Source organism: Streptomyces sp. NPDC088554 (genome assembly GCF_044752945.1).
In the GTDB taxonomy this organism is placed as follows: domain Bacteria; phylum Actinomycetota; class Actinomycetes; order Streptomycetales; family Streptomycetaceae; genus Streptomyces.
The window spans coordinates 170,899-256,536 of record NZ_JBIVMF010000008.1; the positions used below are offsets into that span (position 1 = coordinate 170,899).

Sequence of the window (85,638 nt, forward strand, 5' to 3'; positions counted from 1 at the left end):
AAGGCCATCGGCGCCGACGCGCGCCGTGGGGTCGAGGTCGTCGCCGTCCGTACGGTCATCGCCTCGCTCGACGACAAGCCGCTGGACGCGCATGACGCGTATCTGCGGCTGCACCTGCTCAGTCACCGGCTCGTCCAGCCGCACGGCCAGAACCTGGACGGCCTCTTCGGGCTGCTCACCAACGTCGCCTGGACCTCGCTCGGCCCGGTGGCCGTGGACGCGCTGGAGACCGTACGGCTCAACGCGCGCGCGGAGGGGCTGCACCTCCAGGTGACCTCGGTCGACAAGTTCCCGAGGATGACGGACTACGTCGCGCCCAGGGGCGTCCGGATCGCGGACGCCGACCGGGTGCGCCTCGGCGCGCATCTCGCCGAGGGCACCACCGTGATGCACGAGGGCTTCGTCAACTTCAACGCGGGCACGCTCGGCACCTCCATGGTCGAGGGCCGGATCTCCGCCGGGGTCGTCGTCGGCGACGGCTCCGACATCGGCGGCGGCGCCTCCACCATGGGCACGCTCTCGGGTGGTGGCAAGGAGCGCATCGTCATCGGCGAGCGCTGCCTGATCGGCGCCGAGGCGGGCATCGGGATCGCGCTGGGCGACGAGTGCGTCGTCGAGGCGGGGCTCTACGTCACGGCCGGTACGCGGGTCACGCTGCCGGACGGCCAGATCGTCAAGGCCCGTGAGCTGTCCGGCGCGGGCAACATCCTCTTCCGCCGCAACTCGGTCACCGGCGCGGTCGAGGCCCGCCCGAACAACGCTGTCTGGGGCGGCCTCAACGAGGTCCTCCACAGTCACAACTGACCGCGCGGCAGCTCCTCGTACATCCTCAGCAGCGATACGGGAGGCGTTCTCCTCCATCGCCAGGATCACGCGGCAGCCCCTCGTACACCCTCAGCAGCCCGTCGACCGCCTGCCGGTCGGCGGGCCGCAGTGGTTCACGGACCGGTCCCGCGGGCAGCCCGGCCGCGTTCGGCAGCGCCTTCGTGGTGACCGTGCCGGGCAGGCCGGCCGCCATCATCGCCTCGACCAGCGGCAGGGGCAGCGCGTTGAGGCGTTCTTCTTGGGTCGAGGGTTGAGCAGGCGTGAAATGGCGGGGGGTGGCGGGAGGCCGTCGGGTGACGCGCCCACCTGTGACCCCGGGGCGCCGACGCCGCTGTCCCTGGTGCCGGGCCGGTGGAGGCGGGGTTGTGGGCGTCGACACCTTTTGTGGACAGGATCGGCACCGAATGTTGATCAGCCGTCAGTGCGACATGCGGCAGGATGCTCGCATGATGCGTTTCCCGCGCAGCCGCCCGGGGCCGCCGCTGCTGCCGCGCGCCGTGTTGACGGTTGCCTGCGGGGCCGGGGAGGCGCCCGTCGCCTCCGGGGCGGCCAGCGCTTTCAGGACAACCACCGAGCCCACGCGGTCCGTTGTCCCCACGGCCCCCACCGCCCCCGTCGACCGGGCCGGGACGGCGGCGCGGGCGTGCTTCGCGCGGTCCGCGATCGAGATGATCTATGTGATCCGGGCGGACGGATACGAGGTGGCCCGGCAGCCCGTCGGAGTCGTCGGCGGCGACGGCTTCGGGAGCGTGTACGTCTCGGCGGGCGACGGCGCCCGGATCCGGCTGACGGTGGACAGGGGGGCGCTGACCGGCGAGAACTGCGCCGGGACACCGGTCGACGGGGCGACCGGACGGGTGGACCGCTCGCGGGGACGGCACTGTCCGGTACCGCACCTCCGGAAGTGTCCATGAGTACGCGTGGGCCGAGAGCGGTCGTATCGTACGGCTCAGCGGTGACCGCGACACTGTGGACCGCGACACCCTGCGGCGCGCGGCCGGGCCCGCCCGTCCCGCGAACGACGCGGAACTCGACGCCCTGCTGCCGGAACGGACGGCCCCGGCGACCCCGGTCGAGCGTGGCGATCTGTCTCCGGTGGGCGACGGAGCCCCGGACAACAGAGTGCCCGAGGGCGCCTCGGGGTAGGCGGAGCCGGATTGTCAGTGGGTGCTGGTCCAATATGAGGACATGGGGGCATGGAGAAGCATGAACACGGAACACACCGAGTACACGTACGCCGATCACGGGGTCCGGGGCGGCGAGTTGCGCACGGAGCTGGACGCGCTGCGCGCGGCCTTTCCGGCGGAGAGCTGCCTGCCGCCGCTGGGCTGGGACGCCGTGCGCTCCTTCGAGATCGAGCAGGGGATCGTCCTGCCCGAGCCGTACCGCACACTGGTCGCGGAGATCTGCGACGGCTGTCCGGAGGGGCCCGCGGACGTCGACGGGCTGATACCGCTGGCGGCGCTCCCCGCCGACTGGGGCTGTGACCAGACGCAACGCGTGCTCTCGGAGCCCTTCCCGCTGACCGAGGCATGGGTGTGGGAGGACGACCCCCGGCCGTACGAGGAGATAGAGCCGCTGATCGACGAGGTCTGCAACCACGGAAGCGTGGTGCTGGGCACGGACGGCTGTGGGATGTACTGGCATCTGGTGGTCACGGGTGCCCACCGGGGCCGGATATGGAACATCAGTGATGTGGGCGCGGCGCCGTTCGGGGCGGCGTTCGGTCACCCTACCGAGGGCGAGGGCTTCGCGGGCTGGGTGGCGCACTGGGCGGCCACCCGCAGACCGTGGTTCGACGTCGTGGTGTGACGTCGCTGCGGGACGTCGCGGTGTGACGTCATGGTGTGACGTCGTGGTGTGACATCGGCTTTGGCTGTACGTGCGTACAGGGCCTGTACGCACGCGCAAGCCCTGTGCACGCGTACAGGCCGGTGCGCGTGAACAGGCTGTGTGGCGCGCGCTGTTGACCTCGACCGCGCTTCGGGTTCGACCATGGTGGCTATCGGCGCACCGCGGGGGTGCGCGACGAGAGGTTCCGCCGTGTTCGTACGGCTCGCCGCCCTTCCCGGCCCGGCCCGGTGCGGGCGCCGTCCTGGCCGGCGTCCGGCGCGCCGGGACGCCCCAGCGCCGGCGCTCGGCGGTCGAGGCGATCGGCCGGGCCTGGACGAGCCGGGAGTGGCCGCACGCCGGGCCGGGCGGGGGACGGGATCGATTGGCGGACCGAGGAGTGGGTGTGGGTCCGGGCGTTCCCGGGGGTGCTGAGCAGCACGGTGACGCGGCACACCCCCGCGATCGGCCTCGGCGCCGGATGAGGTCCGGACGCGTGGGCGACCGGCGCGGAGGCAGGGCGGTCACCCGCGAAACGTTACAGCTCCGGACCGGAGGAAGCCTCTACGCGTGTCGAATTCTGGTCAATCTGACGGCCGTTCGATTCATGGGGGCGGGACGACCTGGGGCGAGGCGGTCGCAAGGTCCGTGAGCCGGGTGGGAGGGGGACGGAAACGTCTACGCTGGACGCGGCCTTGCCCTTCGTACCACTCACGAGGAGATCCGTCAGATGCCCGGAGACCGCCCCTTTCTGCCGCCGGTGCGACTGCTCCCGGACGCCGAGCTGGCGCGCGACGCGCTCGCAGCGCCCCTGTTCTCCCGAGCCGTGCGTCTCGCCCGCTGGGCGGGGCCGGAGACCCGGGTGGGGGCCGGCGGGGAGCTGATCGACGAGCAACTCCCGGACGCCGCCGAGGTGCTCGGGCTCGGCGCCGGGGCGAACGGACTGTCGGAGGGTGACGGCGAGGCGTACGCGAGCGAGGCGTGGCGGGTCGCGGTCGACACCGGACTGGTGACGGTCGAGGACCCGGACGAGCAGGCGCACGGCCGCTCGGACGACGGCGCCGAGGGCCGCGTCACTCCGGGCGAGCAGCTCGGGGTGGTCACCTCGGGCGCGCCGCGGGACATCCTGTCGCTCTGGCTGGACGCCCTGGACGTGGTGTTCGCCGACGCGACCGCGCCGGTCCTGGACGATCTGGCGGCGGCCATCGGCGCGGACGGCGAGATCGACTTCGAGTCGCTCGACTGGGACCCGGACGCGGAGGCGGAGTTCCTGGAGGGCGTCCTCGGCAATCTCTATCTGCTCACCGTCACCGACGGGGGCGGCGCCGAGGGCCCCGTACCGCTGCCCGTGCTCGCCGCGTCGATGATCGTGCCCGACGACATGGGCGAGCCCACCGACGACGTGCTCGAACAGGTGTCGGAGGCGATGATGCAGCTGGATGAGCAGTTCAGGCTGCTGGAGCCGATCGGGCTGGTCTCGTACGTACCGGTGGACGAGGCGCTGATGGTGGAGGACGCCTCGGACGGCACCTTTGACGGCGTCCCGGACGCCGGGTCGCTCTCCGTCGACGAGGAGGACGTCACCCGGTACGGCATGGTCCGGCTGACGCCCCTAGGGCTCTACGGGATCAGGGCCAGGATGCTGGAGGCGGGCGTCGACGCGCCCGTCGTGGGCGAGCTGGCGGACAAGGACGCCCACGCGCTGCTGGACGGTGTCGCGCGCTTCCCCGAGCTGTCCGCCCGCGCCGAGACGGAGCGCTGGCTGGCCGGGCGCGCCCCGGCCGAGGCGGCGCGCGATCTGCTGGCCGCCGCCCGGGGCGCCGACACCGGCGCGCCGCTGCGCCGGCTCCACTGTCAGCAGGCGCTCTCCCTGGTCGGCGCGGAGGCCGGGGCGGCGGTTCGGGAGGTGCTGGACGACGCGGAGCTGGGCGGGCTGGCCCGGGTCTGGCTGGCGGAGCTGGGGGCGTCCGACGTACCGCCGCCGCCCGAGTCGATGATCTTCTGGCTGGCGGTCGACACGATCGCCGCGCAGCTCGACGCGGAGGGCGAGCCCGACGAGCTCCAGGAGCTGGTCGAGGGGCTGGTCGGGCAGCACAGCGGCTTCTTCGAGGCGGCCTGGCGGGTGGACCACCCGGCGACGGCGGAGGTGCTGGAGGCGATGGGCCGGCTGCACCGGGACCGTACGGCGTCCAAGGCCGCGCGGAAGGCCGCGTTCAAGGCACGGTCGCGCGCGGGGGGCTGAGGGGCCCCGGGCAAGGGGGGCCGAGGTGGCTTCGGAGCGTGGTAGCGCAGGTGCGGGACGGGGGACGGGTGTGGGACGAGTGAGGAAACGGGGAAAGTTTTTCGCCACACGTTTCATGCTCCGCGCGGTGGCCCGGGGCCCCGCCGCCGACGCCGTCCGTGCTGTTCGCGTCGCTGTTCCCGCTGTTTTTGTCCGGCCTTATGCGGTTTTGATTCGGGCCTTCGGGGGCGGCCGGGGCGTCGCCGGTAGGGGTGATCCGGGGCCTCTTCGGTTGTCGGGCATGGCGCGGTGGGGCTCCTTGGGCGCATACTCAAAGTAATGACAAAGTCAGCCGGATCCCGGCGCCACCTGCCGTCCAGTCCCTTCAACCGCCAGGCCCCGGCCTCACCCCCGCCCGAGCAGTTCGATGTGGGGGACCGTGTCTCCCACGATCAGTTCGGGTTGGGAAGAGTCATCGGAGTCGAGGGCGAACATGCTGTGCTCATCGATTTCTCGGGGCGACAGGGGAGGATCCTGAGCCCCTTCTCCAAACTCACCAAGCTCTGAAGCCAGTCCGGAGCTTGCCGGTCCGGATTCCGCCGGCACCGAGCCTGGAGACGAGCCCCTGGCTCCGCCGCGGATTATTCAGGACCTGCGGCGGCCAGGGGCTTCGTGCTGTCCGGAGCGGTACAGCCGTCCGTCCGTACCCGTGCGACTCTCCGGGTCAGAGCGCCTTGGCCGCGGGCTTCACCATGCCGCGTACCGTACGGGACTTGACGAACTCGCCGAGGGCGGTCATCTCCCACTCTCCGGAGAACTGGCGGATCAGCTTCGCCATCATCACGCCCGTCTGCGCCTCCGTGCTCGTCAGGTCGAAGCGGACCAGCTCCTCGCCGGTCGAGGCGTCCAGCAGCCGGCAGTACGCCTTGGAGACCTCGGTGAACTTCTGCCCGGAGAAGGAGTTGACCGTGAAGACCAGGCCCGACGCCTCGGCGGGGATCCGGCCGAGGTCCACGACGATGACTTCGTCGTCGCCCGCGCCGTCGCCCGTGAGGTTGTCGCCGGAGTGCTTGATCGCTCCGTTGAGGATCGAGAGCTTGCCGAAGTAGCAGCTGTCCAGATGGTCGCGGCGGGGGCCGTAGGCGATCACGGAGGCGTCGAGGTCGATGTCCTTGCCCCGGTACGCGGGCTCCCAGCCGAGGCCCATCTTGACCTGGGAGAGCAGCGGGCGGCCGCCCTTGACCAGGGACACGGTCTGGTTCTTCTGGAGGCTGACCCGGCCCTTGTCCAGGTTGATCTTCCCGCTGCCGGGCGCGGCCACCGGGGCGGCCGGGACCGGAGGCGCGGCGACCGGGGCGGCGACCGGCGCGGCGACCGGGGCCGGGGCGGGCTCCTCGACCGAGACGCCGAAGTCGGTGGCGATCCCGGCCAGCCCGTTGGCGTACCCCTGGCCGACCGCGCGGGCCTTCCACGCTCCGTTGCGCAGATAGATCTCCACGATCACCAGCGCGGTCTCGTCCCCGAGCCGGGGCGGGGCGAAGGTGGCCAGCGTGGCGCCGGTGGCCGCGTCACGGATGGTGGCGGTGGGCTCGACGCCCTGGAAGGTCTGGCCCGCGGCGTCCGGGCTCGCGGTGACGACGATCTTCTCGATGCCGGCGGGCACGGCGGCGGTGTCGACGACGATCGCGTCGGGCGCGGTGCCCCCGCCCGAGCGGTAGCTCACGCCGGGGCCCGACGGCTGGTTGTAGAAGATGAAGTCGTCGTCTGAGCGCACCTTGCCGTCGGCGGTGAGCAGCAGGCCCGATACGTCGAGCCGCACGGGGGCGGCGACGTCCACCGCGACATGGGCGGTGGAGAGGGGGATGTTCGAGCCGGGGGTCATAGCTGTCATGCCGCGTGAACGAACGACCCGGCTTTGCCGTTCCCTTACCCGGCGGATCGCGTCCGTCTTGTGTTGGTATGACCGGACGGGTCAGTGCGCCCAGCGCGGCGGATCGGTGGTGAAGGCGCCGCCCAGGCAAGCGTGGGCCGGGTTCCGGGGGTCCAGCTCGCCCTGTTCCGCGATGAGCTTCTCCGCGTACGGCTCGGAGTCGTCGCGCGGGTCGTACCCGAGTGCCCGCGCGGTCGTCAGGTCCCACCACAGGCGGGTGTTGGCGGAGGAGCCGTAGACGACGCTGTGGCCGACCTCGTCGGCGGTGAGCGCCGCGTGCAGCAGCCGGGCGCAGTCGTCGGGGCTCAGCCAGATGGAGAGCATCCGCACCGAGCTGGGTTCGGCGAAGCAGGAGCCGATCCGTACGGAGACGGTCTCCATGCCGTACTTGTCCCAGTAGAACTGGGCGAGGTCCTCCCCGAAGGACTTGGACAGCCCGTAGAACGTGTCGGGGCGGTGCGGGGTGGTGACCGGGATCAGCGGATCGTCGCCCTGCGGGCGCGGGGTGAAGCCCACCGCGTGGTTGCTGGAGGCGAAGACCGTACGGCGTACGCCTTCCGCGCGGGCGGCCTCGTAGAGGTTGTACGTCCCCTCGATATTGGCCCGGAGGATCTTGTCGAAGGACGCTTCCAGGGAGATCCCCGCGAGATGGATGATCGCGTCGACCCCGCGCACGGCCTCGCGCAGCGCCTCCTTGTCGGCCAGATCGGCCGCGATGGAGCCGGGCGCGTCCTCGATGGGGGTGGCGTCGAAGAGCCGCAGCTCGTAGCCGTACGCGGGCAGCAGGCCGCGCATCAGGGTGCCGAGACCGCCTGCGGCGCCGGTGAGCAGGACGGTGCGGGGTGCGGGCATGAGGGAATCTCCTCGACGGCTCGGGTCTCGACGGCTCGGGTGCGGACGGCTCGGGGTCCGGCGGTCCGGGGGTCGGCGGGTCCGGGTTCCAGCGGTCCCGGCCGGATTCGATGTCCGGGGGCCGGATCTGACGTGTAGGCGTAGACGCGTATATGCGTAGACGAAATTCACATGCGTGGACAAGGTAGGGAGTGCGGCGGACCGCCGTCAAGTGTCACCCGGAGGGGGTGGGTCCGTCCTTGAGTCGCGGTTTCCCGTCTTGACCGGTGCGGAGGGGCTGGCCTAGCGTGATGGCGTTCAGAAATATGGACGCCGATCATAGTTGTGCACGAAGGCCGCAGGGGTGGTCGCACAGGGTGGTCGGTGGAACACCCCGACCCGCCCGCCGTCCGCACCTGCCAGGGAGCGCCCCGTGACCTCAGCCCCGCTCGCCGCCCGCCTCACCCATGTCGCCGGGCCGCTGTTCTTCCCCGTCACCGCGTACGGACCCGACGGCGGACTCGACCTCGACGCCTTCCGCGAGCACGTCCGGAACGGCATCGAGGCGGGCGCCGCCGCCGTCTTCGCCTGCTGCGGTACGGGCGAGTTCCACGCCCTGACCCCGGAGGAGTTCCGCGCCTGCGTCGCCGCCGCCGTCGAGGAGACTGCGGGCCGGGTCCCCGTCGTGGCGGGCACCGGTTACGGCACGGCGCCGGCGATCCAGTACGCGCGGATCGCGGAGGAGGCGGGCGCGGACGGACTGCTCGCCATGCCGCCGTACCTGGTCGTCGCCGACCAGGCGGGGCTGCTGCGCCACTACACGGCGCTGGCCGGGGCGACCTCTTTGGAGACCATCGTTTATCAACGTGACAACGCGATCTTCACCCCCGAGACCGTCGTCGCAATGGCCGGAGTTGACGGCATCGTCGGCCTCAAGGACGGCGCCGGCGACCTCGAACTGATGCAGCGCATCGTCAGCGCCGTACGCACCGCCCACCCCGGCCGGGACTTCCTGTACTTCAACGGCCTGCCCACCGCCGAGCTCACCGGCCTCGCCTACCGGGGCATCGGCGTCACCCTCTACTCCTCCGCCGTCTTCTGCTTCGCCCCCGAGATCGCCCTCGCCTTCCACCGGGCCCTGGCCACCGGCGACGACGCGACCACGAGCCGCCTCCTGGACGGCTTCTTCCGCCCGCTGGTAGAACTGCGCTCCAAGGGGCGCGGATACGCCGTCGCGCTGGTCAAGGCGGGCGTCAGGATGCGCGGCCTCGATGTCGGTGAGGTGCGCCCGCCGCTCAGCGAGCCGCTCCCCGCGCACCTCAAGGAGCTGACCGGGATCATCGAGCGGGGATACGCCCTGCTGGAGGCCGGTACGGCCGACGCGACGGAGGGCGAGAGCGCGTGAAGACCTCCACCTTCGTCTATCCCTGGGACATCGTCGGGGACCCGGACGCCGCGGCCAGGATCGCGGACCTCGGCGTCCAACAGGTCACCCTCGCCGCCGCCTACCACTCCACCCGCGCCCTGACCCCGCGCCACCCGCGCCACCGCGTCGTCACCGCCGAGTACGCCTCCGTGCTCTACCCGCCGGACGCCGCGCGCTGGGCCCGCCACGAGCTGAAGCCGTACACGCCCGGCGGCTGGGCCTCCGGCGACGCCTACGGCGAGGCGGCCGAGGCGCTCGCCGCCGCCGGTCTCGACGTACACAGCTGGGTGATCCTCGCGCACAGCTCCCGTCTCGGCGCCGAGCACCCCGGCACCTCCGTGGTCAACGCCTACGGCGACCGCTACCCCTGGGCGCCCTGCATCGCCCGGCCCGAGGTCGCCGCGTATCTGACCGAACTGGCGGCCGAGGCCGCCGTACGGCCGGGGGCGGGCGGCACCGAGCTGGAGTCGTGCGGCTGGTACGGATTCGGGCATCTGCACGCCCATGACAAGACGGCGGGCATCGCGCTCGGCGACGCGGCGCAGTATCTGATGGCGCTCTGCTTCTGCGCCGTCTGCCGGGAGGGGTACGCGGGACGGGGCGCGGACCCCGGCGAACTGGCCGCCGCAGTCCGGCGCGCGCTGGAGCCCGTCTGGGCCACCGGCTCCACCGACACGGGCCGGCCCGCCGTCGAGAAGCTCCTCGGCGCGGACCTCGCCGCGCTCACCTTCGCGTGGCGGGGCACGGTGGCCCGTACGTTCCAGGAGTCGGCCGTCGCCGCCGTACGCGCGGCAGCGGCCCCCGGGTTCCAGGTGCTGCTGCACGCCGACCCCGTGTCCTACCGTGTCGGGGCCAACGTCGGAGTGGACCCCGCGCACATCCTGGGGATCGCCGACGGGGTCGTCCTGCCCTGTTCGGGAGGGGCCGCCCGGGACGTACTGCCGCCCTTCGCCGGACACCGGACCGGAACCTCCGTGCTGGCCGCCAACTTCGGGGTCGTCGGCGGAATGGGCGGTGACCCGGCGGGCCTCGCGCGGAACGCGGCACGGGCCGCCGAGTACGGCGCGACCGAACTGCGGCTCTACCACGCGGGACTGGCCTCGGACGCGGACCTGGCGGCCGTCAGGGCGGCGCTGCCGGGGATCGGGCGCCTCTGATCCGGTACGTCGGGGGCGGCCCCGGGGCGCCGCCCCCGACGCCTACTTCAGCGCCGCCGCCATCATCTTCTGCGCGACCGGCGCCGCCAGACCGTTGCCGCTGACCTCCGAACGCGCCGCGCCCGAGTCCTCGACGACGACCGCGACCGCCACCTCCCGGCCGCTGGACGCCTGCTTCGCGTACGAGGTGAACCAGGCGTACGGCGTCCCGTCGTTGTCCACGCCGTGCTGCGCGGTGCCCGTCTTGCCGCCGACCTCGGCGCCGTCGACCCGGGCGTTGGTCCCCGTACCGTCCTCGACCACCGTCACCATCGCGCTGCGCAGCTGCTCCGCCGTCGAGGAGGAGACGATCCGGGTGGTGTCCCCGTCCTTGTACGACTGGAGGGTGTCGCCATTGGCGTCCACCGTCTTCGACACCATGTGCGGCGCCGCCAGCAGCCCGTCGTCGGCCAGCGCCGCCGAGACCATCGCCATCTGGAGCGGGGTCGCGGTCACATCGAACTGGCCGATCCCCGACAGCGCGGTCTGTGCCCGGTCCATCCCGGCCGGGTACACGCTCTTCGCGGCCCGCACCGGGACGTCCTGGGTGGTGTCGTCGAACCCGAACTTCTCGGCCATCGCCCGGACCTTGTCCTGCCCGAGCCGGACGGCCATCTTCGCGAAGACGGTGTTGCAGGAGTAGCGCAGCGCGGTACGGATCGTGGCGTTCTCGCAGGGCGCGGAGGTGTTCTCGTTGCCCAGGACCGTGGTGGTGCCCGGCAGGGTGTACGGGTCGGGGCTGTCGGTCCTCTCGTCGACCGAGGCGTAGAGCCCGTCCTCCAGCGCCGCCGCCGCGACGACCAGCTTGAACGTGGACCCGGGCGGCAGCGGCCGGCGCAGCGCGCGGTTGACCATCGGCTGGTCCGTGTCCTCGGTGAGCCGCTTCCAGGCGGCGCCGTCCGTCGTCCCGGCGATCTTCGAGGGGTCGTACGAGGGCGTGCTGACCACCGCGAGGATCCGGCCGGTCTTCGGGTCGATCGCGACGGCCGCGCCTTTCTTGGCGCCGAGCGCCGCGTAACCGGCCTTCTGGACCGCCGGGTCGATCGTCGTCAGTACGTCGCCGGGTGTGGCCCGCTCGCCGGTGAGCAGGTCGAGGGGGCTCCCCAGCCGGCTGTCCGTCCCGTCGAGCACATCCGCGAAGATGCCCTCCAGCTGGGTCGAGCCGTACACCTGCGAGCTGAAACCGGTGACGGGCGCGTACAGGGCGCCCTCGGTGTACGTCCGCGCATAGGCCAGATCGCCGCCCGTCGTCCTCCGCGATCCGGTGACCGGCGAACCGGCCACGATGATGTCGCCCTGCGGCCGCGCGTACTGCTCGATGGCGTGCCGCCGGTTGTACGTGTCGTCGGCGAGGGCCTTGGCCTCGTATGCCTGCAACCAGGTCGCCCGCAGCATGAGGGCGAGGACCATGAGCAGACAGAGGACCGCTGTGTGTCTGATCGTCTTGTTCATCCCGTACGAGGGACGAGCCGGATCGGGGGTGGCGTTCCCGTTTTGCCGGTCTTCTCAGCAATTCTTCATCTTGTCGGCCCGGCGACTGGCAGGTCTCAGAGCCTGCGGGTGGCCAGCAGCAGTCGCTCGCGGGCGTCGAACAGCGCGTCCTTGACCAGCTGCTCGTGCCCGGTGGTGAGCCTGGCCACCGGCACCGAGCAGCTGATCGCGTCGCGCGCCGGGGTCCGGTAGGGGATGGCGACGCCGAAGCAGCGCAGCCCGAGGGTGTTCTCCTCGCGGTCCACGGCGTACCCCTGCTCACGGATGGCGGCCAGCTCCTCGATGAGCCGCTCGCGGTCCGTGATGGTGTGCTCGGTCAGCGCGGGCAGCTCGGCGGGGAACATCGCCCGCACCTGCTCGTCGCTGTGCGTGGCGAGCAGCGCCTTGCCGAGCGAGGTGGAGTGGGCGGGCAGCCGGCGGCCGACCCGGGTGAAGGGGCGCAGATAGTGCGGGGACTGGCGAGTGGCGAGATAGACGACGTTCGTGCCGTCGAGCCGCGCCAGGTGGATGGTCTCGCTGGTGTCGTCGGAGAGCCGGTCCAGGGTGGGACGGGCGGCGGCGACGACCTCGTCGCCGTCGATGTACGAGGTGCCGACCAGCAGGGCCCGCACCCCGATGCCGTACCGGGTGCCGGTCGCGTCCGTCTCCACCCAGCCCAGTTCGACCAGGGTGCGCAGCAGCATGTAGAGGCTGGACTTGGGGTAGCCGACGGCCTCCTGGACGGTGGCGAGGGAGTGCATGCCGGGGCGTCCGGCGAAGTACTCGAGAAGCTCCACGGTCCGCACCGCGGACTTGACCTGCGCCCCACCGGTTTCCGCAGCAGACATCGTCGCTCGCCCCAATCCCGCACACTCGTCCTGCCTGTTCGGCCCGGTCGGCCGACCGCTCTTGACCACGCGGAACGCGCGGAAATAGAGTCCGTACAGGTTCATTATCAGGAATTTTGTTCAGAATACCGAACAACCCTGAGGCCGGACGTACCTCGAACCGGGCCTGTAGACGGCCGGACGCACATGGAAGGAAGCCGCGGTGGCAGCAGCACCAGTCTGGAGTGTCGACCCCCGAACGGGGAAGCCACGGGAGCAGGTCGCCCACGAGGCCACGGCCGAGGAGGTCGACCGCGCGGTCCGGGGCGCGTACGCCGCCCGCGGCGCGCTCGCCGACCGCACCACGCGCGCCGCGCTGCTGCGTACCGCCGCCGACCTCCTCGACGAGGCGGGCGAGCACGTCATCGAGGCCGCCGACGCGGAGACCGCGCTCGGCCCCGTCCGGCTCACCGGGGAGCTCGCCCGCACCACCGCCCAGCTGCGGGCCTTCGCGGAGGTCGTCGACGAGGGCGCGTTCCTCGACATCCGGATCGACCACGCCGACGGCGACCGCACCCCGCCCTGGCCCGATCTGCGCCGCTACAAGGTGCCGCTCGGCGTCGTCGCCGTCTACGCCGCGAGCAACTTCCCGCTCGCCTTCTCCGTACCGGGCGGCGACACCGCGAGCGCGCTCGCGGCCGGCTGCCCCGTCGTCGTCAAGGCGCACCCCGACCACCCCGCCACCTCCGAGCTGTGCGCCTCCGTGCTGCGCCGGGCCGCCGCCGAGGTCGGTCTCGACGAGAACGTCGTGACCCTGGTGCACGGCTTCGAGGCGGGCGTCGAGCTGGTCGGGCACCCGCTGGTCGCCGCCGCCGGCTTCACCGGTTCGGTACGGGGCGGGCGCGCCCTGTTCGACGCGGCGTCGTCCCGCCCCCGGCCCATCCCCTTCCACGGCGAGCTGGGTTCGCTCAACCCCGTCGTGGTCACCGAGGCCGCCGCCGCCTCGCGCGCCGAGGAGATCGGCGCGGGCCTGGCCGGCTCGATGACCCTGGGCGTCGGGCAGTTCTGCACCAAGCCCGGCTTCGTCCTGGCCCCGGCCGGTGAGCCCGGCGACCGGCTGCTCAAGACCCTGACCAGCGCCGTCAGCGAGACCGAGCCCGGCGTGATGCTCGACCACCGGATGCGGGACGCGTTCGTGGCGGGCGTCGGCGAGCGGGCCGCGCTCCCCGGCGTCGACGCCCCGATCACCCCCGGCGCGGGCGGCGAACACACCGTCAGCGCGGGATTCCTGACCGTGCCCGCCGCGCTGCTGGCCGCCGAGGGCCCGCACGACCTCCTGCTGGAGGAGTGCTTCGGCCCGGTGACGGTCGTCGCGCGGTACGCCTCGACCGACGAGATCACCGCCGTGCTCTCCCGGCTCCCCGGCAACCTCACCGCCACCCTCCAGCTCGCGGACGAGGAGGCCGACGCCACCGTGCCCGGCGCCGCCGAACTGCTCGCCGAGCTGACCCCACTGGCCGGCCGTGTCCTGGTCAACGGCTGGCCGACCGGTGTCGCGGTCGCCCCCGCGCAGCAGCACGGCGGCCCGTACCCGGCGACGACCTCCACCTCCACCTCGGTCGGTGCCACGGCGATCGAGCGCTGGCTGCGCCCGGTCTCGTACCAGTCCACCCCGGTCGGACTGCTCCCGCCGGAGCTGCGCGACGACAACCCGCAGGACCTGCCCCGCCGCGTCGACGGCCGCCCCGAGAACTGAGGGACGGTCATGACGGACGACCTGGGGTCCTCGGGGTCCTTGGGGCTCGCCCTCCCCGAACTGCCCTTCTCTCTGCGGCCTCTGGGCCCCGAGGGGAGCTGGCGGTACGGGGACGGCGTGCTCACCGGCCGGGCGGGCGCCCGGCAGGACCGTTTCGTCCCGCCGTCGGAGGAGTCCCTGACCCTCTCCTCCGACGCGCCCCGGCTCCTCGGCACGCCGAAGGGCGACTTCCAGCTGATCGCCCGCGTCGCGGTCGGCTTCGCCGGCGCCTACGACGCGGGTGTCCTCTGCCTGGAGGCCGCCGAGGACCAGTGGGCCAAGCTCTGTCTGGAGCTGTCCCCGGACCGCCCCACCGTCTGCACGGTGGTCACCCGGGGCCACTCCGACGACGCCAACTCCTATGAGGTGGACGGCGACAGCCACTGGCTGCGGATCAGCCGTACCGGCAGGGCGTTCGCGTTCCACGCCTCGGCGGACGGCGTACGGTGGACCTTCGTCCGCTTCTTCGCCCTCGGCACCGCCGAGGAGGCCGCGTCCGCGCGCGTCGGCTTCCTGGCGCAGGCGCCGGTGGGTGAGGGGTGCGCGGTGACGTTCGACCGGATCGCCTTCCGTGAGGAGGGCGTCGCGGAGCTGCGCGACGGCAGCTGACCGGCGGGCCGCGGCGGCCAGGAGCCGAAGGGGGGAGGCGCGGAGGGACATGCCGCGCCTCCCCCCTTCTCCGTGTACGGGACCGCTGGGTACGGCCCTCCTCCGGGTACGGGACCGCCGTGTCCGGAACCGCCCCGCCGCCCCGGGCCGTCCGTACCGGCGTGATCAGAACCGCCGTCCCGGCCGACCTCGACGCCATCGCCGCCCTCCACGCCGAGGCCCGCGCCACCTACTACCGGGGCCACCTCCCCGAGGACGCGTTCAACGGCCCCGCCGAACGCGCCCGCACCCGCGAAGGCTGGTCGCGGGCCCTGCGCACCGAGGGCGACCCGTACGCGGCCGTGCTCTGCGCCGAGGAGCCGGGCGCGCTGACCGGCGTGGCCGCGTACCGCCGGATCGAGGGCGTCACCACCCTCACCCAGCTCCATGTCGCCCCCGCCCGCTGGCGCCACGGCACCGGCACCGCGCTCCTCGACGCCTGTGTCACCGCCTGGCGGCGCGCCGGGGTCGAGGTCGCGCGGCTGGAGGTCTTCGCCCCCAACTCCCGTGCCCAGTCCTTCTATGGGCGCCACGGCTGGCGGCCAGACCCGGACAATCCTCGCCATGGCGCACATAAGGTGCTGCGGTTCGTGGTGCCGGATTCCCCTGGTGGGCCGATGGCTTGAAAGCGAAATCGAACTTAGCTTAGGCTTACCTAAGATTCGATCTATCGTGGTCCGTCGGGCCCGCCCCGTCCGGATCGCGTGTCAGCGCTGCCCACGACCCATGAAGGACCCTCATGTCACCCTGGTTCACCCGCGCACGCCGCCGGACGCTCGCCGTATCGGCGGCGGCCGCCGCGCTCACGCTCGCCCTCGGCGGCTGCTCGTCGGGCGGGACGGAGTCCACCGGGTCCGCGTCGAAGGAGACGGCGGTCGCGAGCGGCGGAGCGTTCCCGGTCAGCATCAGGAGCGCGCTCGGCACGGCGAAGATAACCGAGCAGCCGGAGCGCGTCGTCACCCTGGGACAGGGCTCCGCCGAGACCGCCATCGCGCTCGGCCACATCCCGGTGGGCATCGAGAGCTACGAGTGGGGCAGCGACAAGACCGGCTATCTGCCGTGGATCCACGAGGCGGTGACCGAGGACGGCGGCACCCTGCCCCAGCAGTTCAAGGGCGGGGAGGACATCGACTTCGAGGCCATCACCGCACTCGAACCCGATGTGATCCTCGCGCCCTGGTCCGGCATCACCCAGGAGCAGTACGACATCCTGGCGGACATCGCGCCGACCGTGGCCTACCCCGAACTGGCCTGGTCCACGGAGTGGAGCGAGCAGATCGGCCTCATCGCCAAGGCGCTCGGCGAGCCCGCCGAGGCGAAGACGCTGACCGCGACGATCAAGAAGCAGCTCGCCGACGCAGCCGCGACCCGCCCGACGTACCAGGGCGTCTCGTTCTCGTACGTCTATACGACGGGCCCCGGCACCCTCGGGGTGTTCCTGCCGGACGAACAGCGCGTCGAGATGGTCAGCTCGCTGGGGCTCACCCCCGACCCGGTCGTGAAGACGTTCAAGGAGACCGAGGGCACCGCCTCCGCGATCATCGGCCTGGAGAACGGCGAGAAGCTCAAGAACAGCGATCTGCTCTTCACGTTCTACAGCGACGCGAAGTCCCGCGAGGAGATCGAGGCGCAGAAGCTGTACGGCGAGATCCCGGCCGTCAAGCGCGGTTCCGTCGTCGCGGGCACCGACAACTCCTTCGTCACGGCGTCCTCGATCATCAACCCGCTCACCGTTCCCTGGGTCATCGACCGCTATCTGCCGCTGATCGACAAGGCCGTCGCCACCCTCGACAAGTGAGGCGTGGCAGAACCGGATGACCACCACCGCGTACGCCCGGCCGGGCGGCCCCCGCACCTCGCGCGCGGGGGCCGCCCGGCTGACGGCCGGCCTGCTCGCCGCGCCGGCCGTGCTCGCGCTCGCCGTGGCCGCGAGCGTGATGTTCGGCAGCAGGAACACCTCCTTCGGGGACGTCGTGGACGTCCTCTCCGGCACCGCCGACCCGTATGTCACCACCGTCGTCGAGAGCCGCTACCCGAGGACCGCGCTCGGGCTGCTCGCCGGACTCGCTCTCGCTGTCGCCGGAACGCTGATGCAGGGCGTCACCCGTAACCCCCTCGCCGACCCCGGCCTGCTCGGCATCAACGCGGGCGCGTCCGCGAGCGTCGTCGCCGCGACGGCCTTCCTGGGCGTGTCGGGCTCGACGGCCACCATGGGGTGGGCGCTGCCGGGCGCGCTGCTCGCCGGGCTGCTCGTCCACGCCATCGGATCGGCCGGGGCGAGCGCGGGTCCGGTCCGGCTCGTCCTCGCGGGGGCGGTCCTCTCGGCGGTGCTGATGGCGTTCATCCAGGCGGTGACGCTGAGCCGGCCGAAGGTCTTCGACAGCTACCGCTACTGGGTGGTCGGCGCGCTCGGTGGCCGGGACTTCGACGTCCTGTGGGCGGTCCTGCCGTTCGCCGCCGCCGGGTTCGTCATCGCCCTGCTGCTGGGGCCCGGCCTCAACGCGCTCGCGCTCGGCGAGGACTCCGCCACCTCGCTCGGCGCCCACCCGGCGCTCGTCCGGGGCGGCGGGCTCGTCGCGGCGACCCTGCTGAGCGCGGCGGCGACGGCGGCGGTCGGGCCGATCGCCTTCGTCGGGCTGGCCGTGCCGCATGTCGTACGGGCGCTGGTGGGCGTCGACTTCCGCGTACAGATCGCGTTCTCGGCCCTCGCGGGGCCCGCGCTGCTGCTGGCGGCGGACGTGGTGGGGCGGACCGTACTGCGCCCGCAGGAGCTGATGGTGGGTGTGGTGACCGCGTTCGCCGGAGCGCCCGCGCTGCTCTTCGCCGTACGCCGGATGAGGGGGAACGCACGATGACGCGCACACCGGCGCACACCACCACCAGCATCACCACCACCACGGCCGGACCACGCGGTTTCCTGACCATCGGGCACACGGTGGCGCTGCCCGTCCGGCGGAGGTCCGTCGTCGTCGCGCTGGTCACCGTGGCGCTGATCCTGCCGGCCGCCGTCGCCACGCTCACCCTCGGCCGGCTCGGCATCCCGCTCGCCGACCTCCCCGACGCCCTGACGGGCGGCGCGCGCGGTACGAACGCGTTCGTCCTGGAGCGGCTGCGCGGCCCGCGCCTGGCCGTCGGCATCGGCACCGGAGCGGCGCTCGGGCTGTCGGGCGCGCTGTTCCAGTCGGTCACCCGCAACCCGCTCGGCAGCCCGGATGTCATCGGCCTCGGCGCCGGGGCGGGCGCGGGCGCCGCGATCGTCGCCCTGCTCCTGCCCGGCACGGTCCCCGTCCCCGTCGGCGCGCTCGCCGGGGCGCTGCTCGCGATGGCGCTGGTGTACGTGTCGACCGGCAGCGGATTCCGTGACCCCGGGCGGCTGGTCGTCGCCGGTATCGGCGTGGCGGCCATCGCCACGGCGGTCATCCAGTACGTCGTCTACGCCGTCGAGCGCGACAGGGCCGCCGTCCTCACCGCGTACGTCAACGGCAGTCTGGCGGCCCGGGACTGGGACCATGCGGCCACCATCTGGCTGATCCTCCTGGTCGTCGCCCCGCTCACCGTCCTGATCGCGCGCCGTCTCGACATCGGCGAGATGGGCGACGAGATCGCGGCGGGCCTCGGCGCCGAGCCCCGGACCACGAAGACCCTCGCCGTCCTTCTCTCGATCGTCCTGTCCGCCGGGGCGGTCGGCGTCGCGGGCCCCATCGCCTTCATCGCCCTGACCGCCCCCCAGACGGCCAAACGCCTCACCCGCGGCTCGGGCCCCCATCTGACGCTGTCCGCCCTGGTCGGCGCGGTGTCGCTGGTCCTCGCGGATCTCTGCGCCCAGCAGCTGCCCCTCTTCGAGGGCCTGCCGGTCGGGATCTACACGATGGCCATCGGGGGCGTCTACCTCGGCTATCTGCTGATACGGGAGTGGCGCAAGGGCGTCCTGTGACGCAGGCCGGTCCCGGCGCTCCGGCCGCGTGCTTGTTTCGGCGGCCCGGCCGCGCGGAAATCATGCGTCGCCGGGCGGCCGGGCCGGTGGGGCCGGGCCGCCGTCGATCAGCGGATCAGCAGAGCGGAGAAGCAGCGTGGACTACGAGATGCGGGCGGAGTACGCGGACGGGATCTCGCCCAGGGACCCGGACGCCCGGTTCGAGGTGTGGCACATGACGAGGAGCGGCGAGCCGGTCGCGCTGTGCGGGCGGGATCTGGACATGGCGGCGGTCACCCAGTCGGCCGACGCCTGGGGTACGGAGGCCGGGCGGCCGCTGTGCCACGCGTGCGGGGCCCTCTACATCCACCAGGTGCGGTAGCCCGGAGCGGTGGCCGGGAATGAGGGGCCGGATCGGGGCGTTTCCGTAGCGGCGGAGGGTGCCTCCGTGCCGTACGGGACATCGGTGCCGTACGGGTGCTCGTGACTTCGGAGAGAAGCGGACCCATGCGCGTCGAGATCTGGTCGGACATCGCCTGCCCCTGGTGCTACATAGGCAAGGCCCGGTTCGAGAAGGGGCTCGCGGAATTCGCCCACCGGGACGGTGTCGAGGTGGTCCACCGCTCCTTCGAGCTGGACCCGTCCCTGACCGGGGGGAAGACCGGACCGGTGATCGACATGCTGGCGGCCAAGTACGGGCGCAGCCTCGCGGAGGCCCGCTCGATGGAGGAGCACGTCGCCTCCAACGCGCGGTCGGAGGGGCTCGGCTATCTGGTCGACGGGCGTGACTACGGCAGCACCTTCGCCATCCACCGGCTGCTGCACCTGGCCAAAGACCGGGGCCGCCAGAGCGAGCTGCTCGACCTCGTCTACCGGGTGAACTTCGCCGAGGAGCGGTCCGTCTACGACCGGGAGACCCTGGTGGGTCTCGCGGTCGAGGCCGGGCTCGACGAGGCCGAGGCGCGCGGGGTGCTCGACGGCGACACCTACGCCGAGGAGGTACGGGCCGACCAGCGCGAGGCCGCCGCGCTGGGGGCGAACGGGGTGCCGTTCTTCGTCTTCGACCGGCGGATCGGGGTCTCCGGCGGGCAGCCCGCCGAGGTGTTCACCCAGGCGCTGGAGCAGGCGTGGGAGAGCCGTCCGGTCACCACCCTCACCCCGGTCGGGGGAGCGTCGGCCGACGCCGAGGTGTGCGACACGGACGGGTCGTGCGCGGCGCCCGGGGCCGGGGACCGGCCGTAGCGCGCCCCCACGCGTGATTGACCAAGGGGGCCAGGGGTTCCAGGGTGGGCGTATGGAACCCCTGGGAGACGCCGAGTTCGCGCCCGATTCGACCTATCTGAACACCTCCAGCTGCGGTCTGCTGCCCCGGCGGGCCGTCACCGCCGTCCAGGCGCTGGCCGAGGCGAACGCGACCGGGCGGCGCGGGGACGGGGCGGGGAGCTTCGACTCGCTGGCCGCCGCGCGCGCCGCCTTCGGGCGGCTGGCCGGGGTGGCCGCCGAGCGGGTCGCGCTGGGCTGTTCGGTCTCCGTACATGTCGGGCTGATCGCCGCTTCGCTGCCGTCCGGCGCCGAAGTGCTGCTGGCCGAGGGGGAGTTCAGCTCGCTGGTCAGCCCCTTCGCGGTCCGGGGCGATCTCCGGGTGCGGTACGCGCCGCTGGCGGAGCTGGCCGGGGCGGTCCGGCCGGACACCGCGCTGGTGGCGGTCTCCGCCGTACAGTCCGTGGACGGGCGGCTCGCGGATCTGGCCGCCGTACGGGCCGCGGCGGCGGCGCACGGCGCCCGGACGCTGGTGGACGCGAGCCAGTCGGCGGGCTGGCTGCCGCTGGACGCGGGGGCGTACGACTACACCGTCACCGGCGCGTTCAAGTTCCTGATGTGCCCGCGCGGTACGTCCTTCCTCACCGTGACCGAGGAGGCGCAGGAGTCCCTCGTCCCGGTGTACGCGGGCTGGATGGCGGCCGAGGACCCCTTCGCGGCCAACTACGGGCCCGTCGAGCACCTGGCCCGCTCGGCCCGCCGCTTCGACGAGGCGCCGGCCTTCCTCTCGTACCACGGGGCCGAACGCTCCCTCGCGCTCGTCGAGGAGATCGGCGTCGGGACGATCCACGCCCATGACACCGCGCTGGCCGCCCGCTTCCGGGACGGGCTCGTCGCGCTCGGCCACCGGCCCGTGCCGACGCCCGGTGGGTCCGCGATCGTCTCCGTACCGGGGCTGACGCACCGGCAGGACGATCTGCGGCGGGCCGGGGTGTATCTGTCGGTCCGCGCGGGCTATGTGCGGGCCGCCTTCCACCTCTACAACTCCACCGCCGACGTGGACCGGGCGCTGGACGTGCTCGCGGGGTCCTGACCAAGGGGGTCCAGGACGCAGTGGTGGCTGAGGAAGTTGCCCAGCCGGCCCCCGCCCTCGCCGTTCTTGTACGTGTGCGCCACCCCGGTCAGCCGCTCACCGCCCCGGCGCAGCCCGAGCGCCAGCACCGGGGAGGCGAGCCGGGCGTCGGCGGTCGGCAGTTGCGCGGGGAACGTGGCCAGCAGGTCCCAGCGGTCGGAGGCGGCGGAGTCGGCGGTGAACACACCGCCGTCCAGCCGGAGTTCGGCCTTCGTCGGCGGCGAGACAGAGGGCGGTGGCGGTCACCGGCTTGGTGACGGAGGCCAGCGCGTACGCGGTGTCCGGGGTGGCCGGGCGGCCGGTGGCGGTGTCGGCCGTACCGTACGCCCCGGCGAGGACGACCTCGCCGCGCTCGGCCACGGCGACCGAGACGGACGGGCAGCCGTGGCGGGCCAGGACGGGGGCGCAGAGGGCGGCGAGGTCGAGTGGGGGCGCGGAGGGTGTCATACGGGTGGTTCCCCGTTCGGCTCGATACGGACGGGACCGCCGGGGCGTCCGAACTGGCCGGGGCGTCCGGGGACATGGGAAAAAGTTTATCCGGGCGGTTCGGGGAATGGGTTAAAGTCGTTCACGGTTCAATTACTTGACGGGTCGCTCACCGGGCGGCCGGTCTTCGTGACGCCCACGTACGGCTGTTGCCCACACCTCGCTCAGGGAGCCCTTCTTCCATGACCACCGCGTTCGATCCGATCGACCTCTCCGGTACGCAGCTCGCCAACCGCATCGTCCTCGCCCCGATGACCCGCAGCCGTGCCTTCGGTCCGGGCAACTCGCCCACCGACTCGACGGTGGAGTACTACGCGCAGCGCGCCTCCGCCGGTCTGATCGTGACCGAGGGGATCCAGCCCTCGGTGATCGGCCAGGGCTACCCCGACACCCCCGGCCTGCACAGCCAGGAGCAGATAGCCGCCTGGCGCAAGGTCACCGACGCCGTGCACGCCAAGGGCGGCCGGATCGTGGCCCAGCTCATGCACAGCGGCCGGATCGGCCACCCCGACCTGCTGCCCGAGGGTCTGATCCCGGTCGGCGCCTCCGCGGTGGCCGCGCCCGGTCAGGTCTATCTCCACGACGGTCCCAAGGACTTCGTCACCCCGCACGAGCTGACCGCCGACGAGATCCGGGAGACCATCGCGGACTTCGTCTCCGCGGCCCGCAACGCGATCGAGGCAGGCTTCGACGGCGTCGAGGTGCACGGCGCCAACGGCTACCTGATCCACCAGTTCCTGGCGCCCAACACCAACCTGCGCACCGACGAGTGGGGCGGTTCCGTCGAGAACCGGATCCGCTTCGCCGTCGAGGTGACCCGCGCCGTCGTCGCCGAGATCGGCACCGCGCGCACCGGCATCCGGCTCTCCCCGGCCGTCGGCCTCCTCGGCACCGAGGAGCCGGAGCCCGAGCCCACGTACACCGCGCTCGTCCGGGAGCTGGAGCCGCTCGGCCTCGCCTACCTGCACCTGATCGAGAACGACCGCGAGTTCACGCTCGCCCTGCGCGAGCTGTACACCGGTGCCTTCATCCTCAACGCCAAGACCGAGGGCCCCACCAGCCCCGACGAGCTGAAGCTCATCGAGGACGGCACCGCCGACCTGGTCTCCTTCGGCGTCCTCTTCCTCGCCAACCCGGACCTGCCGGCCCGGCTGAAGGCCGGCGGCCCGTACAACACCGCCGACCCGGCCACCTTCTTCGGCGGCGACGACAAGGGCTACACGGACTACCCGGCCCTGGAGGGCTGACGCTCGGTGGGGCCGACCGCCGACGGCCGGCCCCACATATCCGTGGAGGTACGCGTCAGCGCAGCGCCGTACCCAGCGCCGCCAGCGAGGACCGCACCACGTCCGGCGTGGCGTCCGGCCCGTAGTGGTTGACCCGGATCATCCCGGAGGCCAGCGCGCCCCCGCCGGCGATCAGCGGCAGCGCGGGCTCGGCCGCCAGCACCTTCGCCACCAGCTCGGAGGCGTCGATCCCGGCGGGCGTACGGAGCGTCGTGGCCACCGGCGCGGCATGCGCCGCCTCGTGGACGAACGGCTCCAGGCCGAGGCCCAGGGCGAGCGCGCCCGCGCGGGTGGCGGCGGCGGCCTCGACGTGCCGGGCGATCACGGTGTCCAGGCCCGCCGCCTCGATCCGCTCCACACATGCCTCCAGCGCCAGCATCTCCAGCTGCGCGGGGGCGTGCGGCAGCGCCCTGCGGCCCGCGTCGATCCAGCGCTCCTTCCAGTCGAGCAGCGAGAGGTACGAGCGCCGGGGCGCCCGGGGATTGGCCGCGAACCGCTCCCAGGCGCGCGGGCTCACCGACACGGCCGAGACCCCGGCGGGCCCGCCCATGGCCTTCTGCGCGCCGATCACGCACAGGTCGACGCCCCAGGCGTCGGGCAGCAGCGGCTCGGCGGCCACCGAGGCGACGGCGTCCAGCATGAACAGGGCGCCATGGGCCCGTACCACCTCGCCGATCTCCGCGACCGGGTTGGTGTTGCCGGTGGCCGCCTCCGCGTGCACCAGCGAGACGAAGTCGATCGCCGGGCGCTCGGCCAGCGCGCGCTCCACCTGCTCGGCGGTGACGGCGGTGTGGAACGGGACCGCCAGGTCGACGACGTCCGCGCCGCAGTCGCGCAGCCAGTTCCCGAAGGTCTGCCCGTACGGGCCCGTGACGATGTTCAGCGCGGTGGAACCGGGCCCCGCGCCGCCGCGGATACAGCCCTCCAGCGGCAGCAGGGCCTCGCCCTGGGTGATCACGACATCGTTCTCGGTGGCGAGGAGCGTGGCGACCCGGCGCTCGATCGCGGCGAAGTGCGCGGCGCTCAGCGGGTCCAGGTCCAGCAGCGGATGTGTCATGGCGGTGCTCTCTTCGGGCGCTCGGTGGGGCCGGGCGGACAGGGGCGTCCGCTCGGACCGGTGTTCGGGAAACCTTCCCGGTCGAGGGTACTCACGGCCTCGTACAGTGCTGCCCATGAGCGATCACACGGTGCTGCGGGTGAAGGGGCGGGTGCTGGCCGGCCCCGAGGAGGTCAGGGACGAGCTGTGGGTGGTGGACGGCGTGATCACCTACGAGCGCCCGGCCGGCGCGCGCGAGGTCCGTACGGTCGAGGGCTGGGCGCTGCCCGGCCTGGTCGACGCCCACTGCCACGTCGGCCTCGACAGCCATGGCGCGGTCGACGCCGCGACCGCCGAGAAGCAGGCGATCGGCGACCGGGAGGCCGGGGCCCTGCTGCTCAGGGACGCCGGATCGCCCGCCGACACCCGCTGGACGGACGACCGCGACGATCTGCCGAAGATCATCAGGGCGGGCCGCCACATCGCCCGTACCCGCCGCTACATCCGGAACTACGCCCATGAGATCGAGCCGGACGACCTCGTCGCGTACGTCGGCGGGGAGGCCCGGCGTGGCGACGGCTGGGTCAAGCTCGTCGGCGACTGGATCGACCGCGAGGTCGGCGATCTGACCGCCTGCTGGCCGCGCGCCGAGGTCGAGGCGGCCATCGCGGAGGCGCACCGGCTGGGCGCGCGCGTCACGGCGCACTGCTTCGCGGAGGCGGCCCTGCGCGACCTGGTCGAGGCGGGCATCGACTGTGTCGAGCACGCCACCGGACTGACCGAGGACACCATCCCGCTCTTCGCGGAACGCGGCGTCGCGATCGTCCCGACCCTGGTCAACATCGCGACCTTCCCGGCGCTGGCGGCGGGCGGACAGAGCAAGTTCCCGCGCTGGTCCGCGCATCTGAACCGGCTGTACGAACGGCGGTACGACACCGTCCGCGCCGCCTACGACGCGGGCGTCCCCGTCTTCGTCGGTACGGACGCGGGCGGCGGCCTGGCCCACGGCCTGGTCGCCGCCGAGGTCGAGGAGCTGACCAGGGCGGGTATCCCGCCGCTCGCCGCCCTCTCCGCGACCACCTGGGGCGCGCGGCGCTGGCTGGGCCGTCCGGCGCTGGAGGAGGGCGCGCCGGGGGACCTCGTGGTGTACGACGAGGATCCGCGCGCGGACGTACGGGTGCTGGCGGCGCCTCGGCGGATCGTGCTGAACGGGCTGATCGTCGGCTGAGGGCCTGTTGCCCGGTCGGCGATGCGGGGGAGGGGCGTCAGGTTGACGCCCGGTGTGCTCCTCGTACCGGCTCGTACCCCCCTCGTGCCCTTCTGGCTCCGCCATCCGTGGGACTGAGCAGAACTCATGTGGCACAAGAATCGAATATGACGCCGAAAACCCCACTTTAGAGTGAACTCACTTCAGGTGCTCGCTTGTTCACTCTAAGTGCGTAAGGATTCCGGTGTCCCAGTCGCCGCTGCCCACGTGTCCCCGTGGGCAGCGTGGTGACGCCATATCTCTGTGGGGGTTCCACATTTTGAACAGCAACACCTTCCGCATGCCCGCACGCCGCTGCGCCGCCGTCGTGGCGGCCGCCACGCTGACGGCGGGGCCGGTGCTCCTCGCCGCCCCGGCGCAGGCCACCGACGGCGCGGGCGGGGGAAAGAGCGGGGGACGGGCGAGCGCGGTCGTGCTGAGCGTCGGCCTCGACGTGGCCCTGCTCAACAAGAGCGTCAACCTGCCGCTCAAGGCCGCGCTCAACGAGGTCCAGGCGCCCGAGAGCGCGGCGAAGACGGCGCTGAGCGCCCAGCTGGACGGCGTCGACCAGGGCAAGCCCTTCAGCCTGCTCCGCGCCGACGTGGCCACCGCCAGGGCGACGGCCGACGAGCGGAAGGCCGAGGGGTACACCCACCTGGCCCACGCCGCGGTGCATGTGCCCGGACTGCCGCTGCTCTCGCTCATCGAGATCCAGGAGGTGACCTCCAAGGCGGTCTGCGCGGCGGGCGCGCAGCCGGTCGCGGAGTCGAACCTGCTCGGTCCGGTGACCGTGCTCGGCAAGAAGGTCACGCTCTCGGCGGGCGGTACGACCCGTGTCGAGGTGCCCGGTGTGGGCGAGGTCTCGCTCGAACTGTCCAAGACGCACACCACGTCCCGTACGGCGGCCGCCGCCGCGCTCGAACTCGCGGTGTCCATCAATCCGCTGAAGCTGAACGTCGCCGAGGTCGAGGGCACCGTCACCCTCGCGGGGGCCACCTGTGAGTCCCCGAAGACTCCGGAGGCGGAGCAGCCGGAGAAGCCGGAAGGGGAGCAGCCGGGCGGGGAGCAGCCGGAGCCGGAGAAGCCCGTGGACGGCGGGCCCGGTACGGACAAGCCGGCCGAGAAGCCCGCCGAGAAGCCCGTGGCCCAGTCCGGCGGCGGCGGGGGCGAGGCCGGGACCACGGGGGAGCTGAAGGCCCAGTCCGCCGGTGACCCCGTCGAGGCCCATCTCGCGGAGACCGGGGCCGGCTCCACGACGCCCTATCTGGTGGGCGGCGCGGCGGCCCTGCTGGCGGTGGGCGGCGGCGCGATGTTCCTGGCCAGGTCCCGGGCCAGGCGCGCCAACTGAGCAGCTGATCGGCCGGGATGAAAAGTGAGCGGTGCTCCGTCACCGGAGCGCCGCTCTCCTCGCCGCGGCCGCGTGTCCTCAGCCCCCGGCCGCCGTCAGCGCCTGGTCCAGCGCCTGGAGGAAACGATTGGTCGTGGTCCGGTCGCGGACCGCCAGCCGCAGCCACTGCGGGCCGAGCCCGGGGAAGGTGTCCCCCCTGCGGACCGCGAACCCCAGGGTGCGCAGCCGGGCCCGTACGGTATCGGCGCGGTCCATCCGTACCAGCACGAAGGGGCCCTCGGCCGTCTCCACCGCCCGCACCTCGTCGAACTCCGCCAGTCCGGCCAGCAGATGCGCCCGCTCCACGGCCGTCCGGCACGCGGCCTGCTCCGCCTCCACCAGCGCGGCGGGCGACATGCACGCCTCCGCCGCCGCCAACGCGGGCGTCGAGACCGGCCACAGCGGCTGCGCGCGCTCCAGCAGCGCGACCGTTTCGGGCTCGGCCAGTACGTACCCGATCCGCAGGCCCGCGAGCCCCCAGGTCTTGGTGAGGCTGCGCAGGACGACGAGGCCCGGCAGCTCCGTACACCCCGCCAGCGCCTCGGGCTCGCCCGGCACCGCGTCCATGAACGCCTCGTCGACCACCAGCGTCCGCCCCGGCCGGGCGAGCTTGGCGATCGTCCCGGCCGGATGCAGCACCGAGGTCGGGTTGGTCGGATTGCCGACCATCACCAGGTCCGCGTCGTCGGGCACCGCCGCCGGATCGAGCCGGAAGCAGTCCTCCACGTGGAGCAGCACCCGCCGCACTGTGTGCCCCGCGTCCCGCAGGGCCGCCTCGGGCTCGGTGAACTGCGGATGGACGACGACGGGCCGCCGCACCGGCAGCGCGCGGGCGAGGAGAACGAACGCCTCCGCCGCCCCCGCGGTCAGCAGCACCCGCTCCACCGGCAGCCCGTGGCGCTCCGCGACCGCCGCGCGGGCCGCGCGCCCGTCGGGGTAGGCGGCCAGCCCGGCCAGCGAGTCGGCGATGCGCGCGCGCAGCCAGGCCGGGGGCGTACCGGTGCGGACATTGACCGCGAGGTCGATCAGGCCCGCGGTCCCGTCGCGCACCTCCGCGTCGCCGTGATGGCGAAGATCGTGGCGATCAGCGCGCGTAGACATGGTTGTCACCTGGTCGGTCACCATTTATGCGGCCGGGGGCCGGGTACGCGTACGCGCATCCCGCTCTCCCGATGGTCTCGGTGGACTGGACGACACGGGTCACCGGGCTCCTCTCCTGCCACCGGGGTCCCGGGGCTCTTCCGTGCTTTCTACCGTCTGGTAGGACGTGCTTTCTACTGCTTGGTAGGAACATCATGTCCGCACGTGCCGGTTCCACTCCGACTGGCCCCTACACGCCACCGCACAGGTGACCGCCGACGGCCGGTCCCCGGGGGCCGACTTCCGCTTCGGTACGAGCAGCCGCCCGCCCCGCGCGAGCGCGGCGGCCTCCGCGACGGACGGCGTCCCCACGGCGGCCAGCGGCACCCCGGACGGGTTCGGTACGGCGATCCCCGCCAGCAGGGCGGCCGGATATCCCCGTACGGGAACCCCGAGCCGCGCGGCGGCGCCGGTGATCCCCGGCCGGGCGGCGGCGGACTCGACGGTCGCCAGCTCCACCACCCGGGACACCGCGAGCCCCGCCTCCCGCAGGGTCTCCCCGATCAGCGCGAGCACCTCGCCGGTTCCGGCGCCGGGGCGGGCGCCGACCCCCACGACCAGTTCCTGACATGCGCGGTACGGGCCGGATCGGCTATGCAGGGGCGCATGGCGGTCTTCGTCGCGCTCGGCGCGTTCCTCATGACGCTGTTCGGCGGGTGGACGGCGCAGCGCGTCACCGACCGTCGCCATCTCGTGCTGGGCCTGGCCGGTGGGCTGATGCTCGGCGTGGTCGGACTCGACCTGCTGCCGGAGGCGATACACGCGGCGGACGACGAGGTCTTCGGGGTGCCGCAGGCGCTGCTGCTGTTCGTCGGCGGCTTCCTCGTCGCCCATCTGGTGGAACGTCTCCTCGCCGTCCGCCAGGCGGGCACCCCGCACGGCGCGGACACCGGGAGCGGCCGGGTGCCCGAGGTCGGGCTCACCGCGGCCGCCGCCATGGTCGGGCACAGCCTGATGGACGGTATCGCGCTCGGCGCGGCCTTCCAGGTCGGCGGCGGCATGGGCACCGCGGTCGCCCTCGCGGTCATCGCCCACGACTTCGCCGACGGCTTCAACACGTACACACTCACCAGCCTGTACGGCAACAACCGGCGCAAGGCGGTCGCCATGCTGGTCGCGGACGCGGTCGCTCCGGTGGTCGGCGCCGCCTCCACCCAGCTGTTCACCCTCCCGGCGGAGCTGCTCGGCAGCTATCTCGGGTTCTTCGGCGGCGTCCTGCTCTATCTCGCCGCCGCCGAGATCCTCCCCGAGGCGCACCACGACCACCCGGCGCGCTCCACGGTCCTCTGCACGGTGCTGGGGGTGTGCTTCATCTGGCTGGTGATCGGTATCGCCGGCTGACCGCCGGCGCGCCGGGCCGGGGAGCACGAGGCTCCTCACCGCCCGCTCATGTCGCGCACACCGGCCGTTTCGTACCCCGAAGCGCTCTGTCCGTGCCCCGGGCCGCCGCGCTCATGTCGCGCACCGCTCCACCAGCCGCCGCGCCATCTCCGGGGCCGCCGCCCAGTGCGTGTGCAGATAGCTGGCGTGCACCCCCCGCCGTACGAACCCCTCGACGCGCCGCTCCGGGTGGACCAGCCCCCACGCGGGGGTCTCCCCGGCGCCCGGCTCCAGCACCGTCCGGTGGAACTCGTGCCCCCGGACCCGCGTCCCGGCCGCCGCCAGCGCGTTGTCGTCGATCGCCACGGCCTCCCGGTAGCCCAGCGTCAGCCGCCCCGACATGCGCGCGTCGGCGTCGAGCACCCCGCACATCGGCCTGCCGTCCAGGGAGCGCGCCAGATACAGCAGCCCGGCGCACTCGGCGGCCACCGGGGCGCCGGAGCGCGCCAGCGCGGCCACGGCGTCGCGCAGCGGCTCGTTGGCGGACAGCTCGGGGGCGTACACCTCGGGGAAGCCGCCGCCGATCACCAGCCCGCGCGTGCCCTGCGGGAGCTTCTCGTCACGCAGCGGGTCGAAGGGGACGACCTCCGCGCCCGCGGCGGTGAGCAGCTCGGTGTTCTCCGCGTACGAGAAGGTGAACGCGGATCCCGCCGCCACCGCGATCACCGGCCGGGGCCGCCCGGCCACCGGCTCCACGGCCGGCTCCCACGCCACCGTGTCCAGCGGCGGGGCGCTGCGGGCCAGCGCCAGCAGCGCCTCCAGGTCGCATCCGGCGCGGACCCGCCCGGCCAGCTCCCGGGTCGACGCGAGCGCGTCGGCGTGCCGCTCGGCGACCGGCACCAGCCCCAGATGGCGGGAGGGCGCGCTGACCTGTTCGGTACGGCGCAGCACGCCCATGACGGGCACCCCGGACTCGTCCAGCGCCTCGCGCAGGAGCCGTTCGTGCCGGTCGGTGGCGACCTTGTTCAGGATCACCCCGCCGATCCGTACCTCCGGGTCCCAGGAGGCGAAGCCGTGCACCAGCGCCGCCACCGAACGGGACTGCGACGAGGCGTCCACGACCAGCACCACCGGCGCCCGCAGCAGCTTGGACACCTGCGCGGTGGAGGCCAGTTCGCCCTGGCCGGAGGCGCCGTCGTACAGCCCCATCACGCCCTCGACGACCGCGAGGTCCGAGCCCGCCGCGCCGTGCGCGAACAGCGGCCCGATCAGCCCGGGGCCGCACATGTACGCGTCGAGGTTCCGGCCCGGCCTGGCCGCCGCGCCCGTACGGGAGGACGAGACGGCCAGCGCGTGATAGCCCGGGTCGATGTAGTCGGGCCCGACCTTGTGCGGGGAGACGGCGAGGCCGCGCTCCGAGAAGGCGGCCATCAGACCCGTCGCGACCGTGGTCTTGCCGCTCCCGGAGGCGGGCGCGGCGATGACCAGACGCGGGATGTTCACCACTCGATGCCCCTCTGGCCCTTCTGGCCCGCGTCCATCGGGTGCTTGATCTTGGTCATCTCGGTGACGAGATCGGCGAAGTCCATCAGCTCCTGCGGCGCGTTGCGCCCGGTGATCACGACATGCTGGGTCCCGGGACGGTTCCGGAGCACCTCGACGACCTCGGCGGGGTCCACCCAGCCCCAGTGCATCGGGTACGCGAACTCGTCCAGCACGTACAGCTTGTGGGTCTCGGCGGCCAGATCCCGCTTGACCTGCTCCCAGCCCTCGCGCGCCGCCTCCTCGTTGGAGAGCTGCGAGTCGCGCTGCACCCAGGACCAGCCCTCGCCCATCTTGTGCCAGGCGACGGTGCCGCCCTCGCCGCTCGCCCCCAGCACCTTGAGCGCCTGCTCCTCGCCGACCTTCCACTTCGCGGACTTCACGAACTGGAAGACCCCGATCGGCCACCCCTGCGTCCACGCGCGCAGCGCCAGCCCGAAGGCGGCGGTCGACTTCCCCTTGCCGGTGCCGGTGTGCACCAGCACCAGCGGCCGGTTGCGGCGCTGGCGGGTGGTGAGACCGTCGTCCGGTACGTTCTCCGGCTGTCCCTGCGGCATCAGGCGGCCCTCCTGGATCGTGCGTCACTGTGCGTCCGGGGGCCCTGCCGGCCCCGTTGTCCTTGCTGTACGTCCTTGACCAGCCCCGCGATACTGTCCGCGCGCAGCTCGTCGAGGGTGATCGCGGTGCCCTCCAACGAGGCCGCGAGCGCCCCGGCGAGCCCGAGCCGTACCGGCCCCGACTCGCAGTCCACGACCACCGACGCCGTCCCGTCCGCCGCGTGCAGCCGGGCCGCGCGCGCCCCGAGGGCCACCGGGTCGGGGCCTCCGGTCGCCCGGCCGTCGGTCACCACGACCAGCAGCGGCCGACGCGCGGGGTCCCGCATCCGCTCCACCCGCAGCACGTCGTGCGCCTTGAGCAGCCCGGCGGCGAGCGGGGTGCGCCCGCCGGTCGGCAGGGATTCGAGCCGGGCCGCCGCCGCGTCCACCGACGAGGTCGGCGGCAGCGCCAGCTCGGCGTCCTTGCCCCGGAAGGTGATCAGCCCGACCTTGTCGCGCCGCTGATAGGCGTCCAGCAGCAGCGAGAGCACCGCGCCCTTCACCGCGCTCATCCGCTGTCTGGCCGCCATCGAACCGGACGCGTCGACCACGAACAGCACGAGGTTGCCCTCGCGCCCCTCCCGGGTCGCCTGCCGCAGATCGTCCTTGCGGATCACCAGCCCCGGCCCGCCGCGCCCGCGCGCCCGCTGGTGCGGGGCGGCGGCCTGGACGGTCGCGGCGAGGTGCAGCTTGGTCAGCGTCCCCCGGGGGCGCCGGGACCCGGTCGTCCTGCCGTGCTCGGTCCTGGCCCGGGAGCGTCGCCCGGCCGCGCCCTCGCCCAGCCCGGGGACGCTCAGCATCTTCGTACGGAACGGCTCGGTGGCCCGTACGGCGGACTGCTCTCCGGCACCGGCGGAGGGCCGGCCCTGCGGCTGCGGCTCCGGTTCCGCCGGTGCGGATGTGTCGGTGGGCGCCTCGGACTCGCCCGGCGCGTCGGCGCCCTCGGGGCCCTCGGGGCCGCGCTGCGGGGGCACTCCGCCGCCACCGCCGTCGGGCCCGGGGTCGTCGCCGTCCCCCTCGTCCTCGCCCTTGAACTCGTCCAGCGTGTCGTCGAGCTTGTCCTCGTCCAGCCCCGGCGCGTCGAACGGGGAGCGCCGCCTGCGGTGCGGCAGCGCCAGCAGCGCGGCCTGCCGCACATCCTCGGCCCGTACGTCGGTACGCCCCGCCCAGGCGGCCAGCGCTGTCGCCGTCCGCGCCATCACCAGGTCCGCGCGCATCCCGTCCACCTCGAAGGCGGCGCAGGTCGCGGCGATCTGGAGCAGCACGGAGTCACCGAGCCGCACCTCGGGCAGCAGGGCCCGCGCGGCGACGATCCGCTCCCGCAGGGCGGTCTCCTCCCCGGCCCAGCGGGCGGCGAAGGCGGCCGGGTCGTCGTCGTACGCGAGCCGTCGCCGTACGACCTCGACCCGCAGCTCCGGCTCGCGGGAGGCGGCGACCTCCACGGTCAGCCCGAACCGGTCCAGGAGCTGCGGCCGAAGCTCGCCCTCCTCGGGGTTCATCGTCCCGACGAGCAGGAAGCGCGCGGCGTGCCGTACGGAGACGCCCTCGCGCTCCACGTACGAGGCGCCCATGGCGGCGGCGTCGAGCAGCAGGTCGATCAGATGGTCGTGGAGGAGGTTGACCTCGTCGACGTAGAGCACGCCCCGGTGCGCGTCCGCGAGCAGCCCCGGCTCGAACGCCTTCACGCCCTCCGCCAGCGCGCGTTCGATGTCCAGCGCGCCGACGAGCCGGTCCTCCGAGGCGCCGACCGGCAGCTCGACCATCCGGGCGGGCCTGGCCGTCCCCGCGCCCGGCTCGTGCGGTCCGTCGGGGCAGTGCGGATCGGGCCCGCCCGGATCGCAGCTGAACCGGCAGCCGGGGACGACCGGCACCTCGGGCAGCAGCGCGGACAGGGCACGGACGGCCGTGGACTTCGCGGTGCCCTTCTCACCCCGTACGAGAACACCGCCGACCGCCGGGCTGACCGCGTTGAGCACCAGGGCGAGCCGCAGATCGTCCATCCCCACGACGGCGGTGAACGGAAAAGGTGTGCTCATGTGCTGATCGCTCCTTCGAGAAGGTCGGAGAGGCCGGAGAGTGTGGTCGGAGGGCCGGGGCGGGTCACGGTGCCCCCGGTGGGACGAAGGGCAGCCCGGCGGGCGCGCCCTCCTCGATCAGCCGCAGCAGCGCGTCCGTGTCGGCGTGCTCCTCGATCAGATCCCCGAGGAGGTCGAGCTGTTCCTCGCGCAGCGCGCCGAAGTCCGTGTCCGGGGCGGGCACGAAACGCCGGCCCGCCTCCCGCGCCACCTCCGTCAGGAACCGGCGCCGGAACGCGTCGCTCTCCAGCGCCCCGTGCCAGTGCGTGCCCCGTACGGACCCCACCCGGCAGCCGTCGAGGTCCCGGCCCGCGCCGTCCGTGACGAACGCCTCGCCGCCGTGTACGTCCGCGACGCCGTGGTGGATCTCGTACCCCTCGACGGGTTCGCCCAGAGCCCTGCCGGACGGCCTGGCCAGAGTCTTCTCGGCGGCGAACCTGACCCGTACGGGCAGCAGCCCGAGCCCGGCCACCGAGCCGGCCCGCGACTCCACCTCGTCGTCGATGCGCTCGCCCAGCAGCTGGTAGCCGCCGCAGATCCCCAGCACCGGACGGCCCTCGGCGCTCCGCCGGACGAGCGCGTCGGCGAGCCCGCGCTCCCGCAGCCACGCCAGCGCCCGCACCGTCCCGCGCGTGCCGGGCACCACCACCAGATCGGCGTCGGCCAGCTCCTCGGGCCGGTCCACGAACCGCACCACGACCCCGGGCTCGGCCGCCAGCGCGTCCACATCGGTGAAGTTCGACATCAGCGGTACGGCACAGACCGCGACCCGCAGGATGTCCTCGCCGCACGGAGCGCTCACCGCCGACTCGCGTACGGAGCCGTGCGACGAGACCCGCAGTCCGTCCTCCTCGTCGATGCCCAGCCCGTGCCGGAAGGGCAGCACCCCGAAGGTCGCCCGCCCGGTCAGCCCGCGCAGCATCTCCAGCCCCGGTTCCAGCAGGGTGACATCGCCCCGGAACTTATTGACCAGATAGCCCGCGATCAGCTCCTGGTCCCCGGGCGAGAGCAGCGCGGTCGTCCCGAAGAACGAGGCGAAGACCCCGCCCCTGTCGATGTCCCCGACCACCACCACCGGCAGCCGCGCGGCCCGCGCGATGCCCATGTTCACCAGGTCCGTACGGCGCAGGTTGATCTCGGCGGGGCTGCCCGCGCCCTCGCAGATCACCGCGTCATGGGTGGCCCGCAGCTCCTCCAGGCACTCCAGCACCGTCCCGAACAGCGCCTCGCGTCTGCCCCCGTGCAGCGCCGTCCCGGGGGACGCCCCCCCAGACCTTCCGTAGAAACCGGTGGCGCTCAGCTCGCCCACCGGCCGCCCCAGCAGCACGACCTGGCTGGTGCGGTCGCTGCCGGGCTTGAGCAGGACGGGGTTCATCAGCGCGGTCGGCTCCACCCGGGCGGCCTGCGCCTGCATGGCCTGGGCCCGGCCGATCTCGGCGCCCTCCCGGGTCACGAACGAGTTCAGCGACATGTTCTGGCCCTTGAAGGGCGCGACCTTCACACCCTTGCGCGCCAGCCACCGGCAGATCCCGGCCGTGACGACGCTCTTGCCCGCGTCCGAAGTGGTCCCCGCCACCAGCAGCCCGCCGCCGCTCATCGGCCTCCCCGTTCCCTTGCCGTCGCCGCACCGCGCCGACGGATCAGTCCGTATGCCGCGCGCCCGGTGACACAGGCCGCGAGTGCGAGCGCGCCGACCCGGTGCGAGAGCCGGACCGCCCGCTCGATGTCCGCGACCTCGACGGGCCGCCCCTCGCCGTTGAGCACGGGACGGTGTTCGACCCGGCCGCCGTACGCGAGCGTCCCGCCGAGCCGTACGCCCAGTGCCCCGGCGAACGACGTCTCGACCGGGCCCGCGTTGGGGCTCGGGTGCAGCGCCGCGTCCTGCCGTACCGCCCGCAGCGAGCCGCGCGGATCGCCGCCCGCGAGCGCCGCCAGCGCGGCGGTCAGCCGGGCGCCCGGCCAGCCCGCGACGTCGTCGAGCCGGGCCGAGGCCCAGCCGAACCGGAGGTACCTGGGCGACCGGTGCCCGACCATCGCGTCCAGCGTGTTCACCGCCCGGAACCCGACCAGCCCGGGGACGCCCGCGACCGCGCCCCACACCAGCGCGCCCACGACGGCGTCGGAGGTGTTCTCGGCGACGGACTCCACCACGGCCCGCGCCATCTGCGGCTCGTCCAGCGCCTGTGGATCGCGCCCGCACAGCCGGGGCAGCAGCTCCCTGGCCAGTTCGAGGTCGTCGGCGCGGAGCGCGGCGCCGACGGCCCGCGCCTCCCGCCCCAGCGAGGTGCCCCCGACCACGGCCCAGGTGGCGGCGGCGGTGAGCGTCAGGGAGAGGGCGCGATGGTCCCGTACGGCCCGGGAGGCCAGCGCGGCGGCGCCCGCGGCGCCCGCGACACAGACGGCGGTGTGCAGCGCGCCCCAGCCCCGGTGGTCGTGCCACAGGGTCCGTTCGACGGCGCCCGCCGCCCGGCCGAAGGCGGCCACCGGATGTCCGCGGCGTGGATCGGCGAACAGCCGGTCGGCCAGCAGCCCGAAGGCGGCGCCGTACGCGAAGATCTGCTCCGTCGCGGGCCGGCCGGGGCCGCTCGCGGCGGCGGAACCGCAGCCAGGCATGGCGAAATGTCCTCACTCAGGGTCCGCGCCCCGGCTCGACGTACACGCGGCGGCGAAGAGTTCCTGGCTCCCGGAGACCCGGGTGACGGGTGCTCGCGGTGACAGTGGCGGGACCGCGCCGGATTCGCACCGGCTTCCTCTTCTGCCGCCGTAAATGGCCCCGGAAGTCCACCACGCTGCGCAAACAGCCGTCAACTCGCCCTTGACCCGATGACGGGGTGACCCCGCGCACAGAACACCGCCGCCCCCCGGGAACACCGGGAGACGGCGGGAGGCGAGGGGGTGCCGTCAGGCGACGATCAGGTAGATCCCGTACGCCACGGCCGCCACGCAGAGCGCGAAGCAGGCGTACGCGCCGACACGGGTGGCCGCCACGGTCGCGCCACCGGTGCCCTGTGCCGCGGCGGACTCCTGCTTGGCGAGGCCCACGATGCCCAGGGTGAAGAGGCCCACGAGCGCGACGGTGGCCACCAGGCTGACGCCGAAGACGGAGCCGAGTGCTGCCCAGTCGATTTTCATTGGAGTGTCTTCCTTGTGTCTCTGCCGAGTGTCTCTGCCGACGTTTTCAGACCGCGGGGGTGCGTACCGGCTCGGAGGCGGGGCCGCCGGTGGTGGCGACGGAGGCCGGGATGGTGGCCGAGAGCGTGACGGCGCCCACCGGCTCGGGGGCCTCGGAGCCCGCCCCGGTGGTCTCCTCCTCGGTGACGTTGGTGTGGTCGACCGGGCGGCGGCGCGAGACGAGGTAGATCGCCCCGGAGCCCACCACGAGCAGGATGGCGACGGCCGTGACGCCCCAGGTGCCCTGACCGGTCAGGAACTCGGCCGCGGCGGCCACCAGCCCGGCGGCGGGCAGGGTCAGCCCCCAGGCGATGAACATCCGGCTGGCGGTGGACCAGCGGACCGTACCGCCCTTGCGGCCGAGACCCGCGCCCATCACCGCGCCGGAGCACGACTGGGTGGTGGAGAGCGAGAAGCCCAGGTGCGAGGAGGCCAGGATGACGGTCGCGGCGCTGGTCTGGGCGGCGAAGCCCTGCTGCGGCTGGAGATCGGTGAGGCCGGTGCCCATGGTGCGGATGATGCGCCAGCCACCGAGGTAGGTGCCGAGCGCGATGGCGACACCGGCGGAGACGATGACCCACACCGGCGGGTTCGAGCCGGGGACGAGGACGCCGCCGGTGACCAGGGCGAGGGTGATGACGCCCATGGTCTTCTGCGCGTCGTTGGTGCCGTGGGCGAGGGAGACCAGACCGGCGGAGGCGATCTGTCCGACGCGGTAGCCCTTGGCGGTCGCCTTCCCGTCCGTACCACGGCCGATGCGGTACGTCAGCTTCGTGGCCAGCAGCGCCGCGAGACCCGCGACGACCGGGGCGGCGAGCGCCGGGATGAGGATCTTGGTGATGACGACGCCGCCGTTGACCCCGGAGGTGCCGACGGACATCAGGGTGGCGCCGATGAGGCCGCCGAAGAGGGCGTGCGAGGAGCTGGACGGCAGTCCGACCAGCCAGGTCAGCAGGTTCCAGAGGATGGCGCCGACCAGCGCCGCGAAGATCACTTCGGTTTTGATGCCCTGCTCGTTGATCAGCCCGCCGGAGATCGTCCTGGCGACCTCCACGGACAGGAACGCGCCGACGAGATTCAGCACCGCGGACATGGTCACCGCGGCCTTCGGCTTCATGGCACCGGTCGAGATGGTCGTCGCCATCGCGTTCGCGGTGTCGTGGAAACCGTTCGTGAAATCGAACACGAGGGCTGTCACGATGACGATCGCGAGCAGCAACGTGATGTGTTCCATTTGACCTGTCCCAGGCAATCGTCGACGTCGGTGGCTCGGTGAACGTAAGGAGTCAGGGTGAACGGAAGATGAACTGGACGGGTCTTCGCGGTGCCCCTCCGTCGATGGGGTGGCGCACGACCCTTCCAGGACAAGGGAAGGGGGGCTCCGGAAGAGATCGAAAAAGTCAACTGGCTTTGCCCTGCGAGGAGTTGACGCCAAATGACAGGATCGTCGTATGACTGATCGTCCGACCGGCGCCCCGGCCGATTCCCCGCCCGATGACCCGACCGGCGACCCGCCCGGTGTCCCCACCGGCCGGCCGCTGCCGGACGGGGTGGCGCGGGCCTGGCGGGAGCTGGTGGACACGGCCCGCAGGACGGCCTCCGAGGGCCTGGTCGTCGGCACCTCGGGCAATGTCTCGGTCCGGGTCGGCGAGCTGGTCCTCGTCACCCCGAGCGGGGTGCCCTACGACCGGCTGGCCCCGGCGGACGTGGTCGCCGTCGACCTCGAAGGACGGCAGCTCCTCGGCCGGGCGACCCCGACCAGCGAGCTGCCCCTGCACCTCGCCGTGTACCGGAGCACCGACGCGACCGCCGTCGTCCACACCCACGCCGTGCACGCCACCGCCGTCTCCACCCTCGTCCCGGAGCTGCCCCCGGTCCACTACATGGCGGCGGACCTCGGCGGCCCCGTCAGGGTCGCCCCCTACGCGCTCTACGGTACGGAGGAACTGGCCGCCTCCATGATCCGCGCGCTGCGCGACCGTACCGCCTGCCTGCTCGCGAACCACGGCACCGTCACCTACGCGGACACCCTCGACCGGGCCTACGACCGCACCGCCCAGCTGGAGTGGATGTGCCGCCTGTGGCTCACCGCGAGCGCGCTGCCCGGCCGGACACCCACGCTGCTCACGGGGGCCCAGCTGCGCGAGGCGGGTGACAAGCTGAAGGGCTACGGGCAGCGGCGGTAGGGGGCCCCGGCCTCGCGCGGCGGGTCCCGCGCCCCTGTCCTGCGGCCGCCGGCCCCTTACGGACCCCGTCCGCTGGCCGGAGTACCCGGAGGTGGCGACACTTGACCTGTGCGCCCGGCAACAGCGACGGCAGCGGCCGTCTCCACAGTGATCGGGGTCGGCGCGGCTGCGGTCGCGGCCGGCCGGTACGCCAGCGATGCCGCGCTCAAGGCACCGCCGGGGCGGCCCCTGCCCGGCGACCCCCGTGTCACCGTGCACGCCGCGGCGGCCGGACAGGTCGCCCTGACCCGCTGCCTGGCCGCCCTGCGCCCCGGGACGTACGGGATCGAGGGATCCGGCGTCCACGCGGTCGTCGGCCCCGTCCTGGAGGGCGTGGAGCACTCCGCCGACACCGTCGTCCGCCGGCTGGAACGCGTCGGCCACGGCACGCTGGTCCCCGGGGCGCGCGTGCGGTTCACCCCGCAGCTCCACCGGGGCGACCCCGGCACCGCGCTCGGCCTCCTCCACGAGAACGTGCTGATCCCGGGCGAGCTGGGATCGCTGCCCGGCTGGCTCGTACCGGGACCGCGCGACACCTGGGTGATCACCGCGCACGGACTGGGCACCACCCGCGAGCACCCGCTGAACGTCATGGGGTTCCTGGCCGGGCAGCGGTTCCCCGTACTGGACATCACCTACCGGGGCGACCCCGGGGCCCCGCGCTCCCCGGACGGGCTCGGTCATCTCGGCGACTCCGAATGGCGTGACCTCGACGCCGCGATCCGCTACGCGGTCGGCCGGGGAGCCGAGCGCGTGGTGCTGTACGGCTGGTCCACCGGAGCCTCGATGGCCCTGCACGCCGCCGCGAACTCGGCGCTCGCCGGCCGGATCTCCGGGCTGGTCCTGGACTCGCCGGTGCTGGACTGGGAGGCCACCCTGCGGGCGCTGGCCACTGCCAGACGGGTCCCGGGACCGCTGCTGCCCCTCGCGGTCAGAGCCGCCCAGGGCCGGACCGGACTCCACGGCGACCGGCTGCTGGAAGCCGCTGACCCGCGCAATCTCCGGGTGCCGACCCTGATCTTCCACGGCCCCGACGACACCCTCGCCTCCTGGGACCCGGCCCGCGAACTCGCGGCCCACCGCCCCGGACTGATCAGTCTGCACGCCGTCGCCCACGCCCCGCACGCCGCGATGTGGAACGCCGACCCGGCGGGGTACGAGGAGATGCTCCGCCGCTTCCTCACGCCCCTGATGTAGCCCCGGCGTCCGCGCCGGATCCACCGGCCCGGCGCGGGAAACGCCAGGAACCAAACGGTCCGGTATGCCGATCAAGGGGCTTTTCGGCCAATCCGCTCGCCATCTTTCCGGCCTCCGGGGGGCCGGTGCCGCCTCGGCGCTCCGTTTGTCCCTGCTCATCCTCCTTTCGCCACCCCGCCGGGCCCGGTGGAAGGCGCCGCTCCGGTTCCTCCGGCGACGCCGGAACGGGTTCCGTTTGGGCTTTCGGGCGGTCACCGGGAAGACTGCCCCCGTGACGTCCCGAAAGCCTGATGAGCAATTGGCGCGCAACTCCAGACTCCGACTCGTCCGCGCACGGCCGTTGGCCACGGCCCGACGGGCCGTGACCGACGGGCGCAACCGGCCGGCACCCCGGCCGCCCCAGGGCACTCCGCCCCAGGCGGAGCTGGCCCGCCAGGCGAGGGAAGTGCTCGCCGACGCCGTACGGATCGCCCGCTGGGCGGCCGCCGACGGCGACCCCGGCGCGGGCCCGCTCGGCACGGCCGCCAGGGAACGGGCCGCCGCCGCACTGGAGTTGGCCCCGGAACAGGTCAGTGCGGGCTGGGACCGGGCCAGGCTGGCCGGACTCGTCGAGCTGCACGGCTCCTCCGTACGCCCCGGCTGGCGGCTCCAGGCATGGGACCGCGACGACAGTGCCGTCCAGCGCGGCTGGGTCGCGCTCTTCGACGCCTGGTCGCTCATCCACCCCGCCCCCGACGATGTCGAGGCGGCCACCGTCGCCGAGGTCGTCGAGGCCGTACCCCAGGTGCTCTCCCTCCTCCAGCTCTCGGCCGGGCCCGTACTCGAACCCGCCCTGCTCGATCTGCTGCGCCAGCGCGTCGCCGAGCTGCACGAGGAGCGCTGCGAGGTCCCGTACGGCCCCCGGCCCGCCGAATCCCCGGCCCCCGAGCCGGTGGCCGACGATCTGCTCCCGCCGCTCCTGCGCTGGGCCCTGGAGGGCCTCGCGGCGGTCGGCGCGCTGACCCTGGGGGAGGGGCAGGCCACCCTCACCCCGCTCGGCAACTGGGCGGTCTGGGTCAAGCTGGAGCAGATCTGTGTCGCCGCGCAGAGCCCCGCGGGCAACATCGAGCAGTCCGCCGAGCACATGCTGCGCGGCTGCGCCCGGCTCACCCCGGGCCCGGCGCGCGCCGAGTACCGGGCGTGGCTGGCCGCCCGCACGGTCGGCAGCGCCGTCACCGAACTGCTCACCGTCGCCCGGGGCGAGGACGCGCTGCTGCGCGGCCTCGCCTTCGAGGCGCTGCGCGTCGTCGGCGCCCCCGCCGAGGCGGGCGTCCGGGCGGCGGCCGAGGACACCTCCCTGCGGCCGTACGCGCTGCTCTGGCTCGCGGAGTACGAGGGCGCGGACCCGGACGACGCCTCCGAGGTGCTGACCCGGGAGGAGTCCACCTGGCTCTGGGTGGACACCGCGGCGGCCGTCGCCGACCACGGCGAGAGCGATCTGCTGGTCCGCCACCTCGAATCCGCCGTCCAGGGCAATGTGCCCGCCCTGCTCGACGAGGTCAGGGCCATCGGCCACCCCCGCACCGTCCAGGTCCTGGTCGCCCTGGCCGCCGCGCACCCGGACCCCGCCCTGGCCAAGGCGGTACGCCGCGCCGCCTTCCAGGTGCACACCGGAGGCTCCTGACCACCCCGGGACCCCGCACGACACTCCCCGGGGTCCCGGGGCCGGCCCTCAGCCCTCACCGCCGCCGCCCGGCGCGTACGTACCGAAGCTCCAGATGTTGCCCTCGGCGTCCCGTGCCATGTAGTCCCGCGAGCCGTAGTCCTGGTCCGTGGGCTCCATCAGGATCTCCACGCCCGCGCCCGCCGCCCGCGCGTGGTGCGCGTCCACATCGCCGACGACCACGTAGACCCCCACCGGGCCCGCGTTCCCCATCGCCTCGGCGAAGACGCCCTCCCGGCCCTTGGAGCCCAGCATCACCATGCCGTTGCCACAGGCCAGCTCGGCATGGAGGACCGTCCCGCTCTCGTCCTCGTACACATTCACCTCGGTGAAGCCGAAGGCGTCCTTCAGCGTCCTGATGGCCGCCTTCGCGTCGTCGTACAACAGGGTCGGGTAGATCGTCGGTACGCCGGTCGGCGTGCCGGCGGTGGCTCCGGTCATGCTGATCATCCCCTCACGGGCTCGACTGTGACCTGGATCTCAGTCTGGCACCGGCCACTGACAACCGGCCCGCGCGCCGGCCCCACCGCCCTCGGCGGAACGTGTCGCGGCGCGCCGGGCCGACCCCGAATATCCGCGCACGCCCCGGGCCGGGGAAAGCAGTTGCGCTGCCCCGGTAGACTGGGCCGTATGGCATTTCTCCTTGTGCATTAGCCGGCGTCGAAGAATCTCCTCCGCCTGCCCTCTTCCGCCGTCCATACCGCCCTGGAGTCTTTCCGTGATCACCGCAACCGGCGTAGAGCTGCGCGCCGGCGCCCGTGTCCTCATCGAGTCCGCCTCGTTCCGTATCGCCAAGGGCGACCGGATCGGCCTCGTCGGCCGCAACGGAGCCGGCAAGACCACGCTCACCAAGTGCCTCGCGGGCGACGGGATCCCCGCCGCCGGCACCATCACCCGCTCCGGCGAGGTCGGCTACCTGCCGCAGGACCCGCGCACCGGCGACCTCGACGTCCTCGCCCGCGACCGCATCCTCTCCGCCCGCGACCTCGACTCCGTACTGAAGAAGATGCGCGAGAACGAGGACCGGATGGCGAACGGACAGGGCGCCACCCGCGAGAAGGCGATGAAGAAGTACGAGCGCCTGGAGACCGAGTTCCTCACCAAGGGCGGGTACGCCGCCGAGGCCGAGGCCGCCACCATCGCCGCCGCGCTCGGGTTGCCCGACCGGGTGCTCGGCCAGCCCCTGCACACGCTCTCCGGTGGTCAGCGCCGCCGGGTCGAGCTGGCCAGGATCCTCTTCTCGGACGCCGACACCCTGCTCCTCGACGAGCCCACCAACCACCTCGACGCGGACTCCATCGTCTGGCTGCGCGACTACCTCAAGACGTACCGCGGCGGCTTCATCGTGATCTCCCACGATGTCGAGCTGGTCGAGACCGTCGTCAACAAGGTCTTCTACCTGGACGCCAACCGTTCGCAGATCGACGTCTACAACATGGGCTGGAAGCTCTACCAGCAGCAGCGCGAGTCCGACGAGAAGCGCCGCAAGCGCGAGCGCGCCAACGCGGAGAAGAAGGCCGCGTCCCTGAACTCCCAGGCCGACAAGATGCGCGCCAAGGCCACCAAGACCGTCGCCGCGCAGAACATGGCCCGCCGCGCCGAGCGGCTGCTGTCCGGGCTGGAGCAGGTGCGCCAGTCCGACAAGGTCGCCAAGCTGCGCTTCCCGGAGCCCGCCCCGTGCGGCCGGACCCCGCTGACAGCCGAGGGCCTGTCGAAGTCGTACGGCTCGCTGGAGATCTTCACCGACGTCGACCTCGCCATCGACAAGGGGTCGCGGGTCGTCATCCTCGGCCTCAACGGCGCGGGCAAGACCACCCTGCTCCGGCTGCTGGCCGGGGTCGAGAAGCCGGACACCGGCCAGGTGACCCCCGGGCACGGGCTCAAGCTCGGCTACTACGCCCAGGAGCACGAGACCCTCGACCCGGAGCGCTCCGTCCTGGAGAACATGCGCTCCTCGGCCCCCGACCTCGATCTGGTCGAGGTCCGCAAGACGCTGGGCTCCTTCCTGTTCTCCGGCGACGACGTCGACAAGCCCGCGGGCGTGCTCTCCGGTGGTGAGAAGACCCGGCTGGCGCTGGCCACCCTGGTCGTCTCCGCCGCCAACGTGCTGCTCCTCGACGAGCCCACCAACAACCTGGACCCGGCCAGCCGCGAGGAGATCCTCGGGGCGCTGCGCACCTACAAGGGCGCGGTCATCCTCGTGACGCACGACGAGGGCGCGGTGCACGCGCTGGAGCCGGAGCGGATCATCCTGCTGCCGGACGGCGTCGAGGACCTGTGGGGCGCGGACTACGCGGATCTGGTCGCACTGGCCTGATCGTTTCCGTGTGATCCACCCGCTATGGATCATTCGGCTCAGCGGTGATCCATCATCTGAGTGAGTGGGTCTCGTACCGTCGGCGTGGTGCGCGACGGATCGGGTCGGCGCGATGATCCTCCGCGCCGACCCCCCTCGAAACGGCCCTGACCTGGCCCTTCGTCCGACACTCCGGACAAATGTGGTGACCGTCACCTCTGGAATGAATGGTTCCGGTCGTGTTCGGATGTTGAATTTCGCCGGAGCTCGTCGTATCGACCTTGCCGAATGGGTGGCCAGGACGCCCGCGAGGGGTGATCATGAGAAGTCCAGAGCGCACTTCCCATGAGGAGGCACGGGTGGCCGAGACTCTGAAGAAGGGCAGCCGGGTAACCGGCGCCGCGCGCGACAAGCTCGCGGCAGACCTGAAGAAGAAGTACGACAACGGTGCGAGTATCCGGGCGCTGGCCGAAGAAACCGGCCGGTCCTACGGATTCGTCCACCGGATGCTCAGCGAGTCCGGAGTCACGCTGCGGGGACGCGGCGGGGCCACGCGAGGCAAGAAGGCCGCTTAGGCCGACGATCCGGCGCGGTTCCCCGTTTTCGGTGCCCCCGCGGCACCTGCCACCGGTTCGGACGGTGGCCACCCGGGTCGATCACTCGATCGGCCAGGTGGTTACTGTGCAGTCACTTAGCTCGCTAACTCTGACTGCCCGAACCGGAGGCACCCCATGACTTCGCTCGAACCAGCACTCGACAAGGATGGCGTACGGCTCACCGTCGAGGACGCGGTTGCCACGGTGACACTGACCAATCCGGCGAAGCGCAACGCTCAGTCTCCCGCTCTGTGGCGGGCGTTGTCGGAAGCCGGACGGTCACTGCCGGGCAGCGTGCGGGTCGTGGTGGTGCGCGGTGAGGGCACATCCTTCTCCGCGGGCCTCGACCGGCAGGCGTTCACCCCCGAGGGGTTCGACGGCGAGCCTTCCTTTGTCGAGCTCGCACGCGGATCCGACGCGGATCTGGACGCGGCCATCGCCTCGTACCAGGACGGGTTCGCCTGGCTGCGCCGTGCCGACCTCGTGTCGGTCGCGGCCGTTCAGGGCCACGCGATCGGGGCCGGCTTCCAGCTGGCCCTCTCCTGCGACCTCCGGGTCGTCGCGTCGGACGTGCGGTTCGCCATGCGCGAGACCAGCCTCGGGCTGGTTCCCGACCTCACCGGCACCCACCCCCTGGTGGGTCTCGTCGGCTATGCTCGCGCGCTGGAGATCTGCGCGACGGGCCGCTTCGTCGAGGCCGCGGAGGCGGAGCGCACCGGGCTCGCCAATCTCGCCGTACCCGCCGATGAACTCGACGCCGCCGTCCAGGATCTCGTCGCCGCGCTGCTGGCCGCTCCGAGGGACGCGCTGATCGAGACCAAGGCGCTGCTCCAGGGCGTGTCCGGCCGCTCCTTCGAGGAGCAGCGCGCCGCCGAGCGCGCGGCTCAGGCCCGCCGGCTGCGTGATCTGGCGGGCCTCTCCGACTGAGAGCCTGTCGGGTGACCGCTGGTCGGGCGGTGTGCCGACAGCCCGGCACGCTCTCCCCCAGCCTTCGGCCGGGGGTGCCCCCGGGCCGGCGTTGTCGTTGTCGTCGGGCGCCGACTCCCCACCGCCTCAAGAGCGGGGGAGGGGCCCGCCCTTGAGGCAGTGGGCTCCTCCGCCTTGGAGGCGCGCCAGGCATCCGAAGGATGAGTCCAGGCGCCGAGGCGGAGCGAGCGTGGCGTACCGGACCGCGTCCGCTTTCCGACGAGGTCACCCGACAGGCGCTGAGGCCGCGGCCCCTCGGTGCCGGGACGCCGCTTCCACCGCCGTGACCAGTACGGCCACCGAGGGCGCCCCCGGCAGCGAACCCGTGAGCTTCGCGCGCACCGCCCGGGTCACCTCCAGCGGGCGGTGCCCCGCCGCCGTCGCCAGCTCCACCCGGACCCGCCCGGACGTACCGGTCACCGCGGATCCCAGCGTCTCCGTCAGATACGCCACCCCGGGCACCGAAGCCGCCAGCCGTGCCGCCTCGCCCTCCACCGCGGCGGCGGCCCGTACATCGACCGGCCCAGCGGGGGCGGACGAATTCCCGGAGCCCCGCTCCACCAGGGCCGTCACCCGCAGATCGACCTCCTCCACGGCCAGCCCCAGCCGGTCCGCCGCACAGCCGGACAGCGCCGCGCGCAGCCGCTGCGCCACGGCGGGCAGCGGCTCCCCCGAAAGCTCCCCGGAGCGCTCCCCGGAGCGCTCTCCCGGGAGCGCGGCCGAGGCGGTGAACTCCGCTTCGATACGGAGCGGTACGCGCGGCAGCGCACTGGGCGGCGCCGGTACGTGGACGGCCCCGCCCCCGTCCGCCGGCTCCGCGTCCGCGCCGGACGCGGAGATCCGCAGAGCGCCGAGCGCGACCCCCGCCACCCCGGCCCCGGCCCGGCGCAGTTCGGCCGTCGCGGCCCGCTCGGCCAGCCAGGCCCCGTCGTCCGCCCCGCCCAGCGGCAGCAGCCGGCCCAGGGCGAGCCGGGCCCGTACCACCGCTGTCCAGTTGTCGGCCGGGTCTTCGTCGGTGTGCGCAGTCGTCATCGCTCCACCCTGCCGCATCCATGGCGCGAGACAGGGCAAGCACACCTAATGTGGGTAAAGGGGTCCAGTGCCACCGGGGTCCATCACGGCCCGGAAAGGGATGAACGGCGATGACAGACACCGCACCCCGCAACCAGTCCGCGCCGTCCGGCAAGAAGCTGTCGGGCGAACAGGGCGGAGGAAGCACCCCCGTCACCGGACGCGGCGGCGGGCCCGCCGCCTCCCGTGGACGTACCACCATCGCCGACGGCGTGGTGGAGAAGATCGCCGGTCTCGCGGCCAGGGACGTGCTCGGCGTCCACGCCATGGGCAGCGGGATGTCCCGGACCTTCGGCGCCGTGCGCGACCGGGTCCCCGGCAGCGGCAAGTCCGTCAGCCGGGGCGTCAAGGCCGAGGTGGGCGAGGTGCAGACGGCGCTCGATCTGGAGATCGTCGTCGACTACGGCGTCGCGATCACCGAAGTCGCCGCCGCCGTACGGGAGAACGTCGTCTCGGCGGTCGAACGGATGACGGGCCTCCAGGTCGTCGAGGTCAACATCGCGGTCAGCGATGTGAAGCTGCCCGACGAGGACGATGACGACGAGTCGGATTCCCGGCTCCAGTAAGCGGCCGGACCGGTAGCGGCCGGACCGGTAGCGGCCGGACGGACAGGCAGCAGGCCGACAGATAACAGGCCGACAAGTAGCAGGCCGGCAAGTGGAAGAGGAGCGCACGATGAGCATGGCGGTGGTCGGCCTGTTGGCCGGTATGGCGCTCGGATTCGCCGGATACTTCGGCGGGTTCGGAGCCTTTGTGCTGGTGGCCGCGTTGGGCGTGGTCGGATTCGTGGTCGGGAGGTTCGTCGACGGCGATCTCGATGTCGGCGATCTGATCCGCTCGCGCGACCGTGACGACCGGCGGAGGTGATCCCGGATGGCCGGTGACCGGGTGGCGGCGGCCGCGCGCGGGGCGACGACCATCGCCGACCGGGTCGTCGCGAAGATCGCCGCGCGGGCCGCGCGGGAGGCGCTCGACGGTGTCCCCGAAGGCGGCTCTCCGCCGCACGCGACCGTCACGGTGCACCACGACAGCGCGCGGGTCCGCGTCGGTGTCGAGCTGGACTACCCCTCCGACATCGGTACGCAGTGCGGTGCGGTACGCCGTCAGGTCGTCCACCGGGTGCGGACGCTGGCGGGCATGGAGGTGCCCGAAGTCGTCGTCCAGGTCGAGCGGCTGCACTCGGCCACGTCGCACCTCGCGGCACAGGGGAGGGCCCGATGAGCGGCCCGGATTCAGGCCCGGGTTCCGGAGCCGGACAGTGGCCGGGCGACGCGCGCGACGGCATGACGCCGTACGACCCGCCCGGCCCCGATCCCGGCCCCGGCCCTGATTCCGGCTCCGGCGCGCACCCCACGGGCGTGCCGACCCTCGCGGAGTACGACGGCGGCGGCGGGGAGGCCGGGGCCGGACGCTTCTGGTCCGCCCGCCGGATCCCCGCCGCGCTCACCGCGCTGGTCCTGCTCGGCGCCACCGGACTGCTGCTGTACGACATCGCGGCGGTCAGGGCGGGCCACGACGCGATGAGCTGGCGCCGGCAGCTCGCGGACCAGCTGGCCCGGCAGCCGCTCGACGAGGTCTGGGTGCTGGTGGCAGCGGCCGTCGCGATGGCCCTCGGAGTGTGGCTGCTCGTCCTCGCCCTCACCCCGGGACTGCGCGGCCTGCTGCCGATGCGCCGCGACTCCGCGCAGGTACGCGCCGGACTCGACCGCGAGGCCGCCGAACTGGCCCTGCGCGACCGGGCCATGGAGGTGTCCGGCGTACAGTCCGCGCGGGTACGGATGCGGCGCTCCAAGGTGAACGTACGCGCCCACTCCCACTTTCGCGCACTGGACGACGTACACGCCGACCTCGCCACCGCGCTCGGCACCGGCATCGGCGAACTGGGCCTCGACCGGACACCGTCGCTGACGGTACGGGTCCGCAGACCCGCCAAGAAGGGATGACGGGATGGTCCCGCTGCTCAACCGTGTACTGCTGGCCCTCATCGGCCTGGTCCTGCTCTGCGCGGGCGGGCTGGCCCTGGCGCGGGGGCTCGGCTGGGCGGTGCCGTCCTGGTGGCCGTACGGCGGGCCGCACGATGTGCTGCTGAGCCGCGCCGACCGGCTGCGCTGGCGCGACGACGGCTGGTGGTGGCCGGTCGTCATCGCCGCGCTCGCGGTCCTGGTCGTCCTGGCCCTGTGGTGGCTGCTGTCCCAGCTGCGCCGCTCCCGGCTGCCGGAGGTGCTGGTGAACAGCGGCGACGGCGAGGGCGCGGTGGTACGCGGCCGGGCGCTGGAGAACGCGCTGGAGGACGACGCGACCACCCTCGACGGGGTGGCCCGCGCCCGCGTACGCCTCACCGGCCGCCGAACCGGCCCGGCCGCCCGCGTACGCCTGCTCCTGGAGCCGCACGCGGCGGCGGGCGAGACGCTCCGCCGGCTCACGGGCGAGGCCCTGGCGCACGCCCGCGACTCGGCGGGCCTCGCCGCGCTCCCGGCGGAGGTACGGCTGCGGGCCGCCCCGCACCGGGCGGAACGCGTCAACTGACCCGGCCCGGCGGCGTACCGTCAGAACCCGTGCCGGGCGCCGCCGTCCACCGGGAGCATCACGCCCGTCAGATACGAGGCCGCGGGCGAGAGCAGGAACGCGGCCGTCCTGCCGAACTCCTCCGGTGTGCCGTACCGGCGCAGCGGGATGCGGGACTCGTGCTCCGCCCGCGCGGCCTCGGCGTCGCCCGCCCGCGCGTCGAGTTCGCGGACCCGGTCGGTGTCGATCCGGGACGGCAGCAGGCCGACCACCCGGATACCGCGCGGACCGACCTCGGTGGCGAGGGACTTGGCGAAGCCGGCCAGCCCCGGGCGCAGCCCGTTGGAGATGGTCAGGCCGGGGATCGGCTCGTGGACGGAGGCCGAGAGGACGAAGCCGATGACACCGCCCTCGCCCAGCTCGGCCGCGGCCGCGCGCGCCAGCCGTACCGCGCCGAGGAAGACCGACTCGAACGCCGACCGCCACTGCTCGTCCGTGTTGTCCGCCGCCGAGCCCGGGGCCGGGCCGCCGACGCTGATGAGGATGCCGTCGAAGCGGCCGAACCGCTCGCGGGCCGCGCCGATCAGCCGCCCGGCCACCTCGGGGTCGGCGTTGTCGGCGGCCAGCCCGTACACGTCGGGCCCTATCGCCGACGCCGCCTCGTCGACGCTCTTCCCGTCGCGGCCGGAGACGACGAGCTTGGCGCCGTCCGCCGCGAGCGCCTCGGCGGAGGCGCGCCCCAGCCCGCGCGACGCGCCGGTGACGACATAGACACGGTCCTTCAGTCCAAGATCCATGGTCCTATCCTGCCGTGCCGTTCCCCGCCGTGGCGTCCGCCCCCGCCCCACCGGACCCCACGGCGTCGTATCCGGCCAGGGTCAGCGCCGTGACCACCAGCCCGATATGACTGAACGCCTGCGGATAGTTGCCGAGCAGCCGCCGTGCCACCGGGTCGTACTCCTCCGCGAGCAGCCCCACATCGTTGCGGAGTGCCAGCAGCTGTTCGAAGAGCTGCCCGGCCTCCTCCGTACGCCCCGTCATATGCAGCGCGTCGGCCAGCCAGAACGAGCAGACCAGGAACGTCCCCTCACGCCCCGGCAGCCCGTCGACCCCGGGCCCGGCCGTGCTGTAGCGGCGTACGAAACCGTCCTGGCCCAGCTCGGCCCGTACCGCGTCGACCGTGCCGACCACCCGCGGATCGTCCGGCGGCAGGAAGCCGACCCGGGGGATGAGGAGCGTCGCCGCGTCCAGCTCGGCGGAGCCGTACGACTGGGTGAAGGTGCCCCGCACCGGGTCGTACGCCTTCGCGCACACCTCCCGGTGGATCTCGTCCCGCATGGCCCGCCACCGGCCCACGTCGCCGCTGAGCGACGGGTCGTCCTCCAGCGTCCGGACGGCCCGGTCGGCGGCGACCCACGCCATCACCTTGGAGTGGGTGAAGTGCCGGCGCGGTCCCCGCACCTCCCACAGCCCCTCGTCCGGCTCGCGCCACTTCGACTCCAGGAAGCCCAGCAGGCTGAGCTGGATGTCCCAGGCGTGCGGCTTCGCGGCGAGACCGGCGGTCCGCGCCAGCGAGAGGGAGTCCATGACCTCCCCGTACACATCGAGCTGGAGCTGTTTCACCGCCTCGTTGCCGGTACGGACCGGGGCGGAGCCCGCGTACCCGGACAGCCACGGCAGCTCGCTCTCCGGCAGTCGGCGCTCCCCACCCAGCCCGTACATGATCTGAAGATCGGCCGGGTCCCCGGCAATCGCGCGCAGCAGCCAGTCCCGCCAGGCCGCGGCCTCGGCCAGATAGCCCACGGAGACCAGCGCCCCCAGCACGAGGGTGGAGTCGCGCAGCCAGCAGTAGCGGTAGTCCCAGTTGCGCACCCCGCCCAGCTCCTCCGGCAGGGAGGTGGTCGGGGCGGCGATGATCCCGCCCGTCGGGCCGTGGGTGAGCGCCTTGAGGGTGATCAGGGAGCGCAGTACGGCGGCGCGGTGCGGTCCCTGGTAGCGGCACCGCGCCGACCAGGCCCGCCAGTCCTCCAGGCTGCGCTCCAGCGACTCGTACGGATCGACGAGCGCCGGGCGCGCCTCGTGCGAGGGATGCCAGGTGAGGACGAACGCCACCTTCTCGCCCGCGCCGACCGTGAACGACGAACAGGTGCTGTAGTGCTGGCCCCAGGTCTTGACCGCGGGCTCGCTGCGCAGCCAGACGGAGTCGGGCCCGGCGACCGCCACCCGGTGGCCCCGTGAACGCCGCACCCACGGCACGACGCTGCCGTAGTCGAAGCGCAGCCGCAGGGCGGCCCGCATCTCCACGCTGCCGCTGATCCCCTCCACCACCCGCATGATCTCGGGGGCCCGGTCGCGCTGCGGCATGAAGTCGGTGACCTTGACGGTGCCGGTCCTGGTCTCCCACACGGACTCCAGCACCAGTGAGTCGGCCACGTAGCCGCGCCGGGAACAGTCGCCCGCGCCGGTGGGGGCGAGCCGCCAGTGGCCGTTGTCCTCGGTGCCGAGCAGCGCGGCGAAGCAGGCGGCGGAATCGAAGCGGGGGAGGCACAGCCAGTCGATGGAGCCGTTCCTGCCGACCAGTGCGGCGGTCTGGAGATCGCCGATGAGGGCGTAGTCCTCGATGCGCGGGGTTCGGGTCACGCCATGGCTGTTCCCGGAGCGCGCCGACGTCAATCGGGGGTCCCGCGCGTTCGGGGGAGTGCCCGTACTCCGCCGGAGGTCAGACGGTCGCGGGGACGGGCTCCGCCCCGGACTCCGCGTCCTCGGCGGCCTTCTTCGCGGCGCGTTCGCGCTTCTCGTTGCGTACGAGGATGAACCAGCCGACCGGTACGGCGCCGACGAACAGCCACCACTGGACGGCGTACGCCATGTGCGGCCCGATGTCGCTGTGTTCGGGCGTCGGCACCGGCTCCGGGCTGCCCGCGGGTGGTACGGGAGCGGTCAGCTCCAGATAGCCGCCCAGGACGGTCAGACCGAGGTCCTTCGCCTGCTCCGCGCTGTTGATCAGCATGACCTGGCGGGGCGGCAGATCCCGGAGGTCCTTGATCCCGGTGACCGCCGCCGTCTCGTCCGCCTTCAGCCGTCCGGTGATGGTCACCTCGCCCTTGGGCGGGGCCGGAATGGACGGGAACGCGCGCTGGTCGTCACCGGAGGGGATCCAGCCGCGGTTCACGATGACCGCCCGGCCGTCCTTCAGGAGGAACGGGACCAGGACGTGGTAGCCGATCCGGTCGTCGGCGGAGGTCCTGCGGCGCACCACGACCTCGTGCCCGGTGTCGAACCGGCCGGTGGCGGTGACCGTACGCCAGTAGTCCGCGCGCGGAACGGTGTGACCCGGCGAGGTCAGCTCCGTGATCGGTACGGGCTTCGCCGAGAGGTTGTCCCCGATCAGCTCGTTCTGGGCGACCTTGTGCTCGTGCCGGTGGAACTGCCAGAAACCCAGCTCGATCATGATGGGCATGAGAGCGAGGCCGAGGAGGGTGAGGGTCACCCACTGCCGGGACAACAGGAAGCGGTACACGCCTTCGACGGTACCCGGCGGGGTGTCGGGCGCCGGACGGGGGGTCTCCCGGGCCGGCGCCCGACACCCCGCTCAGACCCTGTCGACGATGCCCGCCCTGCCGTCGGCGCGGGCGCAGTGGGCGCCGCAGAACCAGTGCCCCGCCACCTCGACGCCCTGGCCGATGATCTGGACCCGGCAGTGCTCGCAGATGGGCGCCATGCGGTGGATGGCGCAGGAGAAACAGTCGAAGACATGCACCGCGCCCTGCGCGTGCACCTCGAAGGACATGCCGTAGTCGTTTCCGCAGACCTCGCAACGTGCCATGCGCCACAGAGTGGAACGCCGGGCGCGGACGGGCGGGAGGACGGCGGGCGAGTCGCCCGCCAATCACCCGTCTGCGGGGGTGGCGGCTTCCCCGGACGCCGGGGTGACATCCCGCAGCAGCTGGGTGAAGGCGGCCTCGTCCACGACGGGCGTACCGAACGACGCCGCCTTGACCGTCTTGGACGTCGAGGAGTCCGGATCGTTGGTCACCAGCAGGCTCGTCAGCCGCGACACACTCGTCGCGATGTGCAGCCCCGCCTCCACGGCCCGGTCCTCCAGCAGCTCGCGCTCGACGGAGGTGTCGCCCGAGAACGCCACCCGCATCCCCTGCTTCAGCGTCCCGCCCGGCGCGTAACGGCCCGGATTCGGATACGGGCAGGCGGGCCGCTTGCGCGAGGGGCGCCAGCTCGACTGCCGGTACGACGCCTGATAGCCGACCCGGGGCCGGGCCGGGGAGTCCGACCACTCGGTCAGCGGCAGACACTCCAGCAGCGGCAGCCGTACGCCACCCCGCGCCGCGGCGTGCAGACTCGGGCGGAACGCCTCGGCGAGCACCCGCGCGTCGTCGAGCGCGTGGTGCGCGCGCTGCTGTACGACGCCGAAGTGCGCGGCCAGCGACTCCAGCTTGTGGTTGGGCAGCGGCAGACCCAGCTCCTTGGAGAGCGCGATCGTGCACAGCCGCTGCCGGGTCGGCGCGCTCCGCCGCGCGCGCGCGTACTCCCGGGCGAGCATCGACCAGTCGAACATCGCGTTGTGCGCCACCAGGACCCGGCCGTCGAGCCGCTCCGCCAGCTCGCCCGCGATCTCGGGGAAGAGCGGGGCGTCCGCCAGCACCTCGCTCGTCAGACCGTGGATCCACACGGGTCCCGGATCGCGCTCCGGGTTGACGAGGGTGTACCAGTGGTCCTCGACATCGCCCCGGGCGTCGAGCCGGTAGACGGCGGCAGAGATTATCCGGTCGTCGCGGGCGAGTCCGGTGGTCTCGACGTCGACGACCGCGTACCCCTCGGGGTAGGCGGCCGGCCATGTCGTTGCAGTCGTCTGGTCGTCGAGCATGGTCACAGAGAATACGGGCCGCCACTGTCAGTGGCGCAGCCCGGTCGCCCGAGCGGTGCCCCGGCGGTCCGCTGCCGGGCCGTCAGCCGTCGCTCCGTCAGACCGCGGCCCCGCCCGATCCGTCCGTTCCGTCCGCTCTGCCGGAGGGACCGGAAGACCGGAGGGGCCGCCGGAACACCGGGAGCGGCCCGCTTCGTACCCCGTCGTGGCTACTTGCTCACGGCGGCCAGGGCGTCGACCAGACCCGCCCCGTAGAAGCTGTTGGCGCGCTTGTCGCCGGAGCACACCGCGTCGACGACACCGTCACCGTCGATGTCGTACGTCTCGGGGCAGGCGACCTCGGTGGCCTGCCTCTTCAGCAGCGCCTTGATGACGGCGGGCGAGGCGTGCGGGTGCGTGGACTTCAGCAGGGCGGCCACACCCGCGGCGTGCGGGGAGGCCATCGACGTACCGGCCATATAGCCCCAGGTGCCGCCGGGCAGCGGGCCGAGGATCAGACCGCTGGTCGCCGGGGGCGCGGGGGGCTGGTAGCGGGTCGAGTCGCCGCCCGGGGCCGCGACGTCGACGACGCCCGGACCGTAGTTGGAGAACGAGGATTTGATGCCCTTGGCGCCGGTCGACGAGACCGTCACCACACCCGGCAGCTGGGTCGGGATGTCGAGGCACTCCGACGGGTCGACGACCCGGGTGGCGGGGGTTCCGTCGTTCGGGCTGGACGGGTCGGTGAGCGAGTCGGCCGCGAGGTCGTAGTTCTCGTTGCCGGCCGCGGCCACATTGACCGTGCCCCTGCGCTCGGCGTAGGAGGTGGCCCGGGTGACCGCGTCGACCAGGGCCTTCTGGTCCGGGTCGGTCGTGCAGTTGAAGTACCACGGGTCGGTGTAGTAGCTGTTGTTCGTCACGTCGACGCCGTGCTCGGCGGCCCAGACGAAGCTGCAGACGACCGCCTCGGCGTAGAAGTACCCGGCGGGCGTGGAGGCCTTGATGCCGGCCACCTTCACACCCGGCGCGACCCCGGTGACCCCGACGCCGTTCCTCGCCGCGGCTATCTCGCCCGCGACATGCGTGCCGTGCGGGCTCTCCCCGGTGCCCGGCCGCCACGCGCCGTCCGTCGTGTCCGGTTTGCCGGTCACACAGTTGACGGAGGCCGCGCGGTCGAAGTTGGGCGCGAGGTCCGGGTGCGTGTCGTCCACGCCCGTGTCGATGACGGCGACCGTCACCCTCGGGCTGCCGAGCGTCTTCTTGTGCGCCTGGTCCGCCTTGATGGCGGGCAGGTCCCACTGCAACGGCTCCAGCGGATCCGGTGCGTCGGCCGCGTCCGCCCGCCCGTTGCCCGCCGCCGACTTCGTCGCCCTGGCGACCTCCGCGACCTCTTCGGCGGTCAGCTCCCGGGGCGTGCCGATGTCGGTCGTCGACTGCGCGGGCAGCGGCGCGTTACGGGTGGCACCGGCCGAGCCCACCCCCCTGACCTCGCGCACGGTCTTCGCGAAGTCCGGGTTCTGCGAGGTGGCGACGATGACGCCTATCTGGTCGTACGACGTCACCACCGTGCCGCCCGCCCGGTCGATCGCCTTCCTGACCGACGTGGCCGTGGCGCGCCCGCCGTAGGTGTTCACCACGTACGAGAGCTTCGGACCGTCCGCCGTGACCGGGGAGGGCCCGCCCGCGGTGGCCGCCGTGGCCGAACCGCCGGGCAGGAAGCCGAGCGAGACGGTGAGCGCCAGACCTACGGGCAGCGCCAGCGCGCGCCGTCTTGCGGACCGCAGATGAGCCATGGGTTCTCCACATCATCCGTGCGAGAGCCGTCCCCGCGCGGGGTGCGCTTGGACGGGTACATGACCAGTGAAGTTATCGCTGATCAGCAGGGTTCTTCAATGCTCTTCCACCGTTCCCGGAATCATTTCCACAAGAAAAAGCCGGGTGTTGAACCGCTTCGCGATGCCTCCCGTGCCGTTGTCAGGGGGACGAGCACCTACTTCCCTCTGTGAGGTATTCCCCGATGCCCCAGCCCACCGCACCCGCGTCACGAGGAGATTCCGTGGCTTCCGATGCACCACCGCCCACCCCGGACCCGGCCACGCCGGACCTGCCCACGACGGCCCAGCCCACGACGGCCCAGTTCGTCGAGGTGCAGGAGAGCGCGGAGTTCGGCGATCTGCGCCGTACGTACCGCTCCTTCGCCTTCCCGCTGACCGTCGTCTTCATCGCCTGGTACCTGCTGTACGTCCTGCTGTCCAACTACGCGGGCGGCTTCATGGGCACGAAGCTCTTCGGCAATATCAATGTCGCGCTCGTCCTCGGACTCGCGCAGTTCGTCACCACCTTCCTCATCGCCTGGATCTACTCGCGCCACGCGGCCCGCCGGCTCGACCCGAAGGCGGATGTCATCAAGGCCCGTATGGAGGCGGACGCATGAGCCACTCGCCGACTTTCCCGATCCCGGAGGAACTCTCCCTCCCACTCGCCGCCGCGGGCGACGCCAGCGAGCACCGGCCGCTGATCATCACGCTCTTCGGCCTGTTCGTCGTGGCGACCCTGATCATCACCGTCTGGGCCGGACGCCAGACCAAGAGCGCCTCCGACTTCTACGCGGGCGGCAGACAGTTCACCGGCTTCCAGAACGGACTCGCGGTCTCCGGCGACTACATGTCGGCCGCGTCCTTCCTCGGAATCGCCGGTGCCATCGCCCTCTTCGGCTACGACGGCTTCCTGTACTCCATCGGCTTCCTGGTCGCCTGGCTGGTCGCGCTGCTGCTCGTCGCGGAACCGCTGCGCAACTCCGGGCGCTACACCATGGGTGACGTCCTCGCGTACCGCATGCGCCAGCGCCCGGTCCGTACCGCCGCGGGCACCTCGACCATCGTCGTGTCGATCTTCTATCTGCTGGCGCAGATGGCCGGCGCGGGCGTGCTCGTCTCGCTGCTGCTCGGTATCACCAGCGATGCCGGGAAAGTCGCCATCGTGGTGCTGGTCGGCCTGTTGATGATCATCTATGTGACCATCGGCGGCATGAAGGGCACCACCTGGGTGCAGATGGTCAAGGCCGTTCTGCTGATCGCGGGCACCCTGCTGATCACCTTCCTCATCCTGTGGAAATTCCATTTCAACCTCTCCGACCTGCTCGGTACGGCGGCGAGCAACAGCGGCAAGGGCGCGGCGTTCCTGGAGCCGGGGCTCAAGTACGGAGCCACCGCGACCTCGAAGCTGGACTTCATCTCGCTGGGCATCGCGCTGGTGCTCGGTACGGCGGGACTGCCGCACATCCTGATTCGCTTCTACACCGTCCCGACCGCCAAGGCAGCCCGGAAGTCGGTCATCTGGGCCATTGGCATCATCGGCTCCTTCTATCTGATGACCATCGTGCTCGGCTTCGGCGCCGCCGCCCTGCTCAAGCCCGGCGACATCATCGCGTCCAACAAGGCGGGCAACACGGCGGCCCCGCTGGCCGCCCTGGAGATCGGCGGCGGAGCCGGCTCGACCGGGGGAGCGATCCTGCTCGCCGTGATCTCGGCGGTCGCCTTCGCCACCATCCTCGCGGTGGTCGCGGGCCTCACCCTGGCCTCCTCGTCGTCGTTCGCGCACGACATCTACGCCAACGTCATCCGCAAGGGCGAGGCCACCGAGAAGGAAGAGGTACGGGCCGCTCGCTGGGCCACCGTCGCCATCGGCATCGTCTCCATCGCGCTCGGCGCCCTCGCCCGCGATCTGAACGTGGCCGGGCTCGTCGCGCTCGCCTTCGCCGTCGCCGCCTCGGCCAACCTGCCCACGCTCCTCTACAGCCTGTTCTGGAAGAGGTTCACCACCCAGGGCGCCCTCTGGTCCATCTACGGCGGGCTGTCCTCCTCCGTGCTGCTGGTGCTCTTCTCGCCGGTCGTCTCCGGCAAGCCCAGCTCGATGTTCCCGAACGCCGACTTCCACTTCTTCCCGCTGGAGAACCCCGGCCTGATCTCGATCCCGCTGGGCTTCCTGCTCGGCTGGCTGGGCACCGTACTGTCCAAGGAGGAACCGGACACGGGCAAGTACGCGGAGCTGGAGGTCAAGTCCCTCACCGGTACGGGAGCGCACTGATCCCGCGCTGATCCCCGCGCTGATTCCGCAGGTGGGGAGCCTTTCGCGCGGTCGCGCCGCAGAGTCCTGCGGTGCGGTCGCGCGGCCTCCCGGACCCCCGGACCCGGACGGCCCCCGGCGATGTCAGTGGCCTGACGTAGGCTCGACCGTGTTCGGTCCGATCGCGCCACACCACCGGGAGGGGGATCACGTGCTCATCGACACCTATGGCCGCGTCGCCACGGACCTGCGTGTCTCGCTCACGGACCGGTGCAATCTGCGGTGTACGTACTGCATGCCGGAAGAGGGCCTGCGATGGCTCACCAAGTCCGACCTCCTGAGCGACGACGAGACAGTCCGGCTGATCCGTATCGCCGTGACGAGCCTGGGCATCACCGAAGTCCGCTTCACCGGCGGAGAGCCGCTGCTCAGACCCGGTCTCGTGGGGATCGTGGAGCGCTGCGCCGCACTGGAGCCCCGGCCCAGGATATCGCTGACCACCAACGGCATAGGACTGGGACGTACGGCCGCCGCGCTGAAGGCCGCCGGACTGGACCGGGTCAATGTCTCGCTCGACACCCTGCGCCCCGACGCCTTCAAGACCCTCACCCGCCGCAGCCGGCACGCGGACGTCCTCGCCGGGCTGGCCGCCGCCCGGGAAGCGGGGCTGACCCCCGTCAAGGTCAACACCGTACTGATGCCGGGGCTCAACGAGGACGAGGCCCCCGACCTGCTCGCCTGGGCCGTGGAGAACGGCTACGAGCTGCGCTTCATCGAGCAGATGCCGCTCGACGCCCAGCACGGCTGGAAGCGCGAAGGTATGATCACGGCCGGTGACATCCTGGCGTCGCTGCGTACGCGCTTCGCGCTCACGGAAGAGGGCGACACCGCCCGGGGCTCCGCGCCCGCCGAGCGCTGGATCGTGGACGGCGGGCCGCACCGCGTGGGCGTGATCGGCTCCGTCACCCGCCCGTTCTGCCACGCCTGCGACCGCACCCGGCTGACGGCGGACGGCCAGATCCGCACCTGCCTGTTCGCGCAGGAGGAGACGGACCTGCGGGCCGCGCTGCGCTCCGAGGCGTCCGACGAGGAGATAGCCAGGCTCTGGAGGCTGGCGATGTGGGGCAAGAAGGCGGGCTCGGGCCTCGACGACCCGTCGTTCCTCCAGCCCGAGCGGCCCATGTCAGCCATCGGAGGCTGAGTCCGAGCCCTGCGGCTCCCACTCGCTCAGCGCCACCACATCCTTGAGGAAGCCGCGCACTCCCAGGAACGAGGAGAGATGCTCCCGGTGCTTCTCGCAGGCCAGCCAGGTCTTGCGGCGCTCGGGGGTGTGCAGTTTGGGGTTGTTCCAGGCGAGCACCCAGACAGCCGTGGCGCGACAGCCCTTCGCGGAACAGACGGGGTGCGCGGGCGGCTCGTCGGCCAGCGGGAAGGGGAAGTTCACCTGGCCACACTAGATCGTTTCCGAGCCCCGGAAAAGGCGACGCCGAGCAGCCACGGGGGGAGCTGCCCGGCGTCGGTCCGTCGCTCCGACGGGGGATGCGGAGCGCCTCCAAAGTATGTCACGCGCAACGGGGTGAAGTGCACGGTAACTTCACGATTGATCTGAGCTTTTCTTGAGCTTCGAGGCGTCCACGCGTTTCGGGGACGGCCGGTGGACAGTCCCTGGACGGCTCATGGGCGGCCCCGGCCCCGCCGGAACGCGTCCGTGTCAGGCCGTCCAGTCCTGGGCGGGCGCCGCCTGTTCCCGGCCCGCGGTCCCTCCGGCGTCCGCGTCGGACGGCCCGCCGTGCGCCGGTCCCGCCGCGACGGGACCCGACGGAGGCGCGATCATCGGGGTGAGCGGCGGCGCGACGACGAACGTCGAGGGCAGCGAAGGCACGTTCTCCCGGCCCGCGTTGGCGATCACCACGGCCACATACGGCAGCAGAACCCCCAGAACGAGCGTCACGATCGCGATCGGACGCTGCACATTCCACAGGGCGACGGTGGCGACCACGGACACCGTCCGTACCGACATCGAGATCACATACCGCCGCTGCCGGCGGCGCACATCGTCCGCGAGCCCCTGGCGTGCCCCCGTGATCCGGAAGACCTCGTTGCCGCTCCGCTTCCGCATCACGTTCCACCACCCGATTTCCCGCGCCGGACGCTTCCCGGACCGGACCCCGACCACGGTACGCCGTGGGTCCGGCCGCTACGAGAGCGGGGCACCCCCCATCCTGACCGACGCGTCCGGTACCACCCCGTACGGCCGAGTCCGACATGCGCCGTATGGCTGATGAACACAGACTGGCGCTCATGCGCATATCGCGCAGTGTGAGGAGGCGACCATGAGTTGGTTGTGGGTCATCGTTGTGGGGCTGGTGCTCGGTCTGATCGCCAAAGCGATCCTCCCGGGCAAGCAGAACATCCCTCTCTGGCTGACGGCCGTGTTCGGCATTCTGGGAAGCGTTCTCGGCAACGCGGTCGCGGGCTGGATCGGCGTCGCCAACACGAAGGGCATCGACTGGACCCGGCATGTGCTCCAACTGGTCGGCGCGATCATCGTGGTCGCCCTGGGAGCGAGGCTCTGGGCGATGATCCGGGGCCACAACAGAGGGACGACGGGCACCAGAGAACGCATCTGATCCCGCCCCGGCGCCACGGAGACAGCGCGGTGGCCGGGCCGCGCGGGCACTCCCCGCGTGGCCCGGCCACCGTCGTACGCGCTCGCCGGCCGCTCAGCCGGCCGCTGTGACCTCGACGGCCGCCAGGTTCTTCTTGCCCCGGCGCAGCACGAGCCAGCGGCCGTGCAGCAGCTCGGCCCGGTCGGGAGCCGCGTCCGCGTCGGTGGCCTTGACGTTGTTCACGTACGCGCCGCCCTCCTTGACGGTCCGGCGCGCCGCCGACTTGCTCGGCGCCAGGCCGGTCGCGACCAGGAGATCCGCCAGCGGTCCCAGCTCCTCGACCTCGGCGCGCGGCACCTCGGAGAGCGCCGCGCCCAGCGTCGCCGCGGCCAGGTCCGTCAGCTCGCCCTGGCCGAACAGCGCCCGGGACGCGGCGACGACCGCCGCGCACTGGTCCGCGCCGTGGACGAGGGTGGTCAGTTCCTCCGCCAGCGCCCGCTGGGCCGCGCGGGCCTGCGGGCGCTCCGCGGTGAGCGTCTCCAGCTCCGCCAGCTCGGCACGGGACCGGAAGCTGAGGATCCGGCTGTACGCGGAGATGTCGCGGTCGTCCACGTTCAGCCAGAACTGGTAGAACGCGTACGGCGTGGTCATCTCCGGGTCGAGCCAGACCGCGCCGCCCTCGGTCTTGCCGAACTTGGTCCCGTCGGCCTTCGTCATCAGCGGGGTGGCCAGCGCGTGCACCTCGGCGCCCGGCTCCACCCGGTGGATCAGGTCGAGGCCCGCCGTGAGGTTGCCCCACTGGTCGCTGCCGCCCTGCTGGAGGACGCAGCCGTACCGCCGGTACAGCTCCAGGAAGTCCATGCTCTGGAGCAGCTGGTAGCTGAACTCGGTGTAGCTGATGCCCTCGTCGGACTCCAGCCTGCGGGCGATCGAGTCCTTCGTGAGCATCTTGTTCACCCGGAAGTGCTTGCCGATGTCCCGCAGGAACTCGATCGCGGACAGCCCCGCGGTCCAGTCCAGGTTGTTGACCATCGTGGCCGCGTTCGGGCCCTCGAAGGTCAGGAACGGCTCGATCTGGGACCGCAGCCGGTCCACCCAGCCGGCGACCGTCGCCGGGTCGTTCAGCGTCCGCTCGGCGGTCGGCCGGGGGTCGCCGATCTGCCCGGTGGCCCCGCCGACCAGCGCCAGCGGCCGGTGCCCGGCCTGCTGGAGCCTGCGTACGGTCAGCACCTGGACCAGGTGTCCCACATGCAGGCTGGGCGCGGTCGGGTCGAAGCCGCAATAGAACGTGACGGGACCGTCCGCGAGCGCCTTGCGCAATGCGTCCTCGTCAGTGGACTGGGCGAACAGCCCGCGCCACTTCAGGTCGTCGACGATGTCCGTCACGGTCGTTTCTCTCCTCGAACGGCAGAATGATGTCCGGCCAGTCTAGGGGGGTCACACCCCCTGGCTGACCGAGCTCATGTTGAAGTCCGGGATCCGCAGGGCGGGCATCGCGGCCCTGGTGAACCAGTCGCCCCACTCGCGCGGCAGCGTCCTCTCCGTACGCCCGGCCTCGGCGGCCCGCGAGAGCAGATCGACGGGCGACTCGTTGAACCGGAAGTTGTTCACCTCGCCGACGACCTCGCCGTTCTCGACGAGATATACACCGTCCCTGGTCAGCCCGGTGAGCAGCAGTGTCGCGGGATCGACCTCGCGGATGTACCAGAGGCAGGTCAGCAGCAGCCCGCGCTCCGTACCGGCCACCATCTCCGCCAGCGAGCGCTCCCCGCCGCCGTCCAGGATCAGATTGCCGATGGCGGGCGCGACCGGCAGCCCGGTCAGGCCCGCGCTGTGCCGGGTGGTGATCAGCCGGGCCAGCTCCCCGTCCCGTACCCACGCGGTCGGTGCCAGCGGCAGACCGTTGTCGAAGACCGAGGCGTCGTCGCCCGACGCGTGCGCGATCACGAACGGCGCGGATTCGAGCCCCGGCTCGTTCGGGTCGCTGCGCAGGGTGAGCGGCAGCTCGGAGAGCTTCTCGCCGACGCGGGTGCCACCGCCGGGGCGGGAGAAGACCGTACGGCCCTCCGCGGCGTCCCGGGCCGCCGCGGACCACAGCTGGTAGATCAGCAGATCGGCGACGGCGGTCGGGGGCAGCAGCGTCTCGTACCGCCCGGCGGGCAGCTCGATCTTCCGCTCGGCCCACGCCAGCCGCTGGGCCAGCTCGGTGTCGAGCGAGCCGGGGTCGACGTCCTTGAAGTCGCGTGTGGCCCGGCCGGCCCAGGCGGAGCGGGTGCGGTCGGGGGACTTGGCGTTCAGCTCCAGCGTGCCGCCCGGCTGGTCGTGCCGGAGCCGTACCCCCGTCGACGTACCGAGATAGGTCGAGGTCAGCTCGTGGTGGGCGAATCCGTACAGCTCGCGGCCGCCCGCGCGGGCGTGGGCGAAGGACTCGCCGAGCGCGGGCGCGAAGTCCGCGAAGACGGCGGAGGTCGTCTCGGCGGGCGCGTCCGTGAAGTCCCCGGACGCCTCGCCGGCGGTGACCAGCGGCTGCGCGTCCTCGGCGGGCCCGGCCCCGCGCGCGGCCGCCTCGGCGGCCCGTACCAGCGGCTCCAGGTCGTCGGCGGTGACCGCGGAGCGCGACACGACCCCGGAGGCGGTGCCCCGCGCCCCGTCGACCGTCGCGATGACGGTCAGCGTCCGGCCCCGGGTGACCCCGTTGGTGGTCAGCGCGTTGCCCGCCCAGCGCAGATTGGCGGAGGACTGCTCGTCGGCGATGACCACACAGCCGTCGGTGGTGGACAGGGCGAGAGCGCGCTCGACGATCTCGTGCGGCTTGCTGGCGTTACGGCTGGGGCTCATCGGCCCGCCTCCTGCGTCGTGTTGAGGATATTGACGCCCCGGAAGAGGGCGGAAGGGCAGCCGTGGGAGACCGCCGCCACCTGGCCCGGCTGGGCCTTGCCGCAGTTGAAGGCGCCGCCCAGCACATACGTCTGCGGTCCGCCGACCGCCTCCATCGAGCCCCAGAAGTCGGTGGTCGTCGCCTGGTAGGCGACATCGCGCAGCTGGCCCGCCAGCCTGCCGTTCTCGATACGGAAGAACCGCTGGCCGGTGAACTGGAAGTTGTAGCGCTGCATGTCGATCGACCACGACCGGTCGCCGACCACATAGATCCCGCGCTCCACCCCGCCGATCAGATCCTCCGTACTCAGCCCGCCCGGATCCGGCAGCAGCGACACGTTCGCCATGCGCTGCACGGGCACATGCCCCGGCGAGTCGGCGTACGCGCAGCCGTTGGAGCGGCCGAGACCGGTCAGCTTCGCGATCCGGCGGTCCAGCTGGTAGCCGACGAGCGTGCCGTCCTTGACCAAATCCCAGGACTGGGCCGCGACGCCCTCGTCGTCGTACCCGATCGTCGCCAGTCCGTGCTCGGCGGTGCGGTCGCCCGTCACGTTCATCACCGAGGAGCCGTACGCGAGCTTGCCCAGCTGGTCGAAGGTGGCGAAGGACGTGCCCGCGTACGCGGCCTCGTAACCCAGCGCGCGGTCCAGCTCGGTGGCGTGCCCGATCGACTCGTGGATCGTCAGCCAGAGGTTGGACGGGTCGACCACCAGGTCGTACGTCCCCGCCTCGACGCTCGGCGCCCGCATCTTCTCGGCGAGCAGCCCGGGGATGCGCTCCAGCTCCGTGTCCCAGTCCCAGCCGGTCCCCGTGAGGTACTCCCAGCCGCGCCCCACGGGCGGCGCGATCGTCCGCATCGAGTCGAACTCGCCGCTCTTGCCGTCGACCGCGACGGCGGTGAGCTGCGGATGCAGCCTGACCCGCTGCTGCGTGGTGACCGTCCCCGCCGTGTCCGCGTAGAACTTGTTCTCGTGGACGGTCAGCAGCGACGCGTCCACATGCGCGACGCCCTCGGCCCGCAGCAGCCGCGCGCTCCACTCGGCGAGCAGCCCGGCCTTCTCCTCGTCGGGCACGGTGAACGGGTCGATCTCGTACGCCGACACCCAGGTCTTCTCGTCGTGCACCGGCTCCTCGGCCAGCTCGACGCGCTCGTCGGACCCCGCGGCGGCGATCACCTTCGCCGACAGCCTGGCCATCGCCACGGCCTGCCCGGCCACCCGGGCCGCCGCGTCCATGGACAGATCGACCCCGGACGCGAACCCCCACGCGCCGCCGTGCACCACCCGGACCGCGTACCCCACATCCGTGGTGTCCGAGGACCCGGCCGGCTTCCCGTCCCGCAGCCGCCAGGACGCGCCGCGCACCCGCTCGAACCGGAAGTCGGCGTGGTCCGCCCCCAGCGCCCGCGCCCTGGCGAGCGCGGCATCGGCGAGCGCCCGCAGTGGCAGTGCCAGAAACGACTGATCTACCTCATGGGGCACGTGGGCCTCCCCTTCTCACACCTCAGGAATGGGATATCCCCGCAGTGAATCACGCGGGACCGACAGCCCGGAGACCCCACCACACTCTCCCCCACCTCGGACATACCCTGTGGTATATGCCCGCGCACTCGGAGTGATGACGGAGTGCACGGGGGCGCACAGGGGCGTGCGGAGGCGTGCCGCGTACCGCCGCCGCGTATCAGGCCGAGGCCGCTTCGGGGGCCGCTTTCTGTAGAGATCCAACAGGGACGGTCCCCGGGTGCTGTCAGGGGTCGATTCTCCGTGGGCGGGTCGGTGCGGATAGGTTTCTCGCGGTACTTCCAGGGGCTTCCAGGAGTGCCGGACCGCTGGAAGACCTAGGGAAAGGCTGATCCGTTGAGCCGCTCGGTTCTCGTGACCGGAGGAAACCGGGGCATCGGCCTCGCCATCGCCCGCGCCTTCGCCGACAACGGCGACAAGGTCGCTCTCACCTATCGCTCCGGCGAACCGCCGAAGGAGCTGACGGAGCTGGGCTGCCTGGCGGTCCGCTGCGACATCACCGACGCCGAGCAGGTGGAGCAGGCATACAAGGAGATCGAGGAGAAGCACGGTCCCGTGGAGGTGCTGGTGGCCAACGCCGGTGTCACCAAGGACCAGCTGCTGATGCGGATGTCCGAGGACGACTTCACCTCCGTACTCGACACCAACCTCACCGGCACCTTCCGCGTGGTCAAGCGGGCCAACCGCGCCATGCTGCGGGCCAAGAAGGGCCGGGTCGTCCTGATCTCGTCGGTGGTCGGGCTGCTCGGCTCGGCGGGACAGGCGAACTACGCCGCGTCCAAGGCCGGCCTGGTCGGCTTCGCGCGCTCGCTCGCCCGTGAGCTGGGCTCGCGGAACATCACCTTCAACGTCGTCGCGCCCGGCTTCGTCGACACCGACATGACCAAGGTCCTCAGCGACGAGCAGCGCGCGGGCATCGTCGCGCAGGTGCCGCTCGGCCGTTACGCGCAGCCGGAGGAGATCGCCGCGACGGTGCGGTTCCTCGCCTCCGACGACGCCTCGTACATCACTGGAGCCGTCATTCCCGTTGACGGCGGATTGGGCATGGGTCACTGATCACATGAGTGGAATCCTCGCCGGCAAGCGCATTCTCGTGACGGGCGTCCTCACGGAGTCCTCCATCGCCTTCCAGGCCGCCAAGGTGGCGCAGGAGGAGGGCGCCGAGGTCATCCTCACCGGCTTCGGCCGGCTCACGCTCGTCGAGCGCATCGCCAAGCGGCTGCCCAAGACGGCCCCGGTCATCGAGCTGGACGTCACCAACCAGGAGCACCTGGACGGACTGGCCGACAAGGTCCGCGAACTCCAGGGCGAGGGTGCCGGACTCGACGGTGTCGTGCACTCGATCGCCTTCGGTCCGCAGGGCGCCTTCAACTTCCTCGAAGCCGGCTGGGAGGACGTCTCGACAGCGGTACACGTCTCCGCGTACTCGCTCAAGTCGCTCACGACGGCCTGCCTGCCGCTGATGGAGCGCGGCGGCTCGGTCGTCGGCCTCACCTTCGACGCGCAGTTCGCCTGGCCGAAGTACGACTGGATGGGCGTCGCCAAGGCGGCCCTGGAGTCGACCAACCGCTATCTCGCCCGTGACCTGGGCGCGCGGAACATCCGCTGCAACCTGGTCTCGGCCGGACCGCTCAAGTCGATGGCCGCCAAGTCCATCCCGGGCTTCGAGACGCTCGCGGACATCTGGAACGACCGCGCCCCGATGGAGTGGGACATGTCCGACGCGGAGCCGGCCGGCCGCGGGGTCGTCGCTCTGCTGTCGGACTTCTTCCCGAAGACGACCGGCGAGATCGTGCATGTCGACGGTGGCGTGCACATCATGGGCGCCTGACCGTCGCACCAAGGCACGCATCCGCCGTTACGGGAGCCGCGTGACCGTCCGAGGACGGCGCGCGGCTCCCGCGCGTGACGGGCCGGTTTCCCCGAGTCGAAAAGTGCGCGATTTCCGCGCACACTTGGGTCAATCGGTTGATTACGGCCTCGCGGGGGAGGAGGTGTGCGCGTGCGCCCGCTCTCGTACCGTCCGCTCTCGTACCGCGTGCTCCTTCGCTGCTTCTGTACGGCGCTCACGGCCGCCGCGCTGATGGCACCGGCCGCCGCGGTCGCCGCGGGCCGGGGGGAGTCCGACTGCTCCACGGTCGTCCGGGGCTCCCGCGCCACCGCGTCCTGCCACAACCCGTACCCGGAGACCGACCGGGTCCGGCTGCACATCACCTGCGAGCGCTGGTGGGACATCGGCTCGGACAGCGCCCCCGTGGAGATCGGTCCCGCCGGGCGCGCCACCCTCACCGACCGCTGCTGGAAAGAGATACGCGCGGTGTGGATCACCCACGAACCCGTATGAGCGGGGGATGTCAGGCCCGGTCGGTTCCGCCGCGCGGCGCGTGGCCGGTCGCCTCGGCACCCGCCGTCTCCACGTCGCCCGCCGAGGGAGCCTGGCTCTGGGCCGTGCTGCTCGGCCTTGTGAACTGCTCCTTCCCGCTGGCGCTCACCATGATCGGCATGTGGTCGAGGGCCGGCGCGGGTGCCGTACGGCTCTCCGCCTTCGCCCAGAGCACCGGTTATCTGATCTCGATCCCGGGTCCGCTGCTGGTGGGGGGCCTGTACCAGCACACCGGCGGCAGGGGGCTGCCGCTCGCGCTGATGGCGGGGCTCCTCGTACCGCAGATGATCGCCGGTACGGTCGCGGGACGGGACCGGGCGACCGAGGACGAAACCCGGATGCGAGACTGACCGTATGCCAGTCCTCGACCCGAACCCCCAGAACGGCCAGCGCAAGCTGCTCCTCGTCTTCGGCACGATCATCGGCATCATGGTGGTCATCAGTGTCATCGCCACCCTCGCGAGCCCGTAACAGGCCGTCCTCCCCATCCCCTAGGGGGCAAGCCTCAGGGTGAAGTAGGTGGGTTACCGGATGGGCCCGGCCGCTTCCGTTCCGTAGGTTCTGAGTACGTCGAACCGCGACCTACGGAGGAGGCGGCCATGCCGGCCAGAACCCACGCCCGGCCCCATGTCCGGACGCACACCCGGACACAGCCCCGGGCGGTCTCCGATCCCGCCGGGGGCGGCCTCGGGATGGGGCTGCCGTGGTGGTGCGTGGCGCTGCCGGTGGTCGCCTTCGCCGTGCTGTTCATCCTGGTGGCCGACCCCGCTCAGGCGCACGCAGTCGGTGACGATTCCGGGCTGGGGCGGTTCGCGGAGCGGATATGGATGACGCTCGCCCGGTAGCGCCGGGCGGTGCCGGTCAGCCGCCGCGCGCCGTTCACTCGTGCCGGTACGAGGGCTGTCAACACCCTGCGCCCGATGGCGGGTTTCATGCGAAGCTGGAATGCATGAGCGCCGAAACACCGCGAAGGATCGTCCTACTCCGGCACGCGAAGGCCGACTGGCCAGAGGTGTCCGATCATGAGCGCCCGCTCGCCGACCGGGGCCGCGTGGACGCGCCCGTGGCGGGCCGCAGCCTCGCCGGGACCGGTATCGACTTCGATCTGGCTCTCTGTTCGACCTCGGCCAGGACCCGCGAGACCTGGAAGCTGGTCGTCCCGGAGCTGCCGCAGCGCCCCAGGACCAGCTACGAGGACCGGTTGTACGAGGCATCGCTCGGCGAGCTGATCGCGTTGCTCAACGAGACACCCGACGAGGTGCGCGATCTGCTGCTGATCGGCCACAACCCGGGGATGCACGCGCTCGCCGACGCCCTCGCGGGCGAGGCGGACGGCTCGGCCCTGTCCCGGATGACCCGCACCGGGTTCCCGACGGCGGCGTACGCGATCGTGACGTTCACCGGCGGCTGGAAGACGGTGGAGCACGGGGTGGGCAGGCTCGTCGAATTCTGGACCCCGCACGGCTGAGCGGCACGGCTCCGTTACGTACCGGCCGCGCCCCGGTCGTTGCGTACATTCGGTAGGCGGGTCGGTACATCCGTACATCCGTACGTCTGCACGGCCGCGCCCCGGCTGCTGCCGTACGGACGAAGGCAGCGGCCCCGGCGCGGACAGGGGGTGTCGTGCCGGGGCCGAGGGGTTCCGGGCTCAGCCGATCGGTTGTCCCGTCCCGTCCTCCCCATCGGCGGTCTCGACCTCTTCCCGGCTGATGCCCAGCAGATACAGCACGGTGTCGAGGAACGGCACGTTGACCGCGGTGTGGGCCGCCTTCCGGACCACGGGCTTTGCGTTGAAGGCGACGCCGAGCCCTGCCGCGTTCAGCATGTCGAGGTCGTTGGCGCCGTCGCCGATCGCGACGGTCTGGGCCAGCGGCACCCCCGCCTCGGCGGCGAACCGGCGCAGCAGCCGGGCCTTGCCCGCGCGGTCGACGATCTCGCCGGTCACCCGGCCGGTGAACTTCCCGTCCACGATCTCCAGGGTGTTGGCGGAGGCGAAGTCGAGCCCCAGCTCCTCCTTGAGGGCGTCGGTGACCTGGGTGAATCCGCCCGAGACGACGCCCACTTGGTAGCCGAGCCGCTTGAGCGTACGGACCAGGGTGCGGGCCCCCGGTGTGAGCCGGACCTCGGCCCGTACCTTCTGGACCACCGAGGCGTCGAGTCCGGCGAGCAGCGCGACCCGGGCGTGCAGCGACTGCTCGAAGTCCAGCTCGCCGCTCATCGCCCTGGCGGTCACCTCGGCGACCTCCGCCTCGCAGCCCGCGTGGGCCGCGAACAGCTCGATGACCTCGTCCTGGATGAGGGTCGAGTCCACATCCATGACGACGAGCCGCTGGGCCCGGCGGTGCAGTCCGGCGGAGACGACCGCGACATCCACCCCGATCTCGGCGGCGGAGGTGGCCAGCGCGGTGCGCAGGGGTTCGGTCTGTACACCGGAGACCGCGAATTCGACCGCGGTGACCGGATACTTCGCCAGTCGGAAGATCCGGTCGATATTGCCGCCGGTCTTGGTGATGCTGGCCGCTATCGTCGCCGTCGACTCCGCGGTCAGGGGGTTGCCGAGCACGGTGACATGCGAACGGCCACTTCCGCGTGGCCGGTTGTCGCCGGTGCCGGAGATGATCTCGGCCTGGAGATCGAGCGATTCCGTCCAACTGTGCACGGTCGCCCGCAGCGCGCCCTCGCTGGTGCCCGCCGCGGTCGGCGAGGTGACCAGCGCGCACAGGACGATACGGCCACGGGTGACGACCTGCTCGATGTCGATCACATCGACGGAGTAGGCGGCGAGGGTGTCGAAGAGCCCTGCGGTGAGCCCTGGGCGGTCCTTCCCGAAGATCTTGACCAGCAGGGTAGGGACATCGGAGTTCCGGGGTGGCTGAGATGCGCTCATGGTGGTTCCACCGTATCGGGCGGGGCCGGAGACCGGCCGAGTGTCCCGCGTGACGGACATTCGGCACCGGTCGTGACGGACATCCGACACCGGGCGCGAGGGATATTCACCACTGGATGTAACGGACATTCGGCGCGGCCCGCGATGAATATATCCGCCACCGCTCCACCCGCCGGATTTATCCCACTTGCGATTGTTCCCCGTATTCGCGCTGAGCCGCCCCGCAGGCTGTTACATGCTTGTGCCTGTAATGCACCTGGCCCAGCTTTCAAAGACGGGAGCGAGCCTGAAATAGTTCCCACGATGTTCGCCGTCCCTGGACTCCCTGCGATGGGGGAAACTCGGGGGAAACTTAGTGGGGCATGGAGTGCCGGAACTCGTACTGGAATTGAACGGAAGCACCTGGGCGCTCGATCGGTCCAGGTCGTACACCCTTGGCCGTGATCCACAGGGCGACCTGGTGATCGACGATGCCAGGGTCTCGTGGCGCCACGCCACCGTGAGCTGGGACGGCCGCAGTTGGGTCATCGATGACCACGGGAGCACCAACGGCACCTATGTGCAGGGGCGGCGCGTCCAGCACACGGAGATAGGCCCCGGCTCGGCCGTACATCTCGGAAACGCCACCGACGGCCCCCGGGTGAGCCTCATCGCCGCGGCCGCGGGTGCCGGAGCGTACGGCGCGCAGGGGGCGCCCGCGCAGCACGTACCCCAGCAGGCCCAGCAAGCACCGCAGGCCCAGCAAGCACCGCAGCTTCAGGGGCAGGGCACCCCCGGCTGGGCGTCCCAGCAGCAGGCATCCGCCCAGCAGGGCTGGCAGCCGCAGCAGCAGGCGCCGGTCCCGTCCCAGCAGGGCCGGGCCGTCGGCCCCGGCGCGCCCTTCGGGCAGGAGGTTCCCGGCTCGGGCGGCGCCGCGGGGGCACCGCCCGCGTACGGCGACCGCAGCCCGACCACCTTCCACGAGTTCTCGCTCGGCCGCGTGATGCGCATCGGACGCGCGCTGGAGAACGAGCTGGTCGTCTCCGACCTCCAGGTCTCCCGCCTGCACGCCGAGTTCACCGCGACCCCCGACGGACGCTTCGAGATCCGGGACCTCGGATCCCACAACGGCACGTACGTCAACGGCCAGCCGATCGCCAAGTCGGGCACCGTCCACCTCGGCCCGAACGACATCGTCGGTGTCGGTCACTCGACGTTCCGGCTCGTCGGTGACCGCCTGGAGGAGTTCGTCGACACCGGCGACGTCTCCTTCTCGGCCCGCCATCTGACGGTGACGGTCGACGGCGGCAAGCAGATCCTCAAGGACGTCTCCTTCGGCGTACCCGAGAAGTCGCTCATCGCGGTCATCGGGCCGTCCGGATCCGGCAAGTCCACCCTGCTCAAGGCGCTCACCGGCTACCGCCCCGCCGACCAGGGCGATGTCCTCTACGACAACCGGAACCTCTACAAGCAGTTCGCCGAGCTGCGTCAGCGCATCGGTCTGGTCCCGCAGGACGACATCCTGCACAAGGAGCTGACCGTCAAGAAGGCGCTCCGGTACGCGGCCAAGCTCCGCTTCCCCGGCGACACCGCCGAGGCCGAGCGCGAGGCCCGGATCGGTGAGGTGCTGGGCGAGCTGAAGCTCGACATCCACAAGGACAAGAAGATCACCTCGCTCTCCGGTGGCCAGCGCAAGCGCGTGTCCGTCGCCCTGGAGCTGCTCACCAAGCCGTCGCTCATCTTCCTGGACGAGCCGACCTCCGGCCTGGACCCGGGCATGGACCGCGATGTCATGCAGTTGCTGCGCGGCCTCGCCGACGACGGCCGTACGGTCCTGGTGGTCACCCACTCCGTCGCGGAGCTGGCGATCTGCGACAAGCTGCTCGTGATGGCGCCCGGCGGCTCCGTGGCGTACTTCGGTCCGCCGGAGGAAGCGCTCAACTTCTTCGGCTACAGCACCTGGGCCGATGTCTTCTCGGCCTTCGAGAACTACCGCGACTACGACTGGGCGGGCCGCTGGCGCGGCTCGCAGCACTACCAGATGTACGCCGCCGACATCGACGCCGTCGCCGCGCAGTCCGTCCATATGCAGAAGGCGCAGCAGATGCGCCCGCCGAAGGCGCAGAGCTGGGGATCGCAGCTCTGGACGCTGATCCGCCGCTATGTCTCCGTGATCGCGTCCGACAAGGGCTTCATGGCACTGCTGGTGATCCTGCCCGCCGTGCTCGGCGTGGTCAGTACCGTGATCCCGGCGAAGTTCGGCCTCGGCCCGCCCGAGGCGCCCGCCCGGTTCAACGGCGGTGCGGGGACGATCATGCTCGTCCTCACCGTCGGGATGTGCTTCACCGGCGCGGCCAACTCCGTACGTGAACTGATCAAGGAGCGGGTGATCTACGAACGGGAACGCGCCACCGGCCTGTCCCGCTCCGCCTATCTGATGTCAAAGGTGATCACACTCGGTGTGATCACGGCCTTCCAGGGCGTCATCATCTGCGGCATCGGCTTCGCCCCCCGCGTCCTGCCCACCGAGGGCCTGATCATGCCGCCGGCCGTCGAGATGTGCCTGGTGGTCATCGCGCTCGGCTTCACCTCGATGATGTTCGGCCTGGTCATCTCCTCGCTGGTGAAGACCGCCGAGAAGACCATGCCGCTGCTGGTCATGTTCGCGATCGTCCAGGTGGTCTTCACCGGGGTCCTCTTCCAGCTCTTCGACTCGCCGGGGCTCGAACAGTTCGCCTGGCTGATGCCGTCGCGCTGGGCCATCGCGGGCGTGGGCACCACGCTCGACCTGTCGCATCTGATGGCGCCGTGGGACCTCGACAACCCCACCAGCCTGGACCCGTTGTGGGAGCACTCGGCGAGCCAGTGGTTCATGGACATCTCGGTCCTGCTGATCATCGGCGCCCTCCTCGGCGTCGTGGTGTCGCGCCTGCTGCGCCGCCACGAGCCGGAGGTCATGCGCAAGTAGGACGTTCCGTGCGTGCGTACGTTCCGTGCGTACGCCCTGTATGTACGTACGCACGGAAACGCGACGCGAAAACGCCCGAGGGCGGCACCCGCATGGGGTGCCGCCCTCCGGCGTTCGCGCGCTGCCGCGTGGGCAGTGGCCTCAGCTGCCTCAGTAGGCGCTGTTGACGTTGTCCATCGAGCCGTACCGGTCGGCCGCGTAGTTGGCCGCGGCGACGATGTTGGCGACCGGGTCGTAGATGTCGTTCGACGTGCCGTTGACGTGGTACGCCTTGAACGTCGGGGGGATCACCTGGAGCAGGCCCTTCGAGGGGATGCCGTTCCGGGCGTTGATGTCCCAGAGGTTGATCGCCTTCGGGTTACCGCTCGACTCACGGATGATGTTGCGGTGCAGGCCGTTGTACGAGCCGGGGATGCCGTGCTGCTTCATGATGGCCAGCGACTCGCGGATCCAGCCGTCCAGGTTGTTGGCGTAGACCGGCTTGCGGACGGTGGAGCGGCTGGTGTCGGCCTTGGCGCGCTTCTTCGCGTCGGCCTTCACCTTGGCGGCGGCCTCGACCTTCGACTTGTCGGCGGCCGCGGACTTCGCCGCGGAGACGGCGGAGGTGTGCTGCTTGGCGATGATCGCGTGCACGGCAGAGGTCTGGGCGCCGTCCGTGGTCGAGGTCCATGCCACCGGGGAGGCGACGACGGACTTCGACGGGGACGAGGACTCGGCGACGGCGGTGCCGTTGCTGCCGGGAACCAGCGAGAACGTGACGGCGGCGACTCCGGCGGCGGCTATGCCGGCCATGGAGGCCTTCTGGGTCTTGTTCAGACGACTGAGGCCAGGGGTGCGTGACGAGAACATAGAGACGTACCTCTTCGAGTAGCGGGAGTCGCGGAGGCCGGACGGCCAGCCGTACTCGGCGGCGACTTCAGCAATTGTTAGCGGCCGCAAAACGCCCTGGCAAAGGTGTGACGTACGACCCCGGATAGTGGAGCTGGGCGCCGCGAAGACGCCCAGCTGACCGCTTATCCCGGGCTCACAGCGGCCTCTTCCGTCGACTAGCGCGGTTCGTAAGTGACGTGGGTCCTATGCCGGGGCTCACACCGGGGGTACCCCGACCTGACCGAGAGTTGCTTCCGCAACGCGATGTGTGAGGGGTTTCCGGGGTCCCCGCGCCAGCGTCCCCGGGGTCCCCGCGCCAGCGTCCCCGGGGTCCCCGCGCCCAGCGTCCCCAGGGCCTACGCGTCCCGCGTCGCGGGCAGCAGAAGGTGGACGTCCCCGAACTCGTGCCAGAGGTAGCGCCGCCGCAGTGCCTCCCCGTACCCCCGGGCCAGTGCCGCCCGCCCGGCGATGGCCTCCAGCATCAGCAGATGCGAGGCCCCGGGCTCGTGCAGCCCGGTCAGCAGCCCGTCCACCGCGCGCACCCCGCGCCCCGGCGACACCACCAGATCCGTCCAGCCCGAGGCCGCCCGCACCCGCCCGCCGGGCTCCGCCGCCGACTCCAGGGCCCGTACGGCCGTCGTACCGACCGCGACGACCAGGCCGCCGCCCGCCCTCGCCGCGTTCACCAGCCGGGCCGTCGGCTCCGGCACCGCGAAGCGCTCCGGGTACGGCGGCTCGTGGGCCTCCGTCGACGCCACCCCCGTGTGCAGCGTGACCGGCGCGAAGCGGATGCCCCGGACCACCAGCTCCGCGACCAGCCGGGCCGTGAAGGGCCGCCCGGCGCTCGGCATCTCCGCCGAGCCGAGACCATCGGGGGAGGGGCGCGCGAATACGGTCTGATAGACGGAGAGCGGCTGGTCCCGCTCCGTATACCCGTACCGGATGGGCCGCCCGTACCGCCGCAGCAGCCACGGCACACCACGGGACGGCACCTCGGCCCACCACAGCCGGGTCCCCGCCGGATCCAGCGGCTCCGCCAGCACCAGCCGCTCCCCGCCCGGCAGCCGCACGACCGCCCCCGTCGGTCCCCCGGCCCGGGGCAGCGTGGCGCCCGAGCGCCGGTCCGGCGTCCGCAGCTCCACCGCCCACCTGCCGTCGTCACCGCACGTCGAGAAGTGCACGACCACCCGCACATCGCCCAGATACCCGTTGACCGCCGCCGGCAGCGTCGCCGACGTATTGACCACCAGCACATCCCCGGCCCGCAGCTGCCCCGGCAGCTCCCCGAAGGCGTGATGCGTCACCCGGGTGCCCCGCGAGACCAGCAGCCGTACGTCGTCCCGGCCCGCCCCGCGCTGCTCCGCCGGAACCCGCGCCGACAGCTCCTCGGGCACCACGGGCGCGGTCACCTCGGCCCCAGCAGCCCGGCCACCGTGTACCGGCCGCTCACCGGCCGGCGCTCCAGCAGCCGCAGAAAGCCCGGCACCACCGATTCCGGCGTGGGCCGGGCCGCCGCGTCGTCCGGCACGGCCGCCGCGTACAGGTCCGTCCCCATGTCCCCCGGATCCACCGCCCACACCCGCAGCCCCGGCTCCTCCACCGCCAGCACCGCCGCGAGCTGGTCCAGCGCCGCCTTGGACGCCCCGTAACCGCCCCAGCTCCCGTAAGCCTCCGCCGCCGCGTCCGAGCTGACCGTGATCACCGTGCCCGCCGCGCTCGCCCGCAGGAGCGGCAGCGCCCGCGCCACCAGCCCCAGCGCCGCCACCACATTGGTCTCCAGCGCCGCCCGCAGCCCGTCGAGCGGCAGCGCGTCCAGCCGTACGAGCGGCTCCGCGCCCAGCGCACTGGCATTGCTGACCAGGAGATCCAGCCCGCCCAGATCCGCCGCCGCGGCCACCAGCTCCGTACGGTGCGCGGCGTCCGTCACATCCCCGGCGAGCGCCACCACCCTCGTCCCGTGCGCCCCGACCGCCGCTGCCGCCTCCTTGAGTACGTACGGGGTCCTGGCATCCAGCACCAGATCCCAGCCGCGCCGGGCCAGCGCCTCCGCCAGCGCCCGCCCCAGCCCCTTCGACGCCCCTGTGATGACCGCTACCGGCATGACACCGCTCCTCCGCTCGCCGTCCACCGCGTCCGACGCACGCGGTACCGCCACCGTAGGAACGCGCGCCCCCGCGCCGCCTCGGACGCGGGCCGCTGTCGCCAGGGCATTTCGGCCTAGGCCAAGAGCCCCGGTCGCGGGGGGTCCCGAGGCCGATACGCGCAGGTCGGAAGGCCGGTACGGTGAGGCCATGAGTCACCGACCGCGCTCGGGCCTCGCCGCCGTGAGCACCGCGCTCCTCGCGATGAGCAGACACCTGGAGGTGCGCGACGTCCTCAAGACGATCGTCGCCTCCGCCCGTGAACTGCTCGACGCCGAATACGCGGCGCTCGGTGTCCCCGACGACCACGGCGGCTTCGCCCAGTTCGTCGTCGACGGAGTCAGCGACGAACAGTGGAAGGCCATCGGCCCCCTCCCGCGCCAGCACGGCATCCTCGCCGCGATGCTCAGCGAGGAGCGGCCCGAGCGGCTCGCCGACGTACGCGAGGACCCCCGCTTCGAGGGCTGGCCCGCCGCCCACCCCGCTATGTCGGACTTCCTCGGCGTGCCCGTCAGGGACGGCGACGAGACCATCGCCGCGCTCTTCCTCGCCAACAAACGCTGCCCCAGGCCGAACGGCGGCTGCGGATTCACCGAGGAGGACGAGGAACTCCTCACGATCCTCGCCCAGCACGCCGCCATCGCCCTCACCAACGCCCGGCTGTACGAACGCAGCCGCGAGCTGAGCATCGTCGAGGAGCGCTCCCGCCTCGCGCACGAGCTGCACGACGCCGTCAGCCAGAAACTCTTCTCCCTGCGGCTGACCGCCCAGGCCGCCGCCGCCCTCGTGGACCGTGACCCGGCCCGCGCCAAGGACGAACTCCACCAGGTCGCCGCCCTGGCCGCCGAGGCCGTCGACGAGCTGCGCGCCGCCGTGGTCGAGCTGCGCCCCGCGGCCCTGGACGAGGACGGCCTCATCCACACCCTCCGCACCCAGATCCAGGTCCTCGACCGCGCCCACTCCGCGCGGGTCACCTTCGACAGCTCCGGGGTACGCGCGCTCCCCGCCGCCCAGGAGGAGGCGCTGCTGCGCGTGGCCCAGGAGGCCCTGCACAACGCCCTGCGCCACTCCGGCGGCGACCGGGTCGAGGTCACCCTCGTCCGCCGGGGCCCCGGCGCGGTCCTCGCCGTCACCGACAACGGCTCGGGCTTCGAACCCCGTACGGTCCGCCATGCCGGCCGCCATCTGGGGCTCGTCTCCATGGGGGACCGGGCGAGCGGCGTCGGCGGCAGGCTCGGAGTGCGGTCCGCGCCCGGACAGGGCACCACGATCGAGATGGAGGTCCCAGGTGGCTGACAGAACCATCCGTGTGCTGCTGGTGGACGATCACCAGGTGGTCAGACGGGGGCTGCGTACGTTCCTGGAGATCCAGGACGACATCGAGGTCGTCGGCGAGGCGTCCGACGGCGCCGAGGGGGTGGCCCGCACCGAGGAACTGCGCCCCGACGTCGTCCTCATGGACATCAAGATGCCCGGCACCGACGGCATCGAGGCGCTGCGCAGACTCCGCGAGCTGGCCAACCCGGCCAGGGTCCTGATCGTGACCAGCTTCACCGAACAGCGCACCGTGGTGCCCGCCCTGCGCGCGGGCGCCTTCGGTTACGTATACAAGGACGTCGACCCCGAGGCGCTGGCCGGCGCGATCCGTTCCGTACACGCGGGGCATGTCCTGCTCCAGCCCGAGGTCGCGGGCGCGCTGCTGGCCCAGGACGACCACAGCGGTGGCGGCCAGGGGCGGGGGACGACGCTGACCGAGCGGGAGCGCGAGGTGCTCACGCTGATAGCGGACGGGCGCTCCAACCGGGAGATCGCGCGGGCGCTGGTGCTCTCCGAGAAGACGGTCAAGACCCATGTCTCGAACATCCTGATGAAACTGGATCTCTCGGACCGGACCCAGGCGGCGCTGTGGGCGGTACGCCATGGGGTGACCGACTGATCAGCGCTGCTCAGGGGCGTGCCGGGGATATATCGGGGGATTGCCCGGAGGCCATCCGGAAGGTCATCTTCCGATCCGAGATTCATACTGTCGGGTGGATGTCACCCACACGGCGCACCCTGATCGTCGACCGGGCGTTCTTCATGGCGTACCACGGTGTCCCGCCGCGGTCTTGATCAAACGATGTAAGGAACATCCCATGAAGGTTGCCAAGAAGGCCGCCCTGGTCCTCGTCACCGCCGGTCTCGCCGCGGGCGCCTCCGCTGGCGCCGCGTTCGCCACCACCGGCGGCGCCCACGCCGACGGCACCGCGGTGAACTCCCCGGGCGTCGGCTCCGGCAACGTGGTCCAGGTCCCGGTCCACGTCCCGGTCAACCTCACCGGCAACACGGTCAGCGTGATCGGCCTCCTGAACCCCGCCCTCGGCAACAGCTCGGCGAACTTCTAGGGGCTCGGTTCGCCTCCGGGGCGCGCCTGCCGCTGTCGACGGTCGACCATGATCGGTTCGTTCGTTCCTCACGAACCGCCGCGCGCTCTCCTCTCCGACAGCGACGCGCCCCTTCGGCTCACTCGCCGGGTGGTGACCGGAGCAGGTGAGCCAGGACCGTGCGAAACAGGGGCCGGGGTCCGGGGCATCCGCCTCCGGGCCCCGGCCCTGTCCGTCGGCCGGGGTCAGTGCCGTTCCCGCTCCTCGACGTACGCGTTGTACGCCGCCACCTGAGCCCGCCGGGCGAAGCGTTCCACCGGGCGCAGGGCCTCCCCGCGTGTCGCCATCTCCGACGCGCTCACCGCGCCGCCGTGCCCGTGCTCGTACGCCAGCGAGACCAGCAACCCCACCCGCTGCGCCAGTTCGAGCACCCGTACCGCACGCGGCGGATACCCCGGCGCCAGAATCTCGCGGCCCCGCTCCGCCCGCGCCCGGTACGCGTCGAGCGCCGCCTCCGCCACCGGGCCCGAGGCCGCCACATCCAGCCGGGACAGCACCCGCGTCGCGTCCCGCAGCGCCTCGGCCAGCTCGCGCTCCGCCTCGCCCAGCGAGGGGACGTCCGCCGGCGGGGCCTCCCGTACCGGCAGACAGTGCCAGCGGACCTCGACATGCGCATCGCCCTCAGGACCCACCGCCGTCACCTCGGGGACCAGACCGTACGGCGCCCCCGTGGCGATCACCGCCTCCTCGGCGTCCAGGGCGCGCGCGTTGAACTCCGGGGGCCCGCTGAGCCCCAGCGGATGCCCCGGTACGGGCAGCGCGACCCGGAAACCGGTCACGCCGAGCGCCCGCAGCCGCCCCAGTGCCAGCGTGAGCCCGACCGGCCCCGATTCGCCGGGCAGCCCCTCCACCCGGTGCGACGCGTCGTCGCCGACCACCGCGAGCACGGCGTCGTCCGGCGATACAAACCCGGCCAACAGGGCGTTTCCCCATGCGGCCAGCAGTCCTGAACGTGGTTGCGAAAGCATGGCCCCAGCCTAGGGAACGGACCTCAGGGCCGGACCACTCGACCGGTGGCGTAGGTTTTCCTTGGGGCCCGTGCCTACAGGCACATCCGAAACCTCAAGACGATTGCATGGGGAGACAACGCGCTCATGAGCGATGTACTGGAGCTGGTGGACGTATCCGTGGTCCGCGACGGACGCGCTCTGGTGGAAGATGTCTCCTGGTCGGTCAAGGAGGGGGAACGCTGGGTGATCCTCGGTCCCAACGGCGCCGGCAAGACCACCCTCCTCAACCTCGCGTCCAGCTACCTCTTCCCGACCACCGGCGGGGTGAAGATCCTCGACGAGCGCCTCGGCAAGGTCGACGTCTTCGATCTGCGTCCGCGCATCGGTATCGCGGGTATCGCCATGGCCGAGAAGCTGCCCAAGCGGCAGACCGTCCTGGAGACCGTCCTCACGGCCGCGTACGGCATGACCGCGACCTGGCACGAGAACTACGACGAGGTCGACGAGCAGCGCGCCCGCGCCTTCCTCGACCGGCTGGGCATGACCGACTTCCTGGGCCGCAGGTTCGGCACCCTCTCCGAGGGCGAACGCAAGCGCACCCTGATCGCCCGCGCGATGATGACCGACCCCGAACTGCTGCTCCTGGACGAGCCCGCGGCCGGACTGGACCTCGGCGGCCGGGAGGATCTGGTACGACGGCTCGGCCGCCTGGCGCGCGACCCGTACGCCCCCTCCATGATCATGGTCACCCACCATGTCGAGGAGATCCCGCCCGGGTTCACCCATGTCCTGATGATCCGGCAGGGCAAGGTGCTCGCCGCGGGACCGGTGGAGATGGAACTGACCTCGCGCAACCTCTCCCTCTGTTTCGGCCTCCCGCTCATCGTCGAACACAGCGGCGAGCGCTGGACCGCGCACGGCCTGCCGCTCGGCTGACATCCGCAAGGTCACGCCGAGTTGACCCGATATCACCCCTGTCGGGACAGGGACTCCCGGACCTACCATGAACGTGTGGAAATCGACGCGTGGGTGTGGTGGCTGATCGGTGCCGTCGGACTGGGCATCCCGCTGGTCATAACGGCGATGCCCGAGTTCGGCATGTTCTCGGCCGGAGCGGTCGCGGGAGCCGTGACGGCGGCGCTGGGCGGCGGAGTGGTCGCCCAGGTCCTGGTGTTCGTCGTGGTGTCCGTCGCGCTGATCGCGGTCGTACGCCCGTACGCGGCCGGACAGCGTGCCGCGAGCCCCGGATCCGCCACCGGGATCGACGCGTTGAAGGGCCGTCAGGCCGTCGTCCTGGAACGGGTGGACCGCGCCGGCGGCCGGATCAAGCTGGCCGGGGAGATCTGGTCCGCGCGCACCTACGACGAGGACGCGTCGTTCGAAGCGGGCCGGCAGGTCGATGTCGTGGAGATCGACGGAGCGACAGCCGTCGTGATGTGACGCCTCGGGACGACGTTCCGAGTAACGCGATGTGAGACAACCCGGCCGAACGGTAACCAAGTTGGCCCGCCGTCTGAGAAACTCGATCCTGATCATCAGAACATCCGGCAGCGAAGGGTCTGAGGAACGCGATGCCATCAATCATCATCGTCCTGGTCATTCTGGTGGTGCTTGTATTCATCGCCCTGGTGAAGACCATCCAGGTGATCCCACAGGCGAGCGCCGCCATCGTGGAGAGGTTCGGCCGCTACACCCGGACCCTCAACGCGGGCCTGAACATCGTGGTCCCGTTCATCGACTCGATCCGCAACCGGATCGACCTCCGTGAACAGGTCGTTCCGTTCCCGCCCCAGCCGGTGATCACCCAGGACAACCTGGTCGTCAACATCGACACCGTCATCTACTACCAGGTGACCGACGCCAGGGCGGCGACCTACGAGGTCGCCAGTTACATCCAGGCGATCGAGCAGCTCACCGTCACCACCCTGCGCAACATCATCGGTGGCATGGACCTGGAGCGGACCCTCACCTCCCGCGAGGAGATCAACGCGGCCCTCCGCGGAGTCCTCGACGAGGCCACCGGCAAGTGGGGCATCCGCGTCAACCGCGTCGAGCTCAAGGCGATCGAGCCGCCGACCTCCATCCAGGACTCGATGGAGAAGCAGATGCGCGCCGACCGTGACAAGCGCGCCGCGATCCTCACCGCGGAGGGCATCCGCCAGTCGCAGATCCTCACCGCCGAAGGTGAGAAGCAGTCCTCGATCCTCCGCGCCGAAGGTGACGCCAAGGCAGCCGCCCTGCGCGCCGAGGGTGAGGCCCAGGCCATCCGTACGGTCTTCGAGTCGATCCACGCGGGCGACCCGGACCAGAAGCTCCTCGCGTACCAGTACCTCCAGATGCTCCCCAAGATCGCCGAGGGCGACGCCAACAAGCTCTGGATCGTCCCCAGCGAGATCGGCGACGCACTCAAGGGACTCAGCGGGGCCTTCGACAACCTCGGCGGCGGCATGCCCGGTTTCAACACCTCCGGCAAGGAACGCCGACAGAACCCCCCGCTCGACTGATCCGGCAGCACCTTCGGGCATGATCGGTGCCTTCGACACCGATCACCGAAGGGCAACACGACGTGACGATCTGGGAGATGCTCGCCGTCTTCGTGGCGGGTGTCAGCGCCGGAACCATCAACACCATCGTCGGTTCCGGCACACTGATCACCTTCCCGGTCCTGCTGGCGACGGGCCTCCCGCCGGTCACCGCCACCGTCTCCAACGCCCTCGGCCTGATACCGGGATCCATCAGCGGAGCCATCGGCTACCGCGCCGAACTCGTCGGCCAGCGCCCCCGCGTCCTGCGCCTCCTCGGCGCCTCCCTGATCGGCGGGCTCAGCGGCGCGACCCTGCTGCTCCTCCTGCCGTCGACGGCCTTCGAGACGATCGTCCCCGTCCTGGTCACGATCGCCCTGGTCCTGGTGATCCTCCAGCCCCGGCTGGTCAGAGCGGTCCAGGCCCGTCGCGAACGCAACGGCACGAGCGCGAGCCCCCACGGTGGGCCGCTCCTCTTCGTCGGCCTACTGCTCGCCAGCGTCTACGGCGGCTATTTCACGGCGGCCCAGGGGATCGTCTATCTCGCGCTGATGGGCATGCTGCTCGACGACACCATGCAGCGGCTCAACGCCGTCAAGAACATCCTCGCCGCCGCCGTCAACAGCGTCGCCGCGCTGTTCTTCCTCTTCGTCGCGGAGTTCGACTGGACGGCGGTCGCGCTCATCGCCCTGGGCTCCACCCTCGGCGGCCAGATCGGTGCCAAGGTCGGCCGCCGACTGCCCCCGACCACCTTGCGGGTACTGATCGTGGTGGTCGGCGTGACCGCGATCGTCCAGCTGCTGATCCGCCGGTACGGCTGACGCGCGTACGCATCCGCGGATCCTCCCGTACGGACTTCCCGGCGACGCGGACTTCCTGGTGCGCGGACTTCCCCGTTACGCGGCGGGCTGGACGCCGGCCGACCACAGCGGCAGGTCCGAGCGCTCCCCGGATCGCAGCGACAGCAGCATCGCCTCCGCCGGGGACGGTATGAACGGGAGGTGCAACAGGGGCATCCCCGCCTGCTCCGGGGTGCGGTCGGCCTTGCGGTGGTTGTCCTCCGCGCAGGACGCGACCGTGTTCAGCCAATTGTCCCCGCCACCCCGGGAGCGCGGCACCACATGGTCCACGGTCGTCGCACGCCTGCCGCAGTACGCGCACCGGTGCTGGTCACGGACCAGCACTCCCCGTCTCGACCACGGAGCCTGTCTTCGGAAGGGCACCCGTACGTAACGGCAGAGCCTGATCACGCGCGGCACCGGAAGCTCCACGGCGGCAGCCCGCACCCGGAGTCCCGGATGGGCCTGCTCGACCACGGCCTTGTCCTGGAGCACCAGCACCACCGCACGGTTGAGCGTCACCGTCGACAGCGGCTCGAAGCTCGCGTTCAGTACCAATGTGTCCCGCATCCCCGCCCACCTCCCGTGTGCCGACCCACCGCGTGGCGGGCTTGGATCAACTCTGGCCGGGCGCGCCGAGAGGGACAACACAATAAAAAATGCCCTGCTCTGGTCTCTCCAAGACCAGAGCAGGGCAAACAAAAGGCAAACGGTCAACTGACAGTTTCCGCTGTCAGAACCAGTTGCGGCGGCCGCCGACCTCGGCGAGCCACTGGTTCAGGTAGCCGGCCCAGTCGGTGCCGTGGAAGTCGGCCAGACCCACCCGGAAGGAGCGGAAGGAGTCGCTGCCCTCGGTGAAGAGCCCCGGCTTCTTGTCCATCTCCAGGACGACGTCCATCTCGCGGTCGTCCGCGACGAAGGTCAGCTCCACCTGGTTCAGCCCCCGGTACTGCTGCGGGGCGAAGAACTCGATCTCCTGGTAGAAGGGCAGCCGCTGCCGCGTCCCCCGGATGTGCCCCCGCTCCATGTCCGCGCTCTTGAACCGGAAACCCAGCTGGAGGAACGCGTCCAGGATCGCCTGCTGCGCCGGGAGCGGGTGGACGTTGATCGGGTCCAGATCGCTGTTGTCCAGCGCCCGCGCGATGTCCAGCCCGGTGGTCACCCCGATGTTCATCCCGCGCAGCTGCTGTCCGTCAATGGTGGTGATCGGGGTCTCCCACGGGATCTCCAGCCCGAACGGGACCACATGGACCGCGCCTGCCTGGACCTCGAAGGCACCGCCGATGCTCTGCTTCGTGAACTCGATGTCCTGCTTGGTCTCCTGGTCGCCGCCCTCGACCTCGACACGTGCCTGGAGTCCGACGGAGAGCCCCTGGATCTGCTGATTCACGGACCCGCCCCGGAGCCGTACCTCTCCCTGCACGACGCCGCCGGGCACGACGTTCAGTTCGATCAGCTCCGTCTCGACGGTCGCGCCGCCGGCACCGAGGCTCGCGAGCAGCTTCTTGAAGCCCATATGTCCACTCCTTCTAGGTCGTGACCACTACATACGCGCCCCGACCGTAGTTCGGTTCCCCCCGGTACGCTCATCCGCCATGACCGAGAGCGCCCGGAGCCCCAGGACCCCCGACCGACTTCCGCTGCCCAGGGACTTCTTCGACCGGCCGGTCCTCGACGTCGCCCCGGATCTCCTGGGTCGAACGCTGGTACGGGTCACGGACGCCGGTCCTGTCGAACTCCGGCTCACCGAGGTGGAGGCGTACGCGGGCGAGATCGACCCGGGCTCACACGCCTTCCGCGGCCGCACGGCCCGCAACGCGGTGATGTTCGGTCCGCCCGGCCACGCGTATGTCTACTTCACTTACGGGATGTGGCACTGCCTCAACCTGGTGTGCGGTCCCGAGGACCTCGCCAGCGGGGTCCTGCTCCGCGCGGGCGAGATCACTGTGGGCGCTGAGCAGGCGCGCAAACGTCGTATCTCGGCCCGTCATGACAGAGAACTGGCCAAAGGCCCGGCCCGGCTGGCCACCGCCCTCGACATCGACCGCACCCTCGACGGCACCGACGTCTGCGCCGGCCCCGGCACACCGCTGTCGATACTCACCGGCACCCCTGCCACGAACGCCCAGGTCCGCAGCGGTCCCCGTACCGGAGTGGGCGGTGACGGCGCGGTTCACCCCTGGCGCTTCTGGATCGACGGCGACCCCACGGTGAGCCCCTACCGGGCCCACAGCCCCCGGCGGCGACGAACTTGACTCGCCCTGTCCACCCACCTAATGTAGTCCGAGCCGCTTTCAACGGGCCCTGCTGTTCAGCAGCGTCCGGAGCGGCCACCCACTACTTACGACCAACCCTGACGGGTATGGATTTCGGCATGCCGGAATTCGGACCGACCGGCTCGATTATGAGCCGGGCAGGGATTCGGCTAAAGTAGTGAACACGCCGAAAGGCAAAAGGCCAATCCAAAGGCCATCGGAATTCTGGAAGCGAAACACCGCCGAGAGAGTCTGATAGAGTCGGAAACGCAGGACAGCGGGACAGAACAGAATGAAACACCGAAGGGAAAGCCCGGAGGAAAGCCCGAGAGGGTGAGTACA

The 85,638-nt window shown here is 72.0% G+C and carries 86 protein-coding genes, 3 pseudogenes and 1 riboswitch (1 of these 90 only partly in view); of the genes and pseudogenes, 52 read left to right on the forward strand and 37 right to left on the reverse strand.

The window, feature by feature from the left end:
* Positions 1-804 carry the 3' portion of a 2,3,4,5-tetrahydropyridine-2,6-dicarboxylate N-succinyltransferase gene (gene dapD / locus ACIP8W_RS12295; protein WP_402202859.1) on the forward strand. The gene continues 195 nt to the left of window position 1, outside the view, so only the last 804 of its 999 coding nucleotides appear in the window; the start codon falls outside the window, past its left edge; it ends in the stop codon at positions 802-804.
* A gap of 25 nt (positions 805-829) precedes the next feature.
* Here dapD and ACIP8W_RS12300 read toward each other — a convergent pair.
* A pseudogene (locus ACIP8W_RS12300) lies at positions 830-1,039 on the reverse strand (hypothetical protein); the annotation flags it as partial.
* Positions 1,040-1,271: 232 nt separating this feature from the next.
* Between ACIP8W_RS12300 and ACIP8W_RS12305 the strand changes: the two are divergent.
* The 5 genes from ACIP8W_RS12305 to ACIP8W_RS12325 all read left to right on the forward strand — a co-directional run bounded on the left by ACIP8W_RS12305 (position 1,272) and on the right by ACIP8W_RS12325 (position 5,443).
* A complete protein-coding gene (locus tag ACIP8W_RS12305; RefSeq protein ID WP_401949032.1) occupies positions 1,272-1,739 on the forward strand; it encodes a hypothetical protein in 468 nt (155 codons plus the stop codon).
* 55 nt (positions 1,740-1,794) lie between these two features.
* Positions 1,795-1,971, forward strand: a complete 177-nt coding sequence (locus ACIP8W_RS12310; RefSeq protein WP_401949034.1) for a hypothetical protein — start codon at positions 1,795-1,797, stop codon at positions 1,969-1,971.
* Positions 1,972-2,031: 60 nt separating this feature from the next.
* Complete coding sequence (locus ACIP8W_RS12315) at positions 2,032-2,637, forward strand: SMI1/KNR4 family protein (RefSeq protein ID WP_401949036.1); 606 nt, start codon at positions 2,032-2,034, stop codon at positions 2,635-2,637.
* A 748-nt stretch (positions 2,638-3,385) separates the two neighbouring features.
* Positions 3,386-4,897, forward strand: coding sequence for a hypothetical protein (locus ACIP8W_RS12320; protein ID WP_402149220.1), 1,512 nt, complete (start codon positions 3,386-3,388; stop codon positions 4,895-4,897).
* Positions 4,898-5,215: 318 nt separating this feature from the next.
* Positions 5,216-5,443, forward strand: a complete 228-nt coding sequence (locus tag ACIP8W_RS12325) for a hypothetical protein (protein ID WP_114626100.1) — start codon at positions 5,216-5,218, stop codon at positions 5,441-5,443.
* A gap of 157 nt (positions 5,444-5,600) precedes the next feature.
* On the opposite strand, the gene ACIP8W_RS12330 is transcribed toward ACIP8W_RS12325, so the two are convergent.
* Positions 5,601-6,758: a TerD family protein gene (locus ACIP8W_RS12330; RefSeq protein WP_401949515.1), complete on the reverse strand. Its 1,158-nt coding sequence runs from the start codon at positions 6,756-6,758 to the stop codon at positions 5,601-5,603.
* A gap of 90 nt (positions 6,759-6,848) precedes the next feature.
* Positions 6,849-7,658 carry an NAD-dependent epimerase/dehydratase family protein gene (locus ACIP8W_RS12335; protein ID WP_401949041.1) on the reverse strand — a complete coding sequence of 270 codons (810 nt, stop codon included), beginning with the start codon at positions 7,656-7,658 and terminating at the stop codon, positions 6,849-6,851.
* 412 nt (positions 7,659-8,070) lie between these two features.
* Here ACIP8W_RS12335 and ACIP8W_RS12340 point away from each other — a divergent pair, with 412 nt between their 5' ends.
* Positions 8,071-9,042: a 5-dehydro-4-deoxyglucarate dehydratase gene (locus ACIP8W_RS12340; protein WP_401949043.1), complete on the forward strand. Its 972-nt coding sequence runs from the start codon at positions 8,071-8,073 to the stop codon at positions 9,040-9,042.
* The gene (locus ACIP8W_RS12345; RefSeq protein ID WP_402202863.1) at positions 9,039-10,220 is read left to right on the forward strand and encodes a hypothetical protein; all 1,182 of its coding nucleotides are present in this window, start codon (positions 9,039-9,041) and stop codon (positions 10,218-10,220) included. Before ACIP8W_RS12340 ends, ACIP8W_RS12345 begins: the two co-directional genes overlap by 4 nt.
* Before the next feature lie 42 nt (positions 10,221-10,262).
* On the opposite strand, the gene ACIP8W_RS12350 is transcribed toward ACIP8W_RS12345, so the two are convergent.
* On the reverse strand, positions 10,263-11,711 hold the full coding sequence (locus ACIP8W_RS12350) for a penicillin-binding transpeptidase domain-containing protein (protein WP_401949049.1): 1,449 nt from the start codon (positions 11,709-11,711) through the stop codon (positions 10,263-10,265).
* Positions 11,712-11,806: 95 nt separating this feature from the next.
* On the reverse strand, positions 11,807-12,577 hold the full coding sequence (locus tag ACIP8W_RS12355) for an IclR family transcriptional regulator (RefSeq protein ID WP_401949052.1): 771 nt from the start codon (positions 12,575-12,577) through the stop codon (positions 11,807-11,809).
* Positions 12,578-12,779: 202 nt separating this feature from the next.
* On the opposite strand from ACIP8W_RS12355, the gene ACIP8W_RS12360 reads away from it, so the two are divergent.
* From ACIP8W_RS12360 to ACIP8W_RS12400, 9 genes are all read left to right on the forward strand, one after another.
* Positions 12,780-14,312 (forward strand): aldehyde dehydrogenase (NADP(+)), encoded by a 1,533-nt coding sequence (locus tag ACIP8W_RS12360; RefSeq protein ID WP_401949054.1) that lies wholly within the window; start codon positions 12,780-12,782, stop codon positions 14,310-14,312.
* Positions 14,313-14,351: 39 nt separating this feature from the next.
* Entirely contained in the window at positions 14,352-14,960 is a 609-nt protein-coding gene (locus ACIP8W_RS12365; RefSeq protein WP_401949518.1) for a DUF1349 domain-containing protein, read from the forward strand.
* 119 nt (positions 14,961-15,079) lie between these two features.
* Entirely contained in the window at positions 15,080-15,625 is a 546-nt protein-coding gene (locus ACIP8W_RS12370; protein WP_401949056.1) for a GNAT family N-acetyltransferase, read from the forward strand.
* A gap of 113 nt (positions 15,626-15,738) precedes the next feature.
* Positions 15,739-16,797 carry an iron-siderophore ABC transporter substrate-binding protein gene (locus ACIP8W_RS12375; protein WP_401949059.1) on the forward strand — a complete coding sequence of 353 codons (1,059 nt, stop codon included), beginning with the start codon at positions 15,739-15,741 and terminating at the stop codon, positions 16,795-16,797.
* A gap of 16 nt (positions 16,798-16,813) precedes the next feature.
* On the forward strand, positions 16,814-17,854 hold the full coding sequence (locus ACIP8W_RS12380) for a FecCD family ABC transporter permease (protein WP_401949062.1): 1,041 nt from the start codon (positions 16,814-16,816) through the stop codon (positions 17,852-17,854).
* Positions 17,851-18,933 carry a FecCD family ABC transporter permease gene (locus ACIP8W_RS12385; RefSeq protein ID WP_401949065.1) on the forward strand — a complete coding sequence of 361 codons (1,083 nt, stop codon included), beginning with the start codon at positions 17,851-17,853 and terminating at the stop codon, positions 18,931-18,933. Before ACIP8W_RS12380 ends, ACIP8W_RS12385 begins: the two co-directional genes overlap by 4 nt.
* Before the next feature lie 136 nt (positions 18,934-19,069).
* On the forward strand, positions 19,070-19,294 hold the full coding sequence (locus ACIP8W_RS12390; RefSeq protein ID WP_402202867.1) for a hypothetical protein: 225 nt from the start codon (positions 19,070-19,072) through the stop codon (positions 19,292-19,294).
* 125 nt (positions 19,295-19,419) lie between these two features.
* The gene (locus ACIP8W_RS12395) at positions 19,420-20,154 is read left to right on the forward strand and encodes a DsbA family oxidoreductase (protein ID WP_401949070.1); all 735 of its coding nucleotides are present in this window, start codon (positions 19,420-19,422) and stop codon (positions 20,152-20,154) included.
* Positions 20,155-20,206: 52 nt separating this feature from the next.
* Positions 20,207-21,265: an aminotransferase class V-fold PLP-dependent enzyme gene (locus ACIP8W_RS12400; RefSeq protein WP_402151136.1), complete on the forward strand. Its 1,059-nt coding sequence runs from the start codon at positions 20,207-20,209 to the stop codon at positions 21,263-21,265.
* On the opposite strand, the gene ACIP8W_RS12405 is transcribed toward ACIP8W_RS12400, so the two are convergent.
* Positions 21,211-21,489: a hypothetical protein gene (locus ACIP8W_RS12405; RefSeq protein WP_402202911.1), complete on the reverse strand. Its 279-nt coding sequence runs from the start codon at positions 21,487-21,489 to the stop codon at positions 21,211-21,213. The genes ACIP8W_RS12400 and ACIP8W_RS12405 overlap by 55 nt on opposite strands.
* Positions 21,490-21,520: 31 nt before the next feature.
* Positions 21,521-21,751, reverse strand: a pseudogene (locus ACIP8W_RS12410) (serine hydrolase); the annotation flags it as partial.
* 221 nt (positions 21,752-21,972) lie between these two features.
* Between ACIP8W_RS12410 and ACIP8W_RS12415 the strand changes: the two are divergent.
* A complete protein-coding gene (locus ACIP8W_RS12415; protein WP_401949076.1) occupies positions 21,973-23,037 on the forward strand; it encodes an alkene reductase in 1,065 nt (354 codons plus the stop codon).
* Between the two features lie 55 nt (positions 23,038-23,092).
* Here the strand turns inward: ACIP8W_RS12415 and ACIP8W_RS12420 are convergent, their stop codons facing one another.
* Positions 23,093-24,133, reverse strand: coding sequence for a pyridoxal-phosphate-dependent aminotransferase family protein (locus tag ACIP8W_RS12420; RefSeq protein ID WP_401949078.1), 1,041 nt, complete (start codon positions 24,131-24,133; stop codon positions 23,093-23,095).
* Positions 24,134-24,248: 115 nt separating this feature from the next.
* Here ACIP8W_RS12420 and ACIP8W_RS12425 point away from each other — a divergent pair, with 115 nt between their 5' ends.
* Positions 24,249-25,340, forward strand: coding sequence for an amidohydrolase family protein (locus ACIP8W_RS12425; protein ID WP_401949081.1), 1,092 nt, complete (start codon positions 24,249-24,251; stop codon positions 25,338-25,340).
* A 298-nt stretch (positions 25,341-25,638) separates the two neighbouring features.
* Positions 25,639-26,706 (forward strand): SCO1860 family LAETG-anchored protein, encoded by a 1,068-nt coding sequence (locus tag ACIP8W_RS12430; RefSeq protein WP_402202869.1) that lies wholly within the window; start codon positions 25,639-25,641, stop codon positions 26,704-26,706.
* A 78-nt stretch (positions 26,707-26,784) separates the two neighbouring features.
* Here the strand turns inward: ACIP8W_RS12430 and cobC are convergent, their stop codons facing one another.
* The gene (gene cobC, locus ACIP8W_RS12435; protein WP_402202871.1) at positions 26,785-27,870 is read right to left on the reverse strand and encodes an Rv2231c family pyridoxal phosphate-dependent protein CobC; all 1,086 of its coding nucleotides are present in this window, start codon (positions 27,868-27,870) and stop codon (positions 26,785-26,787) included.
* Between the two features lie 168 nt (positions 27,871-28,038).
* Entirely contained in the window at positions 28,039-28,440 is a 402-nt protein-coding gene (locus tag ACIP8W_RS12440) for a cobalamin biosynthesis protein (protein ID WP_401949089.1), read from the reverse strand.
* A 51-nt stretch (positions 28,441-28,491) separates the two neighbouring features.
* Between ACIP8W_RS12440 and ACIP8W_RS12445 the strand changes: the two genes are divergently transcribed.
* Positions 28,492-29,226 (forward strand): ZIP family metal transporter, encoded by a 735-nt coding sequence (locus ACIP8W_RS12445; RefSeq protein ID WP_401949092.1) that lies wholly within the window; start codon positions 28,492-28,494, stop codon positions 29,224-29,226.
* A gap of 111 nt (positions 29,227-29,337) precedes the next feature.
* Here ACIP8W_RS12445 and ACIP8W_RS12450 read toward each other — a convergent pair whose 3' ends face one another.
* The 7 genes from ACIP8W_RS12450 to ACIP8W_RS12480 all read right to left on the reverse strand — a co-directional run bounded on the left by ACIP8W_RS12450 (position 29,338) and on the right by ACIP8W_RS12480 (position 37,823).
* Positions 29,338-30,711, reverse strand: a complete 1,374-nt coding sequence (locus ACIP8W_RS12450) for a cobyrinate a,c-diamide synthase (protein ID WP_401949094.1) — start codon at positions 30,709-30,711, stop codon at positions 29,338-29,340.
* A complete protein-coding gene (gene cobO / locus ACIP8W_RS12455) occupies positions 30,705-31,304 on the reverse strand; it encodes a cob(I)yrinic acid a,c-diamide adenosyltransferase (RefSeq protein WP_401949097.1) in 600 nt (199 codons plus the stop codon). Before cobO ends, ACIP8W_RS12450 begins: the two co-directional genes overlap by 7 nt.
* Positions 31,304-33,379 (reverse strand): putative cobaltochelatase, encoded by a 2,076-nt coding sequence (locus tag ACIP8W_RS12460; protein WP_401949099.1) that lies wholly within the window; start codon positions 33,377-33,379, stop codon positions 31,304-31,306. The genes cobO and ACIP8W_RS12460 overlap by 1 nt, the downstream gene beginning before the upstream one ends.
* Positions 33,380-33,443: 64 nt before the next feature.
* The gene (locus tag ACIP8W_RS12465; RefSeq protein ID WP_402202874.1) at positions 33,444-35,015 is read right to left on the reverse strand and encodes a cobyric acid synthase; all 1,572 of its coding nucleotides are present in this window, start codon (positions 35,013-35,015) and stop codon (positions 33,444-33,446) included.
* Positions 35,012-36,031: a cobalamin biosynthesis protein gene (locus ACIP8W_RS12470; protein WP_402202876.1), complete on the reverse strand. Its 1,020-nt coding sequence runs from the start codon at positions 36,029-36,031 to the stop codon at positions 35,012-35,014. Before ACIP8W_RS12470 ends, ACIP8W_RS12465 begins: the two co-directional genes overlap by 4 nt.
* 36 nt (positions 36,032-36,067) lie before the next feature.
* Positions 36,068-36,219, reverse strand: a riboswitch (cobalamin riboswitch).
* Positions 36,220-36,319: 100 nt separating this feature from the next.
* Positions 36,320-36,550, reverse strand: a complete 231-nt coding sequence (locus ACIP8W_RS12475) for a hypothetical protein (RefSeq protein WP_401949107.1) — start codon at positions 36,548-36,550, stop codon at positions 36,320-36,322.
* A 46-nt stretch (positions 36,551-36,596) separates the two neighbouring features.
* Positions 36,597-37,823, reverse strand: coding sequence for an anion permease (locus ACIP8W_RS12480; RefSeq protein WP_401949109.1), 1,227 nt, complete (start codon positions 37,821-37,823; stop codon positions 36,597-36,599).
* 217 nt (positions 37,824-38,040) lie between these two features.
* Between ACIP8W_RS12480 and ACIP8W_RS12485 the strand changes: the two genes are divergently transcribed.
* The 3 genes from ACIP8W_RS12485 (at position 38,041) to ACIP8W_RS12495 (ending at position 41,674) form a co-directional block, all read left to right on the forward strand.
* A complete protein-coding gene (locus ACIP8W_RS12485) occupies positions 38,041-38,775 on the forward strand; it encodes a class II aldolase/adducin family protein (protein WP_401949112.1) in 735 nt (244 codons plus the stop codon).
* A 108-nt stretch (positions 38,776-38,883) separates the two neighbouring features.
* A complete protein-coding gene (locus ACIP8W_RS12490; protein WP_401949115.1) occupies positions 38,884-40,011 on the forward strand; it encodes an alpha/beta hydrolase family protein in 1,128 nt (375 codons plus the stop codon).
* A gap of 271 nt (positions 40,012-40,282) precedes the next feature.
* Positions 40,283-41,674: a hypothetical protein gene (locus tag ACIP8W_RS12495; RefSeq protein ID WP_402202879.1), complete on the forward strand. Its 1,392-nt coding sequence runs from the start codon at positions 40,283-40,285 to the stop codon at positions 41,672-41,674.
* Positions 41,675-41,722: 48 nt separating this feature from the next.
* Here ACIP8W_RS12495 and ACIP8W_RS12500 read toward each other — a convergent pair whose 3' ends face one another.
* Positions 41,723-42,154: a VOC family protein gene (locus ACIP8W_RS12500; protein ID WP_401949120.1), complete on the reverse strand. Its 432-nt coding sequence runs from the start codon at positions 42,152-42,154 to the stop codon at positions 41,723-41,725.
* A gap of 277 nt (positions 42,155-42,431) precedes the next feature.
* Between ACIP8W_RS12500 and ACIP8W_RS12505 the strand changes: the two genes are divergently transcribed.
* The 3 genes from ACIP8W_RS12505 (at position 42,432) to ACIP8W_RS12515 (ending at position 45,532) form a co-directional block, all read left to right on the forward strand.
* Positions 42,432-44,030: an ABC-F family ATP-binding cassette domain-containing protein gene (locus tag ACIP8W_RS12505; protein ID WP_401949121.1), complete on the forward strand. Its 1,599-nt coding sequence runs from the start codon at positions 42,432-42,434 to the stop codon at positions 44,028-44,030.
* A gap of 338 nt (positions 44,031-44,368) precedes the next feature.
* Positions 44,369-44,584, forward strand: a complete 216-nt coding sequence (locus ACIP8W_RS12510) for a helix-turn-helix domain-containing protein (protein WP_383042946.1) — start codon at positions 44,369-44,371, stop codon at positions 44,582-44,584.
* 156 nt (positions 44,585-44,740) lie between these two features.
* Complete coding sequence (locus ACIP8W_RS12515; RefSeq protein ID WP_401949123.1) at positions 44,741-45,532, forward strand: enoyl-CoA hydratase/isomerase family protein; 792 nt, start codon at positions 44,741-44,743, stop codon at positions 45,530-45,532.
* Positions 45,533-45,796: 264 nt separating this feature from the next.
* Here the strand turns inward: ACIP8W_RS12515 and ACIP8W_RS12520 are convergent, their stop codons facing one another.
* The gene (locus tag ACIP8W_RS12520; RefSeq protein WP_402202882.1) at positions 45,797-46,603 is read right to left on the reverse strand and encodes a hypothetical protein; all 807 of its coding nucleotides are present in this window, start codon (positions 46,601-46,603) and stop codon (positions 45,797-45,799) included.
* Between the two features lie 110 nt (positions 46,604-46,713).
* Between ACIP8W_RS12520 and ACIP8W_RS12525 the strand changes: the two genes are divergently transcribed.
* The 5 genes from ACIP8W_RS12525 to amaP all read left to right on the forward strand — a co-directional run bounded on the left by ACIP8W_RS12525 (position 46,714) and on the right by amaP (position 49,168).
* Entirely contained in the window at positions 46,714-47,208 is a 495-nt protein-coding gene (locus ACIP8W_RS12525; RefSeq protein ID WP_401949127.1) for an Asp23/Gls24 family envelope stress response protein, read from the forward strand.
* 109 nt (positions 47,209-47,317) lie between these two features.
* Positions 47,318-47,509, forward strand: coding sequence for a hypothetical protein (locus ACIP8W_RS12530; protein WP_401949129.1), 192 nt, complete (start codon positions 47,318-47,320; stop codon positions 47,507-47,509).
* Between the two features lie 6 nt (positions 47,510-47,515).
* A complete protein-coding gene (locus ACIP8W_RS12535; protein ID WP_401949132.1) occupies positions 47,516-47,863 on the forward strand; it encodes a hypothetical protein in 348 nt (115 codons plus the stop codon).
* Positions 47,864-47,925: 62 nt separating this feature from the next.
* Positions 47,926-48,585: a DUF6286 domain-containing protein gene (locus ACIP8W_RS12540; protein WP_402202909.1), complete on the forward strand. Its 660-nt coding sequence runs from the start codon at positions 47,926-47,928 to the stop codon at positions 48,583-48,585.
* Positions 48,586-48,589: 4 nt separating this feature from the next.
* Positions 48,590-49,168 (forward strand): alkaline shock response membrane anchor protein AmaP, encoded by a 579-nt coding sequence (gene amaP / locus ACIP8W_RS12545; protein ID WP_401949138.1) that lies wholly within the window; start codon positions 48,590-48,592, stop codon positions 49,166-49,168.
* 20 nt (positions 49,169-49,188) lie between these two features.
* Here amaP and ACIP8W_RS12550 read toward each other — a convergent pair whose 3' ends face one another.
* From ACIP8W_RS12550 to ACIP8W_RS12575, 6 genes are all read right to left on the reverse strand, one after another.
* Entirely contained in the window at positions 49,189-49,944 is a 756-nt protein-coding gene (locus ACIP8W_RS12550; RefSeq protein WP_401949141.1) for an SDR family oxidoreductase, read from the reverse strand.
* A gap of 4 nt (positions 49,945-49,948) precedes the next feature.
* A complete protein-coding gene (locus ACIP8W_RS12555; RefSeq protein ID WP_401949144.1) occupies positions 49,949-51,787 on the reverse strand; it encodes a glycoside hydrolase family 15 protein in 1,839 nt (612 codons plus the stop codon).
* Positions 51,788-51,866: 79 nt separating this feature from the next.
* The gene (locus tag ACIP8W_RS12560) at positions 51,867-52,667 is read right to left on the reverse strand and encodes an SURF1 family protein (RefSeq protein ID WP_401949521.1); all 801 of its coding nucleotides are present in this window, start codon (positions 52,665-52,667) and stop codon (positions 51,867-51,869) included.
* A gap of 72 nt (positions 52,668-52,739) precedes the next feature.
* Complete coding sequence (locus tag ACIP8W_RS12565) at positions 52,740-52,973, reverse strand: hypothetical protein (RefSeq protein ID WP_401958092.1); 234 nt, start codon at positions 52,971-52,973, stop codon at positions 52,740-52,742.
* A gap of 63 nt (positions 52,974-53,036) precedes the next feature.
* A complete protein-coding gene (locus ACIP8W_RS12570; protein WP_401958095.1) occupies positions 53,037-54,035 on the reverse strand; it encodes a DEDDh family exonuclease in 999 nt (332 codons plus the stop codon).
* 203 nt (positions 54,036-54,238) lie between these two features.
* Positions 54,239-55,801 carry a S8 family serine peptidase gene (locus ACIP8W_RS12575; protein WP_402202886.1) on the reverse strand — a complete coding sequence of 521 codons (1,563 nt, stop codon included), beginning with the start codon at positions 55,799-55,801 and terminating at the stop codon, positions 54,239-54,241.
* 263 nt (positions 55,802-56,064) lie between these two features.
* On the opposite strand from ACIP8W_RS12575, the gene ACIP8W_RS12580 reads away from it, so the two are divergent.
* From ACIP8W_RS12580 to moaA, 3 genes are all read left to right on the forward strand, one after another.
* Positions 56,065-56,442 (forward strand): DUF485 domain-containing protein, encoded by a 378-nt coding sequence (locus tag ACIP8W_RS12580; RefSeq protein WP_401958100.1) that lies wholly within the window; start codon positions 56,065-56,067, stop codon positions 56,440-56,442.
* The gene (locus tag ACIP8W_RS12585) at positions 56,439-58,094 is read left to right on the forward strand and encodes a cation acetate symporter (protein WP_401958101.1); all 1,656 of its coding nucleotides are present in this window, start codon (positions 56,439-56,441) and stop codon (positions 58,092-58,094) included. Before ACIP8W_RS12580 ends, ACIP8W_RS12585 begins: the two co-directional genes overlap by 4 nt.
* A gap of 190 nt (positions 58,095-58,284) precedes the next feature.
* Positions 58,285-59,274 carry a GTP 3',8-cyclase MoaA gene (gene moaA, locus ACIP8W_RS12590; protein WP_401958103.1) on the forward strand — a complete coding sequence of 330 codons (990 nt, stop codon included), beginning with the start codon at positions 58,285-58,287 and terminating at the stop codon, positions 59,272-59,274.
* Here the strand turns inward: moaA and ACIP8W_RS12595 are convergent.
* Positions 59,257-59,517, reverse strand: a complete 261-nt coding sequence (locus tag ACIP8W_RS12595) for a hypothetical protein (protein ID WP_402202889.1) — start codon at positions 59,515-59,517, stop codon at positions 59,257-59,259. The two genes, moaA and ACIP8W_RS12595, sit on opposite strands and share 18 nt — an antisense overlap.
* A 267-nt stretch (positions 59,518-59,784) precedes the next feature.
* Positions 59,785-60,192: a DUF3099 domain-containing protein gene (locus tag ACIP8W_RS12600; protein WP_401958108.1), complete on the reverse strand. Its 408-nt coding sequence runs from the start codon at positions 60,190-60,192 to the stop codon at positions 59,785-59,787.
* Between the two features lie 214 nt (positions 60,193-60,406).
* Between ACIP8W_RS12600 and ACIP8W_RS12605 the strand changes: the two genes are divergently transcribed.
* Positions 60,407-60,703 carry a GlsB/YeaQ/YmgE family stress response membrane protein gene (locus ACIP8W_RS12605; protein WP_401958110.1) on the forward strand — a complete coding sequence of 99 codons (297 nt, stop codon included), beginning with the start codon at positions 60,407-60,409 and terminating at the stop codon, positions 60,701-60,703.
* Between the two features lie 93 nt (positions 60,704-60,796).
* Here the strand turns inward: ACIP8W_RS12605 and tyrS are convergent, their stop codons facing one another.
* Genes tyrS through ACIP8W_RS12620 form a run of 3 tightly spaced genes read right to left on the reverse strand, consistent with a single transcriptional unit; the run spans position 60,797 to position 65,040 of the window.
* Complete coding sequence (tyrS, locus tag ACIP8W_RS12610) at positions 60,797-62,068, reverse strand: tyrosine--tRNA ligase (RefSeq protein WP_401958113.1); 1,272 nt, start codon at positions 62,066-62,068, stop codon at positions 60,797-60,799.
* A 51-nt stretch (positions 62,069-62,119) separates the two neighbouring features.
* On the reverse strand, positions 62,120-63,520 hold the full coding sequence (locus ACIP8W_RS12615; protein ID WP_401958115.1) for a metallopeptidase TldD-related protein: 1,401 nt from the start codon (positions 63,518-63,520) through the stop codon (positions 62,120-62,122).
* On the reverse strand, positions 63,517-65,040 hold the full coding sequence (locus ACIP8W_RS12620) for a TldD/PmbA family protein (RefSeq protein WP_401958118.1): 1,524 nt from the start codon (positions 65,038-65,040) through the stop codon (positions 63,517-63,519). The genes ACIP8W_RS12615 and ACIP8W_RS12620 overlap by 4 nt, the downstream gene beginning before the upstream one ends.
* Positions 65,041-65,415: 375 nt before the next feature.
* Between ACIP8W_RS12620 and fabG the strand changes: the two genes are divergently transcribed.
* The 7 genes and pseudogenes from fabG to ACIP8W_RS12655 all read left to right on the forward strand — a co-directional run bounded on the left by fabG (position 65,416) and on the right by ACIP8W_RS12655 (position 68,930).
* Positions 65,416-66,135 (forward strand): 3-oxoacyl-[acyl-carrier-protein] reductase, encoded by a 720-nt coding sequence (gene fabG / locus ACIP8W_RS12625; protein ID WP_401958121.1) that lies wholly within the window; start codon positions 65,416-65,418, stop codon positions 66,133-66,135.
* Between the two features lie 4 nt (positions 66,136-66,139).
* The gene (fabI, locus tag ACIP8W_RS12630; protein ID WP_401958123.1) at positions 66,140-66,910 is read left to right on the forward strand and encodes an enoyl-ACP reductase FabI; all 771 of its coding nucleotides are present in this window, start codon (positions 66,140-66,142) and stop codon (positions 66,908-66,910) included.
* Positions 66,911-67,162: 252 nt separating this feature from the next.
* Complete coding sequence (locus tag ACIP8W_RS12635) at positions 67,163-67,423, forward strand: hypothetical protein (protein ID WP_401958172.1); 261 nt, start codon at positions 67,163-67,165, stop codon at positions 67,421-67,423.
* Between the two features lie 74 nt (positions 67,424-67,497).
* Positions 67,498-67,812: pseudogene (locus ACIP8W_RS12640) on the forward strand (MFS transporter); the annotation flags it as partial.
* A 4-nt stretch (positions 67,813-67,816) separates the two neighbouring features.
* The gene (locus ACIP8W_RS12645) at positions 67,817-67,933 is read left to right on the forward strand and encodes an SGM_5486 family transporter-associated protein (RefSeq protein WP_401958125.1); all 117 of its coding nucleotides are present in this window, start codon (positions 67,817-67,819) and stop codon (positions 67,931-67,933) included.
* 128 nt (positions 67,934-68,061) lie between these two features.
* Entirely contained in the window at positions 68,062-68,307 is a 246-nt protein-coding gene (locus ACIP8W_RS12650) for a hypothetical protein (protein WP_401958127.1), read from the forward strand.
* Between the two features lie 104 nt (positions 68,308-68,411).
* The gene (locus ACIP8W_RS12655; protein WP_401958129.1) at positions 68,412-68,930 is read left to right on the forward strand and encodes a SixA phosphatase family protein; all 519 of its coding nucleotides are present in this window, start codon (positions 68,412-68,414) and stop codon (positions 68,928-68,930) included.
* Between the two features lie 180 nt (positions 68,931-69,110).
* On the opposite strand, the gene serB is transcribed toward ACIP8W_RS12655, so the two are convergent.
* Entirely contained in the window at positions 69,111-70,349 is a 1,239-nt protein-coding gene (gene serB / locus ACIP8W_RS12660) for a phosphoserine phosphatase SerB (RefSeq protein ID WP_401958132.1), read from the reverse strand.
* A 355-nt stretch (positions 70,350-70,704) separates the two neighbouring features.
* Between serB and ACIP8W_RS12665 the strand changes: the two genes are divergently transcribed.
* Positions 70,705-73,296, forward strand: a complete 2,592-nt coding sequence (locus ACIP8W_RS12665; protein WP_402202893.1) for an FHA domain-containing protein — start codon at positions 70,705-70,707, stop codon at positions 73,294-73,296.
* Positions 73,297-73,446: 150 nt separating this feature from the next.
* Here the strand turns inward: ACIP8W_RS12665 and ACIP8W_RS12670 are convergent, their stop codons facing one another.
* The 3 genes from ACIP8W_RS12670 to ACIP8W_RS12680 all read right to left on the reverse strand — a co-directional run bounded on the left by ACIP8W_RS12670 (position 73,447) and on the right by ACIP8W_RS12680 (position 76,267).
* Positions 73,447-74,145 carry a transglycosylase SLT domain-containing protein gene (locus tag ACIP8W_RS12670; protein ID WP_401958136.1) on the reverse strand — a complete coding sequence of 233 codons (699 nt, stop codon included), beginning with the start codon at positions 74,143-74,145 and terminating at the stop codon, positions 73,447-73,449.
* 377 nt (positions 74,146-74,522) lie between these two features.
* Complete coding sequence (locus ACIP8W_RS12675; protein WP_402202895.1) at positions 74,523-75,575, reverse strand: S-adenosylmethionine:tRNA ribosyltransferase-isomerase; 1,053 nt, start codon at positions 75,573-75,575, stop codon at positions 74,523-74,525.
* Positions 75,572-76,267 (reverse strand): SDR family NAD(P)-dependent oxidoreductase, encoded by a 696-nt coding sequence (locus ACIP8W_RS12680; protein WP_401958142.1) that lies wholly within the window; start codon positions 76,265-76,267, stop codon positions 75,572-75,574. Before ACIP8W_RS12680 ends, ACIP8W_RS12675 begins: the two co-directional genes overlap by 4 nt.
* A 190-nt stretch (positions 76,268-76,457) precedes the next feature.
* On the opposite strand from ACIP8W_RS12680, the gene ACIP8W_RS12685 reads away from it, so the two are divergent.
* The 3 genes from ACIP8W_RS12685 to ACIP8W_RS12695 all read left to right on the forward strand — a co-directional run bounded on the left by ACIP8W_RS12685 (position 76,458) and on the right by ACIP8W_RS12695 (position 78,691).
* Positions 76,458-77,603 (forward strand): GAF domain-containing sensor histidine kinase, encoded by a 1,146-nt coding sequence (locus ACIP8W_RS12685; protein ID WP_402202897.1) that lies wholly within the window; start codon positions 76,458-76,460, stop codon positions 77,601-77,603.
* Entirely contained in the window at positions 77,596-78,243 is a 648-nt protein-coding gene (locus tag ACIP8W_RS12690; RefSeq protein ID WP_402202899.1) for a response regulator, read from the forward strand. Before ACIP8W_RS12685 ends, ACIP8W_RS12690 begins: the two co-directional genes overlap by 8 nt.
* A 199-nt stretch (positions 78,244-78,442) precedes the next feature.
* Positions 78,443-78,691 (forward strand): chaplin, encoded by a 249-nt coding sequence (locus ACIP8W_RS12695; protein ID WP_401958150.1) that lies wholly within the window; start codon positions 78,443-78,445, stop codon positions 78,689-78,691.
* Between the two features lie 224 nt (positions 78,692-78,915).
* On the opposite strand, the gene ACIP8W_RS12700 is transcribed toward ACIP8W_RS12695, so the two are convergent.
* On the reverse strand, positions 78,916-79,698 hold the full coding sequence (locus ACIP8W_RS12700) for a hypothetical protein (protein WP_401958153.1): 783 nt from the start codon (positions 79,696-79,698) through the stop codon (positions 78,916-78,918).
* Between the two features lie 126 nt (positions 79,699-79,824).
* Between ACIP8W_RS12700 and ACIP8W_RS12705 the strand changes: the two genes are divergently transcribed.
* The 4 genes from ACIP8W_RS12705 to ACIP8W_RS12720 all read left to right on the forward strand — a co-directional run bounded on the left by ACIP8W_RS12705 (position 79,825) and on the right by ACIP8W_RS12720 (position 83,023).
* Positions 79,825-80,616, forward strand: coding sequence for an ABC transporter ATP-binding protein (locus tag ACIP8W_RS12705; protein ID WP_401958156.1), 792 nt, complete (start codon positions 79,825-79,827; stop codon positions 80,614-80,616).
* Between the two features lie 75 nt (positions 80,617-80,691).
* On the forward strand, positions 80,692-81,120 hold the full coding sequence (locus tag ACIP8W_RS12710; RefSeq protein ID WP_401958158.1) for an NfeD family protein: 429 nt from the start codon (positions 80,692-80,694) through the stop codon (positions 81,118-81,120).
* A 131-nt stretch (positions 81,121-81,251) separates the two neighbouring features.
* Positions 81,252-82,184, forward strand: coding sequence for an SPFH domain-containing protein (locus tag ACIP8W_RS12715; protein ID WP_401958161.1), 933 nt, complete (start codon positions 81,252-81,254; stop codon positions 82,182-82,184).
* Positions 82,185-82,246: 62 nt separating this feature from the next.
* Positions 82,247-83,023 (forward strand): sulfite exporter TauE/SafE family protein, encoded by a 777-nt coding sequence (locus ACIP8W_RS12720; RefSeq protein ID WP_401958164.1) that lies wholly within the window; start codon positions 82,247-82,249, stop codon positions 83,021-83,023.
* A 75-nt stretch (positions 83,024-83,098) separates the two neighbouring features.
* Here the strand turns inward: ACIP8W_RS12720 and ACIP8W_RS12725 are convergent, their stop codons facing one another.
* Both ACIP8W_RS12725 and ACIP8W_RS12730 read right to left on the reverse strand, forming a co-directional pair.
* Positions 83,099-83,611: an HNH endonuclease gene (locus ACIP8W_RS12725; RefSeq protein ID WP_401958165.1), complete on the reverse strand. Its 513-nt coding sequence runs from the start codon at positions 83,609-83,611 to the stop codon at positions 83,099-83,101.
* 163 nt (positions 83,612-83,774) lie between these two features.
* Positions 83,775-84,557, reverse strand: a complete 783-nt coding sequence (locus ACIP8W_RS12730) for a sporulation protein (protein ID WP_401958167.1) — start codon at positions 84,555-84,557, stop codon at positions 83,775-83,777.
* Between the two features lie 79 nt (positions 84,558-84,636).
* On the opposite strand from ACIP8W_RS12730, the gene ACIP8W_RS12735 reads away from it, so the two are divergent.
* Entirely contained in the window at positions 84,637-85,296 is a 660-nt protein-coding gene (locus ACIP8W_RS12735; RefSeq protein WP_402154198.1) for a DNA-3-methyladenine glycosylase, read from the forward strand.
* The last annotated feature ends 342 nt before the right edge of the window (positions 85,297-85,638 follow it).

What these genes read in the sequence shown, in the direction of transcription:
- ACIP8W_RS12305 (WP_401949032.1), top strand. Translation starts at nt 1,272, where the DNA reads ATGATGCGTTTCCCGCGCAGCCGCCCGGGGCCGCCGCTGCTGCCGCGC.
- ACIP8W_RS12315 (WP_401949036.1), top strand. Translation starts at nt 2,032, where the DNA reads ATGAACACGGAACACACCGAGTACACGTACGCCGATCACGGGGTCCGG.
- ACIP8W_RS12320 (WP_402149220.1), top strand. Translation starts at nt 3,386, where the DNA reads ATGCCCGGAGACCGCCCCTTTCTGCCGCCGGTGCGACTGCTCCCGGAC.
- ACIP8W_RS12325 (WP_114626100.1), top strand. Translation starts at nt 5,216, where the DNA reads ATGACAAAGTCAGCCGGATCCCGGCGCCACCTGCCGTCCAGTCCCTTC.
- ACIP8W_RS12330 (WP_401949515.1), bottom strand. Translation starts at nt 6,758, where the DNA reads ATGACCCCCGGCTCGAACATCCCCCTCTCCACCGCCCATGTCGCGGTG.
- ACIP8W_RS12335 (WP_401949041.1), bottom strand. Translation starts at nt 7,658, where the DNA reads ATGCCCGCACCCCGCACCGTCCTGCTCACCGGCGCCGCAGGCGGTCTC.
- ACIP8W_RS12350 (WP_401949049.1), bottom strand. Translation starts at nt 11,711, where the DNA reads ATGAACAAGACGATCAGACACACAGCGGTCCTCTGTCTGCTCATGGTC.
- ACIP8W_RS12355 (WP_401949052.1), bottom strand. Translation starts at nt 12,577, where the DNA reads ATGTCTGCTGCGGAAACCGGTGGGGCGCAGGTCAAGTCCGCGGTGCGG.
- ACIP8W_RS12375 (WP_401949059.1), top strand. Translation starts at nt 15,739, where the DNA reads ATGTCACCCTGGTTCACCCGCGCACGCCGCCGGACGCTCGCCGTATCG.
- ACIP8W_RS12380 (WP_401949062.1), top strand. Translation starts at nt 16,814, where the DNA reads ATGACCACCACCGCGTACGCCCGGCCGGGCGGCCCCCGCACCTCGCGC.
- ACIP8W_RS12385 (WP_401949065.1), top strand. Translation starts at nt 17,851, where the DNA reads ATGACGCGCACACCGGCGCACACCACCACCAGCATCACCACCACCACG.
- ACIP8W_RS12395 (WP_401949070.1), top strand. Translation starts at nt 19,420, where the DNA reads ATGCGCGTCGAGATCTGGTCGGACATCGCCTGCCCCTGGTGCTACATA.
- ACIP8W_RS12400 (WP_402151136.1), top strand. Translation starts at nt 20,207, where the DNA reads ATGGAACCCCTGGGAGACGCCGAGTTCGCGCCCGATTCGACCTATCTG.
- ACIP8W_RS12415 (WP_401949076.1), top strand. Translation starts at nt 21,973, where the DNA reads ATGACCACCGCGTTCGATCCGATCGACCTCTCCGGTACGCAGCTCGCC.
- ACIP8W_RS12420 (WP_401949078.1), bottom strand. Translation starts at nt 24,133, where the DNA reads ATGACACATCCGCTGCTGGACCTGGACCCGCTGAGCGCCGCGCACTTC.
- ACIP8W_RS12425 (WP_401949081.1), top strand. Translation starts at nt 24,249, where the DNA reads ATGAGCGATCACACGGTGCTGCGGGTGAAGGGGCGGGTGCTGGCCGGC.
- cobC (WP_402202871.1), bottom strand. Translation starts at nt 27,870, where the DNA reads ATGGTGACCGACCAGGTGACAACCATGTCTACGCGCGCTGATCGCCAC.
- ACIP8W_RS12445 (WP_401949092.1), top strand. Translation starts at nt 28,492, where the DNA reads ATGGCGGTCTTCGTCGCGCTCGGCGCGTTCCTCATGACGCTGTTCGGC.
- cobO (WP_401949097.1), bottom strand. Translation starts at nt 31,304, where the DNA reads ATGCCGCAGGGACAGCCGGAGAACGTACCGGACGACGGTCTCACCACC.
- ACIP8W_RS12460 (WP_401949099.1), bottom strand. Translation starts at nt 33,379, where the DNA reads ATGAGCACACCTTTTCCGTTCACCGCCGTCGTGGGGATGGACGATCTG.
- ACIP8W_RS12465 (WP_402202874.1), bottom strand. Translation starts at nt 35,015, where the DNA reads ATGAGCGGCGGCGGGCTGCTGGTGGCGGGGACCACTTCGGACGCGGGC.
- ACIP8W_RS12470 (WP_402202876.1), bottom strand. Translation starts at nt 36,031, where the DNA reads ATGCCTGGCTGCGGTTCCGCCGCCGCGAGCGGCCCCGGCCGGCCCGCG.
- ACIP8W_RS12475 (WP_401949107.1), bottom strand. Translation starts at nt 36,550, where the DNA reads ATGAAAATCGACTGGGCAGCACTCGGCTCCGTCTTCGGCGTCAGCCTG.
- ACIP8W_RS12480 (WP_401949109.1), bottom strand. Translation starts at nt 37,823, where the DNA reads ATGGAACACATCACGTTGCTGCTCGCGATCGTCATCGTGACAGCCCTC.
- ACIP8W_RS12485 (WP_401949112.1), top strand. Translation starts at nt 38,041, where the DNA reads ATGACTGATCGTCCGACCGGCGCCCCGGCCGATTCCCCGCCCGATGAC.
- ACIP8W_RS12500 (WP_401949120.1), bottom strand. Translation starts at nt 42,154, where the DNA reads ATGACCGGAGCCACCGCCGGCACGCCGACCGGCGTACCGACGATCTAC.
- ACIP8W_RS12515 (WP_401949123.1), top strand. Translation starts at nt 44,741, where the DNA reads ATGACTTCGCTCGAACCAGCACTCGACAAGGATGGCGTACGGCTCACC.
- ACIP8W_RS12520 (WP_402202882.1), bottom strand. Translation starts at nt 46,603, where the DNA reads ATGACGACTGCGCACACCGACGAAGACCCGGCCGACAACTGGACAGCG.
- ACIP8W_RS12525 (WP_401949127.1), top strand. Translation starts at nt 46,714, where the DNA reads ATGACAGACACCGCACCCCGCAACCAGTCCGCGCCGTCCGGCAAGAAG.
- ACIP8W_RS12530 (WP_401949129.1), top strand. Translation starts at nt 47,318, where the DNA reads ATGAGCATGGCGGTGGTCGGCCTGTTGGCCGGTATGGCGCTCGGATTC.
- ACIP8W_RS12535 (WP_401949132.1), top strand. Translation starts at nt 47,516, where the DNA reads ATGGCCGGTGACCGGGTGGCGGCGGCCGCGCGCGGGGCGACGACCATC.
- ACIP8W_RS12540 (WP_402202909.1), top strand. Translation starts at nt 47,926, where the DNA reads ATGACGCCGTACGACCCGCCCGGCCCCGATCCCGGCCCCGGCCCTGAT.
- amaP (WP_401949138.1), top strand. Translation starts at nt 48,590, where the DNA reads ATGGTCCCGCTGCTCAACCGTGTACTGCTGGCCCTCATCGGCCTGGTC.
- ACIP8W_RS12550 (WP_401949141.1), bottom strand. Translation starts at nt 49,944, where the DNA reads ATGGATCTTGGACTGAAGGACCGTGTCTATGTCGTCACCGGCGCGTCG.
- ACIP8W_RS12565 (WP_401958092.1), bottom strand. Translation starts at nt 52,973, where the DNA reads ATGGCACGTTGCGAGGTCTGCGGAAACGACTACGGCATGTCCTTCGAG.
- ACIP8W_RS12575 (WP_402202886.1), bottom strand. Translation starts at nt 55,801, where the DNA reads ATGGCTCATCTGCGGTCCGCAAGACGGCGCGCGCTGGCGCTGCCCGTA.
- ACIP8W_RS12585 (WP_401958101.1), top strand. Translation starts at nt 56,439, where the DNA reads ATGAGCCACTCGCCGACTTTCCCGATCCCGGAGGAACTCTCCCTCCCA.
- ACIP8W_RS12600 (WP_401958108.1), bottom strand. Translation starts at nt 60,192, where the DNA reads ATGCGGAAGCGGAGCGGCAACGAGGTCTTCCGGATCACGGGGGCACGC.
- ACIP8W_RS12605 (WP_401958110.1), top strand. Translation starts at nt 60,407, where the DNA reads ATGAGTTGGTTGTGGGTCATCGTTGTGGGGCTGGTGCTCGGTCTGATC.
- ACIP8W_RS12615 (WP_401958115.1), bottom strand. Translation starts at nt 63,520, where the DNA reads ATGAGCCCCAGCCGTAACGCCAGCAAGCCGCACGAGATCGTCGAGCGC.
- fabI (WP_401958123.1), top strand. Translation starts at nt 66,140, where the DNA reads ATGAGTGGAATCCTCGCCGGCAAGCGCATTCTCGTGACGGGCGTCCTC.
- ACIP8W_RS12635 (WP_401958172.1), top strand. Translation starts at nt 67,163, where the DNA reads ATGGCACCGGCCGCCGCGGTCGCCGCGGGCCGGGGGGAGTCCGACTGC.
- ACIP8W_RS12645 (WP_401958125.1), top strand. Translation starts at nt 67,817, where the DNA reads ATGCCAGTCCTCGACCCGAACCCCCAGAACGGCCAGCGCAAGCTGCTC.
- ACIP8W_RS12650 (WP_401958127.1), top strand. Translation starts at nt 68,062, where the DNA reads ATGCCGGCCAGAACCCACGCCCGGCCCCATGTCCGGACGCACACCCGG.
- ACIP8W_RS12655 (WP_401958129.1), top strand. Translation starts at nt 68,412, where the DNA reads ATGAGCGCCGAAACACCGCGAAGGATCGTCCTACTCCGGCACGCGAAG.
- serB (WP_401958132.1), bottom strand. Translation starts at nt 70,349, where the DNA reads ATGAGCGCATCTCAGCCACCCCGGAACTCCGATGTCCCTACCCTGCTG.
- ACIP8W_RS12670 (WP_401958136.1), bottom strand. Translation starts at nt 74,145, where the DNA reads ATGTTCTCGTCACGCACCCCTGGCCTCAGTCGTCTGAACAAGACCCAG.
- ACIP8W_RS12680 (WP_401958142.1), bottom strand. Translation starts at nt 76,267, where the DNA reads ATGCCGGTAGCGGTCATCACAGGGGCGTCGAAGGGGCTGGGGCGGGCG.
- ACIP8W_RS12685 (WP_402202897.1), top strand. Translation starts at nt 76,458, where the DNA reads ATGAGTCACCGACCGCGCTCGGGCCTCGCCGCCGTGAGCACCGCGCTC.
- ACIP8W_RS12695 (WP_401958150.1), top strand. Translation starts at nt 78,443, where the DNA reads ATGAAGGTTGCCAAGAAGGCCGCCCTGGTCCTCGTCACCGCCGGTCTC.
- ACIP8W_RS12700 (WP_401958153.1), bottom strand. Translation starts at nt 79,698, where the DNA reads ATGCTTTCGCAACCACGTTCAGGACTGCTGGCCGCATGGGGAAACGCC.
- ACIP8W_RS12705 (WP_401958156.1), top strand. Translation starts at nt 79,825, where the DNA reads ATGAGCGATGTACTGGAGCTGGTGGACGTATCCGTGGTCCGCGACGGA.
- ACIP8W_RS12715 (WP_401958161.1), top strand. Translation starts at nt 81,252, where the DNA reads ATGCCATCAATCATCATCGTCCTGGTCATTCTGGTGGTGCTTGTATTC.
- ACIP8W_RS12725 (WP_401958165.1), bottom strand. Translation starts at nt 83,611, where the DNA reads ATGCGGGACACATTGGTACTGAACGCGAGCTTCGAGCCGCTGTCGACG.
- ACIP8W_RS12730 (WP_401958167.1), bottom strand. Translation starts at nt 84,557, where the DNA reads ATGGGCTTCAAGAAGCTGCTCGCGAGCCTCGGTGCCGGCGGCGCGACC.
- ACIP8W_RS12735 (WP_402154198.1), top strand. Translation starts at nt 84,637, where the DNA reads ATGACCGAGAGCGCCCGGAGCCCCAGGACCCCCGACCGACTTCCGCTG.